The 112001-nt window shown below is 70.9% G+C and carries 105 protein-coding genes and 1 pseudogene (1 of these 106 cut by a window edge); 45 read left to right on the top strand and 61 right to left on the bottom strand.

What is annotated here, in order from left to right; genetic code table 11:
* Positions 1 to 690, bottom strand: partial view of a bifunctional proline dehydrogenase/L-glutamate gamma-semialdehyde dehydrogenase gene (locus H7694_RS13670; RefSeq protein WP_193597010.1) — the 5' end (the start) only. Its footprint begins 2796 nt before the window's first position; the window shows 690 of its 3486 coding nt (coding positions 1–690); its start codon is at positions 688 to 690; its stop codon lies off the left edge, out of view.
* 157 nt (positions 691 to 847) lie between these two features.
* Between H7694_RS13670 and H7694_RS13675 the strand changes: the two genes are divergently transcribed.
* Positions 848 to 1741 (top strand): LysR family transcriptional regulator, encoded by an 894-nt coding sequence (locus H7694_RS13675; RefSeq protein WP_193597011.1) that lies wholly within the window; start codon positions 848 to 850, stop codon positions 1739 to 1741.
* A 15-nt stretch (positions 1742 to 1756) separates the two neighbouring features.
* Here the strand turns inward: H7694_RS13675 and H7694_RS13680 are convergent, their stop codons facing one another.
* The 5 genes from H7694_RS13680 to H7694_RS13700 form a co-directional block, all read right to left on the bottom strand.
* Entirely contained in the window at positions 1757 to 2023 is a 267-nt protein-coding gene (locus tag H7694_RS13680; RefSeq protein WP_193597012.1) for a hypothetical protein, read from the bottom strand.
* Positions 2024 to 2154: 131 nt separating this feature from the next.
* Positions 2155 to 3051: a DNA-methyltransferase gene (locus H7694_RS13685; protein WP_227468400.1), complete on the bottom strand. Its 897-nt coding sequence runs from the start codon at positions 3049 to 3051 to the stop codon at positions 2155 to 2157.
* 143 nt (positions 3052 to 3194) lie between these two features.
* Positions 3195 to 4244 carry a lipoyl protein ligase domain-containing protein gene (locus H7694_RS13690; RefSeq protein WP_193597013.1) on the bottom strand — a complete coding sequence of 350 codons (1050 nt, stop codon included), beginning with the start codon at positions 4242 to 4244 and terminating at the stop codon, positions 3195 to 3197.
* A gap of 114 nt (positions 4245 to 4358) precedes the next feature.
* The gene (locus H7694_RS13695) at positions 4359 to 5210 is read right to left on the bottom strand and encodes an alpha/beta fold hydrolase (protein ID WP_413782944.1); all 852 of its coding nucleotides are present in this window, start codon (positions 5208 to 5210) and stop codon (positions 4359 to 4361) included.
* A 52-nt stretch (positions 5211 to 5262) separates the two neighbouring features.
* Complete coding sequence (locus H7694_RS13700) at positions 5263 to 6009, bottom strand: copper homeostasis protein CutC (protein WP_193599236.1); 747 nt, start codon at positions 6007 to 6009, stop codon at positions 5263 to 5265.
* Between the two features lie 97 nt (positions 6010 to 6106).
* On the opposite strand from H7694_RS13700, the gene H7694_RS13705 reads away from it, so the two are divergent.
* The 5 genes from H7694_RS13705 to H7694_RS13725 all read left to right on the top strand — a co-directional run bounded on the left by H7694_RS13705 (position 6107) and on the right by H7694_RS13725 (position 10457).
* Positions 6107 to 6538: a MarR family winged helix-turn-helix transcriptional regulator gene (locus H7694_RS13705; protein WP_193597015.1), complete on the top strand. Its 432-nt coding sequence runs from the start codon at positions 6107 to 6109 to the stop codon at positions 6536 to 6538.
* Between the two features lie 5 nt (positions 6539 to 6543).
* On the top strand, positions 6544 to 7890 hold the full coding sequence (locus H7694_RS13710; protein WP_193599237.1) for an MFS transporter: 1347 nt from the start codon (positions 6544 to 6546) through the stop codon (positions 7888 to 7890).
* A 53-nt stretch (positions 7891 to 7943) separates the two neighbouring features.
* The gene (locus H7694_RS13715) at positions 7944 to 8231 is read left to right on the top strand and encodes a hypothetical protein (protein ID WP_193599290.1); all 288 of its coding nucleotides are present in this window, start codon (positions 7944 to 7946) and stop codon (positions 8229 to 8231) included.
* An 85-nt stretch (positions 8232 to 8316) separates the two neighbouring features.
* Positions 8317 to 10209: a BCCT family transporter gene (locus H7694_RS13720; protein WP_193597016.1), complete on the top strand. Its 1893-nt coding sequence runs from the start codon at positions 8317 to 8319 to the stop codon at positions 10207 to 10209.
* A gap of 83 nt (positions 10210 to 10292) precedes the next feature.
* Positions 10293 to 10457 (top strand): hypothetical protein, encoded by a 165-nt coding sequence (locus H7694_RS13725; RefSeq protein WP_193597017.1) that lies wholly within the window; start codon positions 10293 to 10295, stop codon positions 10455 to 10457.
* A 131-nt stretch (positions 10458 to 10588) separates the two neighbouring features.
* Here the strand turns inward: H7694_RS13725 and rocD are convergent, their stop codons facing one another.
* The 8 genes from rocD to H7694_RS13765 form a co-directional block, all read right to left on the bottom strand.
* Positions 10589 to 11797: an ornithine--oxo-acid transaminase gene (gene rocD / locus H7694_RS13730; RefSeq protein ID WP_193597018.1), complete on the bottom strand. Its 1209-nt coding sequence runs from the start codon at positions 11795 to 11797 to the stop codon at positions 10589 to 10591.
* A complete protein-coding gene (ddaH, locus tag H7694_RS13735; protein ID WP_193597019.1) occupies positions 11794 to 12702 on the bottom strand; it encodes a dimethylargininase in 909 nt (302 codons plus the stop codon). Before ddaH ends, rocD begins: the two co-directional genes overlap by 4 nt.
* Before the next feature lie 205 nt (positions 12703 to 12907).
* On the bottom strand, positions 12908 to 13903 hold the full coding sequence (locus H7694_RS13740; protein WP_193597020.1) for an NAD(P)-dependent alcohol dehydrogenase: 996 nt from the start codon (positions 13901 to 13903) through the stop codon (positions 12908 to 12910).
* Position 13904: 1 nt separating this feature from the next.
* Entirely contained in the window at positions 13905 to 14120 is a 216-nt protein-coding gene (locus H7694_RS13745; RefSeq protein ID WP_193597021.1) for a helix-turn-helix transcriptional regulator, read from the bottom strand.
* Complete coding sequence (locus H7694_RS13750) at positions 14120 to 14563, bottom strand: hypothetical protein (protein WP_193597022.1); 444 nt, start codon at positions 14561 to 14563, stop codon at positions 14120 to 14122. Before H7694_RS13750 ends, H7694_RS13745 begins: the two co-directional genes overlap by 1 nt.
* Before the next feature lie 133 nt (positions 14564 to 14696).
* Positions 14697 to 18389 (bottom strand): proline dehydrogenase family protein, encoded by a 3693-nt coding sequence (locus tag H7694_RS13755; protein WP_193597023.1) that lies wholly within the window; start codon positions 18387 to 18389, stop codon positions 14697 to 14699.
* Positions 18390 to 18472: 83 nt separating this feature from the next.
* On the bottom strand, positions 18473 to 19066 hold the full coding sequence (locus H7694_RS13760; protein ID WP_193597024.1) for a hypothetical protein: 594 nt from the start codon (positions 19064 to 19066) through the stop codon (positions 18473 to 18475).
* Positions 19067 to 19121: 55 nt separating this feature from the next.
* Complete coding sequence (locus H7694_RS13765) at positions 19122 to 19682, bottom strand: acyl-CoA thioesterase (RefSeq protein ID WP_193597025.1); 561 nt, start codon at positions 19680 to 19682, stop codon at positions 19122 to 19124.
* A 119-nt stretch (positions 19683 to 19801) separates the two neighbouring features.
* On the opposite strand from H7694_RS13765, the gene H7694_RS13770 reads away from it, so the two are divergent.
* Positions 19802 to 20308 (top strand): GNAT family N-acetyltransferase, encoded by a 507-nt coding sequence (locus H7694_RS13770; RefSeq protein ID WP_193597026.1) that lies wholly within the window; start codon positions 19802 to 19804, stop codon positions 20306 to 20308.
* 115 nt (positions 20309 to 20423) lie between these two features.
* On the top strand, positions 20424 to 21041 hold the full coding sequence (gene coaE, locus H7694_RS13775) for a dephospho-CoA kinase (RefSeq protein WP_193597027.1): 618 nt from the start codon (positions 20424 to 20426) through the stop codon (positions 21039 to 21041).
* A gap of 27 nt (positions 21042 to 21068) precedes the next feature.
* On the opposite strand, the gene H7694_RS13780 is transcribed toward coaE, so the two are convergent.
* Positions 21069 to 21530, bottom strand: coding sequence for a nuclear transport factor 2 family protein (locus H7694_RS13780; RefSeq protein ID WP_227468136.1), 462 nt, complete (start codon positions 21528 to 21530; stop codon positions 21069 to 21071).
* A gap of 85 nt (positions 21531 to 21615) precedes the next feature.
* Here H7694_RS13780 and H7694_RS13785 point away from each other — a divergent pair, with 85 nt between their 5' ends.
* Positions 21616 to 22770 (top strand): epoxide hydrolase family protein, encoded by a 1155-nt coding sequence (locus H7694_RS13785; RefSeq protein WP_193597028.1) that lies wholly within the window; start codon positions 21616 to 21618, stop codon positions 22768 to 22770.
* 52 nt (positions 22771 to 22822) lie between these two features.
* On the opposite strand, the gene H7694_RS13790 is transcribed toward H7694_RS13785, so the two are convergent.
* Genes H7694_RS13790 through H7694_RS13800 form a run of 3 tightly spaced genes read right to left on the bottom strand, consistent with a single transcriptional unit; the run spans position 22823 to position 25424 of the window.
* Positions 22823 to 23746: an NAD-dependent epimerase/dehydratase family protein gene (locus H7694_RS13790; RefSeq protein WP_193597029.1), complete on the bottom strand. Its 924-nt coding sequence runs from the start codon at positions 23744 to 23746 to the stop codon at positions 22823 to 22825.
* Positions 23743 to 24525, bottom strand: coding sequence for a MaoC/PaaZ C-terminal domain-containing protein (locus H7694_RS13795; protein ID WP_193597030.1), 783 nt, complete (start codon positions 24523 to 24525; stop codon positions 23743 to 23745). The genes H7694_RS13790 and H7694_RS13795 overlap by 4 nt, the downstream gene beginning before the upstream one ends.
* Complete coding sequence (locus H7694_RS13800) at positions 24522 to 25424, bottom strand: SDR family oxidoreductase (protein WP_193597031.1); 903 nt, start codon at positions 25422 to 25424, stop codon at positions 24522 to 24524. Before H7694_RS13800 ends, H7694_RS13795 begins: the two co-directional genes overlap by 4 nt.
* Positions 25425 to 25577: 153 nt before the next feature.
* Between H7694_RS13800 and H7694_RS13805 the strand changes: the two genes are divergently transcribed.
* Genes H7694_RS13805 through H7694_RS13820 form a run of 5 tightly spaced genes read left to right on the top strand, consistent with a single transcriptional unit; the run spans position 25578 to position 29925 of the window.
* Positions 25578 to 26336, top strand: coding sequence for an enoyl-CoA hydratase family protein (locus tag H7694_RS13805; RefSeq protein ID WP_193597032.1), 759 nt, complete (start codon positions 25578 to 25580; stop codon positions 26334 to 26336).
* A 5-nt stretch (positions 26337 to 26341) separates the two neighbouring features.
* Positions 26342 to 27199, top strand: a complete 858-nt coding sequence (locus H7694_RS13810; protein WP_193599239.1) for a CoA transferase subunit A — start codon at positions 26342 to 26344, stop codon at positions 27197 to 27199.
* Entirely contained in the window at positions 27196 to 27951 is a 756-nt protein-coding gene (locus H7694_RS17715) for a CoA-transferase subunit beta (RefSeq protein WP_227468137.1), read from the top strand. Before H7694_RS13810 ends, H7694_RS17715 begins: the two co-directional genes overlap by 4 nt.
* The gene (locus H7694_RS17720) at positions 27948 to 29069 is read left to right on the top strand and encodes an NAD(P)H-dependent flavin oxidoreductase (protein ID WP_227468138.1); all 1122 of its coding nucleotides are present in this window, start codon (positions 27948 to 27950) and stop codon (positions 29067 to 29069) included. Before H7694_RS17715 ends, H7694_RS17720 begins: the two co-directional genes overlap by 4 nt.
* Positions 29038 to 29925: an SDR family oxidoreductase gene (locus H7694_RS13820; protein ID WP_193597033.1), complete on the top strand. Its 888-nt coding sequence runs from the start codon at positions 29038 to 29040 to the stop codon at positions 29923 to 29925. Before H7694_RS17720 ends, H7694_RS13820 begins: the two co-directional genes overlap by 32 nt.
* A 42-nt stretch (positions 29926 to 29967) precedes the next feature.
* Here the strand turns inward: H7694_RS13820 and H7694_RS13825 are convergent, their stop codons facing one another.
* From H7694_RS13825 to H7694_RS13835, 3 genes are read right to left on the bottom strand one after another with little or no spacing between them, the layout of a single operon-like run.
* Positions 29968 to 31119 carry an acetyl-CoA C-acetyltransferase gene (locus H7694_RS13825; RefSeq protein WP_193597034.1) on the bottom strand — a complete coding sequence of 384 codons (1152 nt, stop codon included), beginning with the start codon at positions 31117 to 31119 and terminating at the stop codon, positions 29968 to 29970.
* A 20-nt stretch (positions 31120 to 31139) separates the two neighbouring features.
* On the bottom strand, positions 31140 to 31931 hold the full coding sequence (locus tag H7694_RS13830; RefSeq protein WP_193597035.1) for an SDR family oxidoreductase: 792 nt from the start codon (positions 31929 to 31931) through the stop codon (positions 31140 to 31142).
* On the bottom strand, positions 31928 to 33097 hold the full coding sequence (locus tag H7694_RS13835) for an acyl-CoA dehydrogenase family protein (protein ID WP_193597036.1): 1170 nt from the start codon (positions 33095 to 33097) through the stop codon (positions 31928 to 31930). Before H7694_RS13835 ends, H7694_RS13830 begins: the two co-directional genes overlap by 4 nt.
* A gap of 107 nt (positions 33098 to 33204) precedes the next feature.
* On the opposite strand from H7694_RS13835, the gene H7694_RS13840 reads away from it, so the two are divergent.
* Genes H7694_RS13840 through H7694_RS13855 form a run of 4 tightly spaced genes read left to right on the top strand, consistent with a single transcriptional unit; the run spans position 33205 to position 37317 of the window.
* Entirely contained in the window at positions 33205 to 34053 is an 849-nt protein-coding gene (locus tag H7694_RS13840; RefSeq protein WP_193597037.1) for an enoyl-CoA hydratase, read from the top strand.
* A complete protein-coding gene (locus H7694_RS13845; RefSeq protein WP_193597038.1) occupies positions 34050 to 35219 on the top strand; it encodes an acyl-CoA dehydrogenase family protein in 1170 nt (389 codons plus the stop codon). Before H7694_RS13840 ends, H7694_RS13845 begins: the two co-directional genes overlap by 4 nt.
* Complete coding sequence (locus H7694_RS13850) at positions 35219 to 36187, top strand: acyl-CoA dehydrogenase (protein ID WP_193597039.1); 969 nt, start codon at positions 35219 to 35221, stop codon at positions 36185 to 36187. The genes H7694_RS13845 and H7694_RS13850 overlap by 1 nt, the downstream gene beginning before the upstream one ends.
* Positions 36188 to 36201: 14 nt before the next feature.
* On the top strand, positions 36202 to 37317 hold the full coding sequence (locus H7694_RS13855) for an acyl-CoA dehydrogenase family protein (RefSeq protein WP_193597040.1): 1116 nt from the start codon (positions 36202 to 36204) through the stop codon (positions 37315 to 37317).
* On the opposite strand, the gene H7694_RS13860 is transcribed toward H7694_RS13855, so the two are convergent.
* Entirely contained in the window at positions 37303 to 37917 is a 615-nt protein-coding gene (locus tag H7694_RS13860) for a gamma carbonic anhydrase family protein (RefSeq protein ID WP_193597041.1), read from the bottom strand. The two genes, H7694_RS13855 and H7694_RS13860, sit on opposite strands and share 15 nt — an antisense overlap.
* A complete protein-coding gene (locus H7694_RS13865) occupies positions 37917 to 38660 on the bottom strand; it encodes an SDR family NAD(P)-dependent oxidoreductase (protein WP_193597042.1) in 744 nt (247 codons plus the stop codon). Before H7694_RS13865 ends, H7694_RS13860 begins: the two co-directional genes overlap by 1 nt.
* Positions 38661 to 38727: 67 nt before the next feature.
* Between H7694_RS13865 and H7694_RS13870 the strand changes: the two genes are divergently transcribed.
* Positions 38728 to 39165 carry a VOC family protein gene (locus tag H7694_RS13870; protein ID WP_193597043.1) on the top strand — a complete coding sequence of 146 codons (438 nt, stop codon included), beginning with the start codon at positions 38728 to 38730 and terminating at the stop codon, positions 39163 to 39165.
* Here the strand turns inward: H7694_RS13870 and H7694_RS13875 are convergent.
* Complete coding sequence (locus H7694_RS13875) at positions 39159 to 40058, bottom strand: aldo/keto reductase (protein WP_193597044.1); 900 nt, start codon at positions 40056 to 40058, stop codon at positions 39159 to 39161. The genes H7694_RS13870 and H7694_RS13875 overlap by 7 nt on opposite strands.
* Positions 40059 to 40162: 104 nt before the next feature.
* Here H7694_RS13875 and H7694_RS13880 point away from each other — a divergent pair, with 104 nt between their 5' ends.
* Positions 40163 to 41029, top strand: a complete 867-nt coding sequence (locus H7694_RS13880) for a CoA transferase subunit A (protein ID WP_193597045.1) — start codon at positions 40163 to 40165, stop codon at positions 41027 to 41029.
* A complete protein-coding gene (locus H7694_RS13885) occupies positions 41026 to 41778 on the top strand; it encodes a CoA-transferase subunit beta (protein WP_193597046.1) in 753 nt (250 codons plus the stop codon). The genes H7694_RS13880 and H7694_RS13885 overlap by 4 nt, the downstream gene beginning before the upstream one ends.
* Positions 41779 to 41790: 12 nt before the next feature.
* On the opposite strand, the gene H7694_RS13890 is transcribed toward H7694_RS13885, so the two are convergent.
* Positions 41791 to 42402, bottom strand: a complete 612-nt coding sequence (locus H7694_RS13890) for a TetR/AcrR family transcriptional regulator (RefSeq protein WP_193597047.1) — start codon at positions 42400 to 42402, stop codon at positions 41791 to 41793.
* A gap of 119 nt (positions 42403 to 42521) precedes the next feature.
* Here H7694_RS13890 and H7694_RS13895 point away from each other — a divergent pair, with 119 nt between their 5' ends.
* Entirely contained in the window at positions 42522 to 44135 is a 1614-nt protein-coding gene (locus H7694_RS13895; RefSeq protein ID WP_193597048.1) for an AMP-binding protein, read from the top strand.
* Between the two features lie 55 nt (positions 44136 to 44190).
* Here the strand turns inward: H7694_RS13895 and H7694_RS13900 are convergent, their stop codons facing one another.
* Entirely contained in the window at positions 44191 to 45411 is a 1221-nt protein-coding gene (locus H7694_RS13900) for an acetyl-CoA C-acetyltransferase (RefSeq protein WP_193597049.1), read from the bottom strand.
* Positions 45408 to 46223, bottom strand: coding sequence for an SDR family oxidoreductase (locus H7694_RS13905; RefSeq protein WP_193597050.1), 816 nt, complete (start codon positions 46221 to 46223; stop codon positions 45408 to 45410). Before H7694_RS13905 ends, H7694_RS13900 begins: the two co-directional genes overlap by 4 nt.
* A 73-nt stretch (positions 46224 to 46296) precedes the next feature.
* Between H7694_RS13905 and H7694_RS13910 the strand changes: the two genes are divergently transcribed.
* The 4 genes and pseudogenes from H7694_RS13910 (at position 46297) to H7694_RS17810 (ending at position 48179) form a co-directional block, all read left to right on the top strand.
* Complete coding sequence (locus H7694_RS13910) at positions 46297 to 47136, top strand: SDR family NAD(P)-dependent oxidoreductase (RefSeq protein ID WP_193597051.1); 840 nt, start codon at positions 46297 to 46299, stop codon at positions 47134 to 47136.
* Positions 47133 to 47699, top strand: coding sequence for a nuclear transport factor 2 family protein (locus H7694_RS13915; protein WP_227468139.1), 567 nt, complete (start codon positions 47133 to 47135; stop codon positions 47697 to 47699). Before H7694_RS13910 ends, H7694_RS13915 begins: the two co-directional genes overlap by 4 nt.
* A pseudogene (locus H7694_RS17880) lies at positions 47696 to 47902 on the top strand (nuclear transport factor 2 family protein); the annotation flags it as partial. The gene H7694_RS13915 and the pseudogene H7694_RS17880, both read left to right, overlap by 4 nt.
* A gap of 31 nt (positions 47903 to 47933) precedes the next feature.
* Positions 47934 to 48179, top strand: coding sequence for a nuclear transport factor 2 family protein (locus H7694_RS17810; protein WP_264674920.1), 246 nt, complete (start codon positions 47934 to 47936; stop codon positions 48177 to 48179).
* Between the two features lie 72 nt (positions 48180 to 48251).
* Here H7694_RS17810 and H7694_RS13925 read toward each other — a convergent pair whose 3' ends face one another.
* The 4 genes from H7694_RS13925 to H7694_RS13940 all read right to left on the bottom strand — a co-directional run bounded on the left by H7694_RS13925 (position 48252) and on the right by H7694_RS13940 (position 52972).
* A complete protein-coding gene (locus H7694_RS13925) occupies positions 48252 to 48974 on the bottom strand; it encodes an ABC transporter ATP-binding protein (protein ID WP_193597052.1) in 723 nt (240 codons plus the stop codon).
* Positions 48967 to 50793, bottom strand: a complete 1827-nt coding sequence (locus tag H7694_RS13930; RefSeq protein WP_193597053.1) for an ATP-binding cassette domain-containing protein — start codon at positions 50791 to 50793, stop codon at positions 48967 to 48969. Before H7694_RS13930 ends, H7694_RS13925 begins: the two co-directional genes overlap by 8 nt.
* 2 nt (positions 50794 to 50795) lie before the next feature.
* A complete protein-coding gene (locus tag H7694_RS13935) occupies positions 50796 to 51653 on the bottom strand; it encodes a branched-chain amino acid ABC transporter permease (RefSeq protein WP_193597054.1) in 858 nt (285 codons plus the stop codon).
* 95 nt (positions 51654 to 51748) lie between these two features.
* On the bottom strand, positions 51749 to 52972 hold the full coding sequence (locus H7694_RS13940; protein WP_193597055.1) for an ABC transporter substrate-binding protein: 1224 nt from the start codon (positions 52970 to 52972) through the stop codon (positions 51749 to 51751).
* Positions 52973 to 53099: 127 nt separating this feature from the next.
* On the opposite strand from H7694_RS13940, the gene H7694_RS13945 reads away from it, so the two are divergent.
* Complete coding sequence (locus tag H7694_RS13945; RefSeq protein ID WP_193597056.1) at positions 53100 to 53915, top strand: SDR family NAD(P)-dependent oxidoreductase; 816 nt, start codon at positions 53100 to 53102, stop codon at positions 53913 to 53915.
* A gap of 28 nt (positions 53916 to 53943) precedes the next feature.
* On the opposite strand, the gene H7694_RS13950 is transcribed toward H7694_RS13945, so the two are convergent.
* Positions 53944 to 54531 (bottom strand): PadR family transcriptional regulator, encoded by a 588-nt coding sequence (locus H7694_RS13950; protein WP_193597057.1) that lies wholly within the window; start codon positions 54529 to 54531, stop codon positions 53944 to 53946.
* A gap of 81 nt (positions 54532 to 54612) precedes the next feature.
* On the opposite strand from H7694_RS13950, the gene H7694_RS13955 reads away from it, so the two are divergent.
* From H7694_RS13955 to H7694_RS13975, 5 genes are all read left to right on the top strand, one after another.
* On the top strand, positions 54613 to 55572 hold the full coding sequence (locus H7694_RS13955) for an alpha/beta hydrolase (RefSeq protein ID WP_227468140.1): 960 nt from the start codon (positions 54613 to 54615) through the stop codon (positions 55570 to 55572).
* Entirely contained in the window at positions 55569 to 57170 is a 1602-nt protein-coding gene (locus tag H7694_RS13960) for a flavin-containing monooxygenase (RefSeq protein WP_193597059.1), read from the top strand. The genes H7694_RS13955 and H7694_RS13960 overlap by 4 nt, the downstream gene beginning before the upstream one ends.
* 124 nt (positions 57171 to 57294) lie before the next feature.
* A complete protein-coding gene (locus H7694_RS13965; protein ID WP_193597060.1) occupies positions 57295 to 58038 on the top strand; it encodes an SDR family NAD(P)-dependent oxidoreductase in 744 nt (247 codons plus the stop codon).
* Positions 58035 to 58523 carry an acyl-CoA thioesterase gene (locus tag H7694_RS13970; protein ID WP_193597061.1) on the top strand — a complete coding sequence of 163 codons (489 nt, stop codon included), beginning with the start codon at positions 58035 to 58037 and terminating at the stop codon, positions 58521 to 58523. Before H7694_RS13965 ends, H7694_RS13970 begins: the two co-directional genes overlap by 4 nt.
* Positions 58520 to 58948, top strand: a complete 429-nt coding sequence (locus H7694_RS13975) for a nuclear transport factor 2 family protein (protein WP_193597062.1) — start codon at positions 58520 to 58522, stop codon at positions 58946 to 58948. Before H7694_RS13970 ends, H7694_RS13975 begins: the two co-directional genes overlap by 4 nt.
* Here the strand turns inward: H7694_RS13975 and H7694_RS13980 are convergent.
* Positions 58935 to 59918: an MBL fold metallo-hydrolase gene (locus tag H7694_RS13980; RefSeq protein ID WP_193597063.1), complete on the bottom strand. Its 984-nt coding sequence runs from the start codon at positions 59916 to 59918 to the stop codon at positions 58935 to 58937. The two genes, H7694_RS13975 and H7694_RS13980, sit on opposite strands and share 14 nt — an antisense overlap.
* Before the next feature lie 73 nt (positions 59919 to 59991).
* Here H7694_RS13980 and H7694_RS13985 point away from each other — a divergent pair, with 73 nt between their 5' ends.
* Both H7694_RS13985 and H7694_RS13990 read left to right on the top strand, forming a co-directional pair.
* Positions 59992 to 61386: an MFS transporter gene (locus H7694_RS13985; RefSeq protein ID WP_193597064.1), complete on the top strand. Its 1395-nt coding sequence runs from the start codon at positions 59992 to 59994 to the stop codon at positions 61384 to 61386.
* The gene (locus H7694_RS13990; protein WP_193597065.1) at positions 61386 to 62540 is read left to right on the top strand and encodes an NADH:flavin oxidoreductase/NADH oxidase; all 1155 of its coding nucleotides are present in this window, start codon (positions 61386 to 61388) and stop codon (positions 62538 to 62540) included. Before H7694_RS13985 ends, H7694_RS13990 begins: the two co-directional genes overlap by 1 nt.
* On the opposite strand, the gene H7694_RS13995 is transcribed toward H7694_RS13990, so the two are convergent.
* Both H7694_RS13995 and H7694_RS14000 read right to left on the bottom strand, forming a co-directional pair.
* The gene (locus H7694_RS13995) at positions 62530 to 63078 is read right to left on the bottom strand and encodes a nuclear transport factor 2 family protein (protein WP_193597066.1); all 549 of its coding nucleotides are present in this window, start codon (positions 63076 to 63078) and stop codon (positions 62530 to 62532) included. The two genes, H7694_RS13990 and H7694_RS13995, sit on opposite strands and share 11 nt — an antisense overlap.
* The gene (locus H7694_RS14000; RefSeq protein ID WP_193597067.1) at positions 63063 to 63812 is read right to left on the bottom strand and encodes a hypothetical protein; all 750 of its coding nucleotides are present in this window, start codon (positions 63810 to 63812) and stop codon (positions 63063 to 63065) included. Before H7694_RS14000 ends, H7694_RS13995 begins: the two co-directional genes overlap by 16 nt.
* A 104-nt stretch (positions 63813 to 63916) precedes the next feature.
* On the opposite strand from H7694_RS14000, the gene H7694_RS14005 reads away from it, so the two are divergent.
* From H7694_RS14005 to H7694_RS14020, 4 genes are read left to right on the top strand one after another with little or no spacing between them, the layout of a single operon-like run.
* Positions 63917 to 65128, top strand: coding sequence for a cytochrome P450 (locus tag H7694_RS14005; protein WP_193597068.1), 1212 nt, complete (start codon positions 63917 to 63919; stop codon positions 65126 to 65128).
* Complete coding sequence (locus H7694_RS14010) at positions 65125 to 66375, top strand: epoxide hydrolase family protein (protein WP_193597069.1); 1251 nt, start codon at positions 65125 to 65127, stop codon at positions 66373 to 66375. The genes H7694_RS14005 and H7694_RS14010 overlap by 4 nt, the downstream gene beginning before the upstream one ends.
* A 5-nt stretch (positions 66376 to 66380) precedes the next feature.
* Positions 66381 to 66704: a 2Fe-2S iron-sulfur cluster-binding protein gene (locus tag H7694_RS14015; RefSeq protein ID WP_227468141.1), complete on the top strand. Its 324-nt coding sequence runs from the start codon at positions 66381 to 66383 to the stop codon at positions 66702 to 66704.
* Positions 66701 to 67948 carry an NAD(P)/FAD-dependent oxidoreductase gene (locus H7694_RS14020; RefSeq protein WP_193597071.1) on the top strand — a complete coding sequence of 416 codons (1248 nt, stop codon included), beginning with the start codon at positions 66701 to 66703 and terminating at the stop codon, positions 67946 to 67948. The genes H7694_RS14015 and H7694_RS14020 overlap by 4 nt, the downstream gene beginning before the upstream one ends.
* Before the next feature lie 79 nt (positions 67949 to 68027).
* On the opposite strand, the gene H7694_RS14025 is transcribed toward H7694_RS14020, so the two are convergent.
* From H7694_RS14025 to H7694_RS14050, 6 genes are all read right to left on the bottom strand, one after another.
* Positions 68028 to 68744, bottom strand: coding sequence for an SDR family NAD(P)-dependent oxidoreductase (locus tag H7694_RS14025; protein ID WP_193597072.1), 717 nt, complete (start codon positions 68742 to 68744; stop codon positions 68028 to 68030).
* A 211-nt stretch (positions 68745 to 68955) separates the two neighbouring features.
* A complete protein-coding gene (pntB, locus tag H7694_RS14030) occupies positions 68956 to 70371 on the bottom strand; it encodes a Re/Si-specific NAD(P)(+) transhydrogenase subunit beta (RefSeq protein ID WP_193597073.1) in 1416 nt (471 codons plus the stop codon).
* Positions 70368 to 71909, bottom strand: a complete 1542-nt coding sequence (locus H7694_RS14035; RefSeq protein WP_193597074.1) for a Re/Si-specific NAD(P)(+) transhydrogenase subunit alpha — start codon at positions 71907 to 71909, stop codon at positions 70368 to 70370. The genes pntB and H7694_RS14035 overlap by 4 nt, the downstream gene beginning before the upstream one ends.
* A gap of 135 nt (positions 71910 to 72044) precedes the next feature.
* Positions 72045 to 73718, bottom strand: coding sequence for a cytochrome b/b6 domain-containing protein (locus tag H7694_RS14040; protein ID WP_193597075.1), 1674 nt, complete (start codon positions 73716 to 73718; stop codon positions 72045 to 72047).
* 2 nt (positions 73719 to 73720) lie between these two features.
* Positions 73721 to 74704: an electron transfer flavoprotein subunit alpha/FixB family protein gene (locus H7694_RS14045; RefSeq protein WP_193597076.1), complete on the bottom strand. Its 984-nt coding sequence runs from the start codon at positions 74702 to 74704 to the stop codon at positions 73721 to 73723.
* Positions 74705 to 74706: 2 nt separating this feature from the next.
* Positions 74707 to 75483: an electron transfer flavoprotein subunit beta/FixA family protein gene (locus H7694_RS14050; protein WP_193597077.1), complete on the bottom strand. Its 777-nt coding sequence runs from the start codon at positions 75481 to 75483 to the stop codon at positions 74707 to 74709.
* 245 nt (positions 75484 to 75728) lie between these two features.
* On the opposite strand from H7694_RS14050, the gene H7694_RS14055 reads away from it, so the two are divergent.
* Positions 75729 to 76265, top strand: a complete 537-nt coding sequence (locus tag H7694_RS14055) for a MarR family winged helix-turn-helix transcriptional regulator (protein ID WP_193597078.1) — start codon at positions 75729 to 75731, stop codon at positions 76263 to 76265.
* A 28-nt stretch (positions 76266 to 76293) separates the two neighbouring features.
* Here H7694_RS14055 and surE read toward each other — a convergent pair whose 3' ends face one another.
* Positions 76294 to 77034, bottom strand: coding sequence for a 5'/3'-nucleotidase SurE (gene surE / locus H7694_RS14060; RefSeq protein ID WP_193597079.1), 741 nt, complete (start codon positions 77032 to 77034; stop codon positions 76294 to 76296).
* Positions 77031 to 78020: a 1-phosphofructokinase family hexose kinase gene (locus H7694_RS14065; RefSeq protein WP_193597080.1), complete on the bottom strand. Its 990-nt coding sequence runs from the start codon at positions 78018 to 78020 to the stop codon at positions 77031 to 77033. Before H7694_RS14065 ends, surE begins: the two co-directional genes overlap by 4 nt.
* A 108-nt stretch (positions 78021 to 78128) precedes the next feature.
* Between H7694_RS14065 and H7694_RS14070 the strand changes: the two genes are divergently transcribed.
* Entirely contained in the window at positions 78129 to 78572 is a 444-nt protein-coding gene (locus H7694_RS14070; RefSeq protein ID WP_193597081.1) for a YdeI/OmpD-associated family protein, read from the top strand.
* A gap of 17 nt (positions 78573 to 78589) precedes the next feature.
* On the opposite strand, the gene H7694_RS14075 is transcribed toward H7694_RS14070, so the two are convergent.
* The 7 genes from H7694_RS14075 to pulA form a co-directional block, all read right to left on the bottom strand.
* Positions 78590 to 79030 (bottom strand): putative immunity protein, encoded by a 441-nt coding sequence (locus H7694_RS14075; RefSeq protein WP_227468142.1) that lies wholly within the window; start codon positions 79028 to 79030, stop codon positions 78590 to 78592.
* Positions 79031 to 79035: 5 nt separating this feature from the next.
* On the bottom strand, positions 79036 to 79812 hold the full coding sequence (locus H7694_RS14080; RefSeq protein WP_193597083.1) for an enoyl-CoA hydratase-related protein: 777 nt from the start codon (positions 79810 to 79812) through the stop codon (positions 79036 to 79038).
* 175 nt (positions 79813 to 79987) lie between these two features.
* Complete coding sequence (gene mmsB / locus H7694_RS14085) at positions 79988 to 80872, bottom strand: 3-hydroxyisobutyrate dehydrogenase (protein ID WP_193597084.1); 885 nt, start codon at positions 80870 to 80872, stop codon at positions 79988 to 79990.
* Positions 80869 to 82062 (bottom strand): acyl-CoA dehydrogenase family protein, encoded by a 1194-nt coding sequence (locus H7694_RS14090; RefSeq protein WP_193597085.1) that lies wholly within the window; start codon positions 82060 to 82062, stop codon positions 80869 to 80871. The genes mmsB and H7694_RS14090 overlap by 4 nt, the downstream gene beginning before the upstream one ends.
* A complete protein-coding gene (locus H7694_RS14095; RefSeq protein ID WP_193597086.1) occupies positions 82059 to 83600 on the bottom strand; it encodes a CoA-acylating methylmalonate-semialdehyde dehydrogenase in 1542 nt (513 codons plus the stop codon). Before H7694_RS14095 ends, H7694_RS14090 begins: the two co-directional genes overlap by 4 nt.
* 96 nt (positions 83601 to 83696) lie before the next feature.
* Positions 83697 to 84140, bottom strand: coding sequence for a hypothetical protein (locus tag H7694_RS14100; RefSeq protein WP_193597087.1), 444 nt, complete (start codon positions 84138 to 84140; stop codon positions 83697 to 83699).
* Between the two features lie 137 nt (positions 84141 to 84277).
* On the bottom strand, positions 84278 to 90046 hold the full coding sequence (gene pulA, locus H7694_RS14105; RefSeq protein WP_193597088.1) for a pullulanase-type alpha-1,6-glucosidase: 5769 nt from the start codon (positions 90044 to 90046) through the stop codon (positions 84278 to 84280).
* Positions 90047 to 90651: 605 nt separating this feature from the next.
* Between pulA and H7694_RS14110 the strand changes: the two genes are divergently transcribed.
* Complete coding sequence (locus H7694_RS14110) at positions 90652 to 92295, top strand: choice-of-anchor I family protein (protein WP_193597089.1); 1644 nt, start codon at positions 90652 to 90654, stop codon at positions 92293 to 92295.
* Between the two features lie 61 nt (positions 92296 to 92356).
* Here the strand turns inward: H7694_RS14110 and H7694_RS14115 are convergent, their stop codons facing one another.
* From H7694_RS14115 to H7694_RS14140, 6 genes are all read right to left on the bottom strand, one after another.
* Complete coding sequence (locus H7694_RS14115) at positions 92357 to 93322, bottom strand: aldose 1-epimerase family protein (RefSeq protein ID WP_193597090.1); 966 nt, start codon at positions 93320 to 93322, stop codon at positions 92357 to 92359.
* Between the two features lie 79 nt (positions 93323 to 93401).
* The gene (locus tag H7694_RS14120) at positions 93402 to 94562 is read right to left on the bottom strand and encodes an ROK family transcriptional regulator (protein WP_193597091.1); all 1161 of its coding nucleotides are present in this window, start codon (positions 94560 to 94562) and stop codon (positions 93402 to 93404) included.
* Between the two features lie 95 nt (positions 94563 to 94657).
* A complete protein-coding gene (locus tag H7694_RS14125) occupies positions 94658 to 97147 on the bottom strand; it encodes a glycoside hydrolase family 3 N-terminal domain-containing protein (RefSeq protein WP_193597092.1) in 2490 nt (829 codons plus the stop codon).
* A 2-nt stretch (positions 97148 to 97149) separates the two neighbouring features.
* The gene (locus tag H7694_RS14130; protein WP_413782945.1) at positions 97150 to 98007 is read right to left on the bottom strand and encodes a carbohydrate ABC transporter permease; all 858 of its coding nucleotides are present in this window, start codon (positions 98005 to 98007) and stop codon (positions 97150 to 97152) included.
* 29 nt (positions 98008 to 98036) lie between these two features.
* Positions 98037 to 98978, bottom strand: a complete 942-nt coding sequence (locus tag H7694_RS14135; protein ID WP_227468402.1) for a carbohydrate ABC transporter permease — start codon at positions 98976 to 98978, stop codon at positions 98037 to 98039.
* A gap of 77 nt (positions 98979 to 99055) precedes the next feature.
* A complete protein-coding gene (locus H7694_RS14140) occupies positions 99056 to 100351 on the bottom strand; it encodes an extracellular solute-binding protein (RefSeq protein WP_193597094.1) in 1296 nt (431 codons plus the stop codon).
* 172 nt (positions 100352 to 100523) lie between these two features.
* Between H7694_RS14140 and H7694_RS14145 the strand changes: the two genes are divergently transcribed.
* The 3 genes from H7694_RS14145 (at position 100524) to xylB (ending at position 104322) form a co-directional block, all read left to right on the top strand.
* Positions 100524 to 101543, top strand: a complete 1020-nt coding sequence (locus H7694_RS14145) for a LacI family DNA-binding transcriptional regulator (protein WP_193597095.1) — start codon at positions 100524 to 100526, stop codon at positions 101541 to 101543.
* A gap of 75 nt (positions 101544 to 101618) precedes the next feature.
* On the top strand, positions 101619 to 102809 hold the full coding sequence (gene xylA, locus H7694_RS14150; RefSeq protein ID WP_193597096.1) for a xylose isomerase: 1191 nt from the start codon (positions 101619 to 101621) through the stop codon (positions 102807 to 102809).
* A 130-nt stretch (positions 102810 to 102939) separates the two neighbouring features.
* Positions 102940 to 104322, top strand: coding sequence for a xylulokinase (gene xylB / locus H7694_RS14155; protein WP_193597097.1), 1383 nt, complete (start codon positions 102940 to 102942; stop codon positions 104320 to 104322).
* Positions 104323 to 104523: 201 nt separating this feature from the next.
* On the opposite strand, the gene araA is transcribed toward xylB, so the two are convergent.
* The 5 genes from araA to H7694_RS14180 all read right to left on the bottom strand — a co-directional run bounded on the left by araA (position 104524) and on the right by H7694_RS14180 (position 110834).
* Positions 104524 to 106041, bottom strand: coding sequence for an L-arabinose isomerase (gene araA / locus H7694_RS14160; protein WP_193597098.1), 1518 nt, complete (start codon positions 106039 to 106041; stop codon positions 104524 to 104526).
* Positions 106042 to 106049: 8 nt separating this feature from the next.
* Positions 106050 to 107633, bottom strand: coding sequence for a xylulokinase (locus H7694_RS14165; RefSeq protein ID WP_193597099.1), 1584 nt, complete (start codon positions 107631 to 107633; stop codon positions 106050 to 106052).
* A complete protein-coding gene (locus H7694_RS14170; protein ID WP_193597100.1) occupies positions 107630 to 108364 on the bottom strand; it encodes an L-ribulose-5-phosphate 4-epimerase in 735 nt (244 codons plus the stop codon). Before H7694_RS14170 ends, H7694_RS14165 begins: the two co-directional genes overlap by 4 nt.
* 149 nt (positions 108365 to 108513) lie before the next feature.
* Positions 108514 to 109524: a LacI family DNA-binding transcriptional regulator gene (locus H7694_RS14175; protein ID WP_193597101.1), complete on the bottom strand. Its 1011-nt coding sequence runs from the start codon at positions 109522 to 109524 to the stop codon at positions 108514 to 108516.
* 50 nt (positions 109525 to 109574) lie between these two features.
* Positions 109575 to 110834 carry an FAD-binding protein gene (locus tag H7694_RS14180; RefSeq protein ID WP_193597102.1) on the bottom strand — a complete coding sequence of 420 codons (1260 nt, stop codon included), beginning with the start codon at positions 110832 to 110834 and terminating at the stop codon, positions 109575 to 109577.
* 62 nt (positions 110835 to 110896) lie between these two features.
* Between H7694_RS14180 and H7694_RS14185 the strand changes: the two genes are divergently transcribed.
* Complete coding sequence (locus H7694_RS14185) at positions 110897 to 111943, top strand: LacI family DNA-binding transcriptional regulator (RefSeq protein ID WP_193597103.1); 1047 nt, start codon at positions 110897 to 110899, stop codon at positions 111941 to 111943.
* The last annotated feature ends 58 nt before the right edge of the window (positions 111944 to 112001 follow it).

Genomic DNA, 112001 nt, shown 5'->3' on the forward strand with positions numbered 1-112001 from the left:
GCGGCCCTGGGTCCCTGAGCCCGTCGAAGGGCGGGCCGCGATCTCGTACAGCGGACGCAGCGCCTCGACGGCGTGCGCGACGGCCTGGTCGAAGGCCCACGGGCTGTGCGGCGCGACAGTGGACGACACCTTGATCGAGACGTAGTCGACGTCGTCGCGCATCAGCAGGCGGCGGGTGCCCTCGAGGCGGCGGACGGCCTCGTCCTTGCCGAGGATGGCCTCGCCGAGCAGGTTGACGTTGAGCTTGACGCCCTGCGTCTCGCGGATGTGCTTGATGGCCGCGCCGAGCTTCTCGTCGCGGGCGTCGACGATGAGGTGTCGCACCATCTGGCGCAGCACGGCGCGGGCCGAGGGCACGACGATGCCGGGAAGGATGCCGGCGGTCGCGCCGCCGAGGCCGATCGCGCCGCGCATCACGCCGGGGAGGAACTTCGGCGTGAGCGGCACGAGCTCCTTGAGCTTCTCAGCGGCGACGGTGAGGTCTTCGGGGCGCACGACGCCGTCGACGAAGCCGACGGTGAAGTCCAGCCCGTTCGGGTCGCGCAGCACGCCGGCCAGGCGCTGCCCGGCGGCGTCGACGGGGATGGCACGGCTCTCGACGAGCCAGCGGCGCACGAGCGCGACGGCGTCGTCGGCGAGTGCGGCCAGGTCGGAGACGGATGCTTCGGCAGAAGGCACGGAGGTGGTCATTCCACCAGGATGCGCCCGTTCACCCGATATGAAAAGCGATGTTTTATGAAGGATAATGTTCGAATACATCGACCGATTGAAACCTTCCCGTATGAGTTCGTGCCGCCTGCCGGCGAGCTGGGCGGCACAAACTCATACGGGAGCGAGGGGAGGTTCCATGTTCGAGCTGAGACGGCTGCGGCTGCTGCACGAGCTGGCGCTACGGGGAACGATCGCCGAGGTCGCGGCATCCCTGTCCTACTCGCCTTCGACGGTGTCGCAGCAACTGTCGCTGCTCGAGCGCGAGGCGGGCGTCGCGCTGCTGGAACCCGACGGCAGGCGGGTGCGCCTCACCCCGCAGGGGCGGATGCTGGCCGAGCACGCGGCCCGCGCCCTGGAACTCGACGAGGCGGCGCGCGCTTCGCTGACTGCGCACACGGGCTGGGAGCCGGTGCGCCTGTCGGCCATGCCGACGGCGGCCGAGACGATCGTGCCGGCGGCCCTGACGCTGCTGGCCGAGCGGGCCCCCGGGCTGCGGGTGGAGCTGGCCGAGCTGCCGCCGGAGGAGAGCCTGTTCGAGCTGTGGGCTCGCCGGTTCGACCTGGTCATCGCCGAGCAGTACCCCGGGCACACGCGCGAGCTGCGCGACGGTGTGGAGCACGACCTGCTCGGCGAGGACCCGATCCGCATCGTGCTGCCGCGGTCGGAGCATCCGGCTCCCCTGCCCGAGCTGCGCGAGCGCGCCTGGGTGATGGAGCCGGAGGGCACTGCCGCACGGCAGTGGGCGGTGCAGCAGTGCCGCGCCGCCGGGTTCGAGCCCGACGTCCGGTACGAGGCGGCCGACCTGACCGCGCACGTGCGACTGGTGGCATCCGGCCACGCGGTCGGCATGCTGCCCGACCTGATCTGGGGCGACGAGCCGAGCCCGCTCACCGTCGCCGACCTGCCCGGATCCCCCGTGCGCGAGGTGTTCACCGCCGTGCGCTCATCCTCCCGAGGCGACGAGTCGGTCGCCCTGGTGCGCACCGCGTTGCGCGAGGCCTTCACCGCGCACCACCGCGTCGCGCCCTGAGCGCGCCTACGGGCTTCAGAGCTGCTGCAGATGACGTCGCGGGCCCTCGATGCGGGCGATCGCGATCTTCACCTCGACCACCTCGCCCTCCAGACGATCGAACCGATCATCCATCCGATCGAACCGATCGTCCATCCGATCCAACCGCGTGTCGATGCGGTCCAGGCGCGCATCCAGTGTCTTCGTCTGCTTCGCGAGCATGGTGGCGACGCCTCCCAGCACGGTCAGCGTGAAGGCGAAGAGCGCGATGATCATTCCGATCACGTCAGGCGACACGATCATGCTCCTATTCTGCCCCGGTCGAGCGCCGTCGGCTACCACGGACGATAGGTGACGATGCGGACAGCGAGAGCCTGGTCACCCAGCAGTTGTGGACAACGCGAGAGACACCCCAGCTGTGCAGGAAGACCTGCTCAGAGCGCGCGCACGCTCGCGTGCGGCATCCGCTCCCGCATGACGCGGATCGCCTCGGGGTTGTCGTCGACGAGCACGGCATCCCGCCCGAGCGCTGATGCGACGGCGCCGGTCGTGCCGGAGCCGGCGAACAGGTCGAGCACCCGGTCGCCGGGACGGCTGGAGGCCTGCACGATGCGCCGCAGGATGCCCTCGGGCTTCTGCGTCGGATACCCGGTCTTCTCGCGGCCCGTGGTGGGGACGATCGTGTGCCACCACACGTCGGTGGGCAGCTTGCCGCGAGCGGCCTTCTCGGCCGTGACCAGGCCGGGCGCCATGTACGGCTCGCGGTCGACGGCGTCGGAGTCGAAGAAGTGCCCGCCCGGGGTCTTCACGTACACGAGGATCGTGTCGTGCTTGGTGGGCCAGCGGCGCCGCGACTTCGCGCCGTAGTCGTACGCCCAGATCAGTTCGTTCAGGAACGCGTCGCGGCCGAAGACGGCGTCGAGCATGACCTTCGCGTAGTGCGCCTCGCGGTAGTCGAGGTGCAGGTAGAGGGTGCCGTCGTCCGCGAGCAGCCGCCAGGCCTCTTCGAGACGTGGCATGAGGAACGCGCCGTAGTCGTCGAAGCGGTCGTCGTAGGTGCGCAGCATCCCGCGCACCCGCTCGTAGGCGTGCCCGTGGAAGCCGTGCCGGATCTCGCGCGCAGCCGGCGGCTCGGCAGACCCGACGCGGGGTTCGGCCGATCCCGCGGGCTCGGCGCCGGTCTCGGGCTCGTCCTCCGCAGCGGTGCGACGGGCGGTGACCACCTGCCGCTCCTGCGTGCGGCCGGTGTTGAAGGGCGGGTCGAGGTAGATCAGGGTGAAGGATGCCGCAGGCAGGGTGCGCGCCGCCGCGAGGTTGTCGCCCTCGATGATCTCGACCGCACCCGGCGCGACGGGCGCTTCACGCGGATTTCTGCGCTTCGCGCGGACGGGATCGGCGGATTCCTCCGCGGGAGGCGCATTTCTCCGCGCGGAGTGCTCAGGCGCCAAGGCCGGCGCAGGCGTGTCTGCAGAACTCACGGGACGCGGTGCAGCCAGGCGTCGGTCGCGAACTTCGACTCGACCAGCGCCTCGGCATCCGCGTATTCCTCCGCGGTGATCGCGCCGTCTTCCGCCCCGGTGAGCGCACGGAAGGTGTCCTTGAAGCGCTCGATGATGTCGCTGCGCTCCATGCCGGTCTGGGTGCGCAGCGGGTCCACGCGCTTGGCGGCCGAGGTGGTGCCCTTGTCGCTGAGCTTCTCGCGCCCGATGCGCAGCACCTCGGTCATCATCTGCCCGTCGATGTCGTACGAGATCGTGGCGTGGTGCAGCACTCCCCCGTTGGCGAGGCGCTTCTGCGCGGCACCGCCGATCTTGCCGGTGGGCGAGGCGATGTCGTTGAGCGGCTGGTAGGTCGCCTCGATGCCGACCGCGCGCAGCGCCTGCAGCACCCAGTCGTCGAGGAACGCGTACGAGTCGGCGAAGGTCATGCCCTGCACGAGCGAGGCGGGCACGTACAGCGAGTATGTGATGATCTGGCCCGCGGCCATCATCATCGCCCCGCCGCCCGAGATGCGGCGCACCACGTCGAAGCCGTGCCGGGCCGCTCCCTCGGGATCCACCTCGTTGCGGTACGACTGGAACGATCCGATGACGACGGCCGACTCGTCCCACTCCCAGATGCGCAGGGTGGGCCGTCGGCGTCCCTCGCCGACGCGGGCTGTGAGCACCTCGTCGAGCGCGAGGTTCAGCTGCGGTGAGACCGCGTGCTCGTGCACGATCTCCCAATCGAAGTCGCGCCAGCCGGGTGCGGTCACCAGCGCGCGGCGCACGGCGGTGCCGACCGCTTCGGGCGAGAAGCCCAGCAGCTGCGCCCCATCGGGCAGCGCCCCGCGCACGGCGGCGGCGATGGTCGACGCGTCGGCCTCGACCGGCATCCCCTCGACGGCGGCGTTGATCGCCTCGAGCGCGGTGTCGGGCTCGAGGAAGAAGTCGCCGGCGAGGCGGAAGTCGCGGATCAGTCCGTCGTCGACCTCGAGGTCGACGACGACGAGCTTTCCACCGGGAACCTTGTACTCACCATGCACGTCTCCAGCTTAGGCGCGGCGCCCCGGCGCCGGCCGGTGACGCCCGGGGGTCCCGGCCCAGCAGAGCGGATGCCGTTCAGCGACGCGGATGCCGTTCAGCGACGCGGATGCCGATCAGCGACGCGGGATACGCCGGTCGAGCCACGCCAGCACGTCGGCGCGCACCTGCTCCTGCTGCAGCTCGTTGAAGAGCTCGTGCCGCGCATCGGGGTACACCAGCGTGGTCACATCGGTCAGCCCGGAGCGGCTGCGATAGCCGTCGGCGAGCTTGTGCACGCTGCGCGGACCGCCGACCGGGTCGTCGCCTCCGACGATCAGCAGCAGCGGGACGTCGTGCCCGAGATCGCGACGCGGGCGGCCGTACAGCCGGGCCGCCTCGATCGGGCCGAACAGCTTCAGCAGCGGCACCTCGGTCGTCAGCGGGTCGTCGTGGAAGGCCTGCCAGACGGCGGGGTCGCGCGAGAGCCACTCCAGGCCGTCGGCATCCGGGCCCTTCCATCGGGCGTTCAGCGGTGCGGCGTTGAGGTCGCGCGGGGTCAGATGCGCGGAGCCGCTGAGGATGACGGCGTCGTACGCCTCGGGATGCGCGTTGAGCAGCTTCTGCGCGAGGAACGATCCCCAGGAGTGGCCGAGCAGCACGAGCGGCAGGCCGGGCCTCTCATCGCCGATGATCTCGGTGAGCCGCCAGCAGGCATCCACGGCCGCACGCAGGCCTCCCCGGCCCAGCCGTCCCAGCCGGGCGGGATCGCCGTGCTGGCGGATGCCGGTGCGGCCGTGACCGCGGTGGTCGTCGGCGTAGACGTGGAACCCCGCCGCTGTCAGCGCGGCGATCAGGTTGCCGTAGCGGCCGGCGTGCTCGCCGACGCCGTGCAGCAGCTGCACCACGCCCCGCGCCTCGCCCTCCGCCTCGTGCACGTCATACACGTTGGCGACCCCGTGGGCATCGACGAACTCCGCTGTTCTCATGGCGACCATGCCCCGAGTCTACGGACGCCGGCCCGCCGCGCCGACCCGCGCGTCAGACCGCGCTGTGCACGCCCCCGAGGGCGGCGATCACGGCCAGCGCCGCCTCGCGGTCGGTGATCTCGTGCCCGCCGACGCCGTCGGATGCCGATCCCAGGCGCACGCCGCCCTCGGAGGCGATCGTCCGCTTGGCGGAGAAGTGCACGGCGTCGACGCCGGTCGCGGCGATCGCGGCGGCGTTGCCCGGGTCGATTCCGCTGCCCGCCATCACCTCGATGCGTCCTTCGGCCTCGGCCACGAGAGCGCGCAGCACCGGGATGCCGTCCACTGCGCGGGAGGCGCCACCGGAGGTGAGCACCCGGCGCAGCCCGAGGTCGCGGGCGACCTGCAGCGAGGCGACCGGGTCGGGGGTCACGTCGATCACACGGTGCAGGGTGACGGATGCGGTGCCCGCGGCATCCGTGATGCGCGCGAGCGCGTCCCGGTCGAGCCCTCCGGACTCGCCCTGGCACCCGACGACGACGCCGTGCGCCCCGGCGGCGAGCGCGACCCGCACGTCGCGGATGATGACGTCCAGTTCGTCGGAGTCGTAGCGGAAGCCGCCCGCGCGCGGCCGGACGAGCACGTGGACCTCAGGGCCGCCCTCCCCCGCGGCCTCGAGTGCGGCCTCGAGCGTGCCGGCGGACGGGGTGAGCCCTCCGAGTGGCAGGGCCTGGGCGAGCTCGACACGCGCAGCGCCCACCTCCCGGGCGATGCGAACTCCGGCGGCATCCTGGACGGCGAGCTCGACGACGGGAAGCATGAGAACCATTTTCATATTGTGAGCCACGATCGCCACAACGTGAACATTCTTTTCATCATTTGCCGACGATGCAAAATTTAGTTAGACTAACTAAATAATGACGGACAATCTCGAGACCACTGCATCCGAGCTCCGTTACGCCGTCTTCCGCCTCACCCGGCGCCTGCGCTCCGTGCGCGCCGTCGACGCGCTCAGCGACGCGCAGCTCGCCGCCCTCGGCGCTCTGCGCGCCCATGGCCGGCACACCCTCTCCCGGCTCGCCGAGCATGAGCGTGTCACGGCGCCGACCATGAGCACCGTCGTCAACGGCCTCGCCGAGCTCGGTCTCGTGGTGCGCGTGCCCGATGAGGACGACCGGCGGCGCGTGTACGTCGAGCTCACCGAACAGGGCGAAGAGGTCGTCGCCGCGACCATCCGCCGCCGCGACGAGGCCCTCGCCAGCATGATCGGCGAGGTCGACCTCGACGAGCGCGAGCTCGCGGTGCTGCGCGAGGCCGCCGCCCTGCTGCGGAAGGTGGTCGGCACGTGAGCGCGATGTTCCGGTCCTTCCGCACCTACAACTACCGCACCTGGTTCTTCGGCGCCGTCATCTCGAACATCGGCGGCTGGATGCAGGCGACCGCCCAGGACTGGGTGGTGCTCACCGAGCTGACCGACAACGACGCCACGGCCATGGGTGTCACGATGGCGCTGCAGTTCGGTCCGCCGCTCGTGCTCGTGAGTCTCACCGGCTGGGTCGCCGACCGTTTCGACCGGCGACGGGTGCTGCTGACCACGCAGTCGGTGCTCATGCTGCTCGCCGTCGCGGTCGCCGTGCTGCTGCTCACCGATGTGATGACGCTGCCGATCATGTTCGGATTCGCCGCCGCGTTCGGTGTGACCAACGCCTTCGACGCGCCCGCCCGTCAGGCGTTCGTCTCAGACATGGTGAGCCTCGAAGACACCTCGAACGCCGTCGCCCTGAACTCCGCCTCGTTCAACATGGCCCGCCTGATCGGCCCCGCCGTGGGTGGTCTGCTCATCGTCGCGCTCGGCTCGGGATGGGTGTTCATCGCGAATGCCGTGACCTTCCTGGCGATGCTCGTCGCCCTGATGCTCGTACGCCAGCACGAGCTGATGCCTCGGATCAAGAGCGGCCGCAGCTCGGGCGGCCTGGCCGCCGGCTTCCGGTACGTGCTCACCCGGCCCGACCTGCTGGTCGTGTTCGTGATGGTGTTCCTGCTCGGCGCCTTCGGCATGAACTTCCCGATCTTCGCCTCGACCATGGCGCTGGAGTTCGACCAGGGAGCCGACGGCTACGGCCTGCTCAGCTCGGTGCTCGCGATCGGCTCGCTCGCGGGCGCCCTGCTCGCCGCGCGCCGTGACCGCGCCCGCGTGCGGGTGATCGTGCTCGCCGCGACCGGGTTCGGTGCGGCATCCATCGTGTCGGCGGTGATGCCGACGTACGGCACGTACGCGGTGCTGCTGATCGCCGTCGGCTTCTCGATCGTGACGATGCTGACGACCGCGAACGGCTACGTGCAGACCACCACCGATCCCGCCCTGCGCGGCCGAGTGCTGGCGCTGTACATGGCGGTCGTGATGGGCTCGACGCCCATCGGCGCCCCCATCGCCGGCTGGATCGTCGACACGTTCTCGGCCCGCACGGCGATCACCGTCGGCGGCATCGCCGGCGTCCTCGCCGGGGTGATCGGCGTGGGGTGGATGCTGTGGTCGGGCCGCCTGCACCGCCACGAGCGCACGCGCTTCCTGCTCACGCTCGACGAGACGCGACCGCTGTCCGTCATCCGCGCCATGGAGCCGGTCGCCTTCGACGACCACGCCGCCGCGACCACGCCCATCCGGCTGCCGCACCGCCGCGACGGCGAGGACGCGGACTGACCGGCTGTCAATACCCTCTGCGCATCCAGCGCACGGCACCTACTGTCAGGCGCATGAGCGATGACAGGGTCTATGAATCACACGCCGCGGGACAGCATCCGCACACCCCCGGGCAGGATCCGCTGGGCACCGGCAAGCCCCGCGAGCCCGAGCACCGGCAGGCGAGACCGGACGACACAGATGCGGATGCCGATCTCGGCACCGGCGGCGGGGACGACACGACCTCGGACGAGGATGCGCCGCTCGGTGGCGACGAGAGCACCGAGAGCCGGTTGGACGCCGACACCGCCGTCGAGAAGGACGCGCTGAAGTCCCTCGACCCGGACGACACTCCCGCTTGAGACGCCGGCGGGCGAGTCCCGGCTTGACGCCGGCAGAGACTGGACGCGTGGCGCCGCCGTGAGGCGCCGGTTAGCGTGGGGAGACATGAGCCCAGATACGAACGGAACGGATCCGGCACGCGGGGTGCGGCGCGCCGAGACGCGTGCCGAGACGCGTGCCGAGCGACGCGAGTCGCCGGTGCAGCGGTGGGTGTTCTGGCCGGCCGCGGCGATCGTCGTCGCCTTCGCACTGTTCGCACTGCTCGCCCCGCGTCTGGCGGAGGCGCTGTTCCAGACGATCCAGACCACGATCGTCAACGCGTTCAACTGGTACTACGTGCTGATCGCCGCGTTCTTCGTCGCATTCTGCCTGTTCCTGGGCTTCAGCCGGTTCGGCGACATCAAGCTGGGCCGCGACGACGAAGAGCCCGAGTTCTCACTGATGAGCTGGTTCGCGCTGCTGTTCGCGGCGGGCATGGGCATCGGCCTGGTCTTCTACGGCGTGAGCGAACCGCTCTCGCACTTCACCTCCCCCAGGCCCGGCGTCACCGGCACCCCCGAGCAGCTGGCGCAGTCGGCGCTCAGCCAGACATATCTGCACTGGGGTGTGCACGCCTGGTCGATCTACGTGGTGATCGGGCTGGCCCTGGCGTACGCCATCCACCGCCGGCGCCGCCCGGTGTCGATCCGCTGGACCCTCGAGCCGCTGCTCGGCAAGAGAGTCGAGGGAGGCTGGGGCCACGCGATCGACGTCATCGCCCTGGTGGGCACGCTGTTCGGCGTCGCGACCTCGCTCGGGCTGGGCGTGCTGCAGATGAGCGCCGGTCTGCACTCGGCCGGCATCGCCGACCCCGATGAGACCACCCAGATCGTGCTCATCCTGATCATCTCGGTCTTCGTGCTGATGTCGGTGCTGTCGGGCGTCACCAAGGGCATGAAGTGGCTGTCGAACGCGAACCTCGTGCTGGCAGGGCTGCTCGTGCTCTATCTGCTCGCGGTGGGTCCGACCGGTTTCCTGCTGCGGGAGTTCGTGCAGTCGATCGGCAACTACATCCAGAACTTCATCGGGCTCTCGTTCAACGTCAGCGCCTTCCAGGGCGAGACCGGCGAGCGATGGCAGGCATCGTGGACCTCGTTCTACTGGGGCTGGTGGATCTCGTGGGCACCGTTCGTGGGCATCTTCATCGCCCGCGTGTCGAAGGGCCGCTCGGTGCGCGAGTTCGTCATCGGCGTGATCCTCGTGCCGACTCTGCTCGGCATCCTGTGGTTCTCGGTGCTCGGCGGCTCGGCGCTGGCGCTCGAGCTCGCCGAACCGGGCGCACTCACCGGCCCCGACGGCACCGTCGACCTGCAGGGGGCGCTGTTCGCCCTGCTGCAGCACGTGCCGGGCTCGCTGATCGTCAGCATCGGCGCGATCGTGCTGCTGGGCATCTTCTTCATCACGTCGGCCGACTCCGGAGCGCTGGTGATGGGCATGATCGCCACGGGCGGCAAGCCCGAGCCGAGGCGGTGGATCCGCACGTTCTTCGTGGCGGTCACCGCGCTGCTGGCGATCTCGCTGCTGCTGTCGGGCGGGCTCTCCGCCCTGCAGACCGCGGCGATCACGATCGCGCTGCCGTTCAGCGTGGTGATGCTGCTGATCTGCTGGTCGACCGTCGTCGCCTTCACCCGCGAGCGGCGTGCGTATGACAAGGCCGAGAGGGCGCAGTTCATCGACCGGATCGGCGACTACTACGGCCTGGAGGTCGAGGCGCACGATGCGTCCGGCCTGCTCGGCTCGCAGCCGAGATGGATGCGGCGGCTGCAGCGCCGCTTCGGCCTGCCGGTGGCTCCCACCGATCCGATCCGCATCACCGATTCGGCTCTGTCGGCCGAGAGTCACGTCGACTCCTCGCCGTCGACGCTCGACATCGACGAGCTCATCATCGAGGACGAACTCGCGGGCCTCGACGATCCTGACGTGAAGCCGCAGGACCCGGGCCCGTTCCTGAAGGACTGACCGGGCGTGGTGGCTTACGACCGTGCCGTCTCACCGTGTCAAGCGGTTCGCCGCCCGCGCGCGGTGCGCCTAGAGTCGAGGTCATGAGCGATCAGCACACCAGCCATGACGCGGTCACGCCGGCGGCGGACGAGACGCCCATCGACGTGCCCGCAGGCGTCATCCCCGGCGGCCACACCGGCGCACCGGAGGACAACCCCGAGCACAACACCGCCCACGACGGCCTGCCCGGAGGCGCACTCTCCTGAGCGCGACGCGCACCCTCAGGATCGCCGAGACGTCACTTCCAGCATGAGACAGGCCTTCAGCAGCCAAGTCTCGTGCTGGAAGTGAAGTCTCGCGGGCGACGGGCGGTCGGCGAGCGGACGGCGCAGCGGGCTCAGCCCGCCAGTACCAGCCGCAGCTGCTCGGCGGCCCAGTCGAGCTCGGTGGCGCGGATCACCAGCGGCGGGGCGATGCGGATGGTCTGACCGTGCGTGTCCTTGACGAGCACGCCGCGCTCGCGCAGCTTCTCGGCGACCTCTCGTCCGGTGCCCCGCTCCGGGTCGATGTCGACGCCCGCCCACAGCCCCGCGATGCGCACCGCGGTGACGCCGTGTCCGATGAGCGGCTCGAGGCGGGATGCCAGATGCGCGCCCAGGGTGCGGGCGCGTTCCTGGAATTCGCCGGTGGCGAGCATCTCGACGACCTTCGTGCCGACCGCGGCGGCCAGCGGGTTGCCGCCGAAGGTCGAGCCGTGCTCTCCCGGACGGATGACGCCGAGCACGTCGCGGTTGCCGACGACGGCCGAGACGGGCAGGATGCCGCCGCCGAGCGCTTTGCCCAGCAGGTACAGGTCGGGCACGACGCCCTCGCGGTCGCAGGCGAAGGTCTCGCCGACGCGGCCGAGGCCGGACTGGATCTCGTCGGCGATGAACAGCACGTTGTTCTCGTCGCAGATCTCGCGGATGCGGCGCAGGTAGCCCTCCGGCGGGATGATCACGCCGCCCTCGCCCTGGATCGGCTCGATCAGCACCGCGGCGGTGTCGGCGGTGATCGCCGCGGCGATGGCATCCGCATCCCCGTACGGGACCGTGTCGAACCCGGGCGTGTAGGGCCCGAAGTCGTCGCGCGCCTGCTCATCGTCGCTGAAGCTGATGATCGTGGTGGTGCGGCCGTGGAAGTTGCCGGCCGCGACGATGATGCGCGCCCGCCCCTCGGCGATGCCCTTGACCCGGTAGCCCCAGGCGCGGGCGACCTTGATGCCGGTCTCGACCGCCTCGGCGCCGGTGTTCATCGGCAGCACGAGATCCTTGCCGCAGAGCCCGGCGAGGGCGGCCGCGAACGGCTCGAGCTGGTCGTTCATGAACGCCCGGCTGGTGAGAGTGACCCGGCCCAGTTGCGCGACCAGTGCGGCGACGATGGCGGGATGCCGGTGGCCGAAGTTCACCGCCGAGTAGGCGGCCAGCAGGTCGAGGTAGCGCTTGCCGTCGGCATCCGTCACCCAGACGCCGTCGCCCTCGGCGACGACGACCGGCAGCGGGTGGTAGTTCTCGGCGACGTGGGGCTCGAGGCCCGTCTGCGCCGAAGTCTCGATAGCGCTCATCATGCACCGTCCTCGTTCCGGGTGCCGCGCAGCTCGAGCGTGCAGCACTTGATGCCGCCGCCGCCGAGCAGCAGCTCGGACAGGTCGACGGTGATCGGGTTGTAGCCGCGCTCGCGCAGCTGCTTCTCGAAGCCGGTGGCGCGCGGCGAGATGATGACGTTGTACCCGTCGCTGGCCGAGTTCAGGCCGAACACCGCGCCGTCGGAGTCGGCGACGAGGATCGCGTCGGGGAAACGCTCTTCGAGGATCGCGCGGCTGGCGTCGTCGAAGGCGCCGGGCAGGTAGGCGATGTTGGCGCGCTCGGGTCCGCCGTTCTCGGTTCCCTGCACCGGGTCGAGCACCGCGATGGCGGTGTCGAGGTGGTAGAAGCGCGGGTCGACGAGGTTGAGCGAGACGACCTCGCGGCCGAAGACCTCGCCGACCTCGCGGTGGCTGTCTCCGGTGGAGCGGAAGCCGGTGCCGGCGAGGATCACGTCGCCGACGAGCAGGAAGTCGCCCTCGCCCTCGTTGACTTCCTCGGGCATGACGGTGTCGAAGCCGTTGGCGCGGAACCAGTCGGCGAACGCGGGCGCCTCACCCTGCCGCTCGACGAAGCGGAACTCGGGAACGTAGGCACGGCCGTCGATCACGAAGCCGCCGTTGGCGGTGTAGACCATGTCGGGGTAGCCGGCGAGCGGCTCGATCAGCTCGACCTCGTGGCCCAGCTCGAGGTACAGGTCGTACAGCTTCTGCCACTGCGCGACGGCCCTGGCGGTGTCGGTGGGCTTGGCCGGCTCCATCCACGGATTGATCGTGTAGCTGACCGTGAAGTGCTCGGGACGGCACATCAGGTAGCGGCGGTGATGGGCCGTGCGTCGCGGCGCCTCGGTCTGCGGGCGGGTGGCGGTCGTGGTCTCAGGCGTGGACATGGGTGCTCCTCGGGAAGGTGCGGCGGACGCTGTCCAGGGGCCTGACGGAAGTTCGACCCGCCGCTCGATCGGAGCGGAGGCGGGGAAGATGCGACACAGGCACGCCACTGATATTTTTGCACCCCGGGCACCCTCGACGCCAGTGCGGGCCACCGCGTCGCGGCTTCGGGCGGATGCGCCGCGGCTGCCGACCGCCCCAGCGGCGTCAGGATGCCGCGTGCACGACGACCTTCCCGATGGTGTGCCCCGCCTCGACGTGGGCCAGCGCGGTGTCGGCCTGATCGAACGGGAACTCCCGTTCGATCACCGGTGCAATGGCACCATCAGCGGTCAGCGTGAGCAGTTCGCGCAGGACGTCGGGTTTCGGCACGGCGGCCAGGGGGCGGATGCGGCGGCGTGAGCCGATCGAGAGCGCTGCGGCGCGCAGCATCCGCGGGATCGGGCCGAGCAGCGGCGTCCCGTCGCCGCCGACGAGCACGATCGTGCCGTCGGGGCGGGTGGCGCGCTGCAGGGCGCGCAGCGGCGCCCCTCCTGCGATGTCGATGATCGCGTCGTAGGCGTCCTCCTGCAGCCGGTCGGCGGGCAGGTCGCGCGGCAGCACCTGGGCCGCGCCGAGGCTTTCGAGCAGCGCCCGGCTGCGCTCGCCCGCCGTGACGTGCACCTCGATGTCGCGGCCGGTGGCCAGCTGCACGGCGAAGGTGCCGACGCCGCCTGATGCGCCGAGGATCAGCATTCGGCCACCCGGGCGGATGCCGGCGCGCTCGATCGCCTGCCAGGCCGTGCCGCCGGCGATCGGCAGGCAGGCCGCGATGTGCGGCGGCACCTCGTCGGGACGTGCGACCAGGCGCGCGGCCGGTGCGACGGCGAACGGGGCGAGGCCTCCCCCGCCGGGGAGCTCGGCGACGACCTCGTCGCTGACAGCGGCATCCGTCACTCCCTCGCCGACGGCGACGACGGTGGCGGCGACGTCCATGCCGCGGACGGGATTGCGGGGCCGGGTGAGGCCGAAGACGAGCCGCACGAGGCCCGGTTCGCCGCGCATGACGCGCACGTCGCCGGAGTTCAGCGCCGTGGCGCGGATGCGCAGCAGCACCTCGCCCCTGGCGGGTGAGGGGATCTCGCGGTCGGCGAGGCGGGTGGCGGATGCCGGGCCGTACCCGTGCTGCATCCAGGCGGTCATGGTGCCGGTCGTGACGGTCATGTCATCCCTCCGGGTACTGGAAGACGTCGTCGAGGGCGACGTCGAAGGCGCGGGCGATCTGGAAGGCCAGTTCGAGGGTGGGCGAGTACTTGCCCTGCTCGATGGCGTTGAGCGTCTGGCGGGTGACGCCGACGGTGCGGGCGAGATCGGCCTGGGTGAGCCCGGCCTGCTCGCGGTGGGCGCGGATGGTGTTGGTGACGAGGGTGGGCTTGACCATCAGATCAGGCCCCGGCGGTAGGCGATCACGCGGGCGATGCCGCCGACGAATGACGAGATCGCGAAGCCGGCGAACATGGTGTTGGCGATCCAGAACAGGTCGGCCTCGAACGCGCACAGCGCGATCACGCCGAGGCCGGCGATGACGAGGAAGGCCTGCTCGACCCGGCCGCCCATGCGGCTGATGTCGCGGTCACGGATGTCGGATGCCGTCGCCGATTCGCGGTCGCGCATGCCGGCGGCGATCCCCCAGAGGATCGAGATGAGGATGCTGACAACGATGCCGGTTCCGATCGACCACAGCATCGGCGGCAGCCAGTCGACGCGCGCGATGTCGCCGTCGCTCGCGTTCGTGCTCGCGTTCGTCAGGAGCACGATGTAGACGCCGAGGGCGATGACGGTGCCGATCAGCCCCGACCAGGCCGCCCGCTCGTGATAGACCATGACCCGCTCCTTCGTGTAAAAGATTCTTTACACGAAGGCTAAGCCCGCCCACCGCTGCGTGTCAAGAATCTTTTACACCCCGCCAACCTGCCACCCCGCCACCCCGCTCCCGTATGAGCGAGGGGTGGGTGGGTCAGATGATGGACGCGCTCCAGGCGTCGGGGTTTCCGAAGCGGTGCGCGGTGATCGAGATCGCCTGCTCGCGCAGGAAGGGCAGCAGCTCGATGCGGCCGGCCGAGGTCACCTCGTCGTCGTAGACGGCCAGCGCCCGCTCCGTTCCGACCGCCGTCGCGACGGCGCGGTGCAGCCGGGCGACCGACTCGCGCCCGCCGACGAGCCGCACGCGGTGGCCGTCGACGGTCTCGCCCTCGGACTGCTCGCTGCTCAGCATCCGCTCGGTCCATTCCTCGTCGGTCTCGACCGCGACCATCACGTCGAGCGCGCCGAGCTCGGCGCGCACCCCGGCGGGCACCCCGTCGGGCACCGAGACGAAGAAGTCCGCCCCCGATCGGATGCCCGCCAGCACCACCCGCAGCAGCTCCTGCAGCCCGGCATCCGCCGTCGCGCGCACCATGACGGGCACCGGCCGGTAGCGGAACAGGTTGCGTTCGATGCCCAGCTGCGACACGTCGCGCACCTGGCCGAACTCGCGATCCCAGGCGACGGCATCCGAGAGCGCGGCCTGGCGCAGCCACTCGAACGCCTCGAAGTCCAGCGACGACTGCGCCGCCTCGATGAGCCCCGAGATGCGCGTGTCGAGGCCGCGCAGGTGCAGCGTGCTGGAGGTCTTGCCGCGCGGCTGAGAGCGCCAGGATCCCAGCCCGATCAGGTAGTTCGGGCCGCCGGCCTTGGCGCCGGGACCGACCGACGAGCGCTTCCACCCGCCGAAGGGCTGCCGCTGCACGATCGCGCCGGTGATGCCGCGGTTCACGTACAGGTTGCCGGCCTGCACCTCGTCGAGCCAGAGCGCGAGGTCGGCGGGGTCCTGCGTGTGCAGTCCCGCGGTGAGCCCGTAGGCGACGGCGTTCTGCAGCTCGATGGCGGCGCTGAGCGTCGGCGCGTGCATGATGCCGAGCATCGGCCCGAAGAACTCCTCGAGGTGGGTGCGCGACCCGGGCTGCACGCCGACCCGGATGCCGGGGCTCCAGAGCCTTCCGCTGTCATCGGCCGACCGCGGCGTCACCAGCCATTTCTCGTCGCCCTCGAGCTCGGTGAGCGCCCAGGCGAGCTTGCCCTGCGGCTTCTCGATGACCGGGCCGACTTCGGCGCGCGGATCTGCCGGCCACGCCACGCGCAGCGAGCGGGTGGCGTCGACGAGTTGCCGCGCGAAGCGCTTGGAGCGGCCGACGGGTCCGACGAGGATCGCCAGCGACGCGGCCGAGCACTTCTGCCCGGCGTGCCCGAAGGCGCTGCGCACCAGGTCGGCGACGGCCTGGTCGAGGTCTGCCGTGGGCGTGATGATCATGGCGTTCTTGCCGCTGGTCTCGGCCAGCAGCGGCAGGTCGGGGCGCCACGAGCGGAACAGGGCGGCGGTGTCCCACGAGCCGGTGAGGATGACCCGATCGACATCGGGATGCGTGATCAGCTGCTGCCCGAGTGCGCCCTCCTCGACGTCAGCCAGCACGAGCACATCGCGCGGGATGCCGGCCTGCCAGAGCGCCTCGGCGATCACGGCCGCGCAGCGGCGCGCCTGCGGCGCCGGCTTGAAGACCACGCCCGATCCTGCGGCGAGCGCGGCGAGCACCCCGCCCGCGGGGATGGCCAGCGGGAAGTTCCACGGCGGGGTCACGACGGTGACGCGTGCCGGTTCGAAACGGGCGCCCGCGATGCCGTCGAGCTCACGGCAGTTGGCGGCGTAGTACTTGGCGAAGTCGATCGCCTCGCTCACCTCGATGTCGGCCTCGGCGAACACCTTCCCGGTCTCGACCGCGGCGACCTCGATGAGCTCGGCCCGGCGGCCGGCGAGGGACGCGGCGGCACGCAGCAGGATCTCGGAGCGCTCGGATGCCGGTCGCGTCCCCCAGCCGGATGCCGCGTCGCGCACCCGCGTCACGGTCTGCGACAGCATCCGCTCGCCGTCGATGCGCGAGGCGCGCAGGGTCGCGACCCCGGGCGCCGACCCCGCGGGCGGGGCGGCGATGCGCGCGAGCACCTCGCGCGCCCACGCCCGGTTGGCGGGCAGCGCCGGGTCGCTGTCGGGGGTGTTCACGAACCCGGGCGCCCCATCGGCGGATGCCGTCAGCTCCTGGCGCGCGTATACGGCGGTCTGCAGGAACGGATCGTCGCCGGCGGCGTCGTCCTCTCCTGTCGAGCCGCGGGCGATGTCGAGCACGAGCCCGGTGAGGTTCGCGTCGTCCGCCGCGGGGCGCGTCGCAGGCCGCACCGACTCGTGCAGCGGGGCGGAGCGGTTCTGGGTGCGACGCGGGCCGACGCGCAGGGAATGGTCGCGCGAGCGCTTCACCGAGTCGACGAAACGCAGCCGCTCGCGCTCGAACAGCGAGGGGTCCTCGGCGAGATGGAACGCCGCGGAGAGGAAGTTCGAGGTCGACGCGTTCTCCTCGAGCCGCCGGACCAGGTAGCTGATGGCCACGTCGAACTCGTCGGGCCGCACCACCGGCACGTACAGCAGCACCGGGCCGACCGTCCGCGAGACCGCGGCGACCTGCCCCTGCGCCATGCCCAGCAGCATCTCGAACTCGACCGCGTCGCGCACCTCACGCTCCCCCGCCAGCAGCCACGCGTAGGCGATGTCGAAGAGATTGTGTCCGGCGACGCCGATGCGCACGGCGGCGGCGTTGCGCCGCTCGAACGCGAAGTCGAGGCATCGCAGGTAGTTCGCATCCGTGTCGAGCTTCGACCCGTAGGGCGCCTGCGGCCAGCCGTGAATGACGGCATCCACCTTCTCCATCGCGAGGTTCGCACCCTTGACGAGCCGCACCTTGATGGGCGCGCCGCCGTGCTCCACGCGGTCGCGCGCCCACGCGGTCAGCTCGCGCAGCGCCGGGAGGGCGTCGGGCAGGTAGGTCTGCAGCACGATGCCTGCCTCGAGGCGCTTCAGACGCGGATCCTCCAGGATGCGGGTGAACGCCGCGATCGTGAGATCGAGGTCGCGGTACTCCTCCATGTCGAGGTTGATGAAGGTGGCGTCGGAGGCTGCGGTGACGTACAGCGGCTTGAGGCGTTCGACGACCTCGTCGACGACATCGTCGAAGGCCCACATCGAGATGCGGCTGACGATCGCCGAGACCTTGACCGAGACGTAGTCGACATCGTCGCGGCGGATGAGGTCATGGATGCCGTCGAGCCGGCGCTTCGCCTCGGCTTCGCCGAGCACGGCCTCACCGAGCAGGTTGAGGTTCAATCGAACCTTGGCCCCTGAGCCTGTCGAAGGGCCCGAGCCTGTCGCAGGGTCGCGGATCTTCTCGAGCGCCGGCCCGAGCTTGTCGGGGCGGGCGTCGACGATGAGGTGGCCGACCATCTCACGCAGCACTCGGCGGGCGATCGGCACGGTCGGCACCGGCAGCACGGGCGCGATGCCGCCGCCGAGGCGGACGACGCCGCGCAGGTACCAGGGCAGGAACTGCGGGGCGAGCGGGGCGACCCTGTGCAGATTGGATGCCGCCGCCGTCGCGCTCTCGGGACGCATCACGCCGTCGACGAAGCCGAGCGTGAAGGGCAGTCCGTTCGGGTCGTGCAGCACGCCCGCCAGCCGCTGCGCGGCCGGATCGACATCGGCGGATGCGGCCTCGCGCACCCAGCGATGCGCGAGCTCGACGGCCGCATCGGCCAGTCGAGCCGAAGGAGCGGTCGAGGGATGCTCAGCCATGCCCCCAGCCTATGTCCGCGGGTGCCGCGAGGGCAGAGGCTGGGGGTCAGTCGAGCCTCCCGGTCAGTCGATGAAGGCGGGTGTCAGTCCAGCCACGGAACGTAGGAGAAGAATCCGATCGTCATGAACAGCCCGGTGAGCAGGGCGAGCGACGACAGGACGATGCCGATGATCCCCAGCACCCGACCGGTCGGGGTACGCACCGCGAGGATGCTGAGCACCAGCCCGACCGCTCCCATGAGCGCGCCGACGACGGGCAGCCAGCCGGAGAAGAACGCGAGTGCCGAAACGATGATCGCGGCGATCGCGATGCCGCCCGGGCCCGCAGCGACAGGCCGCTGCCCGGCGTAGCCCGGGTAGCCGCCCAGGGGATAGCCCTGCGCGTCGTACCCCTGAGGCGCATAACCCTGCGGGGCGTAGCCCGGCGCGGAGGGCGGTCCGGCGTACGGCGGCTGGCCCGGCGCGTACGGAGCCTGCTGGTACGGGGCCTGCTGGTACCCGGCCGGCGGCTGGTACCCGGCCGGCGGCTGGTACCCGGCCGGCGGCTGGTACCCCGCGGGCGGCTGATGCCCGGCGGGCGGCACAGAGCCGGCGGGCGGCTGCGGCGGCTGCTGTGGCTGGTCACCCTGCGGCTGGTCGCCCTGCGGCGCCGAAGAACTGGGCGGTTCGTAGGTCATGATGTCCCCCTCGTGACTCGCCTCCAGCTTAGAGCCGCGCGCCGCACGGGTGGGTTCAGTGCCAATCGCTAGGCGCGGGCTTCTTCGTCGAGGGCAGGGCGGATGCCGCTGCCCACTCGTGGATCCATTCGTCGATGTCGGGCAGCCCGGAGGGGGTGCCCACCGCGGCGAACACCTCGTCGTGCGGCACCATCCCGCCGCTGCGGCGCAGCATCCGCGCCCTGACGATCGCCCGCGCGTAGACCTCGCCGTCGATGACGGCGCGGTGCTCCATGAACACGGCGCGGTCGTCGTGGCCGATCAGGCGCGATTCGACGTCGAAGCGCTGCCAGAGCTCGAGCGACCGGCGGAAGGTGACCGTCTCGCTGGAGACGACGGCGTACCAGCCCCGCTCCTTCATGACGCCGAGCAGGCCGGTGCGGGTGAGCAGATCCCAGCGGCCGAGGTCGAACAGCGACAGGTACCGGCCGTTGTTCATGTGCTGCAGCACATCGATGTCGGTGGGCAGCGTGGTCAGGCGGATGCGGCCGACCCCGTGCAACGGCATCCGGTGCCCTCGACGCACCTGCCGCCGGGCTCGGAGGATCACGAGAAGGGTGCGCCAGATCACATTCACACCGGGTGATGGTAGTGATCCTCGACGGATTACCAAACTTCATTGGCGGATCACCACAGAACACCCCGGGTGACGTCACCCGATTTCCCGTGCCGGAGATCCGCGCGTAGAGTCACGGCATGAGCGCCGAAGCCCAGCCCGAGATCATCGTCCGTCCGGTCCGCGATGCGGATGCGGAGGCCCTCGGTCGCGTGCACGCCCAGACGTGGCACGAGACCTATGACCACCTGATCAGCAAGGCTGCACTGGAGCGGATCTCGCCCCGCCGGCTGGCCGAGCTGTGGACCAACTGGGCCCGCCAGGGCGACGATTTCCGGATGAGCGCTGCGCTCGTCGACGGCGAGATCGTCGGCTTCGTCGGCTCGGGTCCCGCCCGCGACCGCGACGCCCCGGCGCTGCGGGAGCTCTACTTCATCTACCTGATCGACACGTGGCACGGCACCGGCATCGGCCAGCGGCTGTTCGACGCCGCCGTCGACGAAGGCGAGTCGCTGTACCTCTGGGTCGCCGAGGACAACCCGCGCGCGCACCGCTTCTACGCGCGCAACGGCTTCGCCCTCGACGGCGCCAGCCACACCGAGCCGTTCCTCGGCGAGACGCTGACCGAGGTCCGCTTCGTCCGCTGACCTCGTCGTCCTCCCGCCGAAACCCCTCGTGGTTTCCGAGACCCCTCGTGATTTGCGCGAATCACGAGGGGTCTCGGCACTGGTGAGGGGTTTCGGCGCAAGTGGGAGAGGGAGAATGAGCGGTGCGGTGCTGGTCGGGCTTACGGGCGGCATCGGCGCGGGCAAGAGCACGGTCGCCCGGATGCTGCAGCAGCACGGCGCCCGGCTGATCGACGGCGACGCCGTCGCGCGGGACGTCGTGGATCCTGCCACGCCCGGCGGCCAGGAACTGCTCGTGAAGATCAGCGCGCTGCTCGGCTCCACAGCGCTCCGCGCCGACGGTTCGCTGGATCGCACCGCGGTGGGAGCGCTGGTGTTCGGCGACGAGGCGCTGCGGCAGGCGTACAACGCGCTGATCCATCCGGCGATCCGCGACGAGGTCGGCCGGCGCATCGCGCAGGAGCGCCGCTCCCCCGGCGTGATCGTGCACGAGATCCCGCTGCTGCGCCGCGGGAGCGCGCCGCTGCCCTGGACGTACGATCTCGTCGTCACGGTGGAGGCGGATGCCGCGGTGCGGCAGCACCGTCTGCAGAAGGAGCGCGGTCTGGATGCCGAGGACGCGCGGCGCCGCATCCTCGCCCAGGGCGACGAGGCCGACCGCACCGCCATCGCCGATGTGGTGCTGCGCACAGATGGGAGCCTGGGCGAGACGAACCGTCAGGTCGCCGAGCTGTGGAGCCGGCTCACCGCCTGAGCAGGCCCGGCGGGCCGCCCGGGCCGATCACGGCCGCGGGTGACGCACCTCGACCACGCGCATCGAGTCCACCGTGTACGCCCGGCGGGCGAAGCGCCAGCCGGCCGGCGTGCGCACGTACTCGTCGGCGTAGTGAATGTGCCACTGGTCGTCCTTGCCGCGGACGAGGTGATGGGCCACGCACGCGGTGCGACCGAGAGCGCGATCCGGCGACCCGGGGTCGGCATCGACGACGTGGCCGGCGATCTCGTGCACAGTGGCGTCCAGGTGCAGCACACGCTGCAGCGCCTGCTCGATCCGCACGCGCCCCTGAAACGCGTCGACCGGCGTCATCGACTCCGGCGGACGCGGGACGACCAGCTCGGCGTCCTCGGCGAACAGTGCCGCCGCGGCAACCGGATCGCGACTGTCGACATGCGCAGCGTAACGGTGCACGAGATCCGTGATCGCGATGCGGTCCGCGGCATCCAGCATCTCGGCTGTGCTCATCGTCCAACGCTACCAAACAAGCGCTCGATTGTGTGAGACTGAACGTAGAGGATGTCGATGAGGACACCTGAGCCAGGAGGATCGCATGACCGCCCGACCGCAGCCGTTCACCGTGCACGTCGCCGACGACGACATCGCCGAGCTCCGCCGGCGACTGTCGGCGACGCGCCTCGCCGACGACTTCGCCAACGACGACGGCCGCTACGGCCTGCGCGCACCGATGCTGCGCGAGCTCATCGACCACTGGGGCGGCGCGTTCGACTGGCGCGCGCAGGAGGAGCAGATCAACGCGCACCCGCAGTTCGTCGTCGACTTCGACGGCATCCCGGTGCACTTCCTGCACGTGCGCGGTCGCCGACCGGGGTCCATCCCGATCATCCTCACCCACGGCTGGCCGTGGACGTTCTGGGACTGGCGCGGCGTCATCGGACCACTGACCGATCCCGAGGCGCACGGAATGCCCGACGCACCCAGCTTCGACGTGGTGATCCCCTCCCTGCCCGGGTTCGGCTTCTCCTCCCCCCTGCGCACACCGATCGGATGCCGTGGCACGGCCGTGCTGTGGGACCGCCTCATGCACGACACGCTCGGCTACGACCGCTATGCGGCCGGCGGCGGCGACTGGGGCGCGAAGGTGACCGGCGAGATCGGGCAGCTCTTCCCGGATCGGGTCATCGGCGTCTACATGCTCATGCTCGCCCTGCCCGGACGCACCGCACCCCTGGACGGCCCCGACCGATTCGCGCCCGAGGAGCAGTGGATGATCCGCCGCATGGAGCAGGCCCGCCCGCTCGTGACCAGCCACCTGGCGGTGCAGCGCCACGACCCGCAGACGCTCGCCTACGCCCTCGACGACTCCCCGGCGGGCATGGCGGCGTGGATCTGGGAGCGGCGGCTGAATTGGAGCGACCCGGAGCGCCTGGGCACGCTCGAGTCCGAGCGCGACTTCCTGTGCACCACGGCATCCCTCTACTGGCACACCCGGACGATCGGCACCTCGATGCGGTTCTACCGCGAGAACTTCGGGGACGCGCTTCCCGAACCGCTGGGCCGCATCACCGTGCCGACCGCGTACGGCACCGGCCCGCACGATCTGGTCTACATGCCGCGCGCCGAGGCCGAGGCCGCGACCGACCTGCGCCGCTGGTCGATGTTCCCGGCCGGCGGGCACTTCGCGCCCAACGAAGTTCCCGACCGCGTCGCCCGCGAGTTCGGGGAATTCTTCGGCTCGCTCCGCTGAGGCCTCCGCGCCGGTGTGCGACGCGGGACCCCCGCATCGCACATCGTCCGGTTCAGCGCCGCGCGTCGGCCAGCTCGACGATCTCGGCCAGGGCGCGCGGTACGTCGTCGCGCGTGTAGCCGAGCAGCGCCACCTCGGCCGGATCGGGCTCGTAGGCGATCACCGCACCGCGGCCCTGCACGATGAAGCGGTCGGGCTGGAACGGATGCTCCTGGTCGCGCTCCTCGATGACGACGCCGCTGCCCGCCGCATCCGCGAGCAGCTGGAAGTACTCCCGGTAGGTGAGGTTGCTGTCGCCGATCAGATAGGCGTGACCGCCGACCCCGGCATCCAGGGCCCCGCGGACGGCCTGCGACACCGATCGCACCGACATGTAGTTGGTGCCGCCGGCCGGCGCGTACGCCTCGGGCTCGGCGACCTCGCCGCGCACCCACGCGATCATGCGCTCGAAGTGGCGCAGCGTGCGCCCGCCCGAGGTGCCCACGATCGACGGCGGGTTCAGCGTGATGGCCGCGAAGCTCTCGTCGGACAGCGCACGTGCGCGCTCGTCGGCGTCCCTGCGGGCTGCGACGTACGGGATGCGCTGCGCCCATTCGGGGTGCAGCTGGTGGTAGTAGCTGCCGATCTGGATGAAGCGCCCGACGCCGGCCTGCTTGGCCAGGGCCGCGAAGCGCGGCACGCCGGTGCTCTGCATCCGATCCCAGAACGCGCCGTCCTCCTCATCGGCCGGGACGTGCCTGATGTCATTCCCCGCGGCGAAGACGACCGCGTCGAACCCCTCCAGCAGTCGCGGCGAGATGTCCTCGGCACTGTAGTCGCCGACGATCCGCGGCAGATCCGCGACCACGGGCGGGTCGTAGCGCTGCGGCTCGCTGCGCGACTGCACCGTCACCTCATCGCCCTGCGCGAGCAGGTCGGCCGTGATGTGGCTGCCGATCATGCCGGTGGCCCCGACCACGAGGATGCTGCGGCTCATGCGAACACCGCCTTCCCGTCGGAGATGACGACTTCGTCACCGCGGCTGAGGTCGAAGGCGCCATCCGACCACGACCGCAGAGTGAGCGCGTCACCGGGGATCACCGGGCCCGAGAACCGTCCGGCGAGCTCGGTGAGATCGGCCGGATGCGCTCCGCTGTCGCGTGCGATGGTCAGCGTGGCCGCGGCCAGGGTGCACAGCCCGTGCAGGATCGGCCGGGGCTGGCCGATGCGCGCGGAGGCCTCGGGGTCGACGTGGATGTGGTGCCGATCACCGGTGAGCCGGTAGAGCACGGCCTGCTCGGCGAAGGTGTGCACGGTAGCCAGGTGCGGCTCCGTGCGCTCCTGCGGAGCCGGCCGGCCGGGGCCGCGCTCACCGCCGAACCCGCCCACGCCGGGGGCGAACAGCGACCACGTCGCGGTGAACTGCTCGCACTCCACGATCACGTCGAAGACCGCGGCGCTGCCCTTGTCCCAGACGTCGCCGACGCGGGCCGACAGCGTGAGCTCGCCCTCCCGCGGCAGGGCGCCGTGCACGTGCAGGGTCTGCGACCCGTGCACCGCCATGTTGTCGAACGCCCCCGCCTCGGCGAGCACGTCTGGCGCCCACTGCGCGAGCGTCAGCCCGAACGACGGCAGCACGCGCAGCCGCTCCTCGAAGACGAGGTCGAGCTCGTCGGCGCGGGCGCCGACGGCGAGCGCATAGAGGATCGCGTCGCGGTGCGTGTACGACACCGTGCGGCTGCCGAGATCGCGGCCTGCCCAGTCGCCGGCGTTCATGCGCCGTACACGGGCTCGGGGACTGCGCCCTCTTCGATCAGCCCGCGCACCGCGTCGCCGACATCCTCGGCGTTCCAGCGGCGCTCGAGCACCCGGCGCGGGCCGTGCCGCCATCCTTCCTCGAGGCAGATCGACCCGCCCTCGACCTCGAGCACGCGTCCGGTGATCGAGCAGTCCGCGCTGGCCAGCCACGCCACCACGGGCGAGACGTTGCCAGGGTCCATGCGGTCGAAGCCGTCGGCCGGGGCGGCCATCGCGTCAGCGAAGGGCCCCTCGGTCATGCGGGTGCGCGCCGAGGGCGCGATGGCGTTCACGGCGACGCCGTAGCGGCCGAGCTCCTGCGCGGCGACGAGCGTCAGCGAGGCGATGCCGCCCTTGGCCGCGGAGTACGCGGCCTGCCCGACACTGCCCTGCAGCCCCGCCCCGGATGAGGTGTTGATCACGCGGGCGACCGGCACGCGCCCTTCCTTCGCCTCGGTGCGCCAGTGCGCGGCAGCGTGCCGCAGCGGAGCGAAGTGACCCTTGAGGTGCACGCGCAGCACCGCATCCCACTCGTCCTCCTCGGCGTTGACGAGCATGCGATCGCGTACGAAGCCGGCGTTGTTGACGAGGATGTCGAGCCGCCCGAACGCGTCGATGGCCTGGGCGATCATCTCTCCGGCCTGGGCGAAGTCGGCCACGTCGGCGCCGTTCGCGACCGCCTCGCCGCCGAGATCGCGGATGGCCTGGACGACTTCGTGGGCGGGCCCGTCCGAGATGCCGTCTCCGCCGAGCGTGGTGCCCAGATCGTTGACGACCACCTTGGCGCCCTGACGGGCGAGCTCCAGGGCGTGCTCACGGCCCAGCCCACGGCCGCCGCCCGTGACGACGGCGACGCGGCCTGCGAGGATTCCGCTCATTCGACTCTCCTTCGAGACTTCGCGCTCTGGCGCGGGGAAACGTGCTCCCCACGCTACCAACCAAGCAATTGCTAGGGCAACTCTGATGTGTCACTATTGTCGATACCAAGCAAGTGCTAGGGTGACGAGCAAACGTTAGGTCAGGTGTCGACGATGTCGCTTTCCTCCACCGTGCGGTCCAATGGCGTCCGCATCATCACGATGGATTATCCGCCCGTCAACGCCCTGCCCGTGCAGGGCTGGTTCGATGTCGCGGATGCCATGCGCGAGGCGACAGCGGATGCCGCCACCCGCGTCGTGCTGCTGCGCGCCGAGGGTCGCGGATTCAACGCGGGCGTCGACATCAAGGAGATGCAGCGCATCGAGGGCTTCTCGGGGATCCTCGGCGCGAACCGCGGATGCTACGAGGCGTTCAAGGCGATCTACGAATGCGCCGTCCCCGTCGTCGCCGCCGTCAACGGACACTGCCTGGGCGGCGGTGTCGGCCTGGTCGGCAACAGCGACGTGATCATCGCCGACGAGGACGCCTACTTCGGCGTGCCCGAGGTCGACCGCGGAGCGCTGGGCGCCGCGACCCACCTCTCGCGCCTGGTCCCCCCGCACCTGCTCCGCTCGATGTACTACACCAGCCGCACGATCACCGCCTCCCGGCTGCACGAACTGGGATCGGTGGATGCCGTCGTCCCGCGCGCCGAGCTCGACGACACCGCACTCGCCTTCGCCGATGAGATCGCCCTGAAGGACCCCCGCGTCATCCGCGCCGCCAAGGAGGCGCTGAACGGCATCGACCCGGTCGACGTGAACCGCAGCTACCGCTTCGAGCAGGGCTTCACGTTCGAGCTGAACCTCGCCGGCGTCGCCGACGAGCACCGCGACGAGTTCGTCGCGACCGGAGGGAACCTGGAGACGTGACCGCGATGCCGGGGATCATCGACGACCCCGCCGAGCTGATCCGCGACGGGATGACCATCGGGATCGGTGGCTGGGGCTCGCGCCGCAAGCCGATGTCACTCGTGCGCGCGATCGTGCGCTCGGGCGCACGCGACCTCACCGTGGTCAGCTTCGGCGGCCCCGACGTCGGCATCCTGTGCGCCACCGGCCAGGCCGCCGAGATCGTGCACGGCTTCGTCTCGCTCGACTCGATCGCGATCGATCCGCACTTCGCCGCGGCGAGGCAGGAGGGTCGGGTGCGCAGCGTCGAGCTCGACGAGGCGATGCTCGTCGCCGGCCTACGCGCCGCCTCGCGGCGACTGCCGTTCGAGGTCACCCGGTCGGGTCTCGGATCGGATGCCGTGGATCGCAACCCCGGTATCCGCACGATCACCTCTCCGTACGAGGACGGCGAGACGCTCGTGGCGATGCCCGCGATCCCCCTCGACCTGGCACTGCTGCACCTGGACCGCGCCGACCAGGCCGGCACCGCGGTGTGCCTGGGCCCCGACCTGTTCTTCGACGACCTCTTCGCCGGCGCCGCGGCCAGGACCGTCGTCAGCGTGGAGCGCGTCGTGGCCACCGGCGAGCTGTTCGAGGGCGCGACGCACACGGCATCCGCCCTGAACCCCACCCTGACCGACTGGGTCGTCGAGGCGCCCGGCGGGGCGGGCTTCACCGCGCATCCGCCGCACCATCCGCGTGATGAGGCGCTGCAGCGCCGATACGCCGCATCCGCCGCCGATGCCGCCGCGTGGCGGGAGTTCGCCGAGCGTTTCGTCGCCGTCGATGATGACCGCTACCGCGACGCGGTGTCGCGCTTCCACGCCGAGGAGGCGTCATGACCTCCCCCGCCACCCGTGCCGAGGTCGCGGCGACCGCCTGCGGCGACCTGTTCCGCGGCAGCGGCCGCATCCTCGCCGGCCCGATCGGCGTCATCCCGTCGATCGGCGCGCGCCTGGCCAAGCTGACCCACTCCCCGCAGCTGCTGCTCAGCGACGGCGAGGCGACCATCTTCGCCGACGTGCCGCCGGTGGGCGAACCATTCGAGCGGGTGCAGGCGCCGTTTCCCTACCGCGACCTGTTCGAGCTGATCGCACGCGGGGGCCGGCATGTCGTGATGGGTGCCGCGCAGATCGACCGGCACGGCAACCAGAACCTGTCCGCGATCGGCGACCGCGACCGGCCCATCCGCCAGCTGCTCGGGGCTCGGGCCGCCGCCACCAACACCCTCAGCCACGCCACCAGCTACTGGATCGCCCGGCACAGTCCCCGCGTGTTCGTGGAGCACGTCGACGTGGTCACGGGCGTCGGCCCCGCCAGGGCGCGGGCTGCGGGCGCCGACCGCCTGCAGGACCTGCGCCGCATCGTCACCGATCTGGGCGTGCTCGGCTTCGACGGGCCCGGCGGCACCGTGTCGCTCATCAGCCGGCATCCCGGGGTGAGCGTGGACGACATCGTCCGCGCCACCGGCTTCGCCCTGCACATCGCCGGCGACGTGCCCGAGACGCGCACGCCGGACGAGTCCGAGCTCATCCTCATCCGCGAGCGGATCGACCCGCATCGCCTCCGAGACCGAGAGGTTCCCACGTCATGACCACTCCGCCGATCATCTCCACCGCGCTGACCCGGCTGACCGGCGTCAGCCACCCCATCGTGCAGACCGGCATGGGCTGGGTCGCCGGCGCCCGGCTGGTCAGCGCCAGCGCCGAGGCAGGTGCGCTGGGCCTGCTCGCCTCGGCCACGATGACGCACGCCGAGCTCGAGCAGCAGATCATCGAGGTCAAGGAGCGCACCGACAAGCCGTTCGGCGTGAACCTGCGCGCAGATGCGGGCGATGCCGCCGAGCGCGTCGACCTGCTGATCCGGCACGGGGTGAAGGTCGCCAGCTTCGCACTCGCCCCTCGCCGCGAGCTGATCGCCCGGCTCAAGGATGCGGGCATCGTCGTCATCCCCTCCATCGGCGCCGTGCGACATGCCGAGAAGGTCGCAGAGTGGGGCGCCGACGCCGTCATGGTGCAGGGCGGTGAGGGCGGCGGGCACACCGGCGCGGTGCCGACCTCCATCCTGCTGCCGTCGGTCGTCTCGGCCGTCGACATCCCCGTCATCGCCGCAGGTGGCTTCCACGACGGCCGCGGGCTCGCCGCCGCGCTGGCGTACGGCGCGGTCGGGGTCGGCATGGGCACGCGCTTCCTGCTCACCAGCGACAGCGCCGTTCCCGAGCAGATCAAGCAGCGCTACCTCGGCTTCGGGCTGGACGGCACGGTGGTCACCACCCGCGCCGACGGGATGCCGCACCGGCTGCTGCGCACCGACTTCGTCAACGGCCTCGAGCAGGGCTCGGGTCTCGCACAGCTGCTGCCGACCCTGCGGCGCACTCTGGCGTTCAAGCGCATGTCCGGCCAGAGCTGGCCGGCACTGGTGCGCGACGCGATCGCCATGAAGCGCGCCTCGGGCCGCAGCTGGCTGCAGATGTCGCAGGCGGCCAACACGCCGATGCTGCTGAAGGCAGGGCTCGTCGACGGCGACGTCGAGGCGGGGATGCTTGCCGCCGGCCAGGTGGTGGGGCTGATCGACGACCTGCCCAGCTGCGAGGAGCTGGTCGACCGCGTCGTCCGCGACGCCGCCGCCCACCTGCGCGCCGCTGCGGCGCAGGTGATCGAGCCGACCGAAGGAGCATCCGATGACATCGCACACGCCTCAGGCACCCGCTGAGCCGAACCAGACCGCTGAGCCGGACCACGCCGCTGCCTTCGGCGGGCGGCTGGCCGTGATCACCGGCGCCGGCGGCGGGATCGGCGCGGGCCTGGCCCGCCGGGCCGCGGCCCTGGGCATGCGGGTGGTCGTGGCCGACATCGACGAGGATGCCGCCGCGGCGGTGGCCGGCGCGCTGCGCGCGGACGGCGCCGAGGCCTGGGCCGAGCACGTGGACGTGCGCGATCCGGATGCCGTGGAGCGGCTCGCCGAGAACGCCTTCGCGCGGGGCCCCGTGGGACTGCTCATCGGCAACGCCGGGGTCGAGCACGTCGGCTACGCCTGGGACACGTCGCCGGGGAGCTGGCGGCGCACCTGGGAGGTCAATGTCAGCGGCGTCTTCCACGGCATCCGCTCGTTCGTCCCCCGCATGATCGCCGCCGGGGCGCCGGCCCGCATCTGGAACGTCGCCTCGATCGGCGCGGTGAGCGGGATGCCGATGCAAGCGGCCTACATCGCCACCAAGCACGCCGTGCTCGGACTGACCGAGTCGCTGCGCATGGATGTGGAGCAGGCCGGGCATCCGATCGAGGTCGCGGCGGTGCTCCCCGCCCCCGTCGCCTCGCGGATCTTCGACGACGCCGAGCTGACCGCCGAGGGCGATGCCGCCGGCGCCGAACGGGTGCGGGCGATGATGTCCGAGCTGCTGCGCGATGCGCAGACGCCGGACGATGCCGCCCGCGAGATCTTCCGCCAGGGTGCCGCGGGGCAGTTCTACATCCTGCCTGACGAGGAGTTCGGGATCGCGCGCTTCGATGTGCGCGCCGGTCGGCTGCAACGACGTGAGGCACCTGCGGCGGCCCGCCGCGCTGACTGACGCAGTGGATCCCGGGGCCGCACGCGCCCCGGGATCGTGCTGTCAGAGCCGCTCGATGATCGTCACGTTCGCGACGCCGCCGCCCTCGCACATGGTCTGCAGCCCGTAGCGGCCGCCGGTACGCTCGAGCTCGTTGAGCAGCGTGGTCATCAGGCGCGTGCCGGTGGCCCCGATGGGGTGGCCGAGGGCGATGCCGCCGCCGTTGACGTTGACCTTCTCGTGCGGCGCTCCGGTCTCCTTCATCCAGGCCAGCACGACCGGTGCGAACGCCTCGTTGACCTCGAACAGGTCGATGTCGTCGATGCTCATGCCGGTGCGCTCGAGTGCGTGGGCGGTGGCCGGGATCGGCGCGGTGAGCATGAACACGGGGCTGTCGCCTCGTACCGACAGGTGGTGGATGCGCGCCCGCGGGGTGAGACCGTGCTCGGCGACCGCGCGCTCGCTCGCGATGAGCATGGCGCTGGAGGCGTCGCTGATCTGCGAGGCCACGGCGGCGGTGATGCGGCCGCCCTCGGTCAGCGTCTGCAGTGCGGCCATGCGCTCGAGCGAGGTGTCGCGGCGCACCCCCTCGTCCTGTGTGAGGCCGTTCAGCGGTGCGATCTCGTTCGCGAAGCGCCCCTCGTCCTGGGCGCGCGCCGCGCGCTGGTGGCTCTCCAGGGCGAACCGCTCCATCTCCTCGCGGGTGATGTCCCACTTCTCGGCGATCATCTCGGCGCCGACGAACTGCGAGATCTCCTGCCCCGGGTAGCGGGCCTGCCAGCCGGGCGACTCCGCGAACGGCGTCGTGAATCCGTAGGCCTCGCCCGCGCTCATCGCCGACGAGATCGGCAGCTGCGACATGTTCTGCAGCCCGCCCGCGATCACCAGGTCGTTGGTGCCGCTCATCACGGCCTGCGCGGCGAAGTGCACCGCCTGCTGGCTCGAGCCGCACTGACGGTCGATCGTCACACCCGGGACGTGCTCGGGGAAGCCGGCGACCAGTGCGGCCGAGCGGCCGACGTTGCCCGCCTGGCCGCCGATCGTGTCGGTCGCGCCGATGATCACGTCGTCGATGGCACCGGGGTCGATCCCCACGCGGTCGACGAGCGAACGCAGGCTGTGCGCCCCGAGGTCGGCGGGGTGGATGCCCGACAGCGATCCGCCGCGCTTGCCGACCGGCGAGCGGACGGCGTCGACGATGTATGCCTCTGCCATGTTCTTCCTTCTCTCTGTCTTCACGCGTGCTGGCTGCTGACGGACACGACCTCGCCGGTCATGTACGACGAGTATGCGCTGGCGAGGAAGACCATCACGTTCGCGATCTCCCAGGGTTCGGCGGCGCGGCCGAACGCCTCTCGGGCCTTGAGCTGGTCGAGCAGCTCGGGGGTGGTCACCTTCTCGAGGAACGGGTGCATGGCAAGACTCGGCGAGACGGCGTTGACGCGGATGCCGTGCGGCGCGAGGTCCATCGCCGCGCTGCGCGTGAGCGCCATGACACCGGCCTTGGCCGCCGCGTAGTGCGCCTGCTCGACCTGCGCGCGCCAGCCGATCACGGAGGCGTTGTTGACGATCACGCCCGGCGTGCCGGCTGCCACCATGCGGTTGCCGACCGCGCGGATGCAGCGGAAGGTGCCGGTCAGCGTGATGTCGAGCACCCGCGACCACTCCTCGTCGGTCATGCTCAGGATCGACGCCGAGCCACCCAGGCCCGCGTTGTTGATCATGACGTCGATCGGCCCGTGCTCCTCGGCGGCATCCAGCAGCTCGGTGATCTGCTCCTCGCGGGTGACATCGCAGACGACCGAGCGCACCCGGTCGGCGCCGAAGCGCTCGGCGAGCCGGCTCTCGGCCTCGGCGAGGCGCCCGGCGTGGGTGTCGCCGAGCACGACGAGGGCCGCACCCTCCTCGAGGAACTTCTGCACGGTGGCCGAGCCGATGCCGGCGCCCGCGGCGGCGGTGATGACCACGCGCCTGCCCTCGAGCAGGCCGTGACCGGGGACGTAGTCGGGTGCGGTGCGTGCGTTCATGGACGCGCCTCTCTGGGTAGGCCGAGGATGCGCTCGGCGATGACGTTGCGCTGGATCTCGTCGGAGCCGCCGTAGATGGTGTCGGCCCGGCTGAACAGGAACAGGGTCTGCAGGTCGTCGAGCAGGTACGGCTCACCCGCGGTGAGCAGCCCCTGCGGTCCGCTGACCGCCATGGCCAGCTCGCCGAGCGAACGATGCCACTGCGACCAGAGCAGCTTCGTGACCGAGGCCGCGTGACCCTGCTCGCCGCCGAGGTGGCGCAGGGCGTGCTGGCGGATGACCTCGAGGTCCATGTGCGCCTCGACAAGGCGGTCGCGCAGCAGTGGATCGTCGATCGCACCGGTGCGGTGCGCGGCGGCGATGACGGCATCGAGTTCACTGCGGAAGGCGATCTGCTGGGCGAGCGTGGAGACGCCGCGCTCGAAGCCGAGCGTGGCCATCGCGACGGCGAATCCGCCGCCCTCCGCGCCGACGACGAGCTCGGCATCGGTGCGCGCGTCGTCGAAGAACACCTCGTTGAACTCGCTTGTCGCGGTCAGCTGCAGGATGGGGCGGACCTCCACCCCGGGCTGATCCATCGGCACGAGCAGGTACGACAGGCCCTGATGCCGTGACGAGCCGGGAGTGGTACGCGCGATGACGAAGCACCAGTCGGCGTGCTGGGCGAGCGAGGTCCACACCTTCTGGCCGTTGATGACCCACTGACCGTCCTGCAGCGCGGCCTTCGTCGAGACGGCCGCCAGGTCTGACCCGGCACCCGGCTCGGAGTAGCCCTGGCACCACAGCTCTTCGACCGCGACGATCCGCGGCAGGAAGCGCGCCTGCTGCTCCGGCGTGCCGTGTGCGATCAGCGTCGGTCCGAGCAGCTCCTCGCCGAGGTGGTTGACGCGGGCGGGCGCGTCGGCCCTGGCGTACTCCTCGTGGAAGATCACCTGCTGCGAGATGCTCAGCCCGCGGCCGCCGTGCTCCTTCGGCCAGGCGACGCAGGTCCACCCCGCGGCGGCCATGTGCCGGTTCCACTCCAGGCGTGCCTCGAAGTCCTCGTGCTCGCGGCCGGAGCCGCCGCGGCCGCGCAGCGCGGCGAAGCGGCCGGTGAGGTTCTGCTCCAGCCAGCCGCGGATCTCCGCGCGGAACAGCTCATCGGCGTCGAGCCCTGTCGCTTCCATGTGTCCTCCTCGTCGAGACCGTGACCCGGATGCGTCCGTCACGTATAGTATCAACTAAACCAAGCGATTGTTTGGTTTAATGATTGCAGTTCAGGGAGGAGCCAGCGATGACCGGCAGCGACGACGTCGTCACCTACGAAGTCACGGGGCCCACGGCGATTATCCGCCTGAATCGCCCGCAGTACCGCAACGCGCAGAACTCGAAGGTCACCTACGCGCTCGACGCGGCCTTCACCCGCGCCGTCGACGACGATGCTGTGAAGGCCATCGTGCTCGCCGGCAACGGCGACCACTTCTGCGCCGGACACGACATCGGCACCCCCGAGCGTGACATCGACCAGAGCTTCGAGCGTCGCGCCGTGATCTGGTGGGACCACGTCGGCGCACAGGGCGTCGATTCGCGCTTCGCGCGCGAATCGGAGGTGTACCTGGGCATGTGCCGCCGCTGGCGCGAGATCCCCAAGCCGGTGATCGCCATGGTGCAGGGCGCCTGCATCGCCGGCGGGCTCATGCTGGCCTGGTCGTGCGATTTCATCGTCGCCGCCGATGACGCGTTCTTCCAGGACCCGGTGGTCATGATGGGCATCCCCGGGGTCGAGTTCTTCGCGCACCCCTGGGTGACCAACCCCCGCGCCGCCAAGGAATGGCTGTACACCGGCGACCGCATGCCCGCCGCCCGCGCGCACGAGCTCGGCATGGTCAACCATGTCGTGCCTCGTGACGAGCTCGAGCAGCGCACCCTCGAGATCGCCGAGCGCATCGCCCGGATGCCGCGGCTGGGACTCGCCCTGACGAAGAAGGCCGTCAACCAGGCCGAGGATCTGCAGGGCATGCGAGCAGGAATGGACTCGGTGTTCGGCCTGCACCACGCCGCCCACGCGCACAACGCCGAGGTGCAGGGCGACTCGCTCGCCGGCGTCGACGTGCGCACGATCCGCGACGAGGAGAAGAAGTGAACCTCGATCTGACCCCCGAGCAGCAGGCGTTCGCCGCCGAGGCGCGCGCCTGGCTGCAGCAGCACGTTCCGGCACGGCCGCTGCCGTCGATGGACACCGAGGATGGGTTCGCCGCCCACCGCCGCTGGGAGGCGACCCTCGCCGAGGGCGGCTGGTCGGTCGTCGCGTGGCCCGAGCAGTACGGCGGTCGCGACGCCGGGCTGATCGAGTGGGTGCTCTTCGAAGAGGAGTACTACCGCGCCGGCGCCCCCACCCGCGTCGCGCAGAACGGCATCTCGCTGCTCGCGCCGATCCTCTTCGAGCACGGCACCCCCGAGCAGCAGCAGCGGTACCTCAAGGCGATGACCGACGGATCGCTGATCTGGGCGCAGGCGTGGTCGGAGCCGGGAGCCGGCAGCGATCTGGCCGCGATCCGCAGCACCGCCCGCCGCGACGAGGAACGCGGCGGCTGGATCCTCAACGGGCAGAAGATCTGGAGCTCGCGGGCGGCCTGGGCCGACCGCGGTTTCGGCCTGTTCCGCTCCGATCCCACCGCCGAGCGGCACCGCGGTCTGACGTACTTCCTGTTCCCGCTGGATGCCGAGGGCATCACGGTGCGTCCGATCGCCCAGCTCGACGGCACGACCGGGTTCGCCGAGATCTTCTTCGACGACGTCTTCGTGCCGGATGCCGATGTGCTGGGCGCGCCGGGCGACGGCTGGCGGGTGGCGATGAGCACGGCAGGCAACGAGCGCGGGCTGTCGCTGCGCGCCCCCGGCCGGTTCCTCGCCGCGACCGATCGGCTCATCGACCTGCAGGCCTCGCGTTCCGAGGCCGACGAGACGGATGCCGTGGTCGACGCGTGGATCCGCGCCGAGGCGTACCGGCTGTACACCTGGCAGACCGTGAGCACCGTTCAGGACGGCGGATCCGTCGGGGCTGAGGGCAGTATGAACAAGGTGTTCTGGTCTGAGCTCGACGTCGACATCCACGAGACGGCTCTGCGCATCCTCGGGCCGGAGGCCGAGCTGCGCGGGCCGCAGGCCGAGCGCGACGGACGCTGGGCCGAGGACTACCTCTTCTCTCTCTCGGGCCCCATCTACGCGGGCACGAACGAGATCCAGCGCAACATCATCGCGGAGCGGATCCTCGGTCTGCCCCGCGGCGGAGACGGAAGGCGGGCGTGATGCGATTCCTCCCCACTGACGAGCAGGTCGCCTTCGCCGAGGCGATCGACGACATCGTCGAAGCCCACGGCGGTTCGGAGATCGCCCAGCGCTGGGCGGCCGACGACGACGAGGCCGGCCGGGCGCTCTGGGCGCAGTTCGCCGAACTGGGCCTGACGGGCCTGCGGGTTCCCGAGGAGGCCGGTGGCTTCGGCGGCAGCGCGAGCGACCTCGCGGTCGTGTTCGAGCGGCTCGGCTATCACGGCGTCCCCGGCCCGTACATCGAGTCCATCGCATTCCTGCCCGCGCTCGTCGACGCCGACACCAGGGAGCGGCTCGTCGCGGGCGCGATCGCGACCGTCGCGGTCGATCCGCTCGCACCGGCAGCGCTGGACGCGCATGCCGCCGAGCTGCTGTTCCAGGTGCGCTCGTGTGCGCTGCATCCGGCGGCCGTGCGCGAGCCGGCCGGGTCCCTGGCCCCCACGCGCCGGCTGGCGCTGCTCGACGCGCAGGGCGAGGCCCGTGCGCTCGAGGCGCGGGAACTCGCGCTGGCCGCAGACGAGGCGGCGCTGGCCGCCGCCGCGATGCTCATCGGCGCCGGCGAGCGGCTGCTGGACGAGGCCGTGTCGTACGCGAAGGTGCGCGAGCAGTTCGGTCGGCCGGTCGGCGAGTTCCAGGCGCTCAAGCACCAGCTGGCAGACGTCCGCGTCGCCCTGACCTTCGCCCGCCCGCTGGTGTGGAACGCCGCGATCGCACTCGGCATGGACGAGGGCGAGCGCGCCGTCTCGGCCGCGAAGATCGCGGCCTCCGACGCGGCCGCCCTGGCCGCCCGCGTGGCACTGCAGGTGCACGGCGCGATCGGCTACACCTCCGAGCACTCCCTGCGCATCTGGCTCGGCCTCGCGCACGCCCTCCCCGCGGTGTGGGGCACGAGGGCGTTCCACCGCGCGCGCATCGCGCGCTCGATCCTGCCCGGCCGCGCCGCCTGAGCGAGAGGACGATCATGAGCAACGATCTGACCGAGGAGCAGCGCGAGCTGGCGGGCATGCTCCGCGCGATCCTCGCCGAGCGCTCCGACAGCACCGCCATCCGCAGCGCCGTGGAGTCGGAGACCGGCTGGGACGCCGGACTGTGGACGCTGCTGTGCGAGGAGATCGGCACGGCGTCGCTCGCGATCCCCGAGGAGTTCGGCGGCGCCGGCTTCTCGGCCGCCGAGACCGAGGTCACCCTCGAAGAGCTCGGCTACGCCCTCACCCCCTCCCCCTACCTCGGGTCCGTCGCCATCGCCGCCCAGGCCGTCCTCGCCTCCGGCGACGACGACGCCTGCGCACGCCTGCTGCCGGAGATCGCCTCCGGTGAGCAGATCGCCGCTCTCGCATGGGCGGCGCCCGACGGCCGCTGGGATCCCTCCCGCGCGGCCGCGTCGGCCACCGAATCCGCTCCCGGCGAGTGGATGCTGTCAGGGCAGGTGCCGTTCGTGCTCGAGGGTGCCGCGGCCGGCATCCTGATCGTGCTCGCCCGCACCCCGGCCGGTCCGCGCCTCTTCGAGGTCGCCGACGCGAGCGCGGTGCGTCGCACCGCGACGCCGGCCATGGACCTCACCCTGCGCCTGGCGACGCTCGACCTGGATGCCGCCGCCGCTCGCCCCCTGGGCGAGCCGGATCCCGCCGTGCTCGAGACCGTGCACGCGCACGCACTGGCGGCCGTCGCGGCCGTGCAGGCAGGAACCGCCGCACGCGGGCTGGACATGACCGTCGACTACGCCCGCCAGCGCGTGCAGTTCGGGCGTGCGATCGGCTCGTTCCAGGCCGTGAAGCACCGGCTCGCCGACATGCACGTGCAGGCCGAGATCGCCCGTACGACGGCTCGCGCGGCCGCCGCGGCGCTGGCCGCGGACGCACCCGACCGGCTGGAGCTCGCAGCGCTGGCCAAGGCGACCTGCTCGCGCGCACTGGCGTCGATCGCCGCAGAGACCATCCAGCTGCACGGCGGCATCGCCATCACCTGGGAGCACGACGCGCACCTGATCTTCAAGCGCGGCCACGCGCTCGGCCAGCTCTTCGGCACGGCGGCCGAACTGCGCCGCCGTGCCGAGGAGCGGGTGCTAGCCGCGCGCTGACCGCTTCACGTGCAGCGGCTCGGCGGCATCCGCCGACCACGTCGTGCGGCGCCGGTCCGCCTCCTCCTGCTGGAGCGGAGCGACCGGTCGCAGGCTCTCACGACTGCGCTGCGCGAGCTGCTGATACAGGTGCACGCCGTTGCGCTTCCACGCCAGCGCCTGCTCGTCGAGCTGCCCGGTGACCTTCGCCGGGCAGCCCATCGCCATCCCGCCCGCGGGCACGACGGTGTTCGCGGTGACCACGGCGCCCGCCGCGACCAGCGCGTCGGCACCGATCTCGGCGCCGTCGAGCACGGTCGCGCCGATGCCGATCAGGGCGTACGAGCCGATGCGGCAGCCGTGCAGCACCGCCGCATGGCCGACATGGCTGGCCGGTTCCAGCACGGCATCCCTGCCGGGGAAGGCGTGGATGACGCAGGAGTCCTGCACGTTCGACCCCTCGCCGACGAGCACGCGGCCGAAATCGCCGCGCAGGCTCGCGAACGGCCCGATGTAGCAGCCCGCGCCCACGACGACGTCGCCGATCAGGCTGGCGGTCTCGTGCACGAACGCGGTGGGGTGCACGACGGGCACGACGCCGTCGAACTCGTAGCAGGGCATCACGCCACCTGGCCACCGTCGATGATGAAGTCCTGGCCGGTGCAGTAGCTGCTGGCGGGGCTGGCGAGGAAGGCGACCAGGTTCGAGATCTCCTCGGGGCGGCCCGCGCGCGGGATCGGGATCCGCGAGATGAACCCGACGCCGGCGCGGGTGTCCTCGGTGATCATCGGAGTGTCGACCGCGCCGGGGCAGACCGAGTTCACGCGGATGCCGTCAGCGGCGAGTTCCCGTGCCAGGGCACGCGAGACCCCACGCAGACCCCACTTGGATGCCGAGTACGGCACGCGGTTCGCGTAGCCGGCCACGCCTGCCGTCGAGGCGATGTTGACGATCGAGGCGTCGCGGTCGCGCATCAGCGGCAGCAGGGCCTGGATGCCGAGCATCGGCCCGATGAGATTGACGTCGAGGGTGAGGCGGATGGTGCGCTCATCGGTCTCGGCCAGCGGACCATCCGGGCAGAAGCCGGCGTTGTTGACGAGCACGTCCACGCGCCCGAAGGCCTTCTCAGCCGCCTCGGCGACCTGCGCCCATGCCTGTGCCGAGGTCACGTCGTGCGCCAGGCCCACGGCATCCGCGCCGAAGCGGCCGGCCAACTCGGCCACCGCGTCGCCGTCGAGGTCGGTGAGCACCAGCTGGGCGCCGAGCGCGTGGAACAGCGCGGCGTGCGAGCGGCCCTGGCCGCCGGCGGCGCCGGTGATGACGGCGACACGACCGGTGAGGTCGATGACGGGGGTTGCGTTCATGGGTCTTCCTCCGGGATGGTTAGCAAACAAGCATTTGGTTGGAATCGAACAGGCATCGGGAGACGAGATGACGCGACTGCATCACATGGGCATCACCGTGAGCGACACCGAGGCGGCCACGGCGTTCTACCGTGCGGTGACGGGCGGTGAGGTCATCGGACCGCTGGTCAAGAGCGGGCCGTCCGTCGAGGCGGCCACCGGCTACCCCGGGGTGGAGGTCGTGCTGACCTTCATCCGCGTGCACGACGAGGTGTTCCTGGAGCTCGCCGAGTACCGCAACGCCGACAATCCGCGCATCGACCCCGACAACGGATTCGTCGGCGCCGCGCATCCGGCCATCGTGGTCGACGACATCGAGGCCGCCATCGCACGCGCAGGCACCCTCGGGCACGCACCGCTCTCGGCGGTGATGACCGGCACAGCGGGTCCGCTCGAGGGCTACCGCTACGTCTACCTGCGCGGTCCCGACGACGTGCGCGTCGAGCTGCTCGAAGCGCCTCACTGATCGGCCTCCCCCGCGAGTTCGGCCTCCCCCGCGAGTTCGGCCAGCTCCGACTCGTCGAGTTCGAGGGTCGCAGCGGCCACGGAGTCGCGGATGCTCTCGGGCCGGCTCGCACCTGGCACCGGGATCATCCGGGGTGACAGGGCGAGCAGCCAGGCGATCGCGACCTGCTGCGCGCTGACACCGCGACGCTGCGCTACGCGCTGGAAGGCCGGCGCATCGACGCCGAGCCCCTTCGCCGCCCGCATGCCGCCGAGCGGCCCCCACGCCAGGAAGGTCAGCCCGCGCCGCTCGCACATGCGCAGCACCGGCTCGCTGGAGCGCTGCACCGGCGAGTACTCGTTCTGCACGCTGACGAGGGCGTCGCCCACGACATCCAGTGCGATGCCCAGCTGCACCTCGTCGACGTTGGAGACGCCGATGCGCACGGCCACCCCGTCGTCGACGAGCCGGCGCAGCGCGCCCATCGACTCCGCGTAGGGCACCCGTGGATCGGGCCGGTGGTGCTGGTACAGCGGCAGCGCGTCCAGGCCCAGCCGGTGCGCGGACTCCCGCGCCGCCCGTGCGAGATGTTCGGGGGTGCCGTCGATCCACCATGTCGCGTTGGGTCCACGAGTGTGGCCGCCCTTGGTCGCCAGGATGATCGCGTCGGCGCCTGACGGCCACTGCCGCAACGCTGCGGCGAGCGCCTGCTCGTTCACGCCCATCTCGCCGGTGGGGCCGTAGCTGTCGGCGGTGTCGAACAGGGTCACGCCCGCGTCGAGCGCGGCGTGCACTGCGTGCACGCCGCGGGCGCGATCCATGTCGAGGGTCTGGGTGAGCGTCATGGCTCCCATCCCCACGGCCGAGACCTCGACGTCACCGAGCGCGCGGCGGGGAAGAACGGATGCGGTCATGTCTCCTCCTCGACGACGGCGTCTGGCGCCATGGTAGCGTGGTTCCCAAACAAGCGCTAGGTTTATACGGCATGGCGCCCGCAGTGTCGCGAGAAGGAGCACGGATGTCAGATAAGCGAGTGAGCATCGACGAGGCCGTCGCCTCGCTCGAGAGCGGCATGACGATCGGGATCGGCGGATGGGGCTCGCGCCGCAAGCCGATGTCGCTCGTGCGCGCGATCCTGCGGACCGACCTCACCGACCTCACGGTCGTGACGTTCGGCGGTCCGGATGTCGGCCTGCTGGCAGCGGCGGGACGCATCCGCAAGCTCGTGTACGGATTCGTCTCGCTCGACAGCATCCCCCTCGACCCGCTGTTCACGCAGGCGCGCGAACGCGGCGAGCTCGAGATCGAGGAGTACGACGAGGGGATGTACGTCACGGGCCTGCGCGCCGCGGGCGCGCGCCTGGACTTCCTGCCCATCCGCGCAGGACTCGGCTCGGACGTCGTGCCGGCCAACCCGCACCTGCGCACGGTCGCCTCGCCCTACTCCGGTGAGGAGTACCTGGCGATGCCTGCGCTGAACCTCGACGTCGCGCTCGTGCACGTCAACCGTGCCGACGCGCAGGGCAACGCCCAGTACCTGGGCCCTGATCCCTATTTCGACGACCTGCTCGCGATGGCCGCGCAGCGCACGATCGTCTCGGCCGAGAAGGTGGTGCCGACCTCGTCCCTGCTCGATGAGGGCAGCTTCCACACTCTGCTGTTCAGCCGGATGTACGCCTCCGCCGTCGTCGAGGCCCCGCAAGGCGCGCACTTCACCACGTGCGAGCCGGACTACAGCCGCGACGAGGCGTTCCAGCGTCACTACGCGACATCCGCGAAGGACCCCGAGGCATGGGCGGAGTTCGAGCGCACCTTCCTCCAGACCGACGAGGCCGGCTACCACGCAGCCGTCGCCCGCTTCCACGCCACGCAAGGAGCAGCATGACCACTGACGCCACGATCGCCGAGATCTGCATCGCCGCGTGCGCGGACACCTATCGCGAGTCCGGGGAGATCCTGGCGCACGCCGTCGGCATCATCCCGACGCTCGGCGCCCGGCTGGCCAAGCTCACCACGGCGCCCGACATCGTGCTCACCGACGGCGAGGCCTTCCTGCTCAGCGGACCGCCCACCCCCGGCGCTCCCGAGACCGAGGACTCCGTCGTCGAGGGCTGGGCCCCGTTCCGGCGCATCTTCGACATCCTCGCCACCGGGCGCCGTCAGAGCATGATGGGCGCGAGCCAGATCGACCGGCACGGCAACCAGAACATCTCGCTGATCGGCGACTGGGATCGTCCCACCCGCCAGCTCATCGGCGTGCGCGGGGCGCCGGGCAACACCGCCAACCACCGCGTCGACTACTGGGTCTCACGGCACAGCCCGCGCGTGTTCGTCGAGCGCGTCGACATGGTCTCGGGCGTCGGCAACGACCGCGCCCGCGAGGCGGGGCTGAAGCATCACCGGCTGGGCGTGATCGTCACGAACCTCGCCGTGTTCGGTTTCGACGCCGACGGCCGTGCCGAACTGCGCTCGATCCACCCCGGCGTAGACCCTCAGACGGTCATCGACAGCACGGGGTTCCCCGTCGACGTCGACGGAGTGCCCGCGACCCGGGTGCCGGATGCCGAAGAGCTGCGCCTCATCCGCGAGGCGCTCGACCCGCGCGGCAACCGCACCCGCGAAGTGGCGGACTGACGCGGATCGCGCTCAGTCCGCCAGGAGACCCTGATGGAGCAGCTGAAGGAAGTTCTCGGCCAGGCTGGCCGCCGTGTGGCCGCGCCCGGGGCGGTACCAGCCGACCGAGGACCACACCGCGTCGCGGATGAACCGGTACGTGATGCCGGCATCCAGCCCCTCGCGGAAGACCCCGACGCGCTGCCCCTCGCGCAGCTGGCCGAGCCAGATCTCCTCGATGCGCATGCTGTACTCCTGCACGAACTCGAAGCCGGGCTGCTTGGCCAGGAAGGCGAGCTCGTTCTGGTACAGGCCGACCGCATCGGGCTGGCTCTCGATGGTGGCGAAGGCGTGCGTGATGAGCTTGTCGAGCACGACCCGCGGAGTGCCGTCCTCGCTGACGATCTGCTCGAAGCGCTCCAGCAGCCCGCTCATGAAGGTGCGCAGCACCTCCTGCAGGATCGCCTCCTTCGAGGAGAAGTGGTGGTAGAGGCTTCCGGAGAGGATGCCGGCCTCATCGGCGATGTCGCGAACGGTCGTGGCCGAGTAGCCGCGACGGGCGATGAGGTGCGCGGCGATCGAGAGGATCTGCTCGCGCCGCTCGGAGCCCTGCTCGTTGCGGCTGTTCCGGGCGTTGCCTGCCATTCGTTCTCCTTAGGACGATCAGTAATCACAAGCGCTTGTTCAAGTGTTTACCATACCGGGCCCGTCCCGCATCCTCATTCCCCTCATCAATCCGGAGTGTACGCATGATACTGGAGAGCATGTCCATGACCGTCTCGGAAGCCACCACCGTCCCGATGCTGCTGGCGGAGCAGGCGGCCCGCGGCGAACACCCGGCGATCGTCGACGGCGACACCACCGTCAGCTTCGCAGGCCTCCACGAACGGGTGCGCGATGTGGCGCGCGGCTATCTGGCCCATGGCATCGAGCCGGGCGACCGCGTGGCGGTCTGGGCGCCGAACCGCCTGGAGTTCATCCTCGCCATGCTCGGCGCACAGTCCATCGGCGCGGCGGTCGTCCCGCTGAACACGCGGTACACCGGCCACGAGGCGGCCACGATCCTCGACCGCTCACGGGCGTCGGCGCTCGTGCTGGCCGACGGGTTCCTCGGCCGCCGGTACGCGCAGTCGCTGCGCGAAGCCGCCGCCGAGCTCGGCGATGAGGGCCCGGTACTGCCGGGTCTTCCCGCGCTGCACACGGTCGTCACCCTCGACGGCGGCGAGGACGGCGACGACGGCATCCTCGCGTGGAGCCGTTTCCTCGCCGACGGCGCGAGCGTGACCGATGAGCGTCTCGAGGCCGCGCTGGCGGCCGTCACACCCGAGCACGTCATGGACATCCTGTTCACCTCGGGCACGACCGGCGTCCCCAAGGGCGTGCAGAGCACGCACCGGCAGACCCTCGGCGTCGCCCGCGCCTGGGGCCGCGGTGCCCACCTCTCGCCCGAAGACCGCTACGCGATCGTGAACCCGTTCTTCCACGGCTTCGGCTACAAGGCCGGCATGATCACCTCGCTCATGGCCGGCACGACGATCTACCCGGTGGCCGTGTTCGACGTGGATGCGCTGCTCGAGCTCGTGCAGTCGGCGCGCATCAGCGTGCTGCCCGGAGTGCCGACCATCTTCACCTCGATGATCGACCACCCGCGCCTCGGTCAGTACGACCTCTCGTCGCTGCGCTTCGCCATCGCCGGGGCGACCGCCGCCCCCGCGACGCTGTTCCACGACATGGTGCACAAGCTCGGCTTCCGGACCGTCGCGCAGGCCTACGGCCTGACCGAGTGCGTCGTGGCGACGATGTCGCGCGAGGGCGAGTCGCTCGAGCACGCGGCGCAGACGACGGGGCCGGCGATCGAGGGAATCGAGATCCGCGTGGTCGGTGAGGACGGGGCGGATGCCGGCGTCGATGTCGACGGCGAGATCCTGCTGCGCGGCGACGTCGTCATGCTCGGCTACTTCGAGGACCAGGAGGCGACGGATGCCGTCATCGACGCCGACGGATGGTTCCACACCGGCGATGTCGGCCGGCTCGACGAGCACGGCTGCCTGAAGATCACCGACCGGCTGAAGGACATGTTCATCGTCGGCGGCTTCAACGTGTACCCGGCCGAGGTGGAGAACGTGCTGCGAAAGCATCCCGCCGTCAACGAGTCGGCGGTCATCGGCGTCGACGACGCGCGACTGGGCACCGTCGGACGCGCCTACGTGCTGCTGCTGCACGACGCGGACCCGCGCCCGGATGCCGCCGAGCTCGAGGCCTTCTGCCGCAAGCACCTGGCCAACTTCAAGCTGCCCCGCGAGTTCGTCTTCGTCGAGGACTTCCCGCGCAACGCGACCGGCAAGATCCTCAAGACCGCGCTGCGCACCGACGCCTGAAGGTGAACGGCGAAGCGGCCGGCCCCCTCCCGGGGACCGGCCGCTTCTTCGCAACTCAGCTCAGGCGCTCGAGCACCAGGGCCATGCCCTGACCGCCCGCGACGCACATGGTCTCCACGGCGAACTGCTCGTCGCGCTCCTGCAGCGCGTGGATCGCGGTGGTGGTGATGCGGGCGCCGGTCATGCCGTACGGATGCCCGAGGGCGATCGCACCGCCGTTGACGTTGACCTTCTCGGGGTCGATGCCGATGTCGTCGATCGAGGGCAGCACCTGAGCCGCGAACGCCTCGTTGATCTCCATCAGGTCGATGTCGGAGATCGACATGCCGGCGTGCGCGAGCGCGCGGCCGACGGCATCCACCGGCCCCAGTCCCATGATCTCGGGCGAGAGCGCCGAGACGCCGGTCGAGACGATGCGGGCCAGCGGGGTCAGGCCGAGTTCGGCGGCGCGACGGTCGCTCATGATGACCAGCGCGGCGGCACCGTCGTTGAGCGGACAGCAGTTGGCCGCAGTGACGGTGCCGTGCGGGCGGAACACCGGGGCCATCCCGCTGATGCCCTCGAGCGTCACGCCGCTGCGCGGCCCGTCGTCTGTGCGGACGACGGTGCCGTCGGCGAGCTGGATCGGGGTGATGTCGCGCTCCCAGAACCCGCGGTCGCGGGCGGCCTCGGCGCGGTTCTGGCTCAGCACCGCCCACTCGTCCTGGGCACGACGCGAGACGCCCCGGTACGAGGCGACGTTCTCGGCCGTCTCGCCCATGGCGATGTAGATGTCGGCGAGCTCGCCCGCCTCACGCGGGTCGGACCAGACGAAGTGCTCGTCCTCGGCCTGCCGCCGGGTGCGCTCGGCCGCCTCGGCCCAGCGCGGGTTCTTCGTGTCGGGCATCCCGTCGGACTTGCCGAAGCCGAACTGCGAGACGGCCTCGACGCCAGCGGAGACGAACACGTCGCCCTCCCCCGCCTTGATCGCGTGGAACGCCATCCGGGTGGTCTGCAGCGACGAGGAGCAGTACCGGTTGACCGTGGTGCCCGGCACCGTGTCCCAGCCCAGCTGCAGCGCGATCATGCGACCGATGTTGTAGCCCTGCTGACCGGCGGGCTGGGCGCAGCCGACCATGAGGTCGACGATCTCCTCGGGGTTCAGGCCCGGTACGGCATCGACCGCGGCCTGCACGATCTGGGTGGCGAGGTCGTCGCCGCGGATGTCCTTCAGGCTGCCCTTGAAGGCGCGCCCGATCGGCGAGCGGGCTGCGGAGACGATGACTGCTTCGGTCATGAGGGTGATCCTCCGGAGGTCTGGGAACGGTCGGTCGTGAAGATGTCGGCGTTGGGCGTCTGCGCGAGGAAGGCGGGCCACTCCCCGCCGCCGTCGACCGGCACCACGGCACCGGTGACGTGGGCGCTGAACGGCGAGGCGAGCATGACGCAGACGTCGCCGATCTCGCGGGGCTGCGCCAGCCGCCCGCGCGGGATGGTCTGGGCGATGCGCGCGTACTGCTCGGCGTCGCCGTAGTGCTCGACGGCACTCTCGGTGGCGACCAGACCCGAGCTGACGGCGTTGACACGCACCTCGGGCGCCCACTCGGCGGCCAGGCTGCGGGTGAGGCTCTCCAGCGCCGCCTTCGCCGCCCCGTACACGGCCGTGCCCGGGCTCGGCCGGCGTGCGCTGATCGAGGTGATGTTGATCACCGAGCCGCCGGTGCGCCGCAGCGGCTCGTGGCTCGCCCGTGAGGCGAACGCCGCGGAGAGGAAGTTGATCTCGGTCAGCGCCTGCAGGTAGCGGGGCGAACCGTCCTCGAAGCGGCCGAAGGGCGAGCCTCCGACGTTGTTGACGAGCACGTCGAGCCGGCCGTGCCTGCTCACGACGGCGTCGATCCAGGCATCGACCTGATCGGGGTCGCGCACGTCGACAGCGCGGAACCCGGCGGTGCGGCCGGCATGCGACGGCAGGGATGCCGGCTCGGTGCGGCCGCAGAACTCCACCTCGGCCCCGGCTTCGAGGAATGCCTCGACGATGCCGGCGCCGACACCCCGGCCGCCCCCGGACACCGCGACCACCCGGCCCGAGAAATCCATGACCAGACTCATGTGGCTCCTCCGCTCTCCGGCGCTCCCGTGCGCCGGCCTCTCCATCCTACCAACCAAATGCTAGGTTAGTTTCATGGTTCACGACGACGTACCTTCTTCGGCATCCCGCGTCCGCACCGTCGTGGTGACGGGCGGCGCACTGGGCATCGGCGGCGCGATCAGCCGGCGCTTCGCCGCCGACGGCGACCACGTCGTGCTCGTCGACATCGACGAGCCCGCCGCCGAGCGGACCCGCGCCGCGATCGCGGAAGCCTGCGGCCAGTGCACGGTGATCCCCGGCGACATCACCGACGACGCCGTGGTGGCCAGGCTGGCCGAGACCGTCGCCTCGGATCACGGTCATGCGGACGTGCTCGTCAACAACGTCGGCGACTTCCGCCCGGCGAAGGCCTTCTTCGCCAAGAGCCCGCCCGAGCAGTGGCGGCGCCTGCACGAGCTGAACCTCTGGCACGTCTTCGCGGTCACGCACGCACTGCTGCCCGGCATGATCGCCGCAGGCGGCGGGTCGATCGTGAACGTGTCGACCGTCGAGGCGTTCCGCGGCATCCCCGGTCACGCCGTCTACTCCGCATACAACGCCGGAGTCTCGGCGTTCACCCGCAGCCTTGCCGTGGAGCTCGGCCCCTCGCGCATCCGCGTGAACGCGATCGCCCCCGACCTCGCCGACACCGAGCAGACGCCCGCGGCCCTCATGCTCGCCGGACGCGACCCCGAGCTGCTGCGCTCGTGGCTGCCGGCGGGGCGCTTCGGCGACCCCGAGGACTTCGCCGGGGTGGTGACCTTCCTCGCCTCGGACGACGCCGCGTTCATCACCGGTCACACCATCCCCGTCGACGGCGGCACGCTCGCCGCCTCGGGCTGGTACGGGAAGGCATCCGGCCGCGGCTGGACGAACATGCCGGACCAGGCGTGACCCATCGCGACGAGTTCGCCGACCGGCACGAGATCCACGATCTCATGCTGCGGTATTGCTCGGCGATCGATCGAGCCGACTACGCGGCCGTGCTGGCGGTGTACGCCCACGACGGCATCGACCGGCACACCGGCTTCGAGGGCGGCGCCGCCGGCTTCGTGGCCTGGCTGCGCGAGCGCACCGCCGTCTTCGACGGCACCATGCACCTGGTCGGCAACCACCGCGCCGAACTGTTCGGCGACCATGCGTTCGCCGAGACCTACGGCACCGCCGTGCACTGGGGCGCTCCCGCCGACGACGAGACCCGCAACTTCACCAGCGGCTTCCGCTACCTCGATCATCTGCGACGCGATCCGGAGGGCTGGCGGATCGTCGAGCGCACGGCCGTGCGTGAGTGGACCCGGTCGGATGCCGGGCGCCTGCGGGCGCCGGAATCCCCCGGACCGCGCGGAGCGCGCGGTCCCGCCGACCCGCTCGAAGCCTGCCGCGAGAAGGTGCGCCGCGCCGCCGGCATCCGCTCGGACGGCGTCCCGGACAACCAGGCGACAGAGGAGGAGTCATGACCGGCATCGAGCAGCGCGTGCGCGCGCTGGAGGACCGGCTGGAGATCATCGAGCTCGAGGCCACCTACGCCCGCGCGTTCGACGAGCACGACGGCGACGCCTGGAGCGCGCTGTTCACCGATGACGGCGTGTACCAGTCCCGGCCCGACGGCGACGCTCCGCCGGTGACGTTCGTGCAGGGCCGCGAGGCACTGCGCGAAGTACTGCACCTCGGCGCCGTTCGACGGCATCCATCTGCTGCACCTGCCGCAGCTGCGCGTCGACGGCGACCGTGCGACCGCACGGATCCATCTGCAGTTCCACGGCGACTGGGCGCAGGCGCCGGGCGGCCTGCGGTTGCAGATGCAGGGCTACTACGACGTCGCCTACCGGCGCGTCGACGGCCGCTGGCTGATCGCGCACCGGGTGACCACGGCCTTCGGCCGCGAGCAGCGCACCGTGCTGGGTTACCCGCACGCCGGTGCGCTGCCGCGCGACTGACTCTGCGGACGCACGAGAGCGGCGCCGGCGATGATCGCCGGCGCCGCTTCTGTGTCGTGCGTTCGGCTGCCGTCAGGCGGCGGCCGCGCCGAAGTACGCGCGCTGCAGATCCTCGACCGAGACGTCGGCCGCCGGGCCCGCGAGCACCGTGCGGCCCATCTCGACGACGGTCACCTCATCGGCGATGGCGACGGAATCCTGCACGGCCTGCTCGACGAGCAGGATGCCGATGCCCGTGGCCTTCAGCTCGTGCACGCGCTCCATGACCTCCTTGACGATGACCGGTGCCAGCCCCTGGCTGGGCTCGTCGAGGATCAGCAGCTTCGGCTTGGCCATCAGCGCCTGGCCGATCGCCAGCATCTGCTGCTGCCCGCCCGACATGCTCGCGGCGGGCAGGGCCCGCTTGCTGCCGAGGATCGGGAAGAGCTGGTAGATCTCGTCGACGGACGAGGCCAGGGCGCGCTTGCCGAGGCCGCGCGAGAAGCCGCCCAGCAGCAGGTTCTGCTCGATGGTCAGCTCGTGGAAGACCTTCTTGCCCTCCTGCACGTACGAGATGCCCTTCGCGACGCGTTTGTGCGGAGCATCCGAGAGCTCCTCGCCGAGGTAGGTCACCGATCCGCCCGAGGTCCTGTTCAGGCCGGTGATGGCGCGAAGGGTGGTGGTCTTGCCCGCACCGTTGCGGCCGAGCAGCACCGTGATCTCACCGGCGCGCACCGTCAGCGACACGTCGCGGACGACGGTCAGGTCGCCGTATCCGGTCTGCAGCGCAGACACCTCCAGCAGCGTGTCACTCATCGTCGCCTCCCGACGTGCCTGCCGCGGTCGTCTCCACTGCGACGCCGAGGTACTCCTCCATTACGCGCGGATTGCGCTCGATCTGCTCGGGGTTGCCGTGCGCCATGACGGCGCCCTGCGCGAGCACGTAGATGTCGTCCGCGACCCGCAGCACGAGCTGGAAGTTGTGCTCCACGAGGATGACCGTCATGCCGGCATCGCGCAGTCGTGCGACCAGCTGCTCGAGCACCTCGAGCTCGTCCTCGTCGAGCCCCGAGGCCACCTCGTCCAGCAGGAGCACCTTGGGAGAGCCGACCAGGCTGCGGGCGACCTCGAGCAGGCGCCGGTTGCCCAGCGGCAGCGAGTCGGCCATCTCGTCGCGCTGCTCGCTCAGCCCCACCAGGGCCAGCGCGCGCTCGGCCTCGACGCGGTCGGCGCGGCGCGCCCGCCAGTACGAGGGCAGCCGCAGCACGGATGCGATGATGCTGGCCCGCTCGCGGGCGTAGCGACCCGCCTCGACGGCCTCGAGCACGGTGAGCTTCTCGGGGACGTTCGGCGTCTGGAACGTGCGCGAGACGCCGGCCCTGGCCACCTTGTAGGAGGGCAGACCCTGGATGTGCTCGTCGTCCAGCGTGATCGTGCCGGCGTCGGTGCGGTAGAAGCCCGAGATCATGTTCAGCAGCGTCGTCTTGCCCGAGCCGTTCGGCCCGATGATCGCGGTGATCGCCCCGGGCTTCGCCTCGACGGTGACGTCGGAGAGCGCCTGGTTTCCGCCGAACGCCTTCGAGACGCCGTCGGTGCGCAGCAGCGCGCCCTGCAGGGTGTGGATCTCGGTGCTCGCCGGGGGCGTCGGGGCGTGGGCCCCGGTCTTCGCCATCGCGGCCTGATCGGCGCGGCGCACGAGCGAGCGCAGCAGGCCCGACAGTCCGCCGGTGAAGGCGACGCCGCCGATGAGCAGGAAGCCACCCGCGATGATGAGTCCGAACTGCTGGAAGTTCGTCGACTGGTTCATGCCGAACTGCAGCACGGCGGCGCCGATCAGCGCGCCGTAGATGCTCGCCGAGCCGCCGAAGATCGACGCCGCGAGCACGGTCATCGCGAACGAGAAGGCGAACGCCTCGGGCGAGATGAACAGGTCGAGGTTGGCGAACAGCGCGCCGGCGAGGCCGGCGGGCAGCGCACCGATCGCATAGGCGGTGAGCTTGGCACGGAAGACCGAGATGCCCATCGACGATGCCAGCACGGGGCTCTGCTTGAGCACCCGCAGGGCGGTGCCGTGGCGCGAGACGATGAGGTTGCGCATGAGCGCGAACACGACGATCGCAATGCCGACGATGATGACGTAGTAGGTCTGCCCATCGATCAGCTGCCCGAACGAGGTCGGGGGCGCGATGCCGGAGAGTCCGTTGCGTCCGCCGGTCTCGGTCTTGAAGATCGACAGCACATCGGGCACGAGCAGGATCAGGAAGAACGACGTCATCGCCAGCGACCAGCTGCCCAGTCTCAGGCCGGGGATGCCGGAGATGAGCCCGATCAGCAGCGCGGCCGCTGCACCGATGAGCAGCTGCAGCCAGATGTCGGTGACTCCGGCCTTGTTCGCAAGACCCGCGGCGTAGGCGCCGGCCGCGTACATCGCGACCTGTCCCATCGCCAGCTCACCCGCGTATCCGAGCGACAGGTTCAGCCCCACGACGATGAGCGCGAGGATCAGTGTCAGCTCGATCTGGCGTGTCACGCCGTAGGTCATTCCGAGCAGCGGCAGCAGGAGCAGCAGCACGCCGCATGCGAGGGGCCAGATCCAACCGGGGATCGCCCGCAGCTTGAGCCAGAGGTCGGCCATGTTCACACCGCCCGTTCCACGCGACGGGTGAACAGCCCCGTCGGCTTGACCATCAGAATCACGATGAGGATGACGAACACCGTCAGGCCCGCGTAGTCGGCACCGATGTACCGCGTGGCCAGGGCCTCGGCGAGGCCCACGATCAGGCCGCCGACGAGCGTTCCCCACAGGGAGCCGAAGCCGCCGATGGCGAGCACGACGAATCCCTTGAGCGCCAGCGACGCGCCGAGCGTCGCGACGGCGTAGGTCTTGGGGCCGACGAAGATCCCCAGCATGCCGGCGAGGACGCCGGTGAAGACGAAGGCGATGAGCGCGAAGCGGCGCACGTTGACGCCGCGCAGCTGGGCCGCCTCGGAGTTCTCGCTCATACCGAGCAGCGCGATGCCGGTCATGCTGCGCTTGGCGTACTGGGTGAGTCCCACGACGATCAGCACCACGAGCAGGACCAGCGCGAGCTCGACCGGATACAGCCGGCCGCCGAAGATCTCGAGCACCTGATCGCCGACGAAGAACGGCACACGACGCGGCTCGCCGCCCCAGATGACCTGGGCGATGCCCTCCATGACGATCGAGGCGCCCAGGGTGGTGACGAGCAGGTTGTGCGGGTCCTTCACGGGCCGGATGGCGATCCGCTCCTCGACCGCGGCGATCGCACCGACGATGACCGCGGCGATGATCGCGACGAGCCACCAGGGCAGGGCCCAGACCACGATGCCGACGTATGCGAGGAACGCACCGAGCATCATGAGCGCGGCCTGCGCGAAGTTGAAGGTCTTCTGCGAGAGGAAGACGATGTTGTAGCCGATCGCCACGAGCGCGTACACGGCGCCCAGGGCCAGACCGGACCAGATGATGGTCATTGAGGTCGGGTTCCTTCCATCACGTCGTCGGAGGGAGGGCGGCGGCCCGGATCACGCTCGATCCGAGCCGCCGCCACGGGGTCAGGCTGAGCGGCTCACGGCTGGAACTGGCCGTTGACGAGCTTGCCCGGCGGGATGAACGAGAACTCCTCGGGAGCGACGTTCGGGCCGTGGAAGTCCTTCTCGAAGGCGTACTTCTTGAGGATGGCGGTGCCGGCGGACTCCTGGACGGCCGGGTCGGTCAGTGCTTCGACGAGCGCCTTGACGTCGTCCACACCGCCTGCGGCCTCGGCCGCGGCCTTGAGCAGGAACATCGAGTCGTAGTTGTACGCCAGGATGAGCGAGGAACGGATGTCACCGGCGTCGAGCATGTGCTCGACCGCCTCGTTGACGTCGGAGGCGTCCGGGTCGTACTGGGTGCTCGCGTACACCTGCATGGTGAGGTTCTTGACCTGGTCGGTGCCGAGCACGCCGGCCGGTGCCTCGGTGGCGATCAGTCCGGTCGCCGACACCGAGGAGTTGCCCATGATCGGCACGTCCCAGCCGAGCTTCTCGATGCTCTGCAGCACGTAGCCGAGCGGCGCTCCGTAGGCGTCGAGGATCAGCACGTCGGGGTCGTCCTGCTTGAGCGCCGACAGCTGCGCGGTCATGTCGAGCGCCGCGTTGTCGAAGCCCTCGTTACCGGTGACGTTGAATCCGTTCTCGCCGAAGGTCTCCTCGGCCAGCGACCCGAACAGCTCGCCGTACGCACTGGAGCCGTGCAGGATCGCGACATCCTCGTAGCCGCGGCTCTCGGCCTCGGCCACGAACGAGCCGAGGTAGTCGGGCACCGAGGCACCGAGGTCGAAGCTGTACGGGTTGACCGAGGGGTCGCTCGAGCCGGCCGTGGGACCGATGTTGAACGAGAGGATCTCGCTCTGGGTCAGGATCGAGAGCGTCGCCTCGGTGATGGTCGAGGGGCCCGAGTTCATCACCAGCGCGGGTTTGCCCTCGGTGGCGATGTACTCGCGGAGCTTGGTGACCGCGACCGTCGGGTCGGCGTTGTCCTCGAGGTGGGTGATCTCGACCTCGCGATCGAGGATGCCGCCTGCGGCGTTGATGGCGGCGGCCGAGGCCAGCGCCGCCGTCACCGACGTCGTGGCGTTGTCGGCGAGGATGCCCTCGGCGCCGAGACCGCCGAGGACGACGACCTTGATCGGCCCTTCCTCGGAACCGCCCTCCGAGCCATTGCCCGCGGGGCTCCCGCCGGCGCAGCCGGCGAGCACCAGGGCAGTGGCGGCGGAAAGGACCGCGGCTGCTGTGATCTTCCTGAAACGCATGTAACTGCCCTTCTCGTCATTGAGTATTAGCGACCAAACGCTTGCTTAGTAAAACACATTCCGAGGCCTCGATCAACAGACAACCAAACAATTGCTTGGGATCTCGCGGAATGCTAGATTCCGGGCCATGATCGAGCACACCGCTGACTCCACCGCGCACCACCGGCAGCCCTCCTCCGAGCGCTCGGGCAGCGCATCATCCGACCACGCGGGTATCGCAGTCGTGACAGGCGGGACGGGCGGCATCGGGTCTGCGATCGTCCGTCGGCTGGCGACTGAGGGCATCCGCACTGTCCTCACCTATCGTTCCACGGTTCCGGACGCACTTCTGCAGGAGCTGGGTGATCTCGTCAAGGCCGTGCCGCTCGACGTCACCGATGGGCAGGCCACACGCGACCTGGCCGAGGACCTGCTCGCGCGCCACGGCGCTGTGCACACCGTGGTGCACGCCGCGGGCCCGCACGTGCCGATGGTGCACCTGTCGAAGGTCACCGTCGAGCAGTTCGCGACACAGGTCGATCAGGACCTCGTCGGCTTCTTCGCCGTGGCCCGGGCCTTCCTCCCCGCGCTGCGCGCCTCGGCCGGCTCGCTCACCGCCGTCACGAGCGCCGCCACGCGCCGCTATCCGGTGCGCGACGGGCTGTCGGCGGCGCCGAAGGGCGGCGTGGAGGCACTCGCCCGCGGGCTCGCCGCCGAAGAGGGCCGCTTCGGCGTGCGGGTGAACTGCGTCGGACCTGGGATGCTGTGGGACGGCATGTCCGCGCGGCTGATGGCGTCGGGCGATCTCGACCAGCGCGCCCTGGATGCCGCGATGGGCAACATCCCGCTGCGCCGCTTCGGCACCGCCGACGATATCGCCGAGGCCGTCGTGTTCCTCGCCTCGCCGCAGGCCGGATTCATCACCGGCCAGAAGCTCGACGTCGACGGCGGCTTCGGGATCTGAGACTGCCGGTCAGCTGCCGCGCGCCTGCTCAGCGCTGCTGTTCGCGCAGCCGGCCGATGAGCCAGCCGATGCGCTCTGCCTCATCGTGGTAGAAGCGCTCGGACCACTCCAGCGCGATGCCCGAGAACCGCCAGGCCTCCTCCCGCTCCGCCCCGAGGGCGTGCGCGGCGGCGGCCGCGGCGCGCTCGAGCGCAGTGGCCCGGTAAGCCTCCAGCTGCGCGCACAGCCGGTCGAGGTCGCCGTTGTGCGCCGCCCACACCCGCAGGATGTGCGAGTGCTTCAGCACGACGGGATCGGGCTCGATCACATCGGCCCAGGTGCGGATGCTGCGCCGGCCGGCCTCGGTGATCTCGTAGACGCGGCGCGACTTGGCGGCATGCGTCTGCTCGACGCGCGACACCGCCAGGTCGAGCTGCTCCAGCCGGCGCAGCTCGCCGTAGATCTGGCTCTGCGAGGGTGCCCAGTAGAAGAACGCCAGGCTCTGCTCGGCCCACCGCTTGATGTCGTACCCCGACAGCGCCGAGCCGAAGGACAGGATGCCGAGCACCGCCCACGTCGTGGCGGGCATCTCGGGCGTCACCGGGTCGAGCGTCGTCGAGTCATCGGCATCCGCCACTTGACACCTCCGCAATCCGTGAGATAGTCCTAATCGAACTATTCCTAATAGTCATACACGATGCGATCGAGGAGGATCGACGTGGACGCAACGCAGCACATGCTCGAGCTGCTGAACTCGGGCTTCCCCGACATCACCAGCATGGACCCGCTCGAGGCGCGCGCCGCCGTCGACGCGCGCGTACGGCCGCCGGACAACCTCGACGACGTCCACTCCGCGGAGGATGTCACGATCATCAGCGGCGGCGCCGAGCTGCCGCTCCGGGTCTACACACCGCACGAGCCGCGCGAGACGCCGGCGGTCGTCTTCGCCCACGGCGGCGGGTTCCTGCACGGCTCCATCGCGAGCCATGACGGCTTCTGCCGGCGCTGGGCGCGCGGCACCGGGGCGACCGTCGTCTCCGTCGGCTACCGCCTGGCACCCGAGCACGCCGCGCCGGCCGGGCGCGACGACATGGTCGCCGCCGCCGACTGGGTCGCAGGCAGCGGACTCGCCGAGCACGGCATCGTGCTGGCGGGCGACAGCTCAGGCGGCAATCTCGCCGCGGGCGCGGCCATCGTGCTGCGGGATCGCGGCGACAGCCCGGTCGTCGGCCAGGTGCTGATCTACCCCTTCCTCGACCCGTCGATGTCCACCGGCAGCCATCGCACCCGCGCGACCGGATTCTTCGTCACGGCCGAGCTGCTCGCCTACTACTGGCGCACCCTGCTCGGCGATGCCGCCGGTCCGCACGGCCCCGACGTCACGCCGCTCGGCGCCGACGATCTGAGCGACCTGCCGCCGGCGATCGTCATCACCGCGGGGCTGGACCCGCTCTGCGACGAGGGCTCCCTGTACGCAGCGCGCCTGCGCAACGCCGGGGTCGAGGTGCTCGAGCGACGGCATCCGGATCAGTTCCACGGCTTCCTGACCATCCCCGGCTACCCGCCGGCGCAGTCGGCGGCAGCCATCCTCTGGAGCGACCTGCGCTCCGGCTTCGCCGCCACGGCATCCGCACAGCCTCACACCGAGAAGCCCCGCACCGAGAAGGAGCTCGCATGACCATTCCCGACCACGACCTCATCGTCATCGGCGCCGGTTTCGCCGGCATGTACACGACCATCCATGCCGAACGGCGCGGCCTGAACGTGCTGGGGCTGGAGGCGGGCTCCGATGTGGGCGGCACCTGGTTCTGGAACCGCTACCCGGGGGCGCGCTGCGATGTCGAGAGTCTCGACTACTCGTACTCGTTCGATGACGAGCTGCAGCGGGAGTGGCGCTGGAGCGAGCGCTACGCGACCCAGCCCGAGATCCTCAGCTACCTGAACCATGTGGCCGACCGGTTCGACGTGCGCCGGCACTACCGTTTCGGCGAGCGGGTCACCACGGCCGTCTGGGACGAGCAGGATCACGTGTGGGACGTCACCACCGAGAGCGGACTGCGTGCGACCGCACGCTGGCTCGTGATGGCCACCGGCAGCCTCTCACGACCGGTGCTGCCCGAGATCCCGGGGCGCGACGACTTCGCCGGCGAGGTGCTGCAGACCTCTGCCTGGCCGGATGCCCCGGTCGACTTCGCCGGAAAGCGCGTGGCGGTGATCGGCACCGGATCGTCGGGCGTGCAGGCCATCCCGATCATCGCGGATGGAGCCGCCGAGCTGACCGTCTACCAGCGCAGCGCGAACTACAGCGTTCCCGCGTTCAACCGGATGCTGGACGACGCGGAATGGGAGCTTCAGCAAGCCGGGCTCGTCGAGCGTCGCGAGCTGTCGTGGAACGGAGCGGCGGGGTCGCCGTGGACGAGCCACCCCGTGCCCTACTCCGAGGCCGATGAGGCCGAGCGCGAGGCGGTGTTCGAGGAGAGCTGGACGCGCGGCGGAGTGCTGTTCGCGAAGGCCTTCCAGGGCCTGACCGTCGACCCCGTGATCAACGATGCCGCGCGCGTCTTCTTCGAGCGCAAGCTCGCCGAGAAGGTGCTCGACCCGCAGGTGCGCGCCGATCTCACGCCATCCGATCACCCCGTGGGCACCAAGCGGATCTGCACCGACACGAACTACTACGAGACCTACAACCGCCCGCACGTCGAGCTCGTGAACCTGCGTCGCGAGCCGATCACGCAGGTCACCGCCGACGGCATCCGCACGGCTGAGCGGCTGCGCGAGCACGACGTGATCGTGTACGCCACGGGTTTCGACGCCATGACCGGCGCGCTGACGAGCATCGATGTGCGCGGGCGTGACGGACGCTCGCTCCGTGAGGAGTGGAGCGGTTTTCCGCAGACCTATCTGGGCGTCGCGCTGCCTGGGTTCCCGAACCTGCTGGTGCTCAACGGACCCGGCAGCCCGAGCGTGCTGTCGAACATGGCGCTCACCTCCGAGCAGCAGGGCGAGTACGCGCTGCGGCTCATCGATCACTGCACGGCGAACCAGCTGACCTCGGCGGAGGCCAGGGCGGATGCCGCGCAGGACTGGACCGACCACGGGCTCGAGCTGGCCTCGCGCACCCTCTTCGGTGACGCACCGTCGTGGTACACCGGCTCCAACATCGCAGGCAAGGCGCGCGGCTTCCTGCCGTACATCGGCGGCTTCCGCGCGTACATCGACCGCTGTGACGCCGTCGCCGAGGCCGGATACGCCGGGTTCGTGCTGAGCAGTCGCTGAGCAGCCGCTGAGCGGATCGGTGTCGGGGCGCGGCGTTGATCGCCGGCGCCCCGACCCACGCTGGCCATGCCGCACTCCTGCCGCTACAGTGGCTAGCAAGCAATTGCTTGGTCAAGGAGGACGCATGGCGATCGATCTGGGTTTCACGGCCGGTGACGGGCTGCTGATCACGGGCGCAGGCAGCGGCATCGGCCGCGCCACCGCGCTGCACGCGGCGGAGCTCGGCCTCTCGGTCAGCCTGTGGGATCTCGATCCCGCGGGCCTCGCCGAGACCGCGCGGCTCGTCCGCGACGTCGCCACCCGGGCCGTTCACACCTGGGTGGCGGATGTCTCGGACGACGCGGCCGTGCAAGACGGGTTCGCCGATGCGCGGGGCGCGCTCGACGGCATCCGCTACCTGCACAACAACGCCGGACCGGCCTCCAGCTCCGCGCTGCCCTTCGACCGGGCGCTGGAGATCAGCGTGGGCAGCGTCCGCCGGATGACCGACGCGTGGGCGGCAGGCGCCCCCGGCGAGGGCGCCGCCATGGTGGCCACGACTTCAGTGGCGGGCAACCTCGTCGGCACCGACAGCGCGTGGTACTCCGCATCGAAGGCGGCGATCATGGGCTACATCCGGCACCTCGCCGCGCATCGCGCCGGCGAATTCCGCTGCAACGGCGTGGCGCCGGGGATGACCGACACCCCGCGCCTGGCCGGCTTCGCCGGCAGCGAGATGGGCCGGCGGGTGCTGCAGCGCATCCCGCTGGGGCGCATGGCCTCGCCCGACGACATCGCCTGGGCGACCCTGTTCCTGCTCTCACCCCTCGCCGGCTACATCAACGGCGTCTTCCTGCCCGTCGACGGCGGCTGGACGGTGACGCAGTGACCGAGAGCACGCTGACCGCTCCGGCCGCATCCGCCACCGGCGAACCCGCCACCGGCACTGACGCCCCCGTGCTGCACACGCACACCGTCCGGCTCGGCTATGCCGACACCGACCCCGCCGGCATCCTGTACTACGCCGCGTGGTTCCCGATGATGGAACGGCTGACCTCGGAGTTCTTCCTGCTGCAGGGCCTGCGTCAGGACACCCTGAGCGAGCGCTTCGGCTGGTGGATGGTGTCGCGCGCGACCGAGTGCGAGTATCTCGCGGCCGCCCGCCTGCACGATCAGGTGCGGATCGAGCTGCGCATCGGCCGCATCGGCCGCTCGTCGTTCCGGTTCGCATTCCACATGATCCGCATCGACGACGACGTGCTCGTCGCAAGGGCCGCGACGACGATCGTCACCGTCAGCCCCGACCAGGACCGGGTGGAGATCCCCACCGACCTCAGGGCGCACCTGACCACCTGGGCGACGGTGGGCGCATGAGTGGCGATGCGGCCCTCGACCGGCTCGAGATCGTCGACCTGCTGGCCCGGATCGCCCAGCTCGCCGACGCCGGCGACCCCGGCGACTACGTCGCCTGCTTCACCGAGGATGCCGTGTGGGATCTGACCGATGCGACCGACCTCCCCCTCGAGACGCAGCGCCTGACGGGCCGCGCCGCACTGCTGCAGGGCGTGCGCGAGCGCCGCGCGGCAGGCGTGCAGGGCCCCGGCTCGCACACCCGGCACGACATCTCCGCGACGGTGATCGACCTGGCCGGCGACGCGGCGAGCGCGCGCACCTATTTCCGCTACTACCGCGACACCGGCACGGCGCCGACGCTCGTGGCGATGGGGGTCTACGACGACGAGCTGGTGCGCACCGCCTCGGGCTGGCGGCTGGCGAGCCGTCGCATCAGCCGGAACTGAGCCCCCGCGCGACCAGAGCATCCGCGCCGTGCGTGCCCAGTGCACGCAGGTGCAGTTCGGTCTGGTGCAGTGCCGAGTGCCGTGCGAACCCGCGCAGCCCCTCCCAGCCCAGCGTCCAGGTCAGCCGCGCGGCGTACTCCCAGACCGGTGCGTCGCCCAGCTCGGGCACGAGGGTCGCGATCTCGGCGAGGCGCCGCAGATGATGCGCGGCAATGCGCCTGCGGCGCGCACCCAGATCGCGGAAGCGGTGCCCGTGACCGGGCAGCACCTCGTAGTCGTCGTAGGGTGCGAGCCGGTCCAGCGAGGCGATGAGCGCGCCCACCGGCTCGGTGCCGGGCAGGATGCCGAGCCCGATGCCGGCATACACCTCGGGCAGCACGTGGTCACCGGTGAAGATCACCTCGTCGGCGTCGTCGACGAGGCAGACATGGCCGCCGGTGTGTCCGGGGGTGAGCAGCACCGTCAGCATCCGCTCGCCCAGTCGCACCACGTCGCCGTCCCGCAGGATGCCGTCGGGCTCGACCGCGACGGCGGGCGCTATGGAGGCGTGGCTGTCGACGAGCTCCGGCTGCCGGGCGGCGGGCACTCCCCAGCCCTCCAGGCGCTGCCGGTAGGTCTCGAGGTCGCGGTGCGCGGGGTCGGCGACGACCGAGAGCACCTCGCGCTCGACCTGTGAGAGCACCACGCGCACGCCATGATCGCGTCGCAGCCGCGCGGCCAGGCCGATGTGATCGGGATGGTGATGGGTGACGACGACGGTGCGGATCTCGGCGGCCGAGCGCCCCAGCCCGGTCAGCACCCGACCAAGCCGCTCGGCGTTCTCGGACGTGTCCCAGCCGGGGTCGATCAGGTGCACACCGTCGTCGGCGAGGACGGCGTACGCGAGCGTGGCGCGCAGCGGACCCGGCATCGGCATGGGGATGCACCACAGTCCGGGGCGGATCTGCTCGGGCTCGAGTTCAGCACTCATGACCTCACCCTAGCAATCGCTTGTTCAATCGGCTAGGTTGAGAGACGACCCGCCTGTCCGGCGAAAGGAAGACGTGCCCGGCGCAGAACGCAGCGACGCCCGCCAGCGGCTGATCGTCGCCGTGCTCGCGTTCTGCGGACTCGTCGGGTCCGTGCAGTTCACCCTGATGGTTCCGGTGCTGCCGCAGATCCCGCTGCTGCTGGGAACGACGGCCGGCGACGCGACCTGGCTCGTCACCGTCACCCTGCTGGTGGCGACGATCGGCACTCCGGTGATGGCCCGCCTGGCCGACATGCACGGCCGGCGACGGCTGCTGATCATCGCCATGGTGCTGCTCGTCGTCGGCTCGGTGCTCGCCGCGGTCACCGACTCGTTCACCCTGATCCTCATCGGCCGCGGACTGCAGGGCTTCGCCTCCTCGGCACTGCCCATCGGCATCGGTCTGCTCAGCGGGCTGGTCGACACCGCACGCACGCGCCTGGGCGTGGCGCTCATGAGCGGCACGCTGGCGCTCGGCTCGGGCTTCGGGCTCACCGTCGCCGGGCCCCTGGTCACCCTGTGGGGACTTCCCTCGATCTTCTGGATCTCGGCGGTCACGGGCGGCGCGCTCATCGTGCTGCTGGTGTTGTTCGTCGACGAGGCGGCGGTGCGCGACCCCGGCCGCTTCGACATCGTCGGCACGCTGCTGCTCGCGGTAGGACTGTCGCTGATCCTGCTCGTGCTCTCCCGCATCGCCTCGTGGGGCCTCACGCTCCTGTCTGTCGGTGCGGTGCTCACCGGCATCCTTGCCCTCGGGCTGTGGTGGCCGTGGGAGCGACGGCATCCCTCCCCCGTGATCGACGTGAGCGTGTCGCTGCGCTCTCCCGTCGCGCAGATCAACATCGCCTCGTTCTTCGCCACACTCGGGATGTACGCCAATCACCTCGTCACGATGCAGGAGGCGCTGGCCCCGCACAGCACAGGGTACGGCCTCGATCTGCCGCTGGCCGCCGCCGGGCTCATCCTCGTGCCGTCCTCCCTGGCGGGACTGGTGCTCTCGCCTCCGGCCGCGCGGCTGATCTCGCGGCACGGACCGCGGCGCACGCTCATGCTCGGAACGGCCATCATGGCCGCCGCCTATGCGTACCGTTCGCTGCAGCACGCGGATCTGACGCAGCTGCTGATCGGCACCACTCTGGTGGGCATCGGCACGGCGTTCGCGTTCGCCGCGATGCCCTCGCTCATCATCGACGCGGTCGGCCCACGTCACGTGTCCGCCGCGAACGGCGTCAACTCACTCGCGCGCTCGCTCTCGGGCGCCGTGGCGAGCGCGGCGTTCGCACTCGCGCTCGTGCTGCTGCCGGCGGCATCCGATGCGATCTACCTGTCCGAGACCGGCCTGCTGGCCTGCCTCATCACCGCGGGCGTCTCCGCAGCCGTGGCTGCGCTGCTGGCGCTGCGGCTGCCCTCCCCCGAAAGGATGCCGTGATGTTCCGCCCTCTGACCATCCGCGACGTCACCCTGCCGAACCGCGTGGGCGTCTCACCCATGTGCATGTACGCGACCACCGGCGGGTTCGCGAGCGACTTCCATCTCGCGCACCTCGCCCGCTTCGCGCTGGGCGGCGCCGGCCTCGTGCTGGCCGAGGCGACCGCGATCGAGCCGCAAGGCCGCATCTCGCCCTGGGACACCGGACTGTGGTCGGACGAGCACATCGCGGGCTGGCGGCGCGTGACCGCGGTGATCGCGGAGCAGGGGTCGGTTCCCGGCATCCAGCTCGGCCACGCCGGGCGGCGCGCCTCCGTGCGCGAGCCGTGGCGTGCCGGGGCACCGCTTGACCATGAGGATGCCGCCGAGGGCTTCGGCCCGTGGCCGGTGGTCGGCCCCTCGGCGATCGCGACGGGACCGGGTTTCCCGGTGCCCGAGGCCATGGATCCCGCGGCGGTCACACGCAGCGTCGAGCGGTGGGCGCAGGCCGCCCGGCGCGCCGTCGAGGCCGGCTTCCAGTACATCGAACTGCACGGTGCGCACGGCTATCTGCTGCACTCGTTCCTCTCGCCGCTGTCGAACCACCGCGACGACGCCTACGGCGGGGACGCGGAGCGGCGCATGCGCTACCCGCTCGAGGTCGTCGCCGCGGTGCGCGCAGCGATCGGGGCGGGCATCCCGCTGGCCTACCGGCTCTCGGCGGTCGACGGCATCGAGGGCGGCATCACCCTCGATGACACGGTCGTGTTCGCCCGGCGCCTGGCGGCGGAAGGCGTCGACGTGGTCGACACCTCGTCGGGCGGGATCTCCACCGACCGGTCCAGGGACACCCGCGTCCGCCGCGGCTTCGCCTTCCACGCCGACTTCTCGCGTCGCGTGCGCGATGAGGCCCGGGTGCTCACAGCGACCGTCGGCCTCGTCGTCGACGCGCATCAGGCGGCACGGCTCGTCGAGGACGGGGACGCCGATCTGGTGCTGCTGGGACGGGAGATGCTCGACGACCCGAACTGGACGCACCGCGCCCGCATCGCGCTCGGCGATGAGTCGTACGCGTCCTGGCCGGTGCGCTACGGCAGCGCGCTCGGACCGCGCGCGGGCACGCTGCGCCGGCTCGCGGAGGCCGGGGAGACGCCGCTCAGCCGCTTCACGGGCTGAGCGGGTCCGAGGCTGCCTGATCGAGCAGCGCCCTGGCGGCGGCCGAGCCGTCGAGCAGGCGATTCATCCGACGGTGAACCCGCCAGCCGGCGGTCGTGCGCACCAGTTCCCAGCGGTTGGCGCTGACCCGGGCGGGCTCCCACAATTCACCGGATCCGGCGAGCACGGCGGAGTGGGTGGTGGCCACCGCGGTGTCGCCGTCGATCGTGATCGTCGGCGCCGAGACGATGTGCGCGCAGCCGCGACGCAGGAACTCCTGGTGAGATTCGAGGTCGACGAGCGTCAGGATGCCGTCGGCGTCGAGCACGGTGTCGTCGAAGGCGTACTCGCCGTCGTCGGTCCACAGCGCCGCCACGGCGCGGGCATCTCCGCGATCGACGGCCGGGCCGTACCGCGCGATGAGCTCGGTGATCTCCGCCCTGTCCTCGAGGGCACGCAGACGCCGCTCGACGGCATCCGATGCGGGGTCGGGCGCGGCATCCGATGCGTCGTGCGCGGCGGCGCCGACCGTCGGAGCGGCAGTCACCAGTCCTGCCACGGAATGATCGTCGACAGCGGCGCGGAGAGCACGCGCCGACCCGCCGGGTCGCCGCCGGTCTCGTGGGCGATGCGCTCCAGCTCGGGTGCGAGGACGGCCGGGTCGTCCTCAAGGTAGACCAGGCGGATGCGGATGCTGCCAGGCGCCGCCGCCCGCGACTCGAGCGGCAGCGAGGTGTGCTGCTGCGGGTGGCTGAACGAGAACGTCCAGGCACCGGCGACGCCGTCCTGCCCGAGCAGGGCGGGGATGACATCGGCATCCTCGATCCGGTGCGCCTCGTGCGTCTGGGCCGAGTGCGGTTCGTCGAACTCGGTGACCGTCACGTGCAGCCCGCGGTTCGGGCGGTACGGCAGCACCTCGGGCGAGACGAGGGCACGCGGCGCCGCGTAACCCTTGACGGGGCGGAAGAAGGCGAGCATCGACCGGCGGATGCCTGGCAGCAGCGGCCCGCGACCCCACTGGAACGAGGCCTCGCCCAGCGCATCCCATGCCGCCACCGATTCCGCGACCGGCTCACGGAACCAGTACATCGCGATGTAGTCGATCTCGCCGGCCGCCGAACCCGAGGCGAGGTCGCGGTTCTCGGTGCGCAGTTCCCAGCGGTCACCCCAGGCGACGCCGGGGAGCGCCAGGTTCTCTGGGCGATGGTCGAGCTGGTGCCACCGGTTGTAGGCGCCACGCTGGCCGGGGTCGTCCAGGCCGATGAACGAGAAGAAGGCGAGGGGGAATTGCATACGCCCAGCCAAGCGCTTGTTCCATATTCCGTCAAGGATGGTTGCTTCCCAGCACGCGGCGACCTAGCATTCAAGCAAATGCTTGCTTTTTGATTGGAGTGTCAATGTCGACTGCACAGATCAACGTCCATACGCAGGAGTTCCTCGAGAACCCGAACGCCGCCCTGGGCTGCCCGCATGGCCGCATCAAGCACCTGGAAGGACTGTCCGGGCCGGAGTTCGTCGGCTACGAGACCGTGCGCGATGTCTTCCGGGACGCCCGGGTCCGTCCGAAGACCGCGCAGGTGTACCTCGACATGGGCGTGCGTGAGGACAGCGTGATCATGGAGTTCCTGCGCAAGGGCAACTTCAACATGATGTCGAACGAGAACCACGCCCGGATCCGCCCGATCATCATCAAGGGCTTCCGGCCCGCCCGCATCCGCGCGGCTGAGGGAATGATCCGCACGATCGCGACCGAGCTCGTCGACGAGATGATCGCGAAGGGCTCCCCCGCAGACCTGGTCGCCGACTTCTCGCACCACCTGTCGATCCGCACCATCTCCGGCTTCATCGGCGTCCCGCCCGAGGACGTGCACGAGTTCGAGAGCGCCACGGTCGAGCTGATCCTGCTGGGCACCGTGCCCTTCGCTCCGGTGATCCCCCGGCTCGAGGCCGCCCTGACCAAGATCCATGGCTACGTGGCCTCGCTCATCGCCCGCCGTCGCGCAGAGCGTCGAGAGGACTTCATCAGCGACCTGGTCACCCTGCAGGAAGAGGGCGACGATCTCTCCGAGGACGAGCTGATCTGGTCGATCGTGTTCGTGCTGCTCGCCGGCCACGACACCACGCGCGCCCAGATCGCCTCCACCGCGCGGCTGCTCATCGAGAGCGGCAGCTGGGAGCAGGGCGCCGGCGACGAGAAGCTGGTGGCCGCGGCCGTCTCCGAGGCGCTGCGCCTGTACCCCGCCGCCTACCGCTTCCCGCGGCTCGCGCAGGAGCCGCTCACCGTCGAGGACGTCGATTTCGAGCCCGGTGACCTCTTCGCCGTGAACCTCGCAGCCGCCGGCCGCGACCCCGAGGTGTTCGAGGACCCCGACTCGTTCGTCCCCGGACGCGAGCGCACCTTCGACATCGGCTTCGGGTTCGGTGGTCACCACTGCATCGGCTGGGCGCTGGCGACCGCCGAGATCACGCAGTCGATGCTCGAGCTCACCAGTCGGCTGACGGACGTGCAGCTGCACTCCGATGTCGTGTACAAGACCGGCGGCACGATCGGCGGACCCGAGCGCGTGGAGATCTCGTTCACGCCACGCACCACAGGTGGCGTGGCGTGATCGACCTCTCCCGCGCGCAGCGGCAGCCTGTGCACGTCGACGACGCGACGCTCGCCGACCTGCGCAACCGCCTGCGTGCCACGCGCTGGCCGGAGCTGCCCGGCCCCGATGACGGCAGCTATGGCATCGAGCAGAGCGTGCTGCGCGAACTCGTGGATCACTGGATCGACGGCTTCGACTGGCGGGCGTACGAGCGGGACATCAACCGCTACGACCACTACCGGATCGACGTGGACGGCGAGCCGATCCACTTCATGTGCAAGACCGGCGTGGGGCCGGACCCGACGCCGGTGATCCTCACCCACGGCTGGCCCTGGACGTTCTGGCACTGGAGCCGCGTGATCGACGCGCTGGCCGATCCCGCCTCGCACGGCGGCGACCCGGCGGACGCCTTCGACGTCATCGTGCCGTCCTATCCCGGGTTCGCGTTCTCCTCTCCGAGCGCACGCGACGATCTGAACTACTGGAAGATCGCCGACCTCTGGAACACCCTGATGACCGACGGGCTCGGCGTCGAGCGCTACGGAGCCGCCGGCGGCGACTTCGGCGCGCTGGTGACCGCGCAGCTCGGGCACAAGTACGGCGACCGTGTCAGCGCCATCCATGTCAGCACGCCGACACCGCTGGACATCTTCCAGGGCGAGCGCTGGTGGGACATCACCGAGGGGCGGGTGTCACCACCCGACGCGTCGCAGCTCGAGCGAGACGGCCTGCAGAAGTACATGCGAAAGTTCGCCGCGCACATCGCGGTGCACATGCTCGACTCGCAGACGCTCACCTTCGGTCTCACCGATTCCCCGGTCGGGTTGTTGGCATGGATCGTGCGGCGCTACCAGCTGTGGACCGACCACGGCGGCGATCTGGAATCGGTGTTCTCCAAGGACGATCTGTTGGCGGTCGCGACGATCTTCTGGGCGACGAACACGATCGGCACGAGCATCCGCACCTATGCCAACACGGCACGGTACCCGTGGCAGCCCTCGCACGACCGCATTCCCGCCATCGAGCCACCCACGGGCATCACGTTCCTTGGCTTCGAGAACCCGCCCGGCGTGAGCGGCGAACAGCGGGTGCGTGCCTACACCGAGGCGTCCTCCAAGCGCAGCCCGAGCGACCGCAGCGCACGGTGGTACAACCTCGTCAACGTGACCGCCCACGACCACGGCGGGCATTTCGCGCCCTGGGAGAACCCAGGGGCATGGATTCAGGACATGCGCGAGACGTTCCGTCGCGCGCGGGAGGTGTGAACACCGTGGCAGAGATCAATTTCTGGGACGCCGAGACGGATGACCTCATCCTCACCGCGGACATCAGACGCAACGACTCGGTGATGGAGGTGGCGGTCCGCGCGGGCGTCGAGGGCATCATCGCCGAGTGCGGCGGCTCGATGTCGTGCGGGACGTGCCACGTGTACGCGGCACCGGAAGAGAGCGCGCTGTTCGAGGAGAAGGACTCCTCCGAGGACGAGATGCTCGCCGAGATCGAGAACTGCGCGGCGAACAGCCGGCTGTCGTGCCAGATGATCCTCGTGCAGGCCGAGGGCACCGCGAACGTGCGCGTGCCGGCGGCGCCGTGACGGGCGCCGAGGGCGCCGCCGGCGCCGTGACGCGGGCGGGCGCCGAGGGCGCCCTGTCGACCGGCACGCTCATCGTGGGAGCCGGGCAGGCCGGATCCCAGCTGGCGCTGAGCCTGCGCCAGGGCGGCTACGAGAGCCCGGTGCTGCTCGTCGGCGACGAACCGCACCTGCCGTACCAGCGCCCTCCCCTGTCGAAGGCATACCTCGCCGGAGACGTCGAGCCCGACCGCCTACTGCTGCGCGGCGAGTCGGCCTATCAGCGCATCGACGTGCAGGTGCTCACCGGCGACCCGGTCGTCACCGTCGATCCGGATGCCGGAGTCGCGCGCACCGCCGCCGGACGGACGATCGTCTTCGATCATCTGGCGCTGACGCTCGGTGGACGGCCGCGCGAACTGTCCGTCCCTGGGATGGTCACCGACACGGGCTTCCGGGTGCAGGGCATCCACTACCTGCGCTCGCTCGACGACGCGCGCGGACTCCGTGAACGTCTCGCCGACGCGCGCCGTGTGGTTGTGATCGGCGGCGGCTTCATCGGTCTGGAGTTCGCCGCCGGGGCCCGCAAGGCCGGCGCGGAGGTCACGGTGGTGGAAGCAGCCGGGCGGCTGATGGGCCGGGCAGTTCCTGAGGAGGTCTCCGAGTTCTACCTCGGCGCGCACGAGCGCCGAGGCACCCGCGTGCTGCTGGGCACGGGGTTGAGCGGTATCCGATCCTCAGACGGGAAGGTGACCGGCGTCGAACTCGCGGACGGCGGGATGCTCGACGCCGACCTCGTGCTGGTCGGGGTCGGGCTGGTTCCGGAGACCGACCTGGCCATGGAGGCGGGCCTCGCCTGCGAAGGCGGGATCATCGTCGACGAGCGCTCGGCGACCAGCCATCCTCGGGTGGTCGCCGCCGGCGACTGCACCGTCGTGCACCGCACCGACGGACCGCCGGTGCGTCACGAGTCGGTGAACAATGCCGTCGAGCAGGCGAAGGCGGCCGCGGCGACGATCCTCGGCGAGCCGGCGCCCGAGCGCGTCGAGCCCTGGTTCTGGTCCGATCAATACGACCTCAAGCTGCAGATGGTCGGCCGGCCGGGCCCGGGCGACGAGCTGCAGATCGAAGGGGATCTCGCCGAGGAGAGCTTCGTGCTCGTGCACCGTGTCGGCGACCGGGTGACAGCCGTGCTCACGGTGAACAGTCCGCGTCGGTTCATGGCGGCCCGGCGCGACCTGCAGTCTTTCGCCGCGACTCTCGCCTGACAGACAGAAGGGGGCGGATGCCGTCGGCATCCGCCCCCTTCTGTCTGTCCGTGTTACTTACCGACGTTATTGGACGGCGTTACTTGCCGACGACGGTCCAGCCGCCGTCGACCGGCAGGCACTGGCCGGTGACGAAGGTGGAGTCGCACAGCAGCATGCAGATGGACGACGCCATCTCCTCGGGGGCGGCGAGCCGGCCCAGCGGCATCCGCTGCTCGACGGCCGCCACGTCGTATCCGGAGTCGATGAGATCCTCGACCATCGCGGTGCGGGTGTGGCCGGGAGCCACGGCGTTCACGCGGACGCCCAGCGGCGCCCACTCGATCGCGAGGTTCTCGGTCAGCTGGCGTACGGCGGCCTTGGCGGGTCCGTAGTCGGCCTGGTTCACCCAGCCGCGGTATGCGGTGGTCGACGAGATCAGCACGACGGATGCGGGCCTGCCGGCCAGGCGCCTGGTGACCTCGCACGCGACGGTGAAGGCGCCGACGACGTGCACGTCGTACAGCCGGCGCAGGGCGTCCGGGCTCATCTCGAGAGCGGGCACGTAGGCCCCGCGGATGCCGTGGCTGACGACGAGCTCGGTGACGACGCCGGCATCCTGCTCGGCCTGGGCGACTGCAGCGGCGACCTCATCGACGTCGGTCAGGTCGACGCGGACGTACCCGACCTCCGGATCGGCCGGGGGCTGCAGGTCGAACACGGTGACCCTGCGGCCCCGGTGAAGGAGCTCGGCGACGACGGCCGCTCCGATTCCGCTCGATCCCCCGGTCACGATCGCGTGCACTGGCTCCGACATCCGGCCTCCTCGCCTGACTCGCCGCCCGCGTTCGCAGGCTTCCCGTCCTTCCACCCTACCCACTTCCCCAAGCAAACGCTAGGTTTGCTCCGCTCTGATCGCCGAAACCCCTCATGGGTGCCGAAACCCCTCGTGATTCGCGTGATTCACGAGGGGTCTCGACACTGGTGAGGGGTTTCGGCGCAGCGGCGGCGCGGAGAAGCGGGCGGGGTCAGAGGGCCTTGATGATGTCCTCCACGCGCTCCTTCGCGTCACCGAACAGCATCTGCGCGTTCTCGCGGAAGAACAGCGGATTCTGCACACCGGCGTAGCCGGCTGCCATCGACCGCTTGAAGACGATCACGTTCTCGGCCTCCCACACCCGCAGCACCGGCATGCCCGCGATGGGGCTGCCCGGGTCCTCGGCAGCGGCCGGATTGACCGTGTCGTTGGCGCCGATCACGAGCACGACGCTGGTCGCCGCCAGCTCGTCGTTGATCTCCTCCATGCTGAGCACGATGTCGTACGGCACCTTGGCCTCGGCCAGCAGCACGTTCATGTGGCCGGGCAGCCGTCCCGCGACGGGGTGGATGCCGAAGCGCACGTCCACACCCTTGTCGCGCAGCTTCTGCACGAGGTCGGCGACCGGGTACTGCGCTTGGGCGACGGCCATGCCGTATCCGGGGGTGATGACGACCGTCTCGGCACGCGCGAGCATGTCGGCGGCGCCGTCGGCGGTGACCTCCCGGTACTCACCGAGCTCCTCGTCTCCCGAACTCGAGGCGACGATGCCGAAGCCGCCGGCGATCACCGAGATGAACGAGCGGTTCATCGCCTTGCACATGATGTACGACAGGTAGGCACCCGAGGATCCCACCAGCGCGCCGGTGACGATGAGCAGATCGTTGTTGAGCAGGAAGCCCGCCGCGGCGGCAGCCCATCCGGAGTAGCTGTTGAGCATCGAGACGACCACGGGCATGTCGCCGCCGCCGATGGAGGCGACGAGGTGCCAGCCGAGGGCGAACGAGAGCACGGTGACCGCGATCAGCAGCCAGAGCTGCTGGTCGATGACGAACCAGACCGTGAGCGCGAGGAAGGCGACCAGCGCCAGCACGTTCAGCGCGTTCTTGCCCGGCAGCACCAGGGGGCGTGACGACATCTTCGCCGACAGCTTCAGGTACGCCACGATCGACCCGGTGAAGGTGACACCGCCGATGAAGACACCGATGAATACCTCGGCGTTGTGGATGCCGACCAGCTCGGCCGGGATCGGCGCGTGCGCGAGGTGGCCGTTCCAGCCGACCAGCACGGCGGCGAGTCCGACGAAGCTGTGCAGCAGGGCGATCAGCTCGGGCATCTCGGTCATCTGCACGACCTTCGCCCGCCAGAGCCCGATCGCCGCTCCGACGAGCACGCCGACGCCGAGCAGGGTGAGGCCGAGCGCCGCGCCGCTGCCGCCCTGCGCCTGCCAGGGCAGGGCGTCGGCGACCGTGAGGGCGAGGGTGGCGCCGAGGGCGATGGCCATGCCGGCGATGCCGTAGATCACGCCCGCGCGGGCGGATTCGTGGCGGCTGAGACCGGCCAGGCTCAGGATGAACAGCAGGGCGGCGACGATGTACGCGGCCCCGGCGAGTGCGTCGACGCTCACTTGCTGCCCCCCTTCGTGAACATGCTGAGCATTCGGCGGGTGACGGCGAAGCCACCGAAGATGTTGATGCTGGCGACGAGCACCGCGACGGCGGCGATGATCTGCACCACCGGGTTCGCGTCGGTGATCTGCAGCATCGCGCCGACGATGATCACACCGCTGATGGCGTTGGTGACCGACATCAGCGGGGTGTGCAGCGCGTGGTGCACCTTGCCGATGACGTAGAACCCGATGACGACGCTGAGCACGAGCACGGTGAAGTGCTGCGGCAGCGGGTCGGGCGCGATCGCGTTGATGCCGAACAGCGCGGCGATGCCGATGACGATCAGGGCGACCCTGCGTCCGGCGGACATCTTCTTCGGCTCGGGCAGGGCGGCGGGCTCGGCCACCGGAGCGGATGCCGCGGGCGCGGCCGCGACCTGCACGGGCGGCGGCGGCCAGGTGACCGCACCGTCGCGGACGACGGTGACCGAGCGCTGGACGACGTCGTCGAAGTCGAGCGCGAGCACGCCGTCCTTGTTCGGAGTGAGCAGCGCGACGAGGTTCGCGACATTCGTGCCGTACAGCTGCGAGGCCTGGGTCGCCAGGCGCGAGGCGAGATCGGTGTAGCCGAGGATGATCACACCGTTGCCGGTGACGACGCGCTCCCCCGCGACCGAGCCTTCGACGTTGCCGCCCTGCGCCGCCGCCATGTCGACGATCACGCTGCCCGGCTTCATGAGGGCGACATCGGACGCCGTGATCAGGCGGGGCGCCGCGCGCCCCGGGATCAGCGCCGTGGTGATGATGATGTCGACGTCGGCGGCCTGCTCGGTGTAGATCTCGGCGGCGCGGCGGTCGTAGTCGGCACTGGTGGCCTTGGCGTAGCCGTCGGTGGACTTCTCCACCTCGACGTCGACGGCGAGGTAGGTGCCGCCGATGGACGAGACCTGGTCGGCGACCTCGGGCCGGGGGTCCGTGGCGCGCACGATCGCCCCGAGGCTGGATGCCGCACCGATCGCGGCGAGGCCCGCGACGCCCGCACCGGCGACGAGCACCTTGGCGGGCGGCACCTTGCCGGCCGCGGTGACCTGGCCGGTGAAGAACCGGCCGAACTCGTGGGCGGCCTCGACGACCGCACGGTACCCGGCGATGTTCGCCATCGAGCTGAGCACGTCCATCGACTGGGCACGCGAGATGCGGGGCACGGCGTCGAGCGCCAGGGCGGTGATGCCGCGCTGGGCGAGCTTCTCGACCAGGTCCGGGCGCAGCGCCGGCGAGAGCAGGGCGATGATCGTCGCTCCGTCTGCGAGCCGGCCGATCTCGGCATCCGTGGGTGCGTTGATCTTCAGCACCACCGGGCTCGCCCAGGCATCCGCGGCGGCGACGATCTGCGCGCCCGCGTCACGGTACTCGTCGTCGGGGTACGACGAGCGCGCTCCGGCGCCTTGTTCGACGGCCACCTCGTAGCCGAGCTTGAGCAGGGTCTGCACGGTGTCCGGCGTCGCGGCGACCCGCGCCTCGTCCGGCCCTTCCCGCACGATTCCGATCTGCGTCATCGCGATCCTTCCATCGACATTCATCTCAACGTCTGCTGCGCTCACACTACTGACGGGCCATGAAGGAACAGCGCGATATCAGGGTTCGTGACTATTAAACTTCCCGGGTTCTTTACGAAACGGAAAATCGCCCGCTCAGCGGCCCGACACCTGGCCGAACAGCTTCGCGATCGGCGCGATGATCAGCGGGCGCGCGGCGAACCAGGCTCCGGCGATCACGGCGATGGCGAGCACGAACACCCAGAATCCGGTCCAGACATCCGCGTACGCGATGCCGTCGACCGAACCCTGCGCCGCGAACATGTGGTTCAGGTTGCGCAGCATCCCCGTGAGCATGACCAGCGCGACGTGCACGATGATGAACGCGACGAAGTACAGCATCACCGGGAAGTGCAGCGCACGCGCCCAGTCGAGCGGGTAGGCCTTCGACAGCTTCTCGGCCTTCTTCGGCCACATCCCCGACATGCGGAAGCCGGTGACAGCAGCGAGCGGGGCCGCGATGAACACGGTCGTGAAGTAGGCCAGCTGCTGCAGGCTGTTGTAGTTCACCCAGCCGTTCTCGGTCGGCCAGTCGAACGAGACGTACTGCAGCGCGGCCGACAGCGCGTTCGGGAACACCTCCCAGCTGGTGGGCACGATGCGCACCCAGTGGCCGGTGACGATGATCAGCACGACGAAGATCACGCCGTTGACGAGCCAGAGCACGTCGAGCGCCTGGTGGAACCAGATGGTCAGGCTGGTCTTACCCTTGGGGTTGCGCCGCGGCGTCCAGAACACCGTCGGACGCTTCTCGGTGCGCACGCGCAGGCCCGAGCGGATGATCAGCACCATCAGGAACATGTTGAAGAAGTGCTGCCACCCGACCCACGGCGCGAAGCCGGGCTCGACCTCGATCGCCGGGTGGTACTCGCCGGGGAAGGCCGCCAGGAAGTCCTGCATGAACGACAGGCTCAGGAACGCCCGCACGAGGAACACCCCGGCGACGGCCAGCAGGCCGAGGCCCGCGAGAGCGAGGAGACCGGCGATGGCCTGCGGCCAGGCCGGACGCAGCTTCGAGGGCTCACGCTCCGGCGTCGTGGCGTGGCGCGGCGCCCGGCCCGCCCACACGGTACGCGTGAACGGCAGCGGTGCGGAGACGTCGGTCCCGGTGGATGCCACGACCCCGGCGGTCTGCGCAGCGGCCGGCACGGCCTGCTGCTGCGCGGTCTCGGCGGGTGCGACCTCGGCGGGTGCGACCTCTGCGGGCGCGGTCGGCACGGTCACACGGGCAGCACCGGCGGGCGGCCACGGCTCGCCTCCGGCGACGCGCGGCAGTCCGCGGCGCAGGGCCGCACCGTCCGCCGTCTCGGTGGCGGGGGCGACGGATGCGGCAGCCGCGGTGGGCTGCGCGGTCCGGGTCTGCACGGCAGCGGATGCCGGAGCCTGAGCAGCCTGCTGCGTGGGAGCAGCGGCCGGTGCAACGGCATCCGCCACTGCGGCGGGAGCGGCCGTCGTCGCGGGAGGCCACGGCTCGCCGCCGGCGACCCGCGGCAGTCCGCGACGCAGCGCGGCGGGCGCCCCGGCAACCGGCGCGGCCGGAGCCGCGGTGGGCTCAGCGGATGCAACGGGCGTCGCGGATGCAGCAGGCGACGTCGTCTCGGCGGCCACCGCAACGTCAGCGGGCGCAGCATCGGCCGCGTCAGCAGGCACGGCTGCCGCAACGGCATCCGCCTCCACCTCGATCGCCGGGGGCCAGGGCTCGCCGCCCTTCACCCGCGGCAGGCCGCGGCGCAGCGTCGTGGGTCCCTGTCCAGGTCGAAGGGCGGCCATGACTACTTCTTCCGCGCTTCGAGCGCCTCGATCAGCTGCGGCACGATGGTGAACACGTCTCCTACGATGCCGAAGTCGGCGACGTCGAAGATGGGTGCCTCGCCGTCTTTATTGATCGCGATGATCGTCTTCGCGGTCTGCATGCCCGCGCGGTGCTGGATGGCGCCCGAGATTCCGAGCGCGATGTACAGCTGCGGCGACACCGAGACCCCGGTCTGGCCGACCTGGTGGGCGTAGGGGATGTAGCCGGCGTCCACGGCGGCGCGCGAGGCGCCCACTGCCGCCCCGAGCACATCGGCGAGCTGCTCGACGAGCACGAACTGCTCCTTCGAGCCGAGCCCGCGCCCGCCCGACACGACCCGCGCGGCACCGCGCAGCTCGGGGCGTGACGAGGTCTTCTCGACCGCGGCGATCTCGCCCGCGGTCGCGGCGACGGCACCGGATGCCGTGACCTCGAGCTGCTCGACGGCGGGCGTCGCCGCCTCGGCGCGTGCGTCGACCGCACCCTGGCGGATCGTGATGACCGGGGCGCCGAAGGTGGGCGCCGAGTCGGTCAGGTACGAGCCGCCGTAGACCGAGTGGTGCGCGACCACGCCCTCGTCGTCGCGCGAGACGCCGATGGCGTCCACCGACAGCGCGAGCTTCTCGCGCACCGCGAAGCGGCCGGCGACATCGCGCCCGGCGATGGAGTTCGAGATGAGCACGGCATCCGGCTGCACCTGGCGGTACGCGGCCTGCAGCGCGTCGACGGCGGGGACCGTCAGGGCGCCCGCGTCGCCGGCTGCCGTGAGCACGACCTGGGCTCCGGCCGCGGCCGCGGCATCCGTCGCGTCCTGGCCGCCGCCGACGATCAGCGCGACCGGGGCGCCGATGGTCGAGGCGGCGCCGATGAGGGCGGCGGTGCTGCTGGCTGCGGCGCCGTTCGGGTCGACGTCGACGAGGACGAGGATCGGCTTCTCGGGGTATCCCCCATTGACACCAGCCATGGTCACACCAGCCTGTTCTGCGCGAGGAACTCGACGAGCTGGGCGACGGCGTCGCCCTCGTCGGTGATCTTGACACCGGCCGCGCGCGGCGGCTTCTCCGACACGGTCGTCATGATCGTGTGGGGGGCGTCGGCCGGGTCAGCCGAGACGCCGAGGTCGGCGAGCGAGAGCACCTCGAGGGGCTTCTTCTTCGCCGCCATGATGCCCTTGAAGTTGGGGAAGCGCGCGTCGGGCAGCGCCTCGGTGATCGAGATGACCGCCGGGTAGGCCGCCGACACCGGCTGCGTGCCGGCGTCGCCGGTGCGGGTGCCGCTGACCTGGTCGGCGCCGATCTCGACGGCGCTGAGCGCGGTGGCCTGCGCGAAGCCCAGGTGCTCGGCGAGCATCGCGGGGATCACGCCGCCCGAGCCGTCGGTGGAGAGGTTGCCGGTGATGACCAGATCCGCCTCGCCGCGGCGGATCGCCGCCGCGAGCACCTCGGCGGTGAGGCTGAGGTCGGCGCCGCGCAGCGCGTCGTCGACGATGTGCACGGCGGATCCCGCGCCGATCGCGAGAGCGCGGCGGACGGATGCCGTGGCCGACTCGGGCGACATCGACAGCGCGACGACCTCGGTGCCCGGGTTCTTGTCGGCGTAGGACAGCGCGACCTCCAGGGCGCGCTCGGTGATCTCGTCGAGCACCACCTCACCGGCACCGCGATCGGCCAGACCGGTCTCCAGATCGAGTTTGCGGTCGCCGTAGGTGTCGGGAACTTCCTTCACCAGCACGTAGATCTTCATCGAGCCTCCTCACGCCGATCTCGATTCTAACCATGCCCACCACCCATACCAAACGCTTGCTTGGGGAAGATTGAACGAACCGCACAACCGGTCCGCGCTTGCGTCGGATCGGGCCGTCGGATGCCTACAGCGGGCTGTTCACAAGCCGTCACGAAAGGCTGCTCGTGAGCCGTCATCCGGGCCCGCCCGAGAGGCTCGACCGCTGGTCGCGAGCCCTCGCGCGGACGAGCCGATAACGTGGATCCATGGCACGCCCTCGTCCCCTGTCGATCGATCCGCTCGCCGAAGCCAAGCGGCAGTGGCTCGCCCACGGCTGGACGGATGCCGCAGACGGCATGGCCGTCGTCACTTCCGTGATGCGCGCCCAGCAGCTGCTGCTGGCCCGGGTCGAGGCCACGCTGAAGCCGTTCGGCGTGACCTTCGCCCGCTACGAGGTGCTGCGCCTGCTGGCGTTCAGCCGCTCGGGCACTCTGCCGCTGTCGAGCGTTGTGGCCCGCCTGCAAGTGCACGCCACCAGCGTCACGAGCACGGCCGAGCGCCTGGTGCGCGACGGCTTCGTGCTGCGCGAGCCGCACCCGCACGACGGACGCGCCGCCCTGCTCACGCTCACCGAATCGGGGCGCGACCTGGTCGAGCGGGCCACGCTCGCGCTGAACACCGATGTGTTCCGCAGCCCGGGGCTGGACTCCGAGGACGCGAGCGCCCTGGTGGGCATCGTCGCGCGGCTGCGCAAGAACGCCGGCGACTTCACCGACCCGCGCCCGGTTCCCGACCCGCTCTGATCCGGCCGGCCGCGCGCGGCACCGCCGTTCAGACGATGTCGAGCCGCACGTGCGAGACCGGATCCAGCCCGCTGACCGTCACCCAGCCCTCGGCGAGGAAGGCGGCGTCCGTGCCGGGCTCGGGGGCGTTGGGCAGATCTTCGACGGCGAGGCGGATGTCATGCTCGTCCTGCTGGGTGAGCGTGGTCTGCACGATACCGAACGGCGCCAGTTCCGCCTCGACCACCCCGCGGTGCTCGCCGCTGTTGGGCACGTTGACGTTGATGACGGTACCGCGCGGATGCCGCAGCAGGCCGGGCACGAGATCTGCGGCCGCCTCGGCGGCGGCATCCCAGCGGAATTCCGAGGGGTGCAGTCCGACATCCAGCGACACCGCCACACCCCAGGCGCCGTTCAGGCCGCCGGTGAGTGCCGCGCCCACTGTGCCGGAGTGCAGGATCGCCCGCCCGACATTGGCACCGTGGTTGACGCCGGATGCCACCACGTCGGTCGGGTCGCCGAAGGCGCCGCGCGCGGCGATCAGGGCGATCAGGCCGGGTCCGCCGTGCACGGCGAAGGTGGGCACCGACTCCAGCCCCTCGAGGGTGCGACGCTCGACGGCGATGCGGCCGCCGTCATCCTCGGCCATGATCGAGGCGCTCGAACCGGACGACTGCGTGACCGGGGCGGCGATCACGACCTCCATGCCGCGCTCCAGCAGCGTCACCGCCAGGGCGTGCAGCCCGGGCGACTCGATGCCGTCGTCGTTGGTGACCAGCACGCGGGTCATGCTTCCCCCTCCGTGTCGGCCAGGGCGGCGAGTCCGTCGGGGCTGACCCCCTCGCTCGCACCGGAATCCTCCTTCACGGGGCGGATGCGCACCCTCTCGCGCAGCTCGGCGATCGCCTCGGCCTCGCCGGTGCCCAGTCCGTGCCGGGTGACGTTGAGAGCGCCGGCGGCAGCGCCCAGGGTGATGGCGGTCCGTGCACTGTCGCCGCGGACGAGCCCCGCGACGACGCCCGCGGTGAGCGAGTCGCCGGCGCCGCGGCTGTCGGCCACCTCGAGCTTGGGAGGGGTCACCTCGAGCAGCCCCTCCTCGTCGAGCAGCAGCAGCGGCTCCTCGGCACGCGTCACGATCACGGTGCGGGCGCCGCGGTGGTGGAATGCGGCCATCGCGCGGGCCACCGAGCGCGGCGAGTCATCGGTCAGACCGTGGTGGCGCAGCTCTTCGTCGCTGATCTTGAGGACGTCCACACCGCCTTCGAGTGCGGCATCCAGTCGCTCGCCGGCAAGGTCGACGACGACCGTGCACCCCGCTTCACGCAGGTCGGCGGCCAGACGCCGATACGTGTCCGCCGGCAGCGACTCGTCGTCGGCCGGCCCGCTGAGGATGACGATGCCCGACCGCATCCCCTCCCGGATCACCGCGCCGTACAGCTCGTCGAGATCGTGCCGGTCGAGCGGATCGCCGGTCTCCTCCCCCACCGTGACCCGTTCGCCACCCCGGCGGTCCTGCACGTACGCCGACCCACGCCCTCGGCGCTCGACGGCGACGACCTCGACGGCGTCGTCGGCGAGCAGGTGGCGGATCACCTGGCCGGCCTCCCCAGCCAGGGTGCAGCACATCGTCACGGAGATGCCCAGGCGGTGCAGCATCCGCGCCTGCCACACCCCCTGCCCTCCGGCGTGCAGGTGGATCTCGTCGGCATCGTCGGCCGCGCTCTCCAGCGTCACCGTCAGGGTGGGCGAAGGCGCGAAGATCGTCACGTCGCTCATGCCGGCGACGATAGCCGGATGCCGTGGCGCGACGGGAGGGCCTTGCGGCATCCGCGCCGCGACGTTAGACCCATCCCGCCGCTGGGGACCTGTCATAGGATGACCGCCATGAGCGAACTGCGACTGCACACCACTCTTCAGCCGATGGGTCCGGCCGGGGCGATCGTGCTCGACGACGATCAGGTCGCCGCGCTGAGCAGCGCCAAGGCCTTCCCGGTTCTGGTCACCATCGGCGGGCGCACCGCGCAGCTGCGGCTGGCGCGGATGGGCGGGCAGAACCTGATCGGGTTCAGCAAGGCCGTGCGGGCAGAGATGGGCGTCGAGCTCGGTGACGAGTTCGACGCGGTGATCGCACCGGATGCCGCCGAGCGCACCGTCGAGATCCCCGAGGAGCTGGCGACGGCGCTGGAATCGGATGCCGGGGCGAAGGCCGCCTTCGACGCGCTCGCGTACTCGCGCCGCAAGGAGATCGCCCGCTCGATCGCCGAAGCGAAGCAGGACGCCACCCGCGAGCGCCGCCTCGCCAAGGCACTCGCCGACCTCCGCGCCTGACCCACGGCTCGCTCGGCTCAGTCGCCGTCGTAGACGTAGCGGTCGAAGCGCGGGGGCACCTGCATCCGCTGCCAGGCGAGCTCCTCGTCGCGGCGCGACCGGTCGCCGGGGAACGCCTTAGCCGTGTAGCGCGGCACCTGGCGGGCGTGCCCGGCCATGTGCGCGACGGCCGCGGCCTGCCCGCACACACGTGCCGCGGCGAGCGCTGACGGGTCGTCCGCCTCGCGGGCGGCGGCATGGCAGGCGAACGCCTTCTCGCGCACGTCCTCGATGCTCAGCTCGCCGCGCATGAAGGCCTGCGCGGCATCCAGCGCCTCGCGCGGACGCGGATCGTCTGGACGCTCGGCGAGGAAGAGCGGCAGCATCCGCTCGGCGCAGGCGACCGTCCACTCCACGAGCTCGCGACGATCCTCCTCCGACAGGGTCAGATCGGCGTCGTCCGGGAGCACTTCGATCACGCCGCTCATCGGTTCTGGAAGTGAGGGGGGCGCTTCTCACGGAAAGCGGCCATCCCCTCCTTCTGGTCTGCGGTGTCGAACAGCGCCGCGAAGGCCCGCTTCTCGACGGCGAGGCCGTCTTCGAGGCTGGTCTCCATCGCGGCATCCAGGGTCGCCTTCGCCGCGTACAGCGAGGGCAGCGACTTCGAGGCGATGGCCTCGGCCAGCGTCGTGGCCTCGTCGAGCAGGTCGGATGCCGGCACCACACGCGAGACGAGCCCGATGCGCTCGGCCTCGTCGGCCTTGATCAGCCGGCCCGACAGCACCAGCTCGGCAGCCTTGTAGTACCCGACGGCGCGGATCAGCCGCTGCGTCCCGCCCATCCCGGGGATGACGCCGAGGTTGATCTCGGGCTGGCCGAAGACGGCCGTGTCGGCGGCGAGGATGATGTCGCACATCATCGCCAGCTCGCATCCGCCGCCCAGGGCGTAGCCCGACACCGCGGCGATCACGGGGGTGCGCACAGCGGCGAAGCGGGTCCACGCGCCGAAGTGGTCGGTGTCGAGCATCTCGGCGCCGGTCTTCGACTCCATCTCCTTGATGTCGGCGCCGGCGGCGAACGCCTTCTCCGACCCGGTGACCACGATCGCGCCGATTCCCTCGTCGGCGTCGAAGGCGGATGCCGCGGCCGTGATCTCCTCGGAGACCAGGCTGTTCAGTGCATTCAGCGCCTGCGGTCTGTTGAGGGTGATCCAGCCCACCCGTCCTCGCTGTTCGACGAGGATCGTCTCGTATTCGACCATGTTCGCTCCCTCCGCCGCGACGCTGCGGCGCTTCCAGTATCCCAGGTGCTCCGGGCCCACGGCGCCGCCCCCTCGCCCCGCTCCCCTCCGTCTATATGGCGCGAAGTACCGGAATCAGGCCTGGATAGCGGCACTTGGTGACAAATAGACGGGGGGAGAGTGGGGGTGGCGGGGGTCAGGATGCGTCGCGGATGTCGGTGATGATGCCGGAGAAGTCGCGGGTGGCACCGTCGCCGTGGGCGAAGGCTGCGTAGATCTCCTGTGCGAGGCGGCCCATCCTGGCATCCGTGCCCGTCCCCTCGATGGCCTGCAGGGCGAGGCCGAGATCCTTGGCCATCAGGGCGCCGGCGAAGCCGGGCTGGTAGTCGCGGTTGGCGGGGCTGGTGGGCACGGGACCGGGCACCGGGCAGTTGGTGGTGAGCGCCCAGCACTGCCCGGATGCCTGTGAGACGACGTCGTACATGGCCTGGTGCTCCAGGCCCAGCCGCTCGGCGAGCACGAACGCCTCGGCGACCGCGATCTGCGAGATGCCGAGGATCATGTTGTTGCACACCTTCGCCGCCTGGCCGAGGCCGGGTCCGCCGCAGTGCACGATGCGCTTGCCCATGATCTCCAGCAGCGGCCTGGCGGCCTCGAAGTCGTCATCCGACCCGCCGACCATGAACGCCAGCGTGCCCGCCTCGGCGCCGACGACGCCGCCCGAGACGGGGGCGTCGACGTTGCGGTGGCCGGCGTCGATGGCCAGCTGGTGCGCGGTGCGCGCCTCGTCGACGGCGATGGTCGACGACTCGATGAACAGGGTCCCGGGTCTCGCGGCGGCCAGCAGCTCGTCCTGGTAGGCGGCGATCACGTGCCGGCCGGCGGGGAACATGGTGATCACGACCTCGGCATCCGTCACCGCCTCTGCACCGCCGGCGGCGACCGGGATGCCGGCGGCCTTCGCCGCGTCGATCGCGGCCGGCACGAGGTCGTAGCCGTGCACCTCGTGACCGGCCTTGACGAGGTTGACCGCCATGGGCAGGCCCATGTGCCCGAGGCCGAGGAATGCCACGCGGGTCATGATGCGCTCCGCATCGAGATGGATCCGGCAGGGCGCAGCATCTCGCGCCCGACGATGAGTCGCATGATCTCGTTCGTCCCTTCCAGGATCTGGTGCACGCGCAGGTCGCGCACGACCCTCTCGATCCCGTAGTCCTGAAGGTACCCGTAGCCGCCGAGCAGCTGAAGGGCCCTGTTCGCGACGTCGAATCCGGCGTCGGTCGCGAAGCGCTTGGCCATCGCGCAGCGCATGGTGGCATCCGGGGCCTTCTCATCGACCGCCCTGGCACCGTCGCCGACCATCAGGCGCGCGGCCTGCAGGTCGGTGCGCATGTCGGCGATCGTGAAGAGGATCGACTGCTTCTCGGCGAGGGGCTCGCCGAACGCGACCCGTTCGTGCACGTACTTCACGGCCTTCTCGAGCGCCCACTGCGCCCCGCCCAGCGAGCAGGCGGCGATGTTCAGCCGGCCGCCGTTCAGCGCCGACATGGCGATCGCGAACCCGCGGCCCTCGTCGCCGAGCATGGCGGATGCCGGAACCCGGACGCCGTCGAAGATGACCTGGCGGGTGGGCTGGGCGTGCCAGCCCATCTTCTTCTCGGGTGCACCGAAGCTCAGCCCCTGCGCGTCGCCGGGGACGAGGAACGCCGAGATGCCCTTCGCGCCGTCCTCGGTCGATCCGGTGCGCGCCATCACGACGTAGACACCGGCTTCGCCCGCCCCGGAGATGAACTGCTTGACGCCGGTGAGCAGGTAGTCGTCACCGTCGCGGACGGCGCCGGTGGCGATGTTCGCGGCATCCGATCCCGCGCCGGGCTCGGTCAGGCAGTACCCGCCGAACTCTTCCATCGAGGTCAGCCGCGGCAGCCATTCCGCGCGCTGGGTCTCATCGCCGTAGGTGTCGATCATCCAGGCGACCATGTTGTGGATGGAGATGTAGGCGGCGACCGCCGGGTCGCCCTTGGCGAGCTCCTCGAAGATCGCGACGGTGTCACTGCGGCTGAGCCCGGTGCCGCCGAAGTCCTCGCGCACGTAGATGCCGCCGAGGCCCAGCTCGCCCGCCTTGTGCAGCGACTCGCGCGGGAAGATGTGCTTCTCGTCGCGCTCCGCGGCGTGCGGGGCGAGCTCGGTGTCGGCGAAGTCGCGCACGGCCCCGAGGATGGCCTCGCGCTCCTCGGCGCTGACGGCGCCGGTGGTGTCGATCATGGTCATCGGTGTCCCTCCCCCGTCGTGTGCGGCATGACGAAGCTCGCGCCCTCGCGGATGGCCGCCGCCGTTCCGGAGCGGACGTCGGAGGTGAGCCACCGGCTGGTGACGGTCTTGGTCTTCGTGTAGAAGCGGAAGCCGTCGGCACCGTGCTGGTTGAGGTCGCCGAATCCGGATGCCTTCCAGCCGCCGAAGGTGAAGTAGGCGATCGGCACGGGGATCGGCACGTTCACGCCGACCATGCCGACGTTCACGCGCTCGGCGAAGTCGCGCGCGGCGTCGCCGTCGCGGGTGAAGATGCCGACGCCGTTGCCGTAGGGGTTGTCGGATGCCAGTGCCAGCGCCTCTTCGTAGTCGGCGGCGCGCACCACGGAGAGCACCGGGCCGAAGATCTCCTCGCGGTAGATCGCCATGTCGGTGGTGACGTGGTCGAACAGGGTGGGTCCGAGGTAGAAGCCCGACTCGTGTCCGTCGACGACCAGGCCGCGACCGTCGGCGACGAGGGTGGCGCCGTCGTCGACGCCCTGCTGGATGAGTCCCTCGACGCGCGCCTTCGAGGCGGCGCTGACGAGCGGCCCGTAGTCGACACCCTCGCCGTTGCCCGGACCGACCTTCAGATCGCGCAGCCGCTCGTCGAGCTTGGCGACCAGCGCGTCGGCGGTCTGCTCGCCGACCGGCACGGCGACGGAGATGGCCATGCACCGCTCGCCGGCCGAACCGAAGCCCGAGCCGATCAGGGCGTCTGCGGCCTGGTCGAGGTCGGCGTCGGGCAGGATCACCAGGTGGTTCTTCGCGCCGCCGAAGCACTGGGCGCGCTTGCCGTTGGCGGTTGCCGTGGCGTAGATGTACTCGGCGATCGGGGTTGACCCGACGAAGCCGACGGCCTGGATGCGCGGGTCGGTGAGGAGTGTGTCGACCGCCTCCTTGTCGCCGTGCACGACGTTGAGGATGCCGGCGGGCAGGCCCGCCTCGAGGAACAGCTCGGCCAGGCGCACCGGCACGGAGGGGTCGCGCTCGGAGGGCTTGAGCACGAAGGCGTTGCCCGAGGCGATCGCGGGGCCGGCCTTCCACAGCGGGATCATGGCGGGGAAGTTGAACGGGGTGATGCCGGCGACCACGCCCAGCGGCTGACGCATCGAGTACACGTCGATGCCGGTGCCGGCGCTCGCGGCGTACTCGCCCTTGAGCAGGTGCGGGGCACCGATGCAGAACTCGATGACGTCGAGTCCGCGCAGCACGTCGCCCTTGGCGTCTTCGACGGTCTTGCCGTGCTCGCTGGAGAGCAGCCGTGCCAGCTCGTCCATGTTCTGGTGCGCCAGTTCGACGAAGCGCATCATGACGCGCGCCCGCTTCTGCGGGCTGGTGGCGGCCCAGCCCGGCTGCGCCTCCGCCGCGTTGTCGATGACGGCGCGCACCTCGTCGGCGGTGGCGAGCGGCACCCTGGCCTGCACCGCGCCGGTGCTGGGGTCGAAGACATCCGCGACGCGGCCGCCGCTGGTCTCGAGCGGCTTTCCGCCTACGAAATGGGGGATCATACGAGTCATTGTGCTGACACTCCTCTGCGCCTTCTTTGGCACAGTGTTCATGGTAGTCGGCACGCAGACGAATTACTAGGGCCCCCTACTATCCCCGGGAGTCGCTCACAGGTAGTCGTCCGGATGCAGCTGCCGGATGCCCGAGGCGTGCAGCACGAACTGCGCTCGCAGCGGGATGCCGAGGCCGGTCGCGCGCTCTGCCATGGCCTGGGCCCAGGCGCGATCCTGAGGGTTGACGCCGGCGCTGCCGACTCGCTCCCAGACCAGCACGACGCTCGCGTTTCCGGTCGCCTCGAGGATCAGGCCGATGCGCTGCATGAGCAGATGCGCTTCGGTGACCTCGCCGAGGTCGTCGACGCGCGTGAGCGTCAGCGGGTCGCGGGGGTAGTCGTCCATGGGCATGAGCGGTTCGCCGAGCCGGCCTTCGGGGTCGATGAAGAGCAGCCACATCTGCCGCTGGTTCGCCCGCTGCAGCAGCACCTGCAGCAGGTCGCCCAGCTGATCGTCGGTGTGCAGGACCAGGTCTCGGAGGGTTTCGTCGGTGTTCATGCGCCCACTCTGGTCCGCGGCGCCCGCCCGCGTGGGCGAGATCACCGGATTGTGGACAACCCGCCGTCCGATGCGGATTGTGCAGGAAGAAGCGCCCCGCCGCCGGCACGCGCGGCGGCAGGGTGCTCCAGTTCGACTCAGCCCACGACCGGACCGACGCCGAACCCGCCGGTGGCGGCGGCGCGATCGTCTACCAGCACGGCGACCGTGCGGGCGGGCACCGTGACCGTGCCCGTCGCGGCATCCCACGTCGTCGTCTTCACCACGGCATCCGACCCGTTCGCCTGAACCGCGGTGAGCGCGAAGTCGCGGCCCGCGAGACCCGGAAGGGTCTGGGCGACCGCCTCGGGCGAGGCGTTGAACACGACCAGCGCGCCGTCCAGGGCCGGGTCGACGTCGGCGCCCACCAGGTCGTCGATGCGCATCACGATTACGCCGGGGGCGGCATCCGGTCCGCCGTTGGGGAACGTCACCTTCTGCGCGATGAGCTCGGCGGAGCCCAGCCGCAGCAGGCCGACCTCGCCGCGCACCCGCAGCAGATCAAGGGCTGCGGCCTCGGCGGCGGCGATGTCGGCCGCGCCCGGCTTGAGGGCGGGGTTCGACAGCAGCGGCGCCATGATGCCCCACTTGCCCTCGTTGTCGGCGGCCATCGGCAGTCCGGAGCCGAACGTCGACTCCTGCCCGGTCCAGTCGATGCGGTTGAACCAGTCGCCGGAGTTGTAGCTGTTGCGGTCGAGCGACTTCGAGCGCAGCAGCTCGGTGCCGGCGTGCCAGAACGAGGGCGACTGCGAGAGGGTGACCGTCGCCAGCGACAGGGTGTTCATGCGCACCCGGTCGGCCATCGAGGTGTCCACCGGCAGCTTCAGCACCGACAGGTCGTAGAGGGTCTCGTTGTCGTGCGCGTCGACGTAGTTGATCACCTCGTCGGGCTGGTCGGCGTAGCCGGCGCGCGAGCCGCGGTAGTCGATGTCCTTCCCCGCCGTGGTCGCGCCGTCGCTCGTGGTGAACGCGAAGTCGCGCAGGTTGCCCGCGAGCCCCAACTTGACCAGGTCGGTCTCGTGGCCCAGGTCGGCGAGCGCCTGCCCGGTCGAGCCGTTGATCGGGTCGCCGTTCGGGTCGGTGCCCAGGCCCGTTCCGAATCCCTGCCGGAAGGTGGATGACCCGTCGACCGGGCTGCCGCCGTGCACGGCATCCCTCAGCCGGTCGTTGAACGTGCCGATGCCTGTACCGCCCAGCTGCCCCTGCACGGCCTGCTCGAACAGGGCGTTGTTCGCGACCTCGCCGAAGTTCCAGCCCTCGCCGTACAGGTAGACGGCCTTGCCGTCGACGCCGTCGTCCTCGAGCGTGAGGGCGTCGAGCGCCTCGCGCACGGCCAGCATGTTGGCGACAGAGTGGTGGCCCATCAGGTCGAAGCGGAACCCGTCGACGCGGTAGTCGCGCGCCCAGGTGACGACCGAGTCGACCATGAGCTTCTGCGCCACCCGGTGCTCGGTGGCCACGTTCTGGCAGCACGTCGAGGTCTCGACGGCGCCCGCCGCGTTCAGCCGGTGGTAGTAGCCGGGCACGACCCGGTCGAGCACAGACCGCTCGGCCTGACCGGATGCCGCGGTGTGGTTGAACACCTGGTCGAGCACCACCTGCAGGCCCATGCCGTGCAGGGCGCCCACCATGGAGCGGAACTCCGCCACGCGCGCGCCGCCGTCGGGGTCGACCGCGTACGAGCCCTCAGGCGCCGAATAGTGGTACGGGTCGTAGCCCCAGTTGAAGCCGTCCTGATCGGCGACCGCCGCCACGCACGCCTGCTGGGCGTCGTCGGCCGGCCCGTACGAGGCGAGGTCGCAGTCGGGCATCGCCTGAGCCGCGCGGTTCTCCTCGATCGTGGCGATGTCGAACGAGGGCAGCAGATGCACGGTGTTCATGCCGGCATCCGCCAGCTGGCGCAGCTGCGCGGTGCCTGCGCTGTCGCGCGTGAAGGCGAGATAGGTGCCTCGCTGCGCGACGGGGACCGTCTCGTCACTGATCGAGAAGTCGCGGATGTGCAGCTCGTAGATCGCCCGGTCGACGGGCTTCTCGACGATCGGCGCCTTGGCCTTGGACCACGCCTTCGGCTTCCACTGCTTGTCGTCGAGGCTGACGGCGACCGAGCGCTCGGAGTTCACGGTGAGGGCCACGGAGTACGGATCGGTGACGAGGTTCGTCTCGATCTCGCCGGTCGCGGGCGCGTAGACGACGACCTCCCAGAGGTACTCGTCGCCCTTGAGCGCCTTCTTGCCCTTGACCTGCCAGACACCGGATGCCGCGTCGTACGACGCCTCGTGCCGGATCGGGTCGGCCTCGGCCGGCGACCCTGAGCCTGTCGAAGGGTCCCAGGTGAGCAGCGTCGCGCTCTGCGCGGTGGGCGCCCACAGCCGGAACGTCGGGTTCACGCCGCGGAAGGTCACGCCGAGATCGGCGTCGCCGACGGCATCCGCGTACAGGTCGTCGAGCACCCCGGCGATCTGCACCCCGGTGTACGCCGTGAGTGCTCCGGCGGTGTCGCGCTGGGCGACGGCGAGCTGGGTGCGCAGCAGCGCTGCGGCATCCGCATCCGCCACCCGCAGCGCGACGTACCCGGCGAGCGCGGGGAAGCGCTCCTTCTGCTCTGCGGTCAGGCCACCGTCGACCGGCTCGAGCGCGATCGGCTCGGCGCCGGTCACGTCGCCGTCGGTCACGGCGAGCGAGGCGTCGGATGCCGAGTACAGCTGGTATGCGGCACGGTCGGCCGCGCCGAGGCCGGCCGGCCACGCGAGCGTGGTCTCGTCGATCCAGTGCGCGCGGTGCTCGCCGGTGCCCGGCAGCGGCGCGTCATCCGCGGTCACCTCGAGCACGTGCGTGGCGAGGGTGTACCGGAACGCGGTGACCTTGCCCTCGGTGGCGCTGAACCCGATGTTCGCACCGTCGCGGGCGCCGTCGGCGCCGTAGTTCTCGGCCCAGCTCAGCCCGTGCGCGACCTTCACCTCGTAGGCGCCTGTGGGAAGGCCGGCGGTGGAGAACTCGTAAACGCCGTCGCGGTCGCCGTCGGCCATCAGCGTGGCCAGGCAGTCGGGTGCCCAGTCGCCCGCGCACCCGAGCTCGTCCTGCAGAGAGCCGGGCAGGGTCACGATGGGCCCCTCGGCGGTGGACTGCACGATGTTCGTGCGCGGGTCGAAGTAGAACGAGATCGGTCCGCCGCTGTGCGAGATCGCGATGTTCGGGCCGTCGGGCACCCCGTTCGCCCCGTAGTTGATCGCCCAGCTGCCGTTCACGGCCGCCTTGTACTCGTAGTCGCCCGCGGGCAGGTCGAAGGTGCCTGCCCACACGCCGTCGGCGCGCAGCGTCAGCTTCGCCTTCTCGCACGCCGGATCCCAGTCGCCCGCGCAGCCCATCTCGGAGTTCAGGCTGCCGGGAACGGTGACCATGTCGATGGGCGACTCGGGCTCCTCGCTCGGGGCGAGCGAGACGGTGTTGCCGACCGAGGCGTAGGTGGATGCGGCGGCGTGGCCGCCCGCGGCATCCGTCGTGATCGCGCGGTACTCGACGAGCGTGCCCTGCGCGAGCCCGCGGATGTCATGGAAGACGCGCGGCTCGGTGTCCTCGGCGGTGCCGAGCGCGTGCCACTCGTCCGAGCCGACCACGCGCCAGGCGAAGCTGGTCTGCGCCCACTGGTCGGCGATGTCGGCCTGCACCGGCGACTGGCCGGTGATGCCGGCGCCCGCGGCGGGTGCGGCGACGGTCACCGGGGCGGCCTCGGCGGGTGCGGTGACGGCGGCATCCGCCTTCCACACCACGGCCGACAGGGCAGGCACCGTGATCGTGGTCGCGGCGCCCGCGTCGGTGGTGATCGGCTGCGCGTCGCCGTGCAGCGGCTGATAGATCGCGTCGGCGGTCAGCGTGGTGAGGTCGACGGTCTGCGCGCTCGTGGCGTTGTTGACCGCGACGAGGTACTCGACCTTCTCGGTCGCATCCACTCGCGAGAAGGCGTAGACGCCGGGTCCGGATGCCGCGTACCGCTCGATCTGCGCGCCGGTGCTCAGTGCGGGATGGGCGGCGCGCAGCGCGGAGAGCGCGGCGATGTGCTGGTACAGCGCGGCATCCGTGCCGTAGCGGTCGACCGAACCGGCCTGCTCGCCGGTGACCAGCGTCTGGTTCGCGTACTCGTCGACCTGGGTGGCGAACAGCGTCTGGCGGGCGTCCTTGTCGCCGCCGGTGCCGGCGAAGCCCTGCTCGTCGCCGTAGTAGACGACCGGCTGGCCGCGGGTGAGGAGCATCACCTCATGGGCGAGCTCATCGCGCTGCTGCGCGGCATCCGTCTGCCGCAGGAAGTGGCCGACCCGACCCATGTCGTGGTTGCCGAGGAAGGTGGGCAGCGCCGTCGCACTCGAGTCGGGCGTCGTGTAGCGATCGTCTCCGGCGAACAGGTTCTGCAGCCCCTTGGCAGAGTTGCCGGCGGCGTAGCCGACCGCGGCCGACTGGAAGGTGAAATCGAGCACCGAGTTCATGTCGGTGTCGCGCACGTACGGGGCGAGCTTGACCGGGTCGGCGTCGTACACCTCGCCGAACATGAAGAACTCGTCCTTGCCCTGCGCGTGCGCGTAGTCGAGCACCTCGGTGGTCCAGGTCTGCCAGAACTCGAAGTTCACGTGCTTGACGGTGTCGATGCGGAAGCCATCGATGCCGAGGTCGATCCAGTCCTGGTACACCTGCACGAAGCCGTTGACGACCGTGGGATGCTCGGTCATCAGGTCGTCGAGGCCGTCGAAGTCGCCGTAGGTGACCGACTCGCCCGACCAGGTCGAGTTGCCGCGGCTGTGGTACAGCGTGGGGTCGTTGAGCCACTCCGGGGTCTTCGCGGTCTTCTCGGCGTCGGCGACCACCGGGGTGTACGGGAAGCTGGTGGCCGCGTCGAGCGCGGGGAAGCCGCCGGTGCCGGCGTAGTCGGCCGGGTCGAAGGCGGTGCCGTCGGCGTCGCGGTACGGCTCGGTGGCCTGGTCGATGTACGAGTACTGCTTCTCGCTGTAGTCGATGACGTCGGCGGTGTGGTTGGTGATGATGTCGAAGTACACCTTGATGCCGCGCGCGTGGGCGTCGGCGATCAGCGCCTCGAGCTCGGCGTTGGTGCCCAGGTGCGGGTCGATCCGGGTGAAGTCGGTGATCCAGTAGCCGTGGTAGCCGGCGGATGCGTTGTCGCCGGTGCCCTGCACGGGCTTGTTGGCGAAGCTGGGGGTCAGCCAGATCGCCGTGGTGCCGAGACCTTCGATGTAGTCGAGCTTCTGGTGCAGGCCGGCGAGGTCGCCGCCCTGGTAGAAGCCTTTGTTCGTCGGGTCGAAGCCGGTGACGAGCCGGTCGCCCTCCAGTCCGCCGGTGTCGTTCGCGGTGTCGCCGTTGGCGAACCGGTCGGTCATCACGAAGTAGAACTGCTCGTCGGATCCCGCCTGCCGCACGGGAGCGGCGATGAGGGCCTCGTCGTCGGCCGTGTAGCCGCCGCGCAGCTGCGAGACCTCGACACCGACGCGCTTGAGCGTGTCGTCGAAGGTGAAGCGCAGGGTCGCCGGTCCCGCGATCGTGAGCGGGATGTTCTCACCCCCGCCGTCGAGACCGTACGACTCGTCCCAGCCGTCGTCGAGGGCGACCTTGTACTGGTAGCTGCCTGCGGGCACCTCGAACGCGGCCGAGTAGACACCGGTCGCGCCGGTCGGCGCGAGCTCGGTGGCGGCGCAGTCGGGCGCCCAGTCGGCGGCGCAGCCGAGTTCGGACTGCAGGTCGCCCACGAGGGCGACGGTGCGTTCGGCGGCGGCCGCGGGGCCGCTCACGGTTCCGAGGGCGGTGAGGCCGGATGCCGCCAGCAGGGCGGCGGTGAACAGGGCGGTACGTCGTGCGGCGGTCTTCATCGAGCTCCTGAGGGACGGCGGGCGCAGCCTTGCGCCCGGGACTCTGGCTGCGAAGCTAGCAGGGTTCGCGGACCGACTGCAAGCGTTTACAGTCAGATTTCTCGGATTCTCGGGCGTGCTTCGGAAGTGTCGGCGTTGATTCCGCAAGCGTTTCCAGCGCGGCATCCGGGGCTCACCTGTGCGTCGGGCACCGCTTTCTCACCGTTCCGGGGTCGTTCACCATCCGTCCATATCGCGCACGTACAACTGTCTGAGCGTGGCCTGTGGCTCAGACCGGATCGGGTGCCGACCACTCCGCGCAGCGGTGAGCGCCATCAGCTGCTCCCGACGCGGTCTCCGACCGCGAGACCCCCGCCGGAATCGGGTCGGCGGGGGTCTCTCTCTTCCCCGGCGCCGCCCCCGCCGCGCCTCCACTCCCCTCGAGACTTGCCTTCCAGCACGAGACTGCCTTCCGGGGGCGAAGTCTCGTGCTGAATGGCAAGTCTCGGGCGGACAGGCGCGGGTTCACGCTGCCGCCCGCGGCCGTTCACCGCCCCGACACCCGCCGCGAGTACACCGGGGTGCGCGCGTGCGCATGCATGCACCCACCCGGGTGAAGGACGAAGATGACTCGCATTCTCGCTCGCCGCGCCGCGCTCGCCACCGTCGCGACCTGCGCGCTGCTCTCCCCGCTCGCAGCCGCGCCCGCCTATGCCGGCATCGTGGCGGCACCTGTCGCCGTCGCGGCATCCGATGCCGCCATCGCGCTCACGCCGATCGGCAGCTACGAGACGGGGATCTTCGACGCCTCGGCCGCCGAGATCGTGACGTTCCACGGCGAGCGCATGTTCGTCGTCAACGCGCAGGCCGGCGACGTCGAGGTGCTCGACTTCTCCGACCCCGGGAGCATCGCGAAGGTCGCCTCGATCAGCGTGGACGGGATCGCCAACTCGGTCGCCGTGCGCGCCGACGGCCTCGGGGTGATCGCCGTCGAGAGCCCGGTCAAGACCGACCCCGGACACCTCGCGTTCTTCGACGCCGGCGACCCCGGGGCGGGCGTCATCGGCACGGTGCAGGTCGGCGCACTGCCCGACATGGTCACGATCACCTCCGACGGCAAGTACGCGCTGGTCGCGGACGAGGGTGAGCCGAGCGACGACTTCACGATCGACCCCGAGGGCTCGGTCTCGATCGTCCGCCTCGACCGCAAGCTGCGCGCCCCGAAGCAGCAGCACGTCAAGACGGCCGACTTCCACGCCTTCGAGGACGACCTGCCCGAGGGTGTTCGCGTCTTCGGGCCGACCCCGCACGGCGACGACCGCCCGGTTTCGCGCAACCTCGAGCCCGAGTACATCGCCGTCATCGGCGACCTCGCCTACGTCGCCCTTCAGGAGGCGAACGCCGTCGCCGTCGTGCACATCCCCTCGGCGAAGGCGCGCGAGATCCTGCCGCTGGGCCTGAAGGACTTCGGCGTCACCGCGCTGGACCCGAGCGACCGCGACGGCGACTACGCGCTGCGCACCTACCCGGGCCTGTTCGGTGTGTACATGCCCGACGGGATCGCCTCGTACGAGGCCGGCGGCCGCTCGTATTTCGTCACGGCGAACGAGGGCGACGCCCGCGAGTGGGGCGAGTACGCCGAGTCGGTGCGGGTGAAGAACCTGGCGAAGGACGGCTACGGCGCGGTGGATCCCGAGAGCCCGCTCGCCGCGTACCTCGGGGATGCAGACCTCGGCCGGCTGAACGTGAGCATCGAGGGCGGCTTCAACGCCGAGACCGGGTACTACGAAGAACTGCACGGCTTCGGCGGACGGTCGTTCTCGATCTGGACCACGGAGGGCGAGCAGGTCTTCGACTCCGGCTCGGACTTCGAGCGCATCACCGCAGAGGCGAACGGCGAGTTCCTCAACTCGAACCACAGCGAGGCGAACCTCGAGGGCCGCAGCGACGACAAGGGCCCCGAGCCCGAGAACCTCGTGCTCGGCGAGGTCGACGGCCGCACCTACGCGTTCATCGGCCTGGAGCGCGTGGGCGGCATCATGGTCTACGACATCACCGACCCGGCCCGCGCATCGTTCGCGGGCTACGTGAACAACCGCGACTTCTCGGTCTCCGTCGAGGACGGCGGGGCGCTGGCGGATGCCGGTGACCTGGGCGCCGAGGGGCTGGCGTTCCTGCCCGCCGACGCCTCGCCGACGGGCACGCCGATGACCGCGGTCGCCAACGAGGTCTCGGGCACCACGACCCTCGTCGAGGTCACCGCCCGCTGACGCAGACGGACACCTGCTGAGAACGGGGGCCGGTGGAGAGCATCCGCCGGCCCCCGCCGGGTCACAGGGCGCGGATGCGCCAGGATGCCGCGTGCTCGGCGCCCGGTGCGAGGGTGACGAGGTCGACCCCGGAGTTGAAGGCGTCGGGCGGGCAGGTCATCGGCTCGACGGCGAGGCCGAGCCGGTGGATGGCGTGCTGCCCGGGCTGGTCGGCGGTGTGCACCTGCACCCACGGGCACCGCTCGTCCCAGGTCATGGCCACGCCCTGGCCCGAGTCGGTCACCAGGCGCACCTCGGCGACGCCGTCACGGCGGTCGAGGTCGGTGAATGCGTGGTCGATGAAGACGTCGCCGATACGGCGCGGTTCGCGGAAGTCCCACTCCGGATGCTGCTCCACACCGTGCACCGCGACCGGGCTGAGCCGGTCTTCGGTGACGGTGAGCACCTCGGATGCCGGCAGGGTCAGGGTCCACGCGTCGACCGGGCCCGCGTCGGCATCGTCCACCGACACGTCGCCCGGCGTCGCGGGCCCTGCCACGAGGTAGGGGTGCGGGCCGGTGCCCCAGGGGGCGGCATCCGACCCCAGGTTGCGGGCGGTGACGGTCTGCTCGAGACCGTCGGCGTCGAGGCGGTACTCGGTCTCGACCTCGACGCGGAACGGGTAGCCCAGGCTCGGCTCGATGACCGCGACCAGCACGACGCGGTCGTCCTCGACGACGCGGTCGGAGAACTCGGCCCACGACAGCAGCCCGTGCAGGGCGTGCCCGCGAGTGGGCTCGGTCAGCGGCAGTTGCCGCTCGACGCCGCCGAACGCGTAGCGGCCGTCGACGATGCGGTTCGGCCAGGGCGCCAGGGTCGCGCCGCGGTGGGCGGGGCGCACCTCGTCGGCCTCGAAGGGCACGACCAGGTCGCGGCCCTCGTGCCGCAGCACACGCAGCGTGGCGCCGATGCTCGCGATGACGGCCTCGTAGCCGCCGCTCACGATCCGCAGCTGGCGTCCGGAGCGGGGGGTGGTGTGTTCGGTCATGAGGCTCTCTCGTTCATCGGTGAATGGCACAGGTCGGTCACTCAGGTCGGAAGGGTCGGTCGTGGGCCTGGCTGCCGGCTCAGGCGAGGGGGTCGGCGAGCAGGCGCTCCATCGCGGCATCCGCGGCGCCGATGAGCAGCCGGTCGGCGGCCAGCGCCGCCGAGGCCAGTTCGAGGCCCTCTGCCGAGGCTGCGAGCGCCCGCGCGCGCACCTCGGCGTCGAACCCCTCGCGGTCGATGTCGCGCAGGCTCCCCAGGAACCCGCCGAGCACGATCATCGACGGGTTCAGCACGTTGACGGCGTTGCCGAGGGTGGCGGCGAGGATGCGGCGCTGCCGGCCGGCCTCATCGGCGACGGCGGCGTCGTCGGGGGCGGCGAGCGCCTGCTCCAGAGCCGCCTCGTCGGGTGCGGTGAGCCCGGTGGCGCGCACGAGGCGGGCACGGTTGACCTCGTCCTCGAGCACTCCCCCGTCGGCCCGGCGGTCGGCGGCATCCGTGATGCTCGCGGCCGTCTGGCCCCACTCGCCGGCGTACCCGCCTGCACCGCCGATCAGCTCGCCGTGCAGGATCAGCCCGCCGCCGATGCCGCTGGCGCCGCCGTTGAGGTAGACGACGTCCTCGTGCTCGCGGGCGACGCCGAACAGCCGCTCGGCCCTGGCGCCGTACGAGGCGTCGTTGCCGACGACCACCGGAAGTCCCAGCGCCTCGCTCAGGGGGCCGGCGATGTCGGCATCCCGCCAGTCCAGGTGCGGTGCGAGGCGCACCAGCCCGTCGTCCGTCCGGACGAGGCCTGGTACGGCGACGCCGACGCCGACGATGCGGCATCCGCTCAGCGCACCCTCGCGCCATGCTGCGATGGTGCGCGCGACGGTCTCGACGACCTGCGCGACGTCGGGGCTGTCGGCTTCGATCCGCTCGCGGACCCGCACCGCACCGCCCAGCGACACGGCACCGATCTCGATCGCGTCGATCTCGGGGTTCACGCCGATGGCGACGACATCCGCACTGGGCACGACGATCGGCGAGGGGCGGCCGACCCTGCGGGTCGGGTCGGGCTCCTGCTCACGGACGAGCCCCGCCTCGACGAGCCGCGACACCAGGTCCGAGACCGTCGAGCGGTTCAGCCCCGTCTCGGCGGTGATCACCGCCCGCGAACGCGGCCCGCCGTGATGCACGAGGCGCAGCACCTCCGCGAGGTTGGTGCGCCTCACCCCCTCCACCGTCGTGGCGCGTTCGTTCATCGTCCCAGGCTACCGATCCCGCTGCCCTGCCCCTGCGGACCGTAACCGAATGTCACGGTCCGCTCACCCGAACGACAGGGCACTCGAAAGACACGTCACTCGAACGACACGGCGACGAGTCGTTCGTCCTCCGCGGTCACCGCGTGCACGCCGCCGGTGAGCGTCACCGTGGCGGGCGCGGTGGCGGCGCCGGGCAGCACGCGCGCGGCGCGCGCCTTCGAGTTCGAGATCGCCCCGCCGGTCGCCTCGTCGAAGCCCGAGGCGGATGCCGAGGCCTCGGCGTGCGACGCCGCCCACACCTGCACCTCACCGGGCTCGACGACGCGCACCAGGTCGCGGTCGCTGAACGCGAACCGGGCGGCGGGCACCTCGAAACGCACGCGCCTTGCCTCACCGGGGGCGAGGTCGACGCGGGCATAGCCGAGCAGCTGGGCGACGGGCCGCGTCACCGACGCGACGGGGTCGCGGCCGTACAGCTGCACGACCTCGGTCGCCGGGCGTCCCCCGGTGTTGCGGACGACGACGGATGCCGTGAAGCGCCCATCCGTGCTCGCCTGCGGCGAGACCTCGAGGCCCTCGTACGCGAAGGTCGTGTACGACAGGCCGAATCCGAACGGGCGCAGCGGGGTCGGGTCGGTCGAGGTGACGTCGGACGGTCCGCCGAGGATCGGATGCAGGTAGCTGTAGGGCTGCGCACCGGACGAGCGAGGCAGGCTCACCGGCATCCGCCCCGAAGGGGCCACCGCACCGGTGAGCACCTCGGCGATCGCCGTGCCGCCGGCCTCGCCGGGGAAGAACGCCTGCAGCACCGCAGCCGGGCGCGTGCCCGCGCCGTCGAGCGCCCAGTCGATCGCGTAGGGCCGCCCGGTCAGCAGCACCATGACCACCGGGGTGCCGGTGGCGACGAGCTGCTCGACGAGTTCGCGCTGCACACCCGGCAGCTCCAGCGACTCCACGTCGTTGCCCTCGCCGACCGTGCCGCGGCCGAACAGCCCGGCCTGGTCGCCGACCACGACGATCGCGACGTCGGCACCGGCTGCGGCCGAGGCCGCAGCCTCGAAGCCGCTGCGATCATCGCCCTCGACCCGGCATCCGGGCAGGTGCACGATCTCGGCATCCGGCAGCGCGTCGGCGAGCGCCTCACGGACGGTGGGGATCTCGAAGCCGAGCTCGTAGCCGGGGTGGTGGGCGAGCACGTGGTTCGCGAAGGAGTAGCAGCCCTGCAGCGCGTCGGCGCGGTCGGCGTTCGGGCCGATCAGCGCGATCCGCGGCGCGCTGCCGGCCAGCGGCAGCACCCCGTCGTTCGACAGCAGCACGAGCGATTCCGCCGCGAGCCGTCGCGCGACCTCGCGGTGCGCCGGGGTGTCGAGGTCGATCTCGGCCGGCGGCTCGGATTCGAAGACGCCGGGCTCGAGCAGACCGAGCTGCTCCTTCTGCGTGAGCACGCGGATCACCGCACGATCGACGTACCCCTCATCGAGCAGCCCTGCGCGCACCCGCTCCACGAGCGGGGCGAGGTAGGCGTCGCCCGAGGGCAGCTCGACATCGATGCCGGCCTGCAGCGCGAGCGCCGCCGCCTCGCCGCGGTCGGCGGCGACAGCGTGCATGACCTCGAGGAACGCGACGGCGAAGTAGTCGGCGACGACCACGCCGTCGAACCCGAGCCGGTTGCGCAGCACCCCGGTGAGCAGTGTGGGATCGGATGCCACCGGCACGCCGTCGATCTCGGTGTAGCTGTTCATCACGCTGCGTACGCCGCCGTCGCGGATGGCCATCTCGAACGGCGGCAGGAACACGTCGGCGACCTCGCGGGGTCCCGCCGACACCGGCGCGTGGTTGCGCCCAGCGCGCGAGCCCGAATAGCTGAGGAAGTGCTTGAGCGTGGCGTGCACGCCCGCCTGCTGCAGACCCCGTACATAGGCGGTGCCGACGGTGCCGACCAGGTACGGGTCCTCGCCGATGCACTCGTCCACGCGGCCCCAGCGCGGGTCGCGCACGACGTCGAGCACCGGCGCCAGGCCCTGGTGGATGCCGAGCTCGCGCATCGACTCCCCGATCAGCCCCGCCATCTCGGCGACAAGCTCCGGGTCGAACGAGGCGCCCCAGGCCAGCGGCGTGGGGAAGGTCGCGGCCTTCCAGGCCGCGAGACCGGTGAGGCACTCCTCGTGCACGAGCGCCGGGATGCCCAGCCGCGTCTCATGGGTGAGCCGGCGCTGCTCCTCCCAGAGCCAGGCGGCCCGCTCGGCCGGGTCGACCGGACGCGTGCCGTACACCCGGGTGTAGTGGCCGATGCCGTCGCGGGTGATCTCGGCGAGCGCGCCCGAGGCCTGCCCCGCGCCCATCTCGTTCTGCATCGGCGCGACGACCTCGCCGCCCTGGTCGAGCCAGTACCCGACCAGCTGCGCGGCCTTCTCCTCCAGCGTCATCCGTGCCAGCAGCGCGCTGACGCGCTCCGAGGCGATCGGGAACGCCGGGATGACGGCATCCGTCTTCGCCGCGGCGTTCACGGCATCCGTGACGCCCACGGCATCCGTGACGTCCGCGCCGTTCGTACCCGGGGTGTCCTGTGACGTGTCGTAGACCATGCTCAGCCCTTCACCGCACCGGTCAGGCCACCCACGATGCGGCGCTCGAAGAGGCTGAAGAAGATGAGTGCGGGCAGCATCGACAGCGACGTGTACGCCAGCACACGTGCGGTGTCGACCGAGTACTGCGACGCGAAGTTCTGCACGCCCAGCGGCAGGGTGAACAGCGCCTGGTCGTTGAGGATGAACAGCGGCAGCATGTAGCCGTTCCACGATCCGACGAAGGCCAGGATGCCGACGGTGATGACACCCGGCAGACTCAGCGGCACCACCATGCGCCAGAAGAAGCCCAGGCGCGAGGCGCCGTCGATCGAGGCCGCCTCTTCGAGCTCACGGGGGATGGCCCGCAGGAACGGCACGAGGATGATGATCGTCGTGGGCAGCGCGAAGGCGATCTGCGGCAGGATGATGCCGGCCAGGCTGTTCACCAGCCCGAGGTTGCGGACCAGGATGTACAGCGGTGTGATCGCCACCGTGATCGGGAACATCAGGCCGGCCGCGAACAGCGAGTACATCACCGCGCGCCCGCCGAAGTCGTACCGGGCCAGCACGTAGCTGGCCATCACGCCCAGCAGCACGGCGCCGAGGGTCGTGCCGACGGCGGCGATGGTCGAGTTGAGCATCGCGACCCAGAACTCCGAGCTGGCCAGCACGTCGCCGTAGTTGGCGAGCTGCCAGGGCGTCGGGAAGCCCGAGGGATCGTTGGTGATCTGCGAGTTCGTGCGGAACCCGCCGATGATGATGTACAGCACCGGGGTGATGCAGATCGTGATGAGCACGATGGCGACGAGGTAGACCGCGGGGCTGCCCCAGCGCACCTTCGGCGAGCGGCGCAGGCCGCCCGAGCCGAGCGGCTGCACGACCAGCGAGGTCTTCAGGCTGTCGGTCGTCACTTGCGACCCCTTCCGCTTGCGCCGGTGAGAGCACCCTCGGTGTCGCGTCGCAGCACGAAGCGCTGATAGAACAGCGCGACCACGAGCGAGATGAGGAAGAGCATCACGGCAACGGCGTTGCCGAACCCGTAGCTGCCGGCGAGATGCCCGTTCTGGTACATGTAGGTGGCCATCGTCGAGGTGCCCGCCGTCGCGGCGATGTACTGGCCCCAGATGATGTTGACGAGGTCGAAGAGCTGCAGCGAGCCGATCACCGACAGGAACGCCCAGATGCGCACGGTCGGACCCAGCAGCGGCAGGGTGATGCTCCACTGGATCTTCCAGAAGCCGGCGCCGTCGATGGCGGCGGCCTCGTAGAGCTCCTCGGGGATGGACTGCATGCCGGCGAGCATGAGGATGACGGCGAAGCCGACGTACTTCCAGGTGATGATGATCATCAGCGTCCACATGGCGATCGCCGGGTCGGCGAGCCAGGACTGCTGCAGGTCGCCGAGGCCCCATTTCTCCAGGAGCGAGTTCAGCGCGCCGGCATCCTGCATCATCAGGCTCCAGCCGATGCCGACGATGACCTCGGAGATGACGTACGGCATGAAGATGAGCACGCGGATCACCGAGCGTCCGCGGATGCGCTGGTTCAGCAGCAGCGCGAACAGGATGGCGACCGGGCCCTGCAGCACGAGCGACAGGACCACGATGATGAAGTTGTGCAGGACGGCGTCGCGGAACATCTCGTCCCGCCACATGAGCATGTAGTTGTCGAGGCCGACGAACTCGGTCGGCCAGCCGAAGCCGTTCCACTTGAAGAAGCCGTAGAAGCCCGCCATCACCACCGGGAAGATGACGAACCCGAGGAACATGATGAGTGCCGGGCCAGTGAGAAGCGCGATCTCGCCGCGCTTGCGCCAGTCGGCGCGGCGCCGCCGCACCGGGGCCGGCATGCTGCCGGCTCCGGTGCGGACGGTGCTCTCAGGCACGACGGAACCTGCCGGCGCCTGAATGTCTGTCATCGTCCCGCTCAGCCCCTCGCGGCCGCTTCGGTGATCTTCGACACGAGCTTCTCGGGGTCGCCCTGGCCGGCGAGCATCTCGACGACGCCGGTGTTCAGCGCGTTTCCGACGTTCTGGCCGAGTGCGGTGTCCAGCCACAGCGCGACGTAGGGCGCCTCACCGTATGCCTCCATCAGCGGCACGAGCGAGGGGTCCTCGACCGCGCCCTTCGCCTCCTGCGAGGCGGGGATGGTCTGGAAGGCCACGGCGTACTTCTCCTGCCACTCCTTCGACGAGACGAAGTTGAGGAAGTCCTCGCACGCGGCCGGCGAGTCGGCCGAGCAGGCGTAGCCGTCGACGCCGCCCATCATGGCGCCGGGCTCACCCTCGCCACCCGAGACCTCGGGGAACGGGAACCAGCCGAGGTCGGGCAGCGGCTTCTCGTCGGGGGTCAGGCTGGCGATCACGCCCACGTCCCAGGCGCCCATGAGCTCCATGGCGGCCTTGTGGTTGGCGAGCAGACCCGCGGAGGAGTTCGCGCCCTCCTGGGCCGAGGTGGTCAGGAAGCCCTGGTTGAACGGCTCGATGGAGACGAAGTCCTGCAGGTTCTCGGCCGCGGTCAGCCAGCATCCGTCGGTGAAGTCGGCGTTGGTGGACAGGTTCGAGATGAGGTCCTCGCCGCAGGCGCGCAGCGCGAAGAAGTAGTACCAGTGCGCGGCGGGCCAGGCATCCTTCGCGCCGAGCGCGATCGGCTGGATGCCGGCGGTCTTCAGCTTCTCGACGGCCGCCTCGAGGTCGTCGAGGGTCTCGGGCGCCTCGGTGATGCCGGCCTGCTCGAACAGGTCCTTGCTGTAGAAGATGCCGCCGGGCAGCACGGCGCTGGGCATGCCGTAGATCTTGCCGTCGACGGTGAACGCGGCGAACGGCGCATCGCCGAGGGCGCTCTTCACATCGTCGGAGATGAGACCGGTGAGGTCCTTCACCTTGCCGGCTTCGACGATGTCGGCGAGCTTGCCGCCACCGCGGGCCATGAAGATGTCGGGCATGTCGCCCGAGTTGACGGCGGTCTGCAGCTTGCCGTCCATGTCCTCGTTCTGGATCGAGGTGACCTTGACGGTGACCTCGGGGTTCTCGTCCTTGAACGCGGCAGCGGCATCCTCCCAGTACTGCTTACCGGGTCCGGTGGTCGAGTTGTGCCACATGACGAGCGTGCTCTCGCCGTCGGCGGGCGCTCCTCCTTCGGCACTGGGGGAGCAGCCGGTCAACCCGAGCATCCCCACCGCCGCCACGACCGCCGCGGCGGTCCAAGCCTTGCGGATCTTCATGCTGTGTCTCTCCTCATCTTCGAGTGTTCAGCAGGGCCGGCGCGATTTGTTGTCACCGGCACCCAATGTGCTTTCGGCCTACTCTGACACCTCGGCCCGACGGATGTCAATCGTTGTCGATAACGTTTTCGTGCTCAACCGGATAACGATATCGCTTGCTAGGTTGTGATCCATGAACCGTCGCATCACGATCCACGACGTCGCCGAGACCGCCGGCGTCTCGGTGGCGACCGTGTCGAAGGCGATCAACGGCCGCGACGGGGTCTCCCCCGCGACACTGGCCCACGTGCTGGGGGTCGTCGAGCAGCTGGGCTACGCCAGTTCACTCGTGGCCACCTCGATGCGCCGGCAGCGCACCAACGTGATCGGCGTGCTCGTGGCCGAGTTCGAGCCGTTCGCCCTCGAACTGCTGGGCGGCGTCTCAGCCGAGCTGCAGGGCACGCAGTACGACGTGCTCGCCTATGCCGGAACCGTGTCGGCCGGCGAGCACCACGGCTGGGAGCGGCGGTCGCTGTCCCGGCTGGGCGGCACGCTCATCGACGGCGCCATCCTCGTCACCCCGACGACGGCCCCGGCCGAGGCATCCGTCCCGATGGTCGCGATCGACCCGCACGCGAGCCCCGCCGGGGATGCGGATGCCGGTGGCCCTGCCACCGTCAGCGTGCTCAACGCCGACGGCGCCCACGCCGCCACCGCGCATCTGATCTCCCTCGGCCACCGCCGTATCGCGCATCTGCGGGGCCGCACCGATCTGGAATCCGCGCAGCAGCGCGAGGAGGGCTATCGCCGCGCGCTCGCGGAGGCGGGCATCCCGCAGGACCAGGCGCTGATCGCCGAGGGCGGCTATCGCGCCGCCGATTCCACAGCCGGCGCGCACGCGCTGCTACACCTGGCCGATCGGCCGACGGCCGTGTTCGCGGCCAACGACCTCTCCGCGATCGAGATGATCCGCGTCGCCGCCGAGCGCGGGCTGCGCGTGCCGCAGGATCTGTCGGTTATCGGATTCGACGACATCCCGCAGGCCGCGATGCACACCCCGCAGCTCACGACCGTGCGCCAGCCGCTGGCCGAGATGGGCGCCACGGCGGTGCGGATGCTGCTCGGCATGATGCACGACGGCGCCGGGCGTGAGCAGGTGCGGATGCCCACCCGGCTGGTGGTGCGCGACTCCACCGCCGCTCCCCCGCGCTGACCGCTTGCCATCGCGCCCGATCGTGATATGTTGTGCAGTACAACATTTCATCGACGTCGCTGAAGGCGGATCATCATGGCACTCACCCCCACCAAGGCCGACCGGTTCTCGTTCGGCCTCTGGACCATCGGCTACAACGGCACCGACCCGTTCGGCGGCCCGACCCGGCCGGCGCTCGACGTCGTGCACGCCGTCGAGAAGCTCAGCGAGCTCGGCGCGTACGGCCTCACCTTCCACGACGACGACCTGTTCGCGTTCGGGTCGACGGATGCCGAGCGGCAGACGCAGATCGACCGGCTGAAGCAGGCGCTCGCCGACACCGGCCTGATCGTGCCGATGGTCACCACCAACCTGTTCAGCGCCCCCGTGTTCAAGGACGGCGGCTTCACCTCGAACGACCGGCAGGTGCGCCGCTTCGCGCTGCGCAAGGTGCTGCGCAACATCGACCTGGCCGCCGAGCTGGGTGCGAAGACCTTCGTCATGTGGGGCGGCCGCGAGGGCGCCGAGTACGACTCGGCCAAGGACGTGCGCGCGGCTCTCGAGCGCTACCGCGAGGCCGTGAACCTGCTCGGCGACTACGTCACCGACAAGGGCTACGACATCCGCTTCGCCATCGAGCCCAAGCCGAACGAGCCCCGCGGTGACATCCTGCTTCCGACGCTCGGTCACGCGCTGGCCTTCATCGAGTCGCTCGAGCGCCCCGAGCTCGTCGGCCTGAACCCCGAGGTCGGGCACGAGCAGATGGCGGGCCTGAACTTCACCGCCGGCATCGCGCAGGCGCTGTACCACGGCAAGCTGTACCACATCGATCTCAACGGGCAGCGCGGCATCAAGTACGACCAGGACCTGGTGTTCGGTCACGGCGACCTGCACAACGCGTTCTCGCTGGTCGACCTGCTCGAGAACGGCGGACCCGACGGCACGCCGGCCTACGACGGCCCGCGTCACTTCGACTACAAGCCCAGCCGCACCGAGGACGAGACCGGCGTGTGGACGTCGGCGGCCGCCAACATGCGGATGTACCTGCTGCTCAAGGAGCGCGCCAAGGCGTTCCGCGCCGACCCCGAGGTGCAGGAGGCGCTGGCCGTCGCGAAGGTCGCCGAGCTGGCTCAGCCGACCCTCAATGATGGCGAGAGCTACGACGACCTGCTGTCCGACCGCAGCGCCTACGAGGACTTCGACGCCTCGGCGTACCTCGGTGGCAAGGGCTTCGGCTTCGTGCGCCTGCAGCAGCTGGCCACCGAGCACCTGATGGGCGCCCGCTGACCCGCACGCCCCCTCCGCCGAAACCCCTCCTGGTCGTCGAGACCCCTCAGCAGCAACGCGATTGCGGAGGGGTCTCGGCGAGGGTGAGGGGTTTCGGCGACAGAGGAGAGACATGAGAGAGGATGACGCGATGGCACTCGTGATGGGGGTCGACAGCTCAACCCAGTCGTGCAAGGTCGTCGTGCGGGATGCCGCGACCGGCGCGGTCGTGCGCACCGGCCGGTCATCGCACCCGGACGGCACCGAGGTGGACCCCGCCGCCTGGTGGGATGCCCTGCAGCAGGCGATCGCCCAGGCCGGTGGCCTCGACGGCATCGACGCGGTCGCCATCGCCGGGCAGCAGCACGGCATGGTCGTGCTCGACGCGGAGGGGAACGTCATCCGCCCCGCGCTGCTGTGGAACGACACACGGTCCGCGGATGCCGCATCCGACCTGGTCTCAGAGCTCGGCGCCGGGGCGTTCAGCATCCGCACGGGCGTCGTGCCGGTGGCATCGTTCACCGCCACGAAGCTGCGCTGGCTCGCCGACCACGAACCGGATGCCGCGGCGCGGATCGCCGCCGTCGCGCTGCCGCACGACTGGCTGACCTGGCGCCTGCGCGGATTCGGCCCCGAGAACCCGCGGCTCGACGAGCTGGTCACCGACCGGTCGGATGCCAGCGGCACCGCGTACTGGGGAGCCGACGGCTACGACCGCGAGATCCTCTCGCTGGCGCTGCGCCGCGACGCGGCGGACATCGTGCTGCCGCGTGTGCTGGGTCCGTCGGAGCATGTCGCAGGCCCCGGGGGGATGCTCGTCGGCGCCGGTGCGGGCGACAACGCCGGTGCCGCACTGGGACTGGGTGCCCGCAGCGGTGACGCGGTCGTCTCGATCGGCACCTCGGGCACGGTCTTCGCCGTGACCGACTCGCCGGTGCGCGATGCGTCGGGCACGGTGGCCGGATTCGCGGATGCCGCGGGCGGTTGGCTGCCGCTGATCGCGACGCTCAACGCCGCCAGGGTGATGGATGCCACCGCGGCGCTGCTGGGCGTCGGCCACGACGAGCTGGGCGAGCTGGCTCTCGCGTCGTCGGCCGGGGCGGGCGGGCTCGTGCTGCAGCCGTGGTTCGAGGGCGAGCGCACCCCCAACCACCCCGACGCGACCGCGACCCTGTTCGGCATGACGCTGGCGAGCACCACCCGCGAGAACCTCGCGCGCGCCGCCATCGAGGGTGTGCTGTGCGGGCTGGCCGAGGGGCTGGATGCGATCCGCGCCCACGGTGTGACCCCGCAGCGCATCCTGCTCATCGGCGGTGCCGCGCAGAACCCGGCCGTGCGCGGGATCGCCGCCGAGGTCTTCGACCTGCCGGTGTTCGTTCCCGAGCCGCAGGAGTACGTGGCACTCGGCGCGGCCGCGCAGGCCGCCTGGGCGCTGACCGGCTCGCGTCCAGGGTGGGGTGCGGAGTCGGCGGATGCCGTGCCCGGCACCCCCGTCCCCGGCATCCGCGCGCAGTACTCCGCCCGCCTCCCCTGACCCGCCCGCCCCCGCCCCGCGTCTCCATCCCCGCTGAGAAACCACTTTTCGCGTGAGAAACGCGCGCACGCGTGATTTCCGATGCGCAAAGTGGTTTCTCACGGAGGAGGGTGGGGGGCACGCGTGGGGCGGCGCGCAGACCGACCGAACACGAAGACGCCCGGCCCCGCGGATGCGGGGCCGGGCGTCTGGCGTTGAGGGCTAGAGGCCCTGAGCGAGGCGATGGTAGGCCTGGTTCCAGCGGACCTGCTGCTGGAACTCCGGCAGCCGGGTCGACTCGTCGATCACGAGCAGTTCGATCTCAGCCATCTCGGCGAAGTCGCGGAACGCGTCGATGCCCACGGCCGTCGACATCACCGTGTGGTGCGCGGCACCGGCGGTCAGCCATGCGGCCGCGCTCGTGTTGAAGTCGGGCGCGGGCTTCCAGACCGCGCGTCCCACCGGCAGCTTGGGCAGCGCGGCGCGCGGCTCGACGTTCTCGACCACGTTCGCGGTGAGGCGGAAGCGGTCGCGCATGTCGCTGAGCGCGACGACGACGGCGGGGCCGGGGTCGGCGGTGAAGACCAGGCGCACCGGGTCGTCCTTGCCTCCGATGCCCAGCGGGTGGATCTCGAGGGTCGGCTTCGCGGTGGTCAGCGACGGCGACACCTCGAGCATGTGCGCCCCGAGGATGAGCTCGTCGCCCGGGGTCATGTCGTAGGTGTAGTCCTCCATCAGGCTGGCCCCGCCGGGCAGGCCCGCGCCCATGACGTTGGCGACGCGCACGAGGATCGCGGTCTTCCAGTCGCCCTCGGCGCCGAAGCCGTAGCCCTCGGCCATCAGGCGCTGCACGGCCAGACCAGGCAGCTGCTTGAGCGCGCCGAGATCCTCGAACGAGGTGGTGAAGGCGCCGAAGCCGCCCTCCTCGAGGAACGACCGCAGCCCCAGCTCGATCGCCGCGCCGTCGCGCAGCGACCCGTGCCGGTCGCCTCCGCGGCGCAGCTCGGGGGCGACGTCGTACAGCTCCTCGTACTCGGCGACGAGCGCGTCGACGTCGGCGCTGGATGCCGCGGCCACGGCATCCGCCAGTTCGTTCACGCCCCAGGTGTTCACCTGCACGCCCAGCCGCAGCTCGGCCTCGGTCTTGTCACCCTCGGTGACCGCGACGTAGCGCATGTTGTCGCCGAAGCGCGCGAGCTTGAGCGAGCGGGATGCCGCCAGTCCCGCGGCGGCACGCTGCCAGGTGCCCAGCTCACGCTGGACGCGCGGGTCGCCGGCGTGCCCGACGATCGTCTTGCGCGGCACGCCGAGGCGGGTCTGGATGTACCCGAACTCGCGGTCGCCGTGGGCGGCCTGGTTGAGGTTCATGAAGTCGAAGTCGATGTCGGCCCACGGCAGCTCGACGTTGGCCTGGGTGTGCAGGTGCGCGAGCGGCTTGCGCAGCGCGTCGAGGCCGGCGATCCACATCTTCGCGGGGCTGAAGGTGTGCATCCAGGCGATGACGCCGATGACGCGGTCGTCGGCGCTGGCCTCGAGGGCCGTGCGCTTGATCGCGGCGGAGTCGGTCAGCACGGGCTTCCAGACGATGCGCACCGGCACGTCTGCGGCCTCATCGAGCAGGCGCGCGATGTTCTGCGACTGCTCGGCGACCTGCGCGAGGGTCTCGGGGCCGTACAGGTGCTGGCTGCCGGTGAGGAACCAGACCTCGTAGGAGTCGAGGGAGGTGGTGAGTCGGGGCATGGGGATCCTTAGAGGGAGTCGACGGCGGCGGCCTCGATGGCCAGGCCCGCCCGGTAGCGGTCGAGGTAGGTGGCGAACCCGGCCACATCGGCCGGGTCGGGGTCGGTGACGGACAGGGATGCCGTGGCGAACACGCGCTGATCCAGGTAGTCGCCCAGGCTCAGCCGGTCGGCCTCGGCGAGGTAACCGGCGAGCACGGCGATGCCCCAGGCGCCGCCCTCGGAGGCGAGCTCGCCGACGGCGACCGGAGCCCCGAGCGCCCCGGCGAGGAAGCGCTGGGCGACACCGGCGGTGCGGAACATGCCGCCGTGCGCGAACATCCGGTCGAGGCCGACGCCCTCCTCGGCGAGCACGGTCATGCCCAGCGCGAGCGTGCCGAACACGCCGTACAGCTGCGCGCGCATGAGGTTCGCGAGCGTCAGCGCGCTGCCGGGGGTGCGCACGATGAGCGGGCGCCCCTCGGTGAGGCCGGCGATCGGCTCACCGGCCAGGTGGTTGTAGGCGATCAGGCCACCGGCATCCGCCTCGCCCTGCAGCGCCTCGAGGAACAGCGCCTCGAAGGCCGCGTCATCGCCGATCGGGTTGCCGGCCGCGGCGGCGAAGCGCGTGAACACACCCGCCCAGGCCGCCAGCTCACTGGCGCCATTGTTGCAGTGCACCATCGCGACGGCGTCGCCGGCGGGGGTGGTGACGAGGTCGAGTTCGTGGTGCACCTCGGTGAGGGGCCGCTCGAGCACGACCATGGCGAAGATGCTCGTGCCGGCCGAGACGTTGCCCGTACGCGGGGCGACGGAGTTCGTCGCGACCATGCCGGTGCCGGCATCGCCCTCGGGCGGGCACAGCGGGATGCCGGAGGACAGGGCGCCGCTGGGGTCGAGCAGCGCCGCTCCCTCGGCGGTGAGCTCACCGGCGGGCGCGCCGGCCGGCAGCACTGTGGGCAGCAGCTCGGCCAGGCCGGCGGGCAGGCGGTCGCCGGCGAGTGCGTCGTAGGCGCGCAGCATCCGCTCGTCGTAGTCGCAGGTCGCCGAGTCGATGGGGAACATGCCCGAGGCGTCGCCGACGCCGAGCACCCGCTGCCCGGTCAGCTTCCAGTGCACGTAGCCGGCGAGGGTGGTGACGAAGTCGAGCTGCGGCACGTGCGGCTCGGCGTCGACGACGGCCTGATGCACGTGCGCGACCGACCAGCGCAGCGGGATGTTGACCCCGAGCAGCTCGGTGAGCTCGGCGGCCGCGACGCCCGTGTTCGTGTTGCGCCAGGTGCGGAACGGCACGAGAAGCTCGCCGGATGCGTCGAAGGCGAGGTAGCCGTGCATCATGGCCGAGATGCCGATGGCGCCGAAGGACGCCGGTCGCACGCCGTAGCGGTCGTGCACGTCGGAGACGAGGTCGGCGAACGCGGCCTGCAGGCCCGCCCAGACCTCGTCGAGATCGTAGGTCCACAGGCCGTCCTGCAGGCGGTTCTCCCACGAGAACGAGCCGGTGGCGAGCACCTGGGTGGCGTCCGAGCCGATCAGGCAGGCCTTGATGCGGGTGGAGCCGAGTTCGATGCCGAGGCTGGTACGGCCGTCGAGGATGTCCTGGCGTGCGCTCATCGGCGGGTGTCCGTGTTCTGTCCGTAGACGTTCTGGTAGCGGTCGTAGAGCCGGTCGATCGCATCCTGCGGGATCGGAATGAGCGGCCCCGCCTCGCGGGCGTGGTGCACGGTGCGGGCGACGTCCTCGACCATGACCGCCGCCTTGACGGCATCCTTGGCGTCCTTGCCGATCGTGAACGGGCCGTGGTTCTGCATGAGCACCGCGCGCGAGCGGTGGCCGGTGAGGGTGTCGACGATTCCGCGGCCGATCGAGTCGTCGCCGATGATCGCGAACGGCCCGATCGGGATCGGCCCGCCGAACTCGTCCGCCATGGCGGTGATCACGCAGGGGATCTCCTCGCCGCGCGCGGCCCAGGCGACCGCATAGGTCGAGTGGGTGTGCACGACGCCGCCGACCTCGGGCATGTGCCGGTAGACGTAGGCGTGCGCGGCGGTGTCGCTGGAAGGCGAGCGGTCGCTGCCGGGGGTGCCGGGGATGACGTTGCCGTCGAGGTCGCAGAGGATCATGTTCTCGGGCGCCAGGTCGTCGTACGAGACGCCCGAGGGCTTGATGACGAAGAGGTCGCCGCTCGGGTCGTCGCCGAGGCGGACGCGGCCGGACACGTTGCCGCCGGTCCAGACGACGAGGCCGTAGCGGACGAGTTCGCCGTGCAGGCGGGCGACGTCCTCGCGGACGGCCTGGATGACGGCCTCGACCTCGGGGGTGAAGGCGGGGACTTCGTTGCTCACGGATACCTCATCGTGGTCCGGCGGGTGTCGCCTGCGGTCACTGTGACCGGTCACAGTGACCGGTGTCGTCCAGTGTGACACGGCCCGGCGCGAGCGTCAACACAGGCCAGGCGCGGAGTCCGGCGCCGGCCCGCCCCGCCCGGCACGGGTCAGGCGGGCGGCGCGACCGACGCCCGCGGCACGAGCACCGGCGGCACCGGCTCGAGAGCGGATGCCGTGGCCCCGGCGTCGCCGATCACCAGACCCACCGCGCGGCGGGCGAGCTCGGCGAAGTCCTGCCGGATCGTGGTGAGCTGCGGCCAGTAGAACGCGGCATCCGGGATGTCGTCGAACCCGACGACGCTGACGTCCGCCGGCACGGCGAGCCCCGCCTCGTGCAGCCCGCCGAGCAGGCCGAGCGCCATCTGGTCATTGGCGCAGAACACGGCGGTGATGCCGGAGGCGATCACGGCGCCGGTCGCCGCATACCCGGATGCCGCGGACCAGTCGCCCTCGATCACGGGCCCCGCCTGCAGGCCGCGATCGGCGAGCTCGGCGGCGAAGCCCTCGGCGCGGGACTCGGCCTCGAGCCAGTCGGCGGGCCCGGCCAGGTGCGCGATGCGGGTGTGCCCGGCGTCGGCGAGGGCGGCCACGGCGAGGCGGGCGCCGGCGGCCTGGTCGATCGACGGCCCGCGGGCGCCGTGACCGGAGGAGTGCAGGGTGACGATCGGCACGTCGATGCGCAGGGCATCCAGCGCGTCGAGGGTGCGCGCGTGCGGGGCGACCACGACGATGCCCTCGACCCCCTGCGCGATGAGGTGATCGACCGCCGCGACCACGGCGTCGGCGTCGCCTGCCTCGGCGAAGGCGGCGCTCACCCAGTAGCCCGCCTCGCGGGCGCACGCCTCGATGGCGGCGATGCTGCGCGCGGGCCCCTGCTGCTCGGCGTTCGAGGCCAGCACCCCCAGCGTGCGTGAGCGGCGTGTGCCCAGGGCCCGGGCGGCGTTGTTCATGCGGTAGCCCAGCTCGGCCATGGCCGCCAGCACCCGCTCGCGGGTGCTCTCGGCGACCTCGGGGTGGTCGTTCAGCACCCGCGAGACCGTCTGCCGCGAGACGCCCGCGCGGGCGGCGACATCGCGCACACCCACGGTGCGGGTGCGTTCGGCCGGGGTTTCGCTCATCGTCCCGAGTGTAGGGCGCGCGCGATCCGTGCTGCCGCGCGCGGCTCGCATCAGAGCCCGAGTCGCGCCAGGTAGTCGTTGACGAACCGCCGCTCGGGATCCCAGGCGGCGCGCAGCGCCGCGAAGTCGTCCCAGCGCGGGTTGCGGGCGCGCACCTCGGCGGCGTCGAGGGTGAAGATCTTCCCCCAGTGCGGGCGGGCCGAGGCCGGCAGCGCCGCCTCGAGCTCGGGCAGCAGGGCACGCACCGCCTGCTCGTCGGGCCGCCAGGTGAAGTGCAGGCCGACGATGTCGGTGCGGTAGGCCGGGCTCAGCCACAGCGCGTCGGCGCGCACGGTGCGGATCTCGTTGACCAGCAGCAGCGGTGCGATGCGCTCGGCCAGCGAGCGGACGGCCTCGATCGCCGCCACGGCATCCGTGCGGGGAACGAGGTACTCGCTCTGCAGCTCGGCACCGGCCGACGGCGTGAACTCGAGCTTGAAGTGCGGCAGTCGCTGGAACCATTCACCCGGCACCCCTCCCTGCTCGGTGCAGGCCTCGGCGTCGACGCCGAGGATCGGATGCCGTTTGCCGTCGGCGACCGCCGCGCCGAGTGCCGCGGCCAGTCCGGCGCGCTCATCGGCGCGGCCGTCGGGCTGGCGCTGCTTGACCCAGAGCAGATCGGCGGCGTCGGTGCGGCGCCAGGTGGAGAACAGGCTCACGCTCGTGCCGATGCCGGTCACGGCATCCAGGTCGGCCAGCACGGCATCCCAGCCCGGACCGTCGTAGACATGCTGGGCGACGGCATAGGTCGGCTCGACGTCGAGCGTGATGTCGAGCACCGCACCGAGCGCGCCGAGCGAGACGACCGCGCCGGCGAAGTCGGCATCGCCGCGCTGCAGCCGGCGCACCTCCCCGGATGCCGTGAGCACGGTCAGCGCGCGCACGGCGGCGGCCAGCGAGCCGATGCCGTCACCGGATCCGTGGGTGCCCGTGGCCACCGCACCTGCCACCGAGATGTGCGGCAGTGAAGCGAGGTTCGCCAGCGCCAGCCCCTGATCGTGCAGGACGGGTGCGATGTCGCCGTAGCGCAGTCCGCCGCTCACGCGCACGGCATCCCGCTGCCCGTTCACCTCGATGATCCGGGGCATCCGGTCGAGGGCGATGAGCGCGCCGTCGGTGTCGGCGATGTCGTTGAAGCAGTGCCGGGTGCCCAGCATCCGCACCGGCCCGCCGGCCGCGAGACGCCCCCGCAGCTCGTCGACGGATGCCGGATGCGCGACCTCCGCCGCACGGTACGAGAGGTTGCCTGCCCAGTTGCGCTCATTGCCCATGCGGCCATGATGCCACGCGCGTTACATCGATGTATCCGATGCGTCGGGCTAAGCTGACGCGCATGACAGCGACGCCTCCGCGCCGCGCGACGATGAAGGACGTCGCGGCGCTCGCCGGCGTCTCGGCCAAGACCGTGTCGAACGTCGTCACCGGCGCATTCACCGTGAGCGAAGACACCCGCACGCGGGTCGAGCAGGCGATGCGGCAGCTCGATTTCGTGCCCAATCTCAGCGCCCGCGGCATGCGCACCGGCCGGTCGGGAACGATCGCCCTCGCTCTGCCCGACCTGGCCACGGCGTACTCGGCTGAGCTGGTGCACAGCATCGTCGCGGCCGCCCACCAGCGGGGCCTGGCCGTGCTGGTGGAGGAGACGGCTCTGGCGCCCGAGCGCGAGGGCGAGCTTCTCGCCCGGGCGCGCACGCGCCTGGTCGACGGCCTGATCCTCAACCCGGTGCGGCTCGAGGACAGTGCGATCCGGGATGCCGATCGGCTGCCGCCGCTGGTCGTGATCGGCGAGGTCGAGCAGAACCTGGCCGATCACGTGCGCATCGACAGCCGCAGCGCGGCGGCCGACGTCACGCGGCATGTGCTCGCCCGCGGCGCGCGCCGCATCGCGGTGATCGGCGGGGACGATGACCCGGCCCTCGCCACCGCGACGAGCAGGCTGCGCCTTCAGGGCGTGCACGACGCCCTGCGCGAAGCGGGCATCGCGCCCGACCCTGTGCTGGAGGCGAACCGGCTGCCCTGGTCGATGGCCTCGGGTGCGAAGGCCATGCGCACCCTGCTGCAGCGGCGGATCGCATTCGACGCGGTGATCGCGTTCACCGACTCGCTGGCCTTCGGCGCGCTGAGCACCCTCGCCGAGCACGGCATCCGCGTGCCCGACGACGTGCTGCTGGCCGGATTCGACGATGTCGAGCTCTCGGCCTTCACCGCCCCGTCGCTGACCACCGTCGCGTTCGAACGCGACGCGCTGGCCGATGCCGCACTGTCGCTGCTGACCTCGCGGATGGACGACCGCACCGCTCCCCCGCACGGGATCACGCTGCCGCACGAGCTGCGCGAGCGCGGCAGCACCTCGCGCACGCCCGGCGGCCACCGCCCCTGAGGCCTGCCAGGGCGACACCCCGTCCGGCACCGCGTCGGGCTCCCCGTCCGGCTCCCCC

Origin of the sequence: Microbacterium sp. YJN-G, assembly GCF_015040615.1 — a bacterium.
GTDB lineage: Bacteria > Actinomycetota > Actinomycetes > Actinomycetales > Microbacteriaceae > Microbacterium.

What these genes read in the sequence shown, in the direction of transcription:
- H7694_RS14115 (WP_193597090.1), bottom strand. Translation starts at nt 93,322, where the DNA reads ATGACCGAACACACCACCCCCCGCTCCGGACGCCAGCTGCGGATCGTG.
- H7694_RS13925 (WP_193597052.1), bottom strand. Translation starts at nt 48,974, where the DNA reads ATGAGTGACACGCTGCTGGAGGTGTCTGCGCTGCAGACCGGATACGGC.
- H7694_RS14035 (WP_193597074.1), bottom strand. Translation starts at nt 71,909, where the DNA reads ATGACGCAGATCGGAATCGTGCGGGAAGGGCCGGACGAGGCGCGGGTC.
- H7694_RS14135 (WP_227468402.1), bottom strand. Translation starts at nt 98,978, where the DNA reads ATGCCGGCCCCGGTGCGGCGGCGCCGCGCCGACTGGCGCAAGCGCGGC.
- H7694_RS13800 (WP_193597031.1), bottom strand. Translation starts at nt 25,424, where the DNA reads ATGAGCGGAATCCTCGCAGGCCGCGTCGCCGTCGTCACGGGCGGCGGC.
- H7694_RS13720 (WP_193597016.1), top strand. Translation starts at nt 8,317, where the DNA reads ATGAGCCCAGATACGAACGGAACGGATCCGGCACGCGGGGTGCGGCGC.
- H7694_RS14175 (WP_193597101.1), bottom strand. Translation starts at nt 109,524, where the DNA reads ATGAGCGAAACCCCGGCCGAACGCACCCGCACCGTGGGTGTGCGCGAT.
- H7694_RS13880 (WP_193597045.1), top strand. Translation starts at nt 40,163, where the DNA reads ATGTCAGATAAGCGAGTGAGCATCGACGAGGCCGTCGCCTCGCTCGAG.
- H7694_RS13705 (WP_193597015.1), top strand. Translation starts at nt 6,107, where the DNA reads ATGACGGACAATCTCGAGACCACTGCATCCGAGCTCCGTTACGCCGTC.
- H7694_RS13895 (WP_193597048.1), top strand. Translation starts at nt 42,522, where the DNA reads ATGTCCATGACCGTCTCGGAAGCCACCACCGTCCCGATGCTGCTGGCG.
- H7694_RS13825 (WP_193597034.1), bottom strand. Translation starts at nt 31,119, where the DNA reads ATGGCAGAGGCATACATCGTCGACGCCGTCCGCTCGCCGGTCGGCAAG.
- ddaH (WP_193597019.1), bottom strand. Translation starts at nt 12,702, where the DNA reads ATGTCCACGCCTGAGACCACGACCGCCACCCGCCCGCAGACCGAGGCG.
- H7694_RS13835 (WP_193597036.1), bottom strand. Translation starts at nt 33,097, where the DNA reads ATGGAAGCGACAGGGCTCGACGCCGATGAGCTGTTCCGCGCGGAGATC.
- H7694_RS13750 (WP_193597022.1), bottom strand. Translation starts at nt 14,563, where the DNA reads ATGGTCTATCACGAGCGGGCGGCCTGGTCGGGGCTGATCGGCACCGTC.
- H7694_RS13820 (WP_193597033.1), top strand. Translation starts at nt 29,038, where the DNA reads ATGACATCGCACACGCCTCAGGCACCCGCTGAGCCGAACCAGACCGCT.
- H7694_RS13780 (WP_227468136.1), bottom strand. Translation starts at nt 21,530, where the DNA reads ATGAGCACAGCCGAGATGCTGGATGCCGCGGACCGCATCGCGATCACG.
- H7694_RS14025 (WP_193597072.1), bottom strand. Translation starts at nt 68,744, where the DNA reads ATGTCGGAGCCAGTGCACGCGATCGTGACCGGGGGATCGAGCGGAATC.
- H7694_RS13745 (WP_193597021.1), bottom strand. Translation starts at nt 14,120, where the DNA reads ATGGTCAAGCCCACCCTCGTCACCAACACCATCCGCGCCCACCGCGAG.
- H7694_RS13795 (WP_193597030.1), bottom strand. Translation starts at nt 24,525, where the DNA reads ATGAACGCCGGCGACTGGGCAGGCCGCGATCTCGGCAGCCGCACGGTG.
- mmsB (WP_193597084.1), bottom strand. Translation starts at nt 80,872, where the DNA reads ATGACCCGCGTGGCATTCCTCGGCCTCGGGCACATGGGCCTGCCCATG.
- H7694_RS13870 (WP_193597043.1), top strand. Translation starts at nt 38,728, where the DNA reads ATGACGCGACTGCATCACATGGGCATCACCGTGAGCGACACCGAGGCG.
- H7694_RS13860 (WP_193597041.1), bottom strand. Translation starts at nt 37,917, where the DNA reads ATGCCCTGCTACGAGTTCGACGGCGTCGTGCCCGTCGTGCACCCCACC.
- H7694_RS13930 (WP_193597053.1), bottom strand. Translation starts at nt 50,793, where the DNA reads ATGGCCGACCTCTGGCTCAAGCTGCGGGCGATCCCCGGTTGGATCTGG.
- H7694_RS14070 (WP_193597081.1), top strand. Translation starts at nt 78,129, where the DNA reads ATGAGCGAACTGCGACTGCACACCACTCTTCAGCCGATGGGTCCGGCC.
- H7694_RS13725 (WP_193597017.1), top strand. Translation starts at nt 10,293, where the DNA reads ATGAGCGATCAGCACACCAGCCATGACGCGGTCACGCCGGCGGCGGAC.
- H7694_RS13840 (WP_193597037.1), top strand. Translation starts at nt 33,205, where the DNA reads ATGACCGGCAGCGACGACGTCGTCACCTACGAAGTCACGGGGCCCACG.
- H7694_RS14045 (WP_193597076.1), bottom strand. Translation starts at nt 74,704, where the DNA reads ATGGCTGGTGTCAATGGGGGATACCCCGAGAAGCCGATCCTCGTCCTC.
- H7694_RS13980 (WP_193597063.1), bottom strand. Translation starts at nt 59,918, where the DNA reads ATGAGTGCTGAACTCGAGCCCGAGCAGATCCGCCCCGGACTGTGGTGC.
- H7694_RS17715 (WP_227468137.1), top strand. Translation starts at nt 27,196, where the DNA reads ATGACCTCCCCCGCCACCCGTGCCGAGGTCGCGGCGACCGCCTGCGGC.
- H7694_RS13935 (WP_193597054.1), bottom strand. Translation starts at nt 51,653, where the DNA reads ATGACCATCATCTGGTCCGGTCTGGCCCTGGGCGCCGTGTACGCGCTC.
- H7694_RS13890 (WP_193597047.1), bottom strand. Translation starts at nt 42,402, where the DNA reads ATGGCAGGCAACGCCCGGAACAGCCGCAACGAGCAGGGCTCCGAGCGG.
- H7694_RS13700 (WP_193599236.1), bottom strand. Translation starts at nt 6,009, where the DNA reads ATGCTTCCCGTCGTCGAGCTCGCCGTCCAGGATGCCGCCGGAGTTCGC.
- H7694_RS14065 (WP_193597080.1), bottom strand. Translation starts at nt 78,020, where the DNA reads ATGAGCGACGTGACGATCTTCGCGCCTTCGCCCACCCTGACGGTGACG.
- H7694_RS13715 (WP_193599290.1), top strand. Translation starts at nt 7,944, where the DNA reads ATGAGCGATGACAGGGTCTATGAATCACACGCCGCGGGACAGCATCCG.
- H7694_RS13675 (WP_193597011.1), top strand. Translation starts at nt 848, where the DNA reads ATGTTCGAGCTGAGACGGCTGCGGCTGCTGCACGAGCTGGCGCTACGG.
- H7694_RS13785 (WP_193597028.1), top strand. Translation starts at nt 21,616, where the DNA reads ATGACCGCCCGACCGCAGCCGTTCACCGTGCACGTCGCCGACGACGAC.
- H7694_RS13805 (WP_193597032.1), top strand. Translation starts at nt 25,578, where the DNA reads ATGTCGCTTTCCTCCACCGTGCGGTCCAATGGCGTCCGCATCATCACG.
- H7694_RS14185 (WP_193597103.1), top strand. Translation starts at nt 110,897, where the DNA reads ATGACAGCGACGCCTCCGCGCCGCGCGACGATGAAGGACGTCGCGGCG.
- H7694_RS14055 (WP_193597078.1), top strand. Translation starts at nt 75,729, where the DNA reads ATGGCACGCCCTCGTCCCCTGTCGATCGATCCGCTCGCCGAAGCCAAG.
- xylA (WP_193597096.1), top strand. Translation starts at nt 101,619, where the DNA reads ATGGCACTCACCCCCACCAAGGCCGACCGGTTCTCGTTCGGCCTCTGG.
- H7694_RS14080 (WP_193597083.1), bottom strand. Translation starts at nt 79,812, where the DNA reads ATGGTCGAATACGAGACGATCCTCGTCGAACAGCGAGGACGGGTGGGC.
- H7694_RS14050 (WP_193597077.1), bottom strand. Translation starts at nt 75,483, where the DNA reads ATGAAGATCTACGTGCTGGTGAAGGAAGTTCCCGACACCTACGGCGAC.
- H7694_RS13900 (WP_193597049.1), bottom strand. Translation starts at nt 45,411, where the DNA reads ATGACCGAAGCAGTCATCGTCTCCGCAGCCCGCTCGCCGATCGGGCGC.
- xylB (WP_193597097.1), top strand. Translation starts at nt 102,940, where the DNA reads ATGGCACTCGTGATGGGGGTCGACAGCTCAACCCAGTCGTGCAAGGTC.
- H7694_RS13945 (WP_193597056.1), top strand. Translation starts at nt 53,100, where the DNA reads ATGATCGAGCACACCGCTGACTCCACCGCGCACCACCGGCAGCCCTCC.
- H7694_RS13755 (WP_193597023.1), bottom strand. Translation starts at nt 18,389, where the DNA reads ATGGCTGAGCATCCCTCGACCGCTCCTTCGGCTCGACTGGCCGATGCG.
- H7694_RS13695 (WP_413782944.1), bottom strand. Translation starts at nt 5,210, where the DNA reads ATGAGAACAGCGGAGTTCGTCGATGCCCACGGGGTCGCCAACGTGTAT.
- araA (WP_193597098.1), bottom strand. Translation starts at nt 106,041, where the DNA reads ATGCCCCGACTCACCACCTCCCTCGACTCCTACGAGGTCTGGTTCCTC.
- H7694_RS13865 (WP_193597042.1), bottom strand. Translation starts at nt 38,660, where the DNA reads ATGAACGCAACCCCCGTCATCGACCTCACCGGTCGTGTCGCCGTCATC.
- H7694_RS14140 (WP_193597094.1), bottom strand. Translation starts at nt 100,351, where the DNA reads ATGAAGATCCGCAAGGCTTGGACCGCCGCGGCGGTCGTGGCGGCGGTG.
- H7694_RS13940 (WP_193597055.1), bottom strand. Translation starts at nt 52,972, where the DNA reads ATGCGTTTCAGGAAGATCACAGCAGCCGCGGTCCTTTCCGCCGCCACT.
- H7694_RS13990 (WP_193597065.1), top strand. Translation starts at nt 61,386, where the DNA reads ATGTTCCGCCCTCTGACCATCCGCGACGTCACCCTGCCGAACCGCGTG.
- H7694_RS13760 (WP_193597024.1), bottom strand. Translation starts at nt 19,066, where the DNA reads ATGACCTACGAACCGCCCAGTTCTTCGGCGCCGCAGGGCGACCAGCCG.
- H7694_RS13850 (WP_193597039.1), top strand. Translation starts at nt 35,219, where the DNA reads ATGCGATTCCTCCCCACTGACGAGCAGGTCGCCTTCGCCGAGGCGATC.
- H7694_RS13680 (WP_193597012.1), bottom strand. Translation starts at nt 2,023, where the DNA reads ATGATCGTGTCGCCTGACGTGATCGGAATGATCATCGCGCTCTTCGCC.
- surE (WP_193597079.1), bottom strand. Translation starts at nt 77,034, where the DNA reads ATGACCCGCGTGCTGGTCACCAACGACGACGGCATCGAGTCGCCCGGG.
- H7694_RS13740 (WP_193597020.1), bottom strand. Translation starts at nt 13,903, where the DNA reads ATGACCGTCACGACCGGCACCATGACCGCCTGGATGCAGCACGGGTAC.
- H7694_RS13975 (WP_193597062.1), top strand. Translation starts at nt 58,520, where the DNA reads ATGAGTGGCGATGCGGCCCTCGACCGGCTCGAGATCGTCGACCTGCTG.
- H7694_RS13770 (WP_193597026.1), top strand. Translation starts at nt 19,802, where the DNA reads ATGAGCGCCGAAGCCCAGCCCGAGATCATCGTCCGTCCGGTCCGCGAT.
- H7694_RS14040 (WP_193597075.1), bottom strand. Translation starts at nt 73,718, where the DNA reads ATGGCCGCCCTTCGACCTGGACAGGGACCCACGACGCTGCGCCGCGGC.
- H7694_RS13855 (WP_193597040.1), top strand. Translation starts at nt 36,202, where the DNA reads ATGAGCAACGATCTGACCGAGGAGCAGCGCGAGCTGGCGGGCATGCTC.
- H7694_RS14125 (WP_193597092.1), bottom strand. Translation starts at nt 97,147, where the DNA reads ATGGTCTACGACACGTCACAGGACACCCCGGGTACGAACGGCGCGGAC.
- H7694_RS14005 (WP_193597068.1), top strand. Translation starts at nt 63,917, where the DNA reads ATGTCGACTGCACAGATCAACGTCCATACGCAGGAGTTCCTCGAGAAC.
- H7694_RS14090 (WP_193597085.1), bottom strand. Translation starts at nt 82,062, where the DNA reads ATGACCATGATCGACACCACCGGCGCCGTCAGCGCCGAGGAGCGCGAG.
- H7694_RS13910 (WP_193597051.1), top strand. Translation starts at nt 46,297, where the DNA reads ATGGTTCACGACGACGTACCTTCTTCGGCATCCCGCGTCCGCACCGTC.
- H7694_RS13830 (WP_193597035.1), bottom strand. Translation starts at nt 31,931, where the DNA reads ATGAACGCACGCACCGCACCCGACTACGTCCCCGGTCACGGCCTGCTC.
- H7694_RS14120 (WP_193597091.1), bottom strand. Translation starts at nt 94,562, where the DNA reads ATGAACGAACGCGCCACGACGGTGGAGGGGGTGAGGCGCACCAACCTC.
- H7694_RS14165 (WP_193597099.1), bottom strand. Translation starts at nt 107,633, where the DNA reads ATGAGCGCACGCCAGGACATCCTCGACGGCCGTACCAGCCTCGGCATC.
- H7694_RS13875 (WP_193597044.1), bottom strand. Translation starts at nt 40,058, where the DNA reads ATGACCGCATCCGTTCTTCCCCGCCGCGCGCTCGGTGACGTCGAGGTC.
- H7694_RS14180 (WP_193597102.1), bottom strand. Translation starts at nt 110,834, where the DNA reads ATGGGCAATGAGCGCAACTGGGCAGGCAACCTCTCGTACCGTGCGGCG.
- H7694_RS13710 (WP_193599237.1), top strand. Translation starts at nt 6,544, where the DNA reads ATGTTCCGGTCCTTCCGCACCTACAACTACCGCACCTGGTTCTTCGGC.
- H7694_RS14095 (WP_193597086.1), bottom strand. Translation starts at nt 83,600, where the DNA reads ATGACTCGTATGATCCCCCATTTCGTAGGCGGAAAGCCGCTCGAGACC.
- H7694_RS17720 (WP_227468138.1), top strand. Translation starts at nt 27,948, where the DNA reads ATGACCACTCCGCCGATCATCTCCACCGCGCTGACCCGGCTGACCGGC.
- H7694_RS13965 (WP_193597060.1), top strand. Translation starts at nt 57,295, where the DNA reads ATGGCGATCGATCTGGGTTTCACGGCCGGTGACGGGCTGCTGATCACG.
- H7694_RS14145 (WP_193597095.1), top strand. Translation starts at nt 100,524, where the DNA reads ATGAACCGTCGCATCACGATCCACGACGTCGCCGAGACCGCCGGCGTC.
- H7694_RS13905 (WP_193597050.1), bottom strand. Translation starts at nt 46,223, where the DNA reads ATGAGTCTGGTCATGGATTTCTCGGGCCGGGTGGTCGCGGTGTCCGGG.
- H7694_RS13790 (WP_193597029.1), bottom strand. Translation starts at nt 23,746, where the DNA reads ATGAGCCGCAGCATCCTCGTGGTCGGGGCCACCGGCATGATCGGCAGC.
- H7694_RS13960 (WP_193597059.1), top strand. Translation starts at nt 55,569, where the DNA reads ATGACCATTCCCGACCACGACCTCATCGTCATCGGCGCCGGTTTCGCC.
- H7694_RS14100 (WP_193597087.1), bottom strand. Translation starts at nt 84,140, where the DNA reads ATGAACACCGACGAAACCCTCCGAGACCTGGTCCTGCACACCGACGAT.
- rocD (WP_193597018.1), bottom strand. Translation starts at nt 11,797, where the DNA reads ATGATGAGCGCTATCGAGACTTCGGCGCAGACGGGCCTCGAGCCCCAC.
- H7694_RS14000 (WP_193597067.1), bottom strand. Translation starts at nt 63,812, where the DNA reads ATGCAATTCCCCCTCGCCTTCTTCTCGTTCATCGGCCTGGACGACCCC.
- H7694_RS13885 (WP_193597046.1), top strand. Translation starts at nt 41,026, where the DNA reads ATGACCACTGACGCCACGATCGCCGAGATCTGCATCGCCGCGTGCGCG.
- H7694_RS13810 (WP_193599239.1), top strand. Translation starts at nt 26,342, where the DNA reads ATGCCGGGGATCATCGACGACCCCGCCGAGCTGATCCGCGACGGGATG.
- coaE (WP_193597027.1), top strand. Translation starts at nt 20,424, where the DNA reads ATGAGCGGTGCGGTGCTGGTCGGGCTTACGGGCGGCATCGGCGCGGGC.
- pulA (WP_193597088.1), bottom strand. Translation starts at nt 90,046, where the DNA reads ATGAAGACCGCCGCACGACGTACCGCCCTGTTCACCGCCGCCCTGCTG.
- H7694_RS14110 (WP_193597089.1), top strand. Translation starts at nt 90,652, where the DNA reads ATGACTCGCATTCTCGCTCGCCGCGCCGCGCTCGCCACCGTCGCGACC.